The 81,272-nt window shown below is 55.8% G+C and carries 67 protein-coding genes and 2 tRNA genes; 31 read left to right on the plus strand and 38 right to left on the minus strand.

The window, feature by feature from the left end; genetic code table 11:
* From WFN87_RS20300 to WFN87_RS20310, 3 genes are all read left to right on the plus strand, one after another.
* Positions 1 to 1,179, plus strand: a 1,179-nt coding sequence (locus WFN87_RS20300; protein ID WP_336983630.1) for a hypothetical protein, incomplete at its 5' end; no start/stop codon positions are given.
* A 580-nt stretch (positions 1,180 to 1,759) separates the two neighbouring features.
* Entirely contained in the window at positions 1,760 to 3,049 is a 1,290-nt protein-coding gene (locus tag WFN87_RS20305; RefSeq protein ID WP_008458416.1) for an HAAAP family serine/threonine permease, read from the plus strand.
* Positions 3,050 to 3,114: 65 nt separating this feature from the next.
* Positions 3,115 to 4,482, plus strand: a complete 1,368-nt coding sequence (locus tag WFN87_RS20310) for an L-serine ammonia-lyase (protein ID WP_336983629.1) — start codon at positions 3,115 to 3,117, stop codon at positions 4,480 to 4,482.
* Between the two features lie 191 nt (positions 4,483 to 4,673).
* Here WFN87_RS20310 and WFN87_RS20315 read toward each other — a convergent pair whose 3' ends face one another.
* Complete coding sequence (locus WFN87_RS20315) at positions 4,674 to 5,858, minus strand: aminotransferase class I/II-fold pyridoxal phosphate-dependent enzyme (RefSeq protein WP_166995910.1); 1,185 nt, start codon at positions 5,856 to 5,858, stop codon at positions 4,674 to 4,676.
* A 182-nt stretch (positions 5,859 to 6,040) separates the two neighbouring features.
* On the opposite strand from WFN87_RS20315, the gene xni reads away from it, so the two are divergent.
* Positions 6,041 to 6,811, plus strand: coding sequence for a flap endonuclease Xni (gene xni / locus WFN87_RS20320; RefSeq protein WP_008458422.1), 771 nt, complete (start codon positions 6,041 to 6,043; stop codon positions 6,809 to 6,811).
* A 43-nt stretch (positions 6,812 to 6,854) separates the two neighbouring features.
* On the opposite strand, the gene rlmM is transcribed toward xni, so the two are convergent.
* The 4 genes from rlmM to WFN87_RS20340 form a co-directional block, all read right to left on the minus strand.
* The gene (rlmM, locus tag WFN87_RS20325) at positions 6,855 to 7,955 is read right to left on the minus strand and encodes a 23S rRNA (cytidine(2498)-2'-O)-methyltransferase RlmM (RefSeq protein WP_008458424.1); all 1,101 of its coding nucleotides are present in this window, start codon (positions 7,953 to 7,955) and stop codon (positions 6,855 to 6,857) included.
* Positions 7,948 to 8,343 carry a DUF423 domain-containing protein gene (locus tag WFN87_RS20330; RefSeq protein WP_008458426.1) on the minus strand — a complete coding sequence of 132 codons (396 nt, stop codon included), beginning with the start codon at positions 8,341 to 8,343 and terminating at the stop codon, positions 7,948 to 7,950. The genes rlmM and WFN87_RS20330 overlap by 8 nt, the downstream gene beginning before the upstream one ends.
* 45 nt (positions 8,344 to 8,388) lie before the next feature.
* Positions 8,389 to 9,306: a glycine cleavage system transcriptional regulator GcvA gene (gene gcvA, locus WFN87_RS20335; protein ID WP_008458428.1), complete on the minus strand. Its 918-nt coding sequence runs from the start codon at positions 9,304 to 9,306 to the stop codon at positions 8,389 to 8,391.
* Between the two features lie 345 nt (positions 9,307 to 9,651).
* Positions 9,652 to 9,879, minus strand: a complete 228-nt coding sequence (locus WFN87_RS20340) for a YgdI/YgdR family lipoprotein (protein ID WP_008458430.1) — start codon at positions 9,877 to 9,879, stop codon at positions 9,652 to 9,654.
* A 196-nt stretch (positions 9,880 to 10,075) separates the two neighbouring features.
* Between WFN87_RS20340 and csdA the strand changes: the two genes are divergently transcribed.
* A complete protein-coding gene (csdA, locus tag WFN87_RS20345; RefSeq protein ID WP_336983628.1) occupies positions 10,076 to 11,281 on the plus strand; it encodes a cysteine desulfurase CsdA in 1,206 nt (401 codons plus the stop codon).
* Positions 11,282 to 11,713 (plus strand): cysteine desulfurase sulfur acceptor subunit CsdE, encoded by a 432-nt coding sequence (gene csdE / locus WFN87_RS20350; RefSeq protein ID WP_166878328.1) that lies wholly within the window; start codon positions 11,282 to 11,284, stop codon positions 11,711 to 11,713.
* Here csdE and tcdA read toward each other — a convergent pair whose 3' ends face one another.
* On the minus strand, positions 11,714 to 12,523 hold the full coding sequence (gene tcdA / locus WFN87_RS20355) for a tRNA cyclic N6-threonylcarbamoyladenosine(37) synthase TcdA (protein ID WP_045783824.1): 810 nt from the start codon (positions 12,521 to 12,523) through the stop codon (positions 11,714 to 11,716).
* A gap of 71 nt (positions 12,524 to 12,594) precedes the next feature.
* Positions 12,595 to 13,692, minus strand: a complete 1,098-nt coding sequence (gene mltA, locus WFN87_RS20360; protein WP_008458439.1) for a murein transglycosylase A — start codon at positions 13,690 to 13,692, stop codon at positions 12,595 to 12,597.
* Positions 13,693 to 13,903: 211 nt separating this feature from the next.
* Here mltA and WFN87_RS20365 point away from each other — a divergent pair.
* A tRNA-Met gene (locus WFN87_RS20365) sits at positions 13,904 to 13,980 on the plus strand.
* Positions 13,981 to 14,043: 63 nt separating this feature from the next.
* Positions 14,044 to 14,120, plus strand: a tRNA-Met gene (locus WFN87_RS20370).
* Between the two features lie 88 nt (positions 14,121 to 14,208).
* Here WFN87_RS20370 and amiC read toward each other — a convergent pair.
* Positions 14,209 to 15,459: an N-acetylmuramoyl-L-alanine amidase AmiC gene (gene amiC, locus WFN87_RS20375; protein ID WP_336983627.1), complete on the minus strand. Its 1,251-nt coding sequence runs from the start codon at positions 15,457 to 15,459 to the stop codon at positions 14,209 to 14,211.
* A 228-nt stretch (positions 15,460 to 15,687) separates the two neighbouring features.
* Between amiC and argA the strand changes: the two genes are divergently transcribed.
* Positions 15,688 to 17,019, plus strand: a complete 1,332-nt coding sequence (gene argA / locus WFN87_RS20380) for an amino-acid N-acetyltransferase (RefSeq protein ID WP_008458442.1) — start codon at positions 15,688 to 15,690, stop codon at positions 17,017 to 17,019.
* Between the two features lie 37 nt (positions 17,020 to 17,056).
* On the opposite strand, the gene recD is transcribed toward argA, so the two are convergent.
* The 12 genes from recD to rppH all read right to left on the minus strand — a co-directional run bounded on the left by recD (position 17,057) and on the right by rppH (position 35,610).
* The gene (gene recD / locus WFN87_RS20385) at positions 17,057 to 18,898 is read right to left on the minus strand and encodes an exodeoxyribonuclease V subunit alpha (RefSeq protein ID WP_336983626.1); all 1,842 of its coding nucleotides are present in this window, start codon (positions 18,896 to 18,898) and stop codon (positions 17,057 to 17,059) included.
* Complete coding sequence (recB, locus tag WFN87_RS20390; RefSeq protein ID WP_336983625.1) at positions 18,895 to 22,440, minus strand: exodeoxyribonuclease V subunit beta; 3,546 nt, start codon at positions 22,438 to 22,440, stop codon at positions 18,895 to 18,897. The genes recD and recB overlap by 4 nt, the downstream gene beginning before the upstream one ends.
* Positions 22,440 to 25,325: a pitrilysin gene (gene ptrA, locus WFN87_RS20395; protein ID WP_336709286.1), complete on the minus strand. Its 2,886-nt coding sequence runs from the start codon at positions 25,323 to 25,325 to the stop codon at positions 22,440 to 22,442. The genes recB and ptrA overlap by 1 nt, the downstream gene beginning before the upstream one ends.
* A 149-nt stretch (positions 25,326 to 25,474) precedes the next feature.
* The gene (gene recC, locus WFN87_RS20400; protein ID WP_336983624.1) at positions 25,475 to 28,846 is read right to left on the minus strand and encodes an exodeoxyribonuclease V subunit gamma; all 3,372 of its coding nucleotides are present in this window, start codon (positions 28,844 to 28,846) and stop codon (positions 25,475 to 25,477) included.
* 7 nt (positions 28,847 to 28,853) lie between these two features.
* Complete coding sequence (locus WFN87_RS20405) at positions 28,854 to 29,195, minus strand: prepilin-type N-terminal cleavage/methylation domain-containing protein (protein WP_008458452.1); 342 nt, start codon at positions 29,193 to 29,195, stop codon at positions 28,854 to 28,856.
* Positions 29,177 to 29,611 carry a DUF2509 family protein gene (locus tag WFN87_RS20410; protein ID WP_008458454.1) on the minus strand — a complete coding sequence of 145 codons (435 nt, stop codon included), beginning with the start codon at positions 29,609 to 29,611 and terminating at the stop codon, positions 29,177 to 29,179. Before WFN87_RS20410 ends, WFN87_RS20405 begins: the two co-directional genes overlap by 19 nt.
* On the minus strand, positions 29,608 to 30,168 hold the full coding sequence (locus WFN87_RS20415) for a prepilin peptidase-dependent protein (protein ID WP_166995924.1): 561 nt from the start codon (positions 30,166 to 30,168) through the stop codon (positions 29,608 to 29,610). Before WFN87_RS20415 ends, WFN87_RS20410 begins: the two co-directional genes overlap by 4 nt.
* Positions 30,162 to 30,629, minus strand: coding sequence for a prepilin peptidase-dependent protein (locus tag WFN87_RS20420; RefSeq protein WP_166995926.1), 468 nt, complete (start codon positions 30,627 to 30,629; stop codon positions 30,162 to 30,164). Before WFN87_RS20420 ends, WFN87_RS20415 begins: the two co-directional genes overlap by 7 nt.
* A 185-nt stretch (positions 30,630 to 30,814) precedes the next feature.
* Entirely contained in the window at positions 30,815 to 31,609 is a 795-nt protein-coding gene (gene thyA, locus WFN87_RS20425) for a thymidylate synthase (RefSeq protein WP_008458459.1), read from the minus strand.
* Positions 31,610 to 31,615: 6 nt separating this feature from the next.
* The gene (lgt, locus tag WFN87_RS20430; RefSeq protein WP_008458462.1) at positions 31,616 to 32,488 is read right to left on the minus strand and encodes a prolipoprotein diacylglyceryl transferase; all 873 of its coding nucleotides are present in this window, start codon (positions 32,486 to 32,488) and stop codon (positions 31,616 to 31,618) included.
* A 332-nt stretch (positions 32,489 to 32,820) separates the two neighbouring features.
* Positions 32,821 to 35,067, minus strand: a complete 2,247-nt coding sequence (ptsP, locus tag WFN87_RS20435; protein ID WP_336983623.1) for a phosphoenolpyruvate--protein phosphotransferase — start codon at positions 35,065 to 35,067, stop codon at positions 32,821 to 32,823.
* A 12-nt stretch (positions 35,068 to 35,079) separates the two neighbouring features.
* Positions 35,080 to 35,610: an RNA pyrophosphohydrolase gene (gene rppH, locus WFN87_RS20440; RefSeq protein ID WP_008458467.1), complete on the minus strand. Its 531-nt coding sequence runs from the start codon at positions 35,608 to 35,610 to the stop codon at positions 35,080 to 35,082.
* A 687-nt stretch (positions 35,611 to 36,297) separates the two neighbouring features.
* On the opposite strand from rppH, the gene mutH reads away from it, so the two are divergent.
* From mutH to WFN87_RS20455, 3 genes are all read left to right on the plus strand, one after another.
* Entirely contained in the window at positions 36,298 to 36,984 is a 687-nt protein-coding gene (gene mutH, locus WFN87_RS20445; RefSeq protein WP_008458468.1) for a DNA mismatch repair endonuclease MutH, read from the plus strand.
* Between the two features lie 158 nt (positions 36,985 to 37,142).
* Positions 37,143 to 37,361 carry a YgdI/YgdR family lipoprotein gene (locus WFN87_RS20450; protein WP_008458470.1) on the plus strand — a complete coding sequence of 73 codons (219 nt, stop codon included), beginning with the start codon at positions 37,143 to 37,145 and terminating at the stop codon, positions 37,359 to 37,361.
* Positions 37,362 to 37,503: 142 nt separating this feature from the next.
* On the plus strand, positions 37,504 to 38,547 hold the full coding sequence (locus WFN87_RS20455) for an NADP(H)-dependent aldo-keto reductase (RefSeq protein WP_008458473.1): 1,044 nt from the start codon (positions 37,504 to 37,506) through the stop codon (positions 38,545 to 38,547).
* Positions 38,548 to 38,580: 33 nt separating this feature from the next.
* Here WFN87_RS20455 and lplT read toward each other — a convergent pair whose 3' ends face one another.
* Complete coding sequence (lplT, locus tag WFN87_RS20460; RefSeq protein ID WP_008458475.1) at positions 38,581 to 39,777, minus strand: lysophospholipid transporter LplT; 1,197 nt, start codon at positions 39,775 to 39,777, stop codon at positions 38,581 to 38,583.
* Positions 39,770 to 41,929: a bifunctional acyl-ACP--phospholipid O-acyltransferase/long-chain-fatty-acid--ACP ligase gene (gene aas, locus WFN87_RS20465; protein WP_166995930.1), complete on the minus strand. Its 2,160-nt coding sequence runs from the start codon at positions 41,927 to 41,929 to the stop codon at positions 39,770 to 39,772. Before aas ends, lplT begins: the two co-directional genes overlap by 8 nt.
* Before the next feature lie 661 nt (positions 41,930 to 42,590).
* Here aas and galR point away from each other — a divergent pair.
* A complete protein-coding gene (galR, locus tag WFN87_RS20470) occupies positions 42,591 to 43,601 on the plus strand; it encodes an HTH-type transcriptional regulator GalR (protein WP_336983622.1) in 1,011 nt (336 codons plus the stop codon).
* Here the strand turns inward: galR and WFN87_RS20475 are convergent.
* A complete protein-coding gene (locus tag WFN87_RS20475) occupies positions 43,598 to 44,047 on the minus strand; it encodes a GNAT family N-acetyltransferase (protein WP_336709273.1) in 450 nt (149 codons plus the stop codon). The two genes, galR and WFN87_RS20475, sit on opposite strands and share 4 nt — an antisense overlap.
* A 150-nt stretch (positions 44,048 to 44,197) precedes the next feature.
* On the opposite strand from WFN87_RS20475, the gene WFN87_RS20480 reads away from it, so the two are divergent.
* Positions 44,198 to 45,229 (plus strand): LacI family DNA-binding transcriptional regulator, encoded by a 1,032-nt coding sequence (locus WFN87_RS20480; RefSeq protein ID WP_336983621.1) that lies wholly within the window; start codon positions 44,198 to 44,200, stop codon positions 45,227 to 45,229.
* Here WFN87_RS20480 and lysA read toward each other — a convergent pair.
* On the minus strand, positions 45,221 to 46,483 hold the full coding sequence (gene lysA / locus WFN87_RS20485; RefSeq protein ID WP_336983620.1) for a diaminopimelate decarboxylase: 1,263 nt from the start codon (positions 46,481 to 46,483) through the stop codon (positions 45,221 to 45,223). The genes WFN87_RS20480 and lysA overlap by 9 nt on opposite strands.
* Before the next feature lie 230 nt (positions 46,484 to 46,713).
* On the opposite strand from lysA, the gene WFN87_RS20490 reads away from it, so the two are divergent.
* A complete protein-coding gene (locus WFN87_RS20490) occupies positions 46,714 to 47,637 on the plus strand; it encodes a LysR family transcriptional regulator (RefSeq protein WP_336983619.1) in 924 nt (307 codons plus the stop codon).
* 1 nt (position 47,638) lies between these two features.
* Here WFN87_RS20490 and WFN87_RS20495 read toward each other — a convergent pair whose 3' ends face one another.
* The 4 genes from WFN87_RS20495 to WFN87_RS20510 form a co-directional block, all read right to left on the minus strand.
* On the minus strand, positions 47,639 to 48,805 hold the full coding sequence (locus tag WFN87_RS20495) for an MFS transporter (protein WP_008458489.1): 1,167 nt from the start codon (positions 48,803 to 48,805) through the stop codon (positions 47,639 to 47,641).
* 205 nt (positions 48,806 to 49,010) lie between these two features.
* The gene (locus tag WFN87_RS20500; protein WP_336983618.1) at positions 49,011 to 49,709 is read right to left on the minus strand and encodes an aspartate/glutamate racemase; all 699 of its coding nucleotides are present in this window, start codon (positions 49,707 to 49,709) and stop codon (positions 49,011 to 49,013) included.
* 93 nt (positions 49,710 to 49,802) lie between these two features.
* Positions 49,803 to 50,924 (minus strand): LPS O-antigen length regulator Wzz(fepE), encoded by a 1,122-nt coding sequence (gene wzz(fepE), locus WFN87_RS20505; RefSeq protein ID WP_336983617.1) that lies wholly within the window; start codon positions 50,922 to 50,924, stop codon positions 49,803 to 49,805.
* Between the two features lie 351 nt (positions 50,925 to 51,275).
* On the minus strand, positions 51,276 to 52,226 hold the full coding sequence (locus WFN87_RS20510) for a LysR family transcriptional regulator (RefSeq protein WP_336983616.1): 951 nt from the start codon (positions 52,224 to 52,226) through the stop codon (positions 51,276 to 51,278).
* A gap of 242 nt (positions 52,227 to 52,468) precedes the next feature.
* Between WFN87_RS20510 and WFN87_RS20515 the strand changes: the two genes are divergently transcribed.
* The 4 genes from WFN87_RS20515 to WFN87_RS20530 are packed head-to-tail and all read left to right on the plus strand — an operon-like array spanning position 52,469 to position 56,855.
* Entirely contained in the window at positions 52,469 to 53,830 is a 1,362-nt protein-coding gene (locus WFN87_RS20515) for an MFS transporter (RefSeq protein WP_336983615.1), read from the plus strand.
* Positions 53,831 to 53,856: 26 nt separating this feature from the next.
* Positions 53,857 to 54,360 carry a formaldehyde-activating enzyme gene (gene fae, locus WFN87_RS20520; protein ID WP_008458495.1) on the plus strand — a complete coding sequence of 168 codons (504 nt, stop codon included), beginning with the start codon at positions 53,857 to 53,859 and terminating at the stop codon, positions 54,358 to 54,360.
* Between the two features lie 9 nt (positions 54,361 to 54,369).
* Positions 54,370 to 55,413: an aldo/keto reductase gene (locus WFN87_RS20525; RefSeq protein ID WP_039287402.1), complete on the plus strand. Its 1,044-nt coding sequence runs from the start codon at positions 54,370 to 54,372 to the stop codon at positions 55,411 to 55,413.
* Positions 55,410 to 56,855 (plus strand): NAD-dependent succinate-semialdehyde dehydrogenase, encoded by a 1,446-nt coding sequence (locus WFN87_RS20530; RefSeq protein ID WP_336983614.1) that lies wholly within the window; start codon positions 55,410 to 55,412, stop codon positions 56,853 to 56,855. The genes WFN87_RS20525 and WFN87_RS20530 overlap by 4 nt, the downstream gene beginning before the upstream one ends.
* A 49-nt stretch (positions 56,856 to 56,904) precedes the next feature.
* Here the strand turns inward: WFN87_RS20530 and WFN87_RS20535 are convergent, their stop codons facing one another.
* The gene (locus WFN87_RS20535; RefSeq protein ID WP_442892784.1) at positions 56,905 to 58,032 is read right to left on the minus strand and encodes a multidrug effflux MFS transporter; all 1,128 of its coding nucleotides are present in this window, start codon (positions 58,030 to 58,032) and stop codon (positions 56,905 to 56,907) included.
* Positions 58,033 to 58,125: 93 nt separating this feature from the next.
* Here WFN87_RS20535 and WFN87_RS20540 point away from each other — a divergent pair, with 93 nt between their 5' ends.
* Positions 58,126 to 58,899: an AraC family transcriptional regulator gene (locus WFN87_RS20540; RefSeq protein ID WP_336983613.1), complete on the plus strand. Its 774-nt coding sequence runs from the start codon at positions 58,126 to 58,128 to the stop codon at positions 58,897 to 58,899.
* Here the strand turns inward: WFN87_RS20540 and WFN87_RS20545 are convergent.
* Positions 58,896 to 59,516: a LysE family translocator gene (locus WFN87_RS20545; RefSeq protein ID WP_336983612.1), complete on the minus strand. Its 621-nt coding sequence runs from the start codon at positions 59,514 to 59,516 to the stop codon at positions 58,896 to 58,898. The genes WFN87_RS20540 and WFN87_RS20545 overlap by 4 nt on opposite strands.
* A 35-nt stretch (positions 59,517 to 59,551) precedes the next feature.
* Positions 59,552 to 60,220, minus strand: a complete 669-nt coding sequence (locus tag WFN87_RS20550; protein ID WP_336983611.1) for a TetR/AcrR family transcriptional regulator — start codon at positions 60,218 to 60,220, stop codon at positions 59,552 to 59,554.
* A 65-nt stretch (positions 60,221 to 60,285) separates the two neighbouring features.
* On the opposite strand from WFN87_RS20550, the gene WFN87_RS20555 reads away from it, so the two are divergent.
* Complete coding sequence (locus WFN87_RS20555; RefSeq protein WP_336983610.1) at positions 60,286 to 61,482, plus strand: TCR/Tet family MFS transporter; 1,197 nt, start codon at positions 60,286 to 60,288, stop codon at positions 61,480 to 61,482.
* Between the two features lie 47 nt (positions 61,483 to 61,529).
* Here the strand turns inward: WFN87_RS20555 and WFN87_RS20560 are convergent, their stop codons facing one another.
* Positions 61,530 to 61,994: an Lrp/AsnC family transcriptional regulator gene (locus WFN87_RS20560; RefSeq protein WP_008458505.1), complete on the minus strand. Its 465-nt coding sequence runs from the start codon at positions 61,992 to 61,994 to the stop codon at positions 61,530 to 61,532.
* 108 nt (positions 61,995 to 62,102) lie between these two features.
* Here WFN87_RS20560 and WFN87_RS20565 point away from each other — a divergent pair, with 108 nt between their 5' ends.
* On the plus strand, positions 62,103 to 62,714 hold the full coding sequence (locus tag WFN87_RS20565) for a LysE family translocator (protein ID WP_008458507.1): 612 nt from the start codon (positions 62,103 to 62,105) through the stop codon (positions 62,712 to 62,714).
* A 35-nt stretch (positions 62,715 to 62,749) separates the two neighbouring features.
* Here WFN87_RS20565 and WFN87_RS20570 read toward each other — a convergent pair whose 3' ends face one another.
* Both WFN87_RS20570 and WFN87_RS20575 read right to left on the minus strand, forming a co-directional pair.
* Positions 62,750 to 64,300, minus strand: coding sequence for a methyl-accepting chemotaxis protein (locus tag WFN87_RS20570; RefSeq protein WP_336983609.1), 1,551 nt, complete (start codon positions 64,298 to 64,300; stop codon positions 62,750 to 62,752).
* A 269-nt stretch (positions 64,301 to 64,569) separates the two neighbouring features.
* Positions 64,570 to 65,733 (minus strand): methyl-accepting chemotaxis protein, encoded by a 1,164-nt coding sequence (locus tag WFN87_RS20575; protein ID WP_336983608.1) that lies wholly within the window; start codon positions 65,731 to 65,733, stop codon positions 64,570 to 64,572.
* Between the two features lie 273 nt (positions 65,734 to 66,006).
* Here WFN87_RS20575 and WFN87_RS20580 point away from each other — a divergent pair, with 273 nt between their 5' ends.
* From WFN87_RS20580 to fabF, 4 genes are read left to right on the plus strand one after another with little or no spacing between them, the layout of a single operon-like run.
* Complete coding sequence (locus tag WFN87_RS20580) at positions 66,007 to 66,549, plus strand: winged helix-turn-helix transcriptional regulator (protein WP_336983607.1); 543 nt, start codon at positions 66,007 to 66,009, stop codon at positions 66,547 to 66,549.
* Positions 66,549 to 67,592, plus strand: coding sequence for an HlyD family secretion protein (locus WFN87_RS20585; protein ID WP_336983606.1), 1,044 nt, complete (start codon positions 66,549 to 66,551; stop codon positions 67,590 to 67,592). The genes WFN87_RS20580 and WFN87_RS20585 overlap by 1 nt, the downstream gene beginning before the upstream one ends.
* Positions 67,589 to 69,151, plus strand: a complete 1,563-nt coding sequence (locus WFN87_RS20590; protein ID WP_336983605.1) for a DHA2 family efflux MFS transporter permease subunit — start codon at positions 67,589 to 67,591, stop codon at positions 69,149 to 69,151. Before WFN87_RS20585 ends, WFN87_RS20590 begins: the two co-directional genes overlap by 4 nt.
* A gap of 18 nt (positions 69,152 to 69,169) precedes the next feature.
* A complete protein-coding gene (gene fabF, locus WFN87_RS20595; RefSeq protein WP_336983631.1) occupies positions 69,170 to 70,453 on the plus strand; it encodes a beta-ketoacyl-ACP synthase II in 1,284 nt (427 codons plus the stop codon).
* Between the two features lie 171 nt (positions 70,454 to 70,624).
* Here the strand turns inward: fabF and WFN87_RS20600 are convergent, their stop codons facing one another.
* Positions 70,625 to 71,521 carry a LysR substrate-binding domain-containing protein gene (locus WFN87_RS20600; protein ID WP_336983604.1) on the minus strand — a complete coding sequence of 299 codons (897 nt, stop codon included), beginning with the start codon at positions 71,519 to 71,521 and terminating at the stop codon, positions 70,625 to 70,627.
* A 130-nt stretch (positions 71,522 to 71,651) separates the two neighbouring features.
* On the opposite strand from WFN87_RS20600, the gene WFN87_RS20605 reads away from it, so the two are divergent.
* Positions 71,652 to 72,995 (plus strand): MFS transporter, encoded by a 1,344-nt coding sequence (locus tag WFN87_RS20605; protein ID WP_336983603.1) that lies wholly within the window; start codon positions 71,652 to 71,654, stop codon positions 72,993 to 72,995.
* A 120-nt stretch (positions 72,996 to 73,115) separates the two neighbouring features.
* Entirely contained in the window at positions 73,116 to 74,384 is a 1,269-nt protein-coding gene (locus WFN87_RS20610) for a chloride channel protein (RefSeq protein ID WP_336709250.1), read from the plus strand.
* A 5-nt stretch (positions 74,385 to 74,389) separates the two neighbouring features.
* Here WFN87_RS20610 and WFN87_RS20615 read toward each other — a convergent pair whose 3' ends face one another.
* Positions 74,390 to 75,331: an AraC family transcriptional regulator gene (locus WFN87_RS20615; protein WP_336983602.1), complete on the minus strand. Its 942-nt coding sequence runs from the start codon at positions 75,329 to 75,331 to the stop codon at positions 74,390 to 74,392.
* Between the two features lie 161 nt (positions 75,332 to 75,492).
* On the opposite strand from WFN87_RS20615, the gene WFN87_RS20620 reads away from it, so the two are divergent.
* On the plus strand, positions 75,493 to 76,329 hold the full coding sequence (locus WFN87_RS20620; protein ID WP_336983601.1) for an oxidoreductase: 837 nt from the start codon (positions 75,493 to 75,495) through the stop codon (positions 76,327 to 76,329).
* A 64-nt stretch (positions 76,330 to 76,393) separates the two neighbouring features.
* Here WFN87_RS20620 and WFN87_RS20625 read toward each other — a convergent pair whose 3' ends face one another.
* Complete coding sequence (locus WFN87_RS20625; RefSeq protein ID WP_213715329.1) at positions 76,394 to 77,920, minus strand: peptide MFS transporter; 1,527 nt, start codon at positions 77,918 to 77,920, stop codon at positions 76,394 to 76,396.
* Positions 77,921 to 78,442: 522 nt separating this feature from the next.
* On the opposite strand from WFN87_RS20625, the gene WFN87_RS20630 reads away from it, so the two are divergent.
* Together WFN87_RS20630 and WFN87_RS20635 are read left to right on the plus strand one after the other, a co-directional pair.
* A complete protein-coding gene (locus WFN87_RS20630) occupies positions 78,443 to 80,158 on the plus strand; it encodes a GNAT family N-acyltransferase (protein WP_166995960.1) in 1,716 nt (571 codons plus the stop codon).
* Between the two features lie 115 nt (positions 80,159 to 80,273).
* Positions 80,274 to 80,924, plus strand: a complete 651-nt coding sequence (locus WFN87_RS20635; protein WP_336983600.1) for an epoxyqueuosine reductase QueH — start codon at positions 80,274 to 80,276, stop codon at positions 80,922 to 80,924.
* Positions 80,925 to 81,178: 254 nt separating this feature from the next.
* Here the strand turns inward: WFN87_RS20635 and WFN87_RS20640 are convergent.
* Positions 81,179 to 81,272, minus strand: a 94-nt coding sequence (locus WFN87_RS20640; protein WP_000306640.1) for an IS1 family transposase, incomplete at its 5' end; no start/stop codon positions are given.

An 81,272-nucleotide genomic window follows, 5' to 3' on the forward strand; every position in this document is an offset into this window, starting at 1 on the left:
TTATTGGCGATGATATCCACAGTCAACGCTGCAACGGTGAACGTCACTACGGAGTTTATCGCCGACCTGCAGCAGCCGCAGAAGAATGCGTTTGTGAATACTACCCCGGTCACAGGATTTTGCTCTCAGCACCCTGCGTATTGTAATGCGGGGGAGTTCAGTATTTTGATCCCTGGGTTATCGGCGGAAAAATATTTTGACTCTACGAGCAATAACGCACGCAATTATACAGCAATATCCCTTGATGGCACGAAAAAGAATATTGTTTTAAGAGATGATAAAACAGGGAATCAAATTGCAGGGGTATTTCGTCTGGCTTTTTTTGGTATGCAACACACGTCGATAGATAGATATAACATATTTAATGCAATGCAAGGCACGGGTCTTTATCCTCAGGGCGGGTGCTCGGGGCGGGTTGGCGTTGGCCTTGGTTCTGCGTATAGTGAGTTCAGACATGGATGGGGAGTGCCAGAAAGAATTCTGACCTGCTACAGAAAGCTTAGTAATTCTTTTCAAGGTGATGTTCGTATTTCCAATTTTAGCTTTGGCTATACGTTAGAAACACCCAATCCATTAGGTGTTTACAGCGGTGAGTACGAAGGTGAAGTGGTTTATACCGTTGGTGAAGGCGAAGATATTAACTTTCATGCCGAAACGACCTCTGACACTGAAATTAGAATAAAAATAAAGGCGAACGTACGTCATGCCTTCCAGGTGAAGTTTCCCTCCGACGCGGAATTGATCAAGGTCAGCCTGGCCCCGAAAGGCGGCTGGAGCCAGTGGACAAACGGTGGGCGTGTCCCTGATTCCCTGAGTCAGGAGGTCCCCTTCACCCTGTCGTCCACGTCCGGCTTCACTGTCAATATGCGCTGTGAGTATGATTTGGAGGGGGCCTGTGCGTTACGCGAAACAACATCCCCCACCGGAGAAAAAATACCGCTGGAGGTTTCTCTCACCTTACCGGGTTATAAAACGGAAAACGGAAGAGAAGCCAGAAATCTGCTGTTGAATTCGTTACCGGCTGGCCATGTTATTTTACCTCCCGGCGAGTTTGTTGTTCATCGTCGCTCACAGGTTGATTTTAAAGTCCGGAAACCCGGCGTTGAAACGATGGTGAAATCCCCAGGTTCAACCTGGAAGGGAGTCGTGACGCTATTGTTTGATGCTCATGCGGACTAGGGAACGGAGAACCGAACGTTCTGTCGAAGATGGGTTATTCGGCGTATTGCGCGATAGCGCTGCTGAAGGATCCGTCTTCCTTTTCACCCCCACAAACTTGATAAACAGATCTTCTCTGCCAACCACCAGCGTTTGAAGCCATCCCTCGGTACCGATACTAAGCTGCCATTTAATCGATTGCGCTCACACTTAAAAGCACAAACATTGCGACCTGAAGCAAATACTCGTTGAAAAATGCTGTTTTAGGCACTTTCTTTGGCAAAAACCGAGTTATTTGGTCAGGTTTAATTTATTGCATCATCCACAAGTGCTAGGCTTCGCGACCATAAATGTCATGTTGATGTCTATGAACAGACTGTTATGCGGATTTGTTGCTTAACAAACGTAGATTATCGCATTTGGGATCGCGATCACTGATACAGTGATGACATAAATGTATCTTTCCGCCCGCCGATAGTTACGGGCCACAACTACTTTAAAAACGCGCCCGGCCAGAATTTAGTTTCAGCAGTTAAGCCACACACATCGCGTTAACTGCGAATTTTTAAACATTGCACGAAACTTTCCTTTGGAGATGTAGATGGAAACCACTCAAACCGGCAGTATTGTCTCTGCTGAGAAAAAAGGCGCATGGCGCAAGACCGACACCATGTGGATGCTGGGCCTGTACGGTACAGCTATCGGTGCAGGCGTCCTGTTCCTGCCAATCAACGCCGGCGTTGGTGGCCTGATCCCGCTGTTCATCATGGCGATTCTGGCTTTCCCAATGACGTTCTTCGCACACCGCGGTATGACCCGCTTCGTGCTGTCCGGTAAAAACCCGGGCGAAGATATCACCGAAGTTGTAGAAGAGCACTTTGGTGTTGGCGCAGGTAAGCTCATCACCCTGCTGTACTTCTTTGCTATCTACCCGATCCTGCTGGTTTACAGCGTGGCTATCACCAACACCGTGGACAGCTTCATCACCCACCAGTTGGGCATGACTGCACCGCCGCGCGCTATCCTTTCTTTGATTCTGATTGTCGGCATGATGACTATCGTGCGCTTCGGCGAGCAGATGATCGTCAAAGCGATGAGCATCCTGGTATTCCCATTTGTTGCGGCTCTGATGATTCTGGCGCTGTACCTGATTCCAAACTGGAGCGGTGCGGCGTTTGAAACCCTGTCCTTCAGCGCAACCCCGGCAACCGGCAGCGGCCTGTGGATGACCCTGTGGCTGGCAATTCCGGTCATGGTGTTCTCCTTCAACCACTCCCCTATCATCTCCTCCTTCGCCGTGGCTAAACGCGAAGAGTACGGCGATGGCGCTGAGAAAAAATGCTCCAGCATCCTGGCTCGTGCACACATCATGATGGTGCTGACCGTCATGTTCTTCGTGTTCAGCTGCGTGCTGAGCCTGAGCCCTGCTGACCTGGCCGCGGCAAAAGCGCAGAACATCTCTATCCTGTCTTACCTGGCTAACCACTTTAATGCACCGGTTATCGCCTGGATGGCGCCAATCATTGCGATGATTGCCATCACCAAATCCTTCCTCGGCCACTACCTGGGTGCACGCGAAGGCTTTAACGGCATGGTCATTAAGTCTCTGCGCGGCAAAGGTAAGAGTATTGAAATCGGTAAACTGAACAAAATTACCGCGCTGTTTATGCTGGTGACGACCTGGGCAGTGGCGACGCTGAACCCAAGCATCCTCGGGATGATTGAAACCCTGGGCGGCCCGGTTATCGCGATGATTCTGTTCCTGATGCCGATGTATGCTATTCAGAAAGTACCGGCGATGCGTAAGTACAGCGGCCATATCAGCAACGTCTTTGTTGTGATTATGGGCCTGATCGCTATCTCCGCTATCTTCTACTCGCTGTTCAGCTAAGCAAGCTAAAGAGTCGCCCGCCAGGGCGACTCTCCTCCCCCAAGTCACTTACGCAGGGAAATCTTATGATTAGCGTATTCGACATTTTCAAAATCGGTATTGGCCCCTCCAGCTCACATACCGTCGGCCCGATGAAGGCCGGTAAACAATTTTCCGATGAACTGATTGAGCAAGGGATCCTGCGCGATGTCACTCGTGTAGTTGTGGATGTCTATGGCTCTCTGTCCCTGACAGGTAAAGGCCACCATACCGATATAGCCATTATTATGGGCCTGGCGGGTAACCTGCCGGATACCGTCGATATCGACGCTATTCCGCACTTCATCCAGGATGTAAACACCCACGGGCGCCTGATGCTGGCCAACGGTCAGCATGAAGTTGAATTCCCGGTGGACTGCTGCATGAACTTCCATGCCGACAACCTGGCGCTCCACGAGAATGGCATGCGCATCACCGCTCTGGCTGGCGACAACGTGCTGTATTCTCAGACCTATTACTCTATCGGCGGTGGCTTCATCGTTGATGAAGCCCATTTTGGTGCGCAGAGTGAAAACCCGGTCAGCGTGCCGTATCCGTATCAGAATGCTGCAGACCTGCAAAAACACTGCCGTGAAACGGGCTTATCGCTTTCCGGCCTGATGATGCAGAACGAACGAGCCCTGCATAGCCAGGAAGAGATCGACGCCCACTTTGCGGCGGTCTGGGAAGTCATGAGCAGCGGAATTGAACGCGGTATCACTACAGAAGGCGTGCTGCCGGGTAAAATGCGCGTTCCGCGCCGTGCTGCAGCCCTGCGTCGTATGCTGGTGACCACCGATAAAAACAGCTCTGACCCGATGGCAGTTGTGGACTGGATCAATATGTTCGCGCTGGCGGTGAACGAAGAAAACGCAGCCGGTGGCCGTGTGGTCACCGCGCCAACAAACGGGGCCTGCGGTATTGTTCCGGCTGTGTTGGCGTATTACGACAAGTTCATTCGTCAGGTGAACGCTAACTCCTGCGCCCGCTATTTCCTGGCCGCCGGTGCTATCGGTTCTCTGTATAAAATGAACGCATCTATCTCCGGCGCGGAAGTAGGTTGTCAGGGAGAAGTCGGCGTAGCCTGTTCAATGGCTGCGGCAGGCCTTACTGAGCTGCTGGGCGGTAGCCCTACTCAGGTGTGTATCGCTGCGGAAATCGGCATGGAGCATAATCTGGGGCTGACGTGTGACCCGGTTGCAGGCCAGGTTCAGGTTCCGTGCATCGAGCGTAACGCCATTGCGGCAGTTAAAGCCGTGAACGCTGCACGTATGGCTATGCGCCGCACCAGCGAGCCTCGCGTCTGTCTGGATAAGGTTATCGAGACAATGTATGAAACGGGCAAGGACATGAACGCCAAGTATCGCGAAACCTCTCGCGGTGGCCTGGCGCTGAAAATTGTCGCCTGTGACTAAAAATTAAGGCTCCCGGCTGGGAGCCTTTCAGACGACTGACCAACTTCCGGTGAAAAAGAAAGATCCGCCGACTGGTTAAAGAATAGGAAAATCACTTCATTGATTTTCGGCTGATAACCACAAAGAGGGAAAAACCACGCTTTTTCCTCTTTGTCAGCAACCTTTAAGGCTCCCGCTTGGGAGCCTTTTTCTTAGAGCGCCGCTTTCAAACGCTTCACGGCTTCCACCAGTTGCTCATCCGTTGCCGTCGCGTAGGAGAAACGCAGCGTGCGTTTATCCGCATGATCGCTAAAGAAGAACTCTCCCGGCACGTACACCACGCCTTTCTCCAGCGTTTTTTGTAGCCAGGCCGTGGTATCAAAGTCGTAGCGGAAAGCGGCCCAAAGGAACATCCCACCCTGCGGCTGGTTAAAGGTAATGTGCTCGCCAAGCTCTTCTTCCAGCAGACGCGACAGCGTCAGGCACTTCTGCTTATAAGCCTCACGAATCAGCTCAATCTGCGGCTCAAGACGCCCCAGTTTCAGGTAAGCCGCCGCCAGCGCCTGTGTAAACGAGTTAGCGTGTAAATCAGTCGCCTGCTTAATGATGGCGACCTTTTGCTTCATCCACTCCGGGAGAATAATCCAGCCGACACGCAGCCCCGGAGCCAGAATTTTCGAGAACGTTGAGGTATAGACCACGTGATCTTCATGCCCTAACTCTGTGGCGACCTGAATCAGAGTCTTCTCGCGGCGATCGGTAAAGCTAATCGCCCCGTACGGATCGTCTTCAATAATCACAAAATCATGTTCGGCAGCCAGTTTCACCAGCTTTTCACGACGCTCAGCGCTCAGCGTTGTGCCGCTTGGGTTACCAAAGGTTGGCACCAGATAAACGCCTTTCACACGCGTAGTTTTCAGCAAAGCTTCCAGCTCATCGACAATCATGCCGTGCTCGTCCCCACCTACGGATTCAACCTTCGCGGCGGTCAAACTGAGGATTTGCAGCGTGGCCAGGTAGGTCGGGCGCTCAACGACGAAAACGTCACCTTCGTCTGCCAGCGCACGAATCAGCAAATCCAACGCCTGCTGGGAACCAGAGGTGATGAGCAACTGGTCGCTGCGCGTAGTAATCCCGCGAGCCTTGCACAGCTCAACTAGCTGGTCACGCAGCTCGGAATTGCCTTCGGTCAGGCCATACTGAAAAGCGTCGTTAAAGTTCTCTTCCAGCACCTTACGGGTCGCCAGCTCCAGCCCTTGTCTGTCAAACAGCTCACTGGAAGGAATGCCGCCAGCCAGTGAAATCACGCCGGGCATTTTGCTGTGCTTAAGAAGTTCGCGGATGGCCGAGGGTTGCAGGTTTTGAATGCGTTGCGCGAGGTGTTTAGTATTACTCATATTGATGTTCTCTATTTTTTTATGCGTTAGAAATATACATAGCCCGCTAACAACTACGCAATGGCTTTCCACCCGGCCCCGATAAGGTTTTGCGAGAGGCATTCCTGAATGCTGCGATGAGAATAGCTCATCATGGCGGGAAGTGTTAGGGTAGGCCCATCAGAGTGACGAGTTAATTTCTTATGGCTATTCATTTACTTATCGTCGATGCCCTGAACCTGATTCGCCGCATACATGCGGTGCAGGGTTCGCCCTGTGTCGATACATGTCTGCATGCGCTGGACCAGCTTATTGGCCACAGTCAGCCTACTCATGCGGTGGCAGTGTTTGATGACGAAGAACGTCGCGAAGGCTGGCGGCATCAGGTTCTGCCCGACTACAAAGCGGGCCGTTCGCCAATGCCAGACGACCTGCATGCCGAAATGCCGGCTCTGCGGGATGCTTTTACCCGTCGTGGCGTTCAGTGCTGGCATTCAAAAGGCAACGAGGCGGACGATCTTGCGGCTACGCTGGCGGTGAAAGTCGCCTCCGGCGGCCATCGGGCAACCATTGTGTCCACCGACAAAGGCTATTGCCAGCTGCTGGCCCCAACGCTGCAAATTCGCGATTACTTCCAAAAACGCTGGCTGGATGCGCCCTTTATTGCTCAGGAATATGGCGTTCAGCCGGAACAACTGGGGGACTTCTGGGGGCTGGCGGGCATCAGCAGCAGCAAAATTCCCGGCGTGCCCGGTATTGGCCCGAAAAGCGCCACACAGCTCATTAACCAGTTTTCTGACCTGGAAACGCTCTATCAGCGGCTCGATGAAGTCCCGGAAAAATGGCGTAAGAAGCTGGAGCTGCACAGAGAAAGTGCGTTTATCAGCCGCCAGGTGGCAAGGCTTGAGACGGATTTACAGCTCGACGGGAACTTACAGCAGCTAAGGTTGCCTGGTGCATTACCTTCTGCATAACGCAAAAGAACTCCCCTTGCCCGGATGAGCAAGGGGTTGGTCATTAACGCTCGTCGCGACGGCCACCCACGGCCGCCCACCAACGGCGGATGTGAACGGTCACTTCTTCACGATCGTGGTAAAGCTGGCGGGCTTTGATTTCCGCGTTAATGCCGTTGCTCTCGAGGATTTCGCGGATCTGCGCCAGGTTTTGCGACACCTCTTCGTAGCGCTTTTTCATCGGCAACTTGAGGTTAAAGATAGTCTCACGGCACCAGCCGTTTACCAGCCAGGTTGCCATTAAATGGGCTACTTTTGCCGGTTTTTCCACCATGTCGCAGACCATCCAGGAGATGTTGGTGCGGGTCGGGCGGTATTTGAAGCCATCTTCGCGCAGCCAGGTGACCTGTCCGGTGTCCATCAGGCTCTGCGCCATCGGGCCGTTATCGACGGACGAAACCCACATATTGCGCTTTACCAACTGATAGGTCCAGCCGCCCGGGCAGGCACCCAAATCCACGGCGTACATGCCGTTGGCCAGACGCTCGTCCCATTCATCGGCGGGAATAAAGACGTGAAACGCCTCTTCCAGCTTCAGCGTGGAGCGGCTTGGAGCATCCGCCGGGAACTTGAGGCGCGGGATGCCCATATAGAACGGCGAATTGTTGGTGGTGTAGGAGTAACCTGTGTAACAGCAGCCGGGGGCGATAAAGAACACATGCACAACCGGACGCTTCGGCGTTTCGTAGTTGGTCAGCACTCCGGCTTCGCGCAGGCTGGCACGCAGCGGCACGGTAAACTTACGACAGAACTTCATCAGCTCTTTGCTTTCGTTGGTGTCGGCCACTTCAACCCGCAGGTCGCCGCCCTTTTCCACCACGCCCTGCAGCATGCCGACAATAGGCGTGATGCGGTCTTCCGGCGGCAAATCCTTTAGCAGCTCGCCGGCAACAAACATCTGGCGGGCAAAAATCAGGTCGCTGAACGGCAGCTCGCGCGCCAGCTTTTCCGCCTCTTCCGGCTGATAGCATTCAAATATGACATAACCGCTGTGCTCTTTAACGCGGGCAAAGCCGTAGACACCGCGCTGACCCGCTTTGTCGGTTATCTCTGCCGCACACTCTTTCTCGAATCCCTGGCGGCAGTACAAAATCACTTTATTCATGGCTTACGCCCTTACGTTTCAGGCGCACAGCACCAATTAACATCAATATCCAACCGGCCAGGAAGCTGACGCCGCCCACCGGGGTAACAAACGCCCACAGCCGCAGGTGCGACAGGGCCAGGCAGTACAAACTGCCGCTAAACAATACGGTGCCTAACGCCATAAAGACGCTGCTCCAGTAGAACCAGATGCTGATGCGACGCTGCATTGCCACCGCAAGGCCAAAAATCGCGAGCGTGTGAAACGCCTGATACTCAAGCCCGGTCTGGATCCATCCCATCTCTGCAACACCCAGAGACTTGCTCAATACGTGCGCCCCAAAGGCGCCCAGGGCAACAAAAACAAAACCGCTGATGGCGGCAAAAATCAGCATGAATCGGCTGGTCATGGTGTAACCCTAAAGTAAGGCGTGGCCGCGCCACGCGAAGGTTGCTTATTGTTCGTAGCGAAAACGGAATTTTTCTTGCTCACTGGCCGCCTTTGCCAGGATCCACTGTCGAAACGCGGCTATTTTACCCAGTTCTGCCTGGCTGTCATGACAAACCAGATAAAAGGCGTTTTTACTTACCAGCACATCATTGAACGGGCATACCAGACGGCCCGCTTCGATTTCCGTTTGGGCCATGACGTTATTGGCCAGCGCAATCCCCTGCCCGTGAATCGCGGCCTGGAGTACCATTGCGCTGTGGCTGAAAATGGGCCCTTGCTGGACATTAATATGGCTCACGCCAAGCTGGCGGGTATAAGTCTGCCAGTCGCGGCGCGAAGCGTCATGCAATAAAGTGTGCCTGGCCAAATCTTCCGGCGTTTTAATCGGTTTGTCGCCGGTTAGTAGCATAGGTGAGCAAACCGGCAGCAAATACTCAGCATAAAGTTTTTCGACTCTTAGCCCCGGCCAGTTTCCCCGCCCATAGAATATCGCCACGTCCACGTCGTCAGACAGCTTGTCTTCCTGGCGGTCCACCGCCTGAATTCGCACGTCGATGCCCGGATAAGCTGAGTTAAAGCTTGTTAAGCGAGGCACCAGCCAGTGAATCGCAAAACTGGGCAATAAACTCACCGTCAGCGCGCCTTTTGCACTGCGCGCCTGCAGCTTGCGGGTGGCTTCCGTCAGCTGGGAAAAAATCTCTTTAATATCCTGATAATAACTCTGCCCCTCCTCCGTCAACAGCAACGATCGGTTACGGCGGCGGAACAGCTTCAGGCCAAGAAAATCCTCCAGGGACTTGATCTGGTGGCTTACCGCGGCCTGAGTAACGAACAGTTCCTCAGCCGCTTTAGTAAAACTCAAGTGACGAGCCGCAGCGTCAAAAACGCGCAGCGCATTCAGAGGGGGTAATCGCTTAGACATGGGGTTATTTGGCTTAAGTGTTAATAAGAGTTAACAAACAGATAGCGTTTGTTTACCTATTAGTTTTTTTTATCTGAGCCATTATAAATTGTCCGTTGAGGATGCACCAGCAAATACCTATAGTGGCGGCACTTCCTGAGTCGGAACGAAAAGTTGTCTGGAATGCGTGTTCTGGAGGGCTTTTGGCTTACGGTTGTGATGTTGTGTTGTTGTGTTTGCAATTGGTCTGACATTTCGGACCACGGTAGCTAAGCTACCCCTTTTCACTTCCTGTACATTTACCCTGTCTGTCCATAGTGATTAATGTAGCACCGCCGAATGCGGTGCTTTTTTTTGCCTGCAGTTTTACTTCTTCAGCTCAACCATCTCTTTCACGTCCGAACGGTTAATCTGCTGCATATTGCCGTTAGCATCTTTGTACTTGATCATTCCTGTTTCGTCATCGGTTTTTGGCTTACCTTCAGAGACAATCGCGCGTCCATCGTTGGTGTGCATGATGTAGTTCGGGCTGGAACAAGCTGCAAGTGCAAAGGTCATCATACAGGCAGAAACAATAGCGATAGATTTGTTCATTATTCTTCTCCTTGTGGATAGCGTTTAATGCTGTTTAAGTCTTTCCTACTAACATGCTTAAATATTAGTCCAACAATAATTAGCATAACCTGCTTCTCACATTCTGCCAGGAGAAACAGACAATTCCGAGAAAGACGGAAACCTTGTGCCAACGCCAGTTTTGCGCGACGATCTGTGCATTGAACTGAGGATCCCCATGACAGCATTTAACCCCGCTCATTTTCGTGCGCAATTTCCCGCGCTGGCAGATGCAGGCGTCTATCTCGACAGCGCGGCCACGGCGCTAAAACCCCAGGCCGTGATCGACGCTACCCAACAGTTTTACAGCCTGAGTGCCGGGAACGTTCACCGCAGCCAGTTTCCAGAAGCGCAGCGTCTGACGGCGCGCTACGAAGCGGCACGTGACCAGGTAGCATGTTTGATCAACGCCGCAAGCGGTAGATCCGTGGTCTGGACCCGGGGCACAACCGAAGCCATAAACCTGGTTGCGCAGTGCTATGCCCGCCCTCGCCTCAAAGACGGGGATGAAATCATTGTGAGTGAGGCAGAACATCACGCTAATTTTGTGCCGTGGCTGATGGTGGCTGAGCAAACCGGTGCGAAAGTGGTGAAACTGCCGCTGAATGACCAGGCTCTGCCCGATCTTAACCAGCTTCCTGCATTGCTGAATGACCGCACTCGTATCCTGGCGCTTGGGCAAATGTCTAACGTCACCGGGGGCTGCCCCGATCTGGCAAAAGCTATCAAGCTTGCCCACGAAGCAGGCGCCGTCGTGATGGTTGATGGCGCGCAGGGCATTGTTCACTGCCCGCCGGACGTGCAGGCGCTGGATATCGACTTTTACGCCTTTTCCGCCCATAAACTGTATGGCCCGACCGGCATCGGCGCGCTCTATGGCAAAGCAGATCTCCTTGAGCAGATGTCGCCGTGGCTCGGCGGCGGGAAAATGATTACCCATGTCTCATTCGACGGGTTTAAGACTCAGCCAGTGCCCTACCGCTTTGAAGCCGGGACGCCAAACGTCGCGGGCGTCATTGGCCTTAGCGCTGTGCTGGAATGGCTTGAAACTGTCGATTTACAGCAGGCGGAAAACTGGAGCCGTAGCCTGGCCACGCTCGCGGAGTCCGGGCTGGCAAAACGCCCCGGTTTCCGTAGCTTCCGCAGTCAGGACTCCAGCCTGCTGGCGTTTGACTTTGCGGGCGTTCACCATAGCGATATGGTCACGCTGCTGGCCGAATCAGGCATTGCGCTGCGGGCGGGCCAGCACTGCGCGCAGCCCTTGATGGCCGCATTAGGCGTTAGCGGAACGCTGCGCGCCTCTTTCGCCCCTTACAACACACAGCAGGATGTGCACGAACTGCTCGCCGCAGTCGATCGCGCCCTCGATATTCTGGTGGACTGAATGCAGGCTAATCATCCCTTTGGCACAGAAATTAACGCAGATATGCTGCGTACCACCTTCGAAGCGCAGCGGCAGTGGGAAGACAAATACCGCCAGCTGATTTTATTGGGTAAGAAGCTGCCGGCGCTGCCGGAGGCATTAAAAACCGAGAGTATTGAAATCAGCGGCTGCGAAAATCGCGTTTGGCTGGGCCACGAGCGCCTGCCGGACGGAACGCTGCACTTTTACGGTGACAGTGAAGGACGCATCGTTCGTGGCTTATTGGCGGTGCTGTTGACCGCGGTAGAGGGGAAAACCGCCAGGCAGCTATTGGAAAACGATCCGCTAAGTCTGTTTGACGATCTGGGGCTTCGCCATCAGCTAAGCGCTTCCCGCAGCAGCGGGCTTACGGCCCTTGCCGCGGCCGTTCAACAGGCCGCGCACGAGGGTTAATCAGGCGGCGGTTCTTGCCGCCTTCGCCATCATCTTCTTCAGCACATGAGACACCGCCACAAAACCAAAGCTGGCGGTTACCATGGTCGCCGCCCCAAAGCCCGAGGCACAGTCCATCCGTTTTGGGCCTTCGGCGGTGCTTTTCATCGCGCAAACTGAGCCGTCAGCCTGCGGATACACCAGCGCTTCAGTTGAAAATACGCAGTCTACGCCAAGCTTCCCTTTGCTGTTTTTCACCACGCCGAAATCACTTTTCAGGCGTTCACGCAGCTTCGCCGCCAGCGGATCCTGAATAGTTTTTGCCAGATCGCTAACCTGAATCTGCGTCGGATCGATTTGCCCACCGGCTCCCCCCGTGGTCACCAGCGGGATCTTATAGCGGCGGCAATACGCGATCAGCGCCGCTTTTGGCCGCACGCTGTCAATGGCGTCGATAACATAGCTGAATCCCTGGCTAAGCAGCTCAGCGGCGTTGTCAGCGGTAATAAAGTCATCCACCACCGTAACCCGACATTCAGGATTGATCTCCTTGATGCGTGCGGCCATGACTTCCGTTTTGGCCTGGCCTACGCTGTCTTTCAGGGCATGGATTTGGCGGTTGGTGTTGGTGACGCAAACGTCATCCATGTCGATAAGCGTAATGGCCCCAATCCCGGTTCGCGCCAGCGCCTCTGCCGCCCACGAGCCCACCCCGCCGATGCCAATCACGCAAACGTGCGCTTCTGCAAAAAGCTGAAGCGCCGCCTGGCCATACAGACGAGCGGTGCCGCCAAAGCGTTGCAGCCAGGCATCAGAGAGAACAACAGACATCGGGGAAATCCTCAGAAATAAAAAACGGGCTGATTATACAGCCCGTAGATAAAGGAGGAAACGCTGCAGCATTAACCGTTAAAAACGCTGCCCGTGCCAGGGGCCGCTTTCAGCACCCAGACGCGCCCGTAATGGTTGTACCAACCCGCGCGGTGCCCGGCATCCGGGCCAATGCCCTGATAGATATCGAAGTGCTGACCTTTGATCGCCCCCCCAACGTCGAGCGCCACCATCACGCGCAGCTCGTACTGGCCGGTGAACTTCCCGTTATTGTCCAGCAGTGGGACTTCGGTCAGCAGCGTGGTACCAGCAGGAATGATGGAGCGGTCAGACGCCACGGAGGCACGTCCAATCAACGGTACCGCGCTCGCGCCTTTCACCGGCGCATAGCTTGCGGGTTTAAAGAAGACAAAAGAAGGATTCTGCTCAAGCAGCTCCCGTACTGCCGCTTCGCTATGGGTTTCTCCCCAGTGGCGAATCGCCTGCATCGACATATCTTCTTTCTTCACTTCGCCGCGGTCGATCAACACCTTGCCTATGCTGCGATAAGCGTGGCCATTTTTACCGGCATAGCCGAAGAAGGTCAAAGGCTGACCATCGCCAAAATCAATGTAGCCGCTGCCCTGCACATCCATGATGAAGTTATCCATCAGAGAGTTGCTGTAGGCCAGCACATAGCTGTCGCTCAACCCACCGGCGTAGATTTCCGCGCGGGACGGTAGACGCCCACGTTTTGGCGGCATGCGGTAAATAGGGTACTGGAATTCGCCCTGGCGAGTATGACGAGCCTGAATCACTGGGGTGTAGTAGCCGGTAAACTGCACGTTACCGTAGTTGTCAGCCCCTTCCATCTGCCAGGCATCAAGGCCGAACTGCTTCAGCTGGCGGGTATCGCCCCCGGCACGCAGCCACTGCTGCACGGCATTATAGATATCGCTGCCGTTATTATAGAGGCGGGGAGAAGCAGAACGAATCTGGTTAACCTGCTCGGCATAGTCGCCGCCGTTGATAGGCGCGCCAACCGCATCAGGCTGATTCACCAGTGAGAAAGGCTGGGAGAATTTCCCGTCTTTATATTGCTGACCGCGATCGGTCGGTTTTGATGAACAGGCGGCCAGCATCGCTAACATGGCCCCCGCCGCTGTGTACTTAATCCAACGTCCTTTCATTTACCTTTCGCCCTGCTCGTTGCCTCTGTATGCCTCGCCGAAGATAGCAAACGCGCCGCCAGAATTAAACGAGTTGCACACCCCTCACAGCAAAAACGTCTGTTTTATGGCCACTGTGCGGGTTAATTCAACAACTAAGGGGAAATTCAGGTATTTACTCGAAAAAAGGGTTGCATCAAAAAGCGAGCGGAGTATAGTGCGCATCCACGGACGCGGGGTGGAGCAGCCTGGTAGCTCGTCGGGCTCATAACCCGAAGGTCGTCGGTTCAAATCCGGCCCCCGCAACCAATTAAAAGTCGCTGATTTAACAGCGCAATGATGAAAAATCATTAAAAAGAGTAGTATGACGGACGCGGGGTGGAGCAGCCTGGTAGCTCGTCGGGCTCATAACCCGAAGGTCGTCGGTTCAAATCCGGCCCCCGCAACCAACATTGAGAACACCCTTACGGGTGTTTTTTTGTTTCTGCCGTTTGTAAAAAAATAAGGCAGGTTTATCTCCCGCCTTTATCAGCCATTTTAGCCTCGTCTTGCCAGCCTTGAACTATCCGAGAAGTACGCCTTAATCCCCGCCAGAATTGACTCCGCAACTTCCTGCTGGAATTTGGCCGTACGCAGCTTGCGCTCTTCTTCAGGGTTACTCAGGAACGCTGTCTCCACCAGAATAGATGGAATATCCGGCGCTTTTAGCACCGCAAACCCGGCCTGATCGACGCTGTTTTTATGCAGCTTGTTCACTTTCCCCAGCCGGTTAAGCACCTCTTTCCCGAACTTCAGGCTGTCGTTAATGGTCAGCGACTGCACCATGTCGAACATCGTGTGGTCGAGATAGCGATCTCCACTTTTGCCCACGCCGCCAATTAAATCCGAGGCGTTCTGCGTTTGCGCCAGGTATTTCGCCGCCGTACTGGTCGCCCCTTTGGTGGACAACGCAAAGACCGACGATCCGCGCGCGGCAGCGGTCGTAAATGCATCCGCATGAATAGAAACAAACAGGTCGGCTCGCTGTTTTTGCGCCTTGGCAACGCGCACTTTCAGCGGGATGAACACATCTTCATTACGCGTCATGTAGGCCTTCATATTGCCCTCTTTATCGAGCAGGGCCTTCAGCCTGCGCGCAATACTGAGCACAATATCTTTTTCGCGGGTCTTGTTCGGGCCAATCGCACCGGGATCTTCGCCGCCGTGCCCCGGATCAAGCATGATGACAATCGGCCTGTCTCGCCCGGCTTTACCCGGCTGCGGCCCTTTTTCCGCCGGCATTTTCTTGTCTAACTGGCCGTTGTTGTAATCTTCCAGTAATGCCAGCAGCGGATCTTGTTCGCTATTCATGTTGGCGGGATAAAGATCCATCACCAGGCGCTCTTTAAATTCGGCGACCGGGGCCAGCGCAAACAAATGCGGGGTCACGTTTTGCTTCAATTCAAAAACCATGCGCACGGTCTTGGGATCGAACTGCCCCACGCGCGCGGATTTAATGAAGGGATCGTCGCCGCGAACCTGGCTGCCAATGCCTTTTAAAACTGAATTTAAATGCGCCCCTTCAATATCCACAACAACCCGCTCCGGGTTGCTGAGCGCAAACTGGCGGTACTTCAGCTGATGGTTAGATTCCAGCGTCACGCGGGTATAAGACGAGGCCGGCCAGACGCGCACGGCGATCACCTGGCTTGAGGCAGCAAAACCGACCTTGCTGACGCTCAACAACCACATGGCTCCGGCACCCTGAAGTAAACGGCGGCGACTCATTAACGAACTGGAATCTGGCATGGCTCCCCTGAGCGATAAAATCACTGAATAGACGAATTTATTTTTTGAGCCAAAAACTTTAGCGAAACACGCGGTTACTGTCATCTATAAAAGGGTAAACGTTCAGAAAAGGGGATAAAAAGTCAGGGAGGAGGAATTTTATCCTGGATGAAAATTGGCGCTTGCACCGAATGCCATAAAAGAATAAAAATACACAAATTACGAATAATCATGCAATGAGGGTGTGCCGTGGTAAAGGAACGCAGAACTGAACTGGTCCAGGGATTCCGCCATTCTGTTCCCTATATTAATGCCCACCGGGGAAAAACGTTTGTCATCATGCTCGGCGGCGAAGCCATTGAACATGAAAACTTTTCCAGCATCGTCAACGATATTGGCCTGCTTCACAGCCTGGGCATTCGCCTGGTCGTAGTGTACGGCGCACGTCCGCAGATTGACGAAAACCTGGCCGAACACCACCACGAGCCGGTTTACCATAAACACACCCGAGTCACCGACGCAAAAACCCTCGAACTGGTGAAACAGGCTGCAGGGCTGCTTCAGCTCGACATCACCGCGCGACTCTCCATGAGCCTGGGTAATACGCCGCTTCAGGGTGCCCATATCAACGTGGTCAGCGGTAACTTTATCATCGCACAGCCTCTGGGCGTGGATGACGGCGTGGACTACTGCCACAGCGGGCGCGTCCGCCGTATTGATGAAGAAGCCATTCACCGCCAGCTGGACAGCGGCGCGATTGTACTGATGGGGCCAGTCGCGGTTTCCGTGACGGGGGAAAGCTTTAACCTCACCTCCGAAGAAGTGGCCACCCAGCTTGCGGTTAAGCTGAAGGCAGAGAAAATGATTGGGTTCTGCTCCGCTCAGGGCGTGACCGACGACCTGGGGAACGTGATTTCTGAGCTGTTCCCGAACGAGGCTCAGCAGCGTATTGAAGCCCTGGAAAGCACCGGCGACTATCATTCCGGCACAGTGCGCTTCCTGCGCGGAGCGGTGAAGGCCTGCCGCAGCGGCGTGCGCCGCAGCCACCTGCTCAGCTATCAGGAAGATGGTGCCCTGCTGCAGGAACTGTTCTCTCGCGATGGGATCGGCACGCAGATTGTGATGGAAAGCGCAGAGCAGATCCGCCGCGCTACCATCAACGATATCGGCGGTATTCTTGAGCTGATCCGCCCGCTGGAACAGCAAGGGATCCTGGTGCGCCGCTCCCGTGAGCAGCTGGAAATGGAGATCGACAAGTTCACGATTATTCAACGGGATAACCTGACCATCGCCTGCGCTGCGCTTTATCCGTTCCCGGAAGAAAGCATCGGCGAAATGGCCTGCGTCGCGGTGCACCCTGACTACCGTAGTTCGTCCCGGGGCGAAGAGTTGCTGAACCGCATAGCCAACCAGGCGCGGCAGATGGGGCTGAGTAAATTGTTCGTGCTGACCACCCGCAGCATCCACTGGTTCCAGGAGCGGGGCTTCCTGCCGGTGGACGTGGAGCTGCTGCCGGCGAGCAAAAAAGAGATGTACAACTATCAGCGCAAATCAAAAGTGCTGATGGCCGACCTGACCTGAAAAAAGGGAAGGCATAAAGTGTGCCTTCCCTTGTCTTTTATTCTCCAGAGAAAATCGCCATAAGCCCGCTGCGGCGCTCCGTACGCGTGGCTATCGCTTTATTCAACACGCGTTCATCGGCATACAGCGACAGCTGCTTACGGGCTCGCGTGATCGCGGTGTACACCAGCTCACGCGTCACCACCGGCACAAACTGATTCGGCAATACCAACGCGGCGTGGTCAAATTCAGAACCCTGAGATTTATGCACGGTCATGGCGAAGGCCGTGTCGTGTGCAGGCAGGCGGCTGGGCTGAACGGATTTTACTGAACCATCCGGCATTGAAAACCACACGCGAAGCCCTTCCTCACGCTGCAAAGCAATACCGATATCGCCGTTAAACAAGCCAAGCGAGCTATCATTGCGGGCAATCATCATCGGACGCCCGTCGTACCAGCGGGACAGCGCCTGCGAAGGCCGCTGAATCAAACGCGCCTGTACCAGCGCCTGCTCAATACGCTCATTCAGGCCGCTGACGCCGAAAGGTCCTTCACGTAAGGCACACAGCAGCTGATAACGGCCAAAGGCATCAATGATCTCCGCAGGCGCGGCTTTCTGACGCACCAGCTGCAAATACTCGCCGTAGCCGCTGACCACGTCGGCAATCATCGCCGTATAATCTTCCGGCTCCAGCAGCGGCTGCAGTGAGATGTCCGTAAACCCTTGTCCAAACGCAGCTTTCACCTGCCTGCTATCGCTGGCATTAACGGCAAAGGCCAGTTGACCGATGCCGGACTGACTGTCGAACCGATAGCTCTTACGCAGCAGGCAAAGCCCGTCACGCAGCGCGCTCGCCCGGGTACTCTCCCCCACGGGTACCTCACAGCCCGTGAGCCGTTTTAATTGCTCCGCACGCTCAGCCGAATACCCGTCGTTCACGTAATGGCAGATATCGCCCAGCACCGCCCCCGCCTCTACGGAAGCCAGTTGATCTCTGTCTCCGAGGAAGATGACGCGGGCCTGCTCCGGTAAAGCATCAATCAGCCGGGACATCATCGGCAGATCCACCATTGACGCCTCATCCACCACCAGCACATCCAGGTGCAGAGGATTCCCGGCATGGTGGCGCAACCGCTGGCTGTTTGGCTGCGCGCCTAAAAGCCGGTGCAGCGTCGAAGCCTCTTCAGGCAGGCGCTTTTTCTGCTCATCGCTGAGCGGCAGCTGGCGCAGCGCACTTCCCAACGATTCCGTCAGGCGTGCGGCCGCCTTGCCCGTAGGCGCCGCAAGCTGAATGCGCACGGGCTGGCCATCGGAAAGCTGAACCAGCGCGCCCAACAGCTTTGCCACCGTTGTGGTTTTACCTGTTCCCGGCCCGCCGGAAATAACTGAAATACGTCGGGTCAACGCCACCGCCGCGGCCACTTTCTGCCAGTCCGTCTGTGGGCTGTTACCAAACAGCGCGTCGAGGATTTCGCGAAGCCGCGTCTCATCCACCGCAACAGGCTGGTTATGTTCACCGAAGAAGGCCGCCACCCGATGCTCGTTGCTCCACATACGGTTGAGGTAAAGGCGGTTATCAATGAGTTTCAGCGGCGTGGGTTCGTCGCCCGAACTGACCGAATGGGAAGCCAGTAATGCGCTGTGCCAGCCCGAAGTAGGCTCCGCCTCGGCAAAAAGCTGAGCCACAAGTTCAGGATGTTTGCCAGCAAAGGCATATTCGGGCCTGATGCGCTCCAGCGGCAGGCAGACATGCCCCTCGCCTGATTCTCGGCTCAACAGCGCTGCGGCCAGCATAACGGCGGGCTGCTTATCGTTAGCCACCATCATGGCAAACTGTGAATCCAGCGGCCTGAGAGCTTTCAGCACCACCGCCTGGTTGAGTAGCTGAGACATACTCACTGTGGGATCTCCTCTGCTGCCCCGGCGAACAGCGCATCCATTGCTTCAACCAGTCTGACGTCCGGTCGCGTAGAAAAAATACCCTGCTCCGGCTTACCCTGCTCCACGCCTCGCAGGAACAAATAGATAACCCCACCAAAGTGCTGCTGGTAGTTATACCCGGCCATACGGTGGCGCAGGTAGCGATGCAGCGCCAGCGTGTAGAGCTGGTACTGCAAGTCGTAGCGGTGAGACTGCATCGCCTTCGCCATCGCCTCCTGGGTGTAGGCGCCGCTGTCTTCCCCCAGCCAGTTAGATTTATAGTCCAGCAGGTAGTAACGCCCCTGCCAGCGGAACACCAGGTCGATAAACCCTTTCAGCATTCCCTTCACCTGACGGAAGTCCAAAGGCGGGCAGCCAGCAGACAGCGGGTCGTAATGACGAACCAGACCGTCTAACGCCGGCGCCTGTAGCTCATTGTCGATAGGTAAATAAAATTCCAGCTCCACCTGTCTCTCCTTCGCAGAAAGCAGGTTCAGGGCAACGCCGGTGTCATTGAGCGGCGCAGCAAGCACCTCTTCCAGCCAGCGGCTCACCACCGGCTCCCACTCGCCGCTAAACCCATTGGCAAGCAGGTGTTTTTCTGTCTCTTCAGGCTGTACTGGCTGTGTAAAATCAACCTCTTCGAAAAGGCTGTGTAAGAAAGTACCCGGTGAAGCCCCGCGCGGGAAAGTATGCGGCGTAAGTAACGGCTCACTTTGCTCCGGGGCTTCCCCAACGGCGTCAACGTCCAGGCGTGGCACGAAATCCAGAACCCGACTGCTGCCGTGCTGCTGCAGACCAGAATAACTGGTCACGCGCCAGTTATCGGTGATTCGACGCTTGAGCTGGCGGGCGGCAAGCTCGGGCAAAGCATCGGGCCGCGGCTGCCACGGAGTATCGTCCCCGGAAGAGAGTGTTTCAACGTCGATGGCTTCGCTTTTCAGACCATCAAGCGCCTGGCGCAGTCCCTCTGCATCGAGCGCTTCCCCTTTTTGCAGCAAATAGCCCAGCGCACTGAGGTGCAGGTCGCTGTTGCCTTTTTTGGCTCTCGAACCGCGGAACAACGGCGCAACGCCCAAGCTGCAGTGCCAGACGGAGCGGGTCAATGCCACATAGAGCAGACGCAAGTCTTCCGCCAGACGTTCTTCTTCGGCCAGCCCCAGGCTTTCCGCATCGTTGCTCAAATCCAGAAGTGAGGTAAAGGTGGTTCGGTCGTGATAAAGGCCGCTGCTCTGTGGGCGATAGTTGGCCACGAACGGCAGCCAGACCAACGGATACTCCAGCCCTTTGGATTTGTGGATGGTCACCACCTGCACCAAATGTTTATCACTTTCGAGCCTCAACTGCTGACTGGAAGCGTTGCTGTCCGGCTCGGCAATCCTCTGCGCCAGCCAGCGCACCAGCGCATGCTCGCTCTCCATTTCTGCTGAGGCTTCCTGTAACAGTTCGCTGATGTGCAAAATATCGGTCAGCCTGCGCTCTCCGCCAGGCGTGGCCAGCAGGTTTTCAGCTATATTTCTCGCCCCGATTAAGGCTCTTAACATGGGCATCACGCCCCGCTTAAGCCACTGCTCGCGGTAGCCAAAGAATTCGTCAACCAGATGATCCCAGGCCAGTTCGTCGTTGTTCAGAGACTCGATAGCATGGGCATCCAGCCCTAACATGGCTGTCGCAATGGCGCTGCGCATGGCCGTCTCAATTTCAGGCGTCAGTACGGCCTGTAGCACCCACAGCAGCTCACGTGCCTCAACGGTAGCAAACACCGAATCGCGGTTAGAGAGATACACCGAAGGAATATTCAGCGCGCCCAGCGCATCACGTACGATGGCCGCTTCTCCGCGGCTACGAACCAGAATCGTCATATCCGATGCCCTGAGCGGCCGGGCGTCATCCCCCTGCCAAAGCAGCGCATCCCCCCGTTGCCCGGCGGTGAGCCAGTCTCGAACTTGCCGTGCACACTGCGATGCCATCGCTTGTTGGTAATCACTTACACCGACGCCATCCCCCGGCTGGAGCCACATTTTCACCGCCGACTGGCTTTCACCCTGGACCGTAAACCGTAGCCCACCGTTGCGGGGCGCTGATTTAACCGGCAGGAACGGGATCTGGCGGAATAAGAACGGATTCTCAACCTGCTGGAACAGCGTGTTTACGCCGTGGATCATCGAGGGTGACGAGCGCCAGTTAGTGTCCAGTGTGTAGTGGGCACTAACTTCCTGACGCGCCCTCATATAGGTAAAAATATCGGCGCCGCGGAAAGCGTAAATAGCCTGCTTAGGGTCACCAATCAGCAACAGCGCGGTGCCCTGCTGCTTGATATACAGGCGGCGGAAGATACGGTACTGCTGCGGGTCGGTATCCTGGAACTCATCGATCATCGCCACCGGGAAACGGCTGCGGATCGCCGTCGCTAAGGCGTCGCCGCCGGGCTGATGCAGAGATTCATCGAGCCGACTCAGCATATCGTCAAAGCCCAGTTCGCCGCGGCGGCGCTTCTCTTGTTGAACAATATAGCGAATTTCCGCCATGGCTCTGGCAATCACCAGGTCACGCAGCGTTAGCGGCTCTGCAAGCAATGCGTCGATGGCGGTGAACAGGCTGTGCCGGGGCACTTCGCCTTTTTTGGTTTTCTCTTCAAGCGTGCTTTGCGCAAACTTCGCCAACGCCTCAGGGAGCTGATAACTGGTGGTTTCCAGCTGCGCCCACTGGCCAACAATTTCCAGCCAGTTTGGCAAATGTTTACTGCTGTAGCTGCGTTTATCCACGCCAGAATCGCTAATCAGGCTTGCCAGCTCACCCGCGGCTGCTCTCCATTGAGCTTTGACCCCGTCGATAGCGGCGATTATTTTTTCATGGCGAGCCAGCAGCGTTTCATCATCCGCCGGGGGCTGTTTCAACTGGGGCTGTTCACCCTGAAGCCAGCTATTGATATCCCTTAAAAGCGCTTCCGGCCCCGACCACTCCTCACTCATCGCCTGCGCCACAGGTTTTGGCAGCGGGTAGCAGTGACGCCGCCAGAAATCAGCACAGGCGTGACGGCGCAGCAAGGATTCATCCTCAAGTAGCTGCTGCTCGAACAGCATCCCGGACTCAAAAGCGTTGAGGCTGAGCATCCGCTGGCAAAAGCCGTGGATCGTGAAGATAGCGGCCTCATCCATCTGCTGTTCGGCTAACAGCAGGGTACGGGCAGCGAGCTGCTTGTTGGTAATCTGGGCAAGTAAGTTTTGTATCAGTGGATTTTTGGTGCGGTTACGAATACAGGCGATGCGCAATTCGTGGATATTCGCCCGAATACGGCCACGCAGTTCTTCGGTGGCCGCTTCGGTGAAAGTCACCACCAGCAGTTCTTCAACCCCCAGCGGACGGGGGAAAGCATTCTCTCCCCCTAAGCCCAGCAGCAGCCGCAAATAAAGTGCGGCAATGGTAAAGGTCTTACCGGTCCCCGCGGAAGCTTCTATCAACCGTTCGCCGAACAGCGGCAAACTTAAAGGATCAAGGGGCTGCGCAGTTACATCGGTCATTATTTCTCGCTTACTAGTGGTAACGCCTGCTGCAGACTGCGTGCCCCCTCCCAGGTTTTCCACCCTTTTGGAGCTGCATACTCTGCTTTGCCGTTATGGCTGCCGGAAATCTGTGACAACACCGCCATCCCCTGGGGAGCTATCACCGCCTGATGGAAGAAATCAGCCAGCTTCTGCGGCGTTAATTTCTTAATTTCGGCTATCACTTTATCACGGGAATCAAACGCCATGTTTCGGCGGTCGAAATCTTTGCTAAGCTGCGCCGCTTCTTCCGCAAGCGTTTGAGGCGCCTGCTGCATCTGGGCAATCATCCCCTGCTGGATTTGGGCAAACTCGGCGTCGCTCATGCCGCGCAGCTTTTTCTCGATAACCGGATAAAACGCTTTAAACCGCTCATACAGGTAAGCTGGCTGCTTATCGCTGCTCTGAAGCAGGAACCCCACTCCCCACTGTCGACCAATGGACATAGGGAAAGCAAACACCGCATAACCAAGCTGCTCTTGTGTACGCAATTGATTATAGAACCAGGGCTGAATGATTTGCCCCAGCATTGAGCCATAGGCCGTGCTGGTGGCTTCGTTATAGCCTTTGGGTACATAAACCGCCGCCAGCGCCGAGTCGGTGCTGCTTCCGGCTTTTTCAAACATCGCCAGATGTTGCTTATTAATCAGCACATCGTCATTCCGGCACCATTCTCCCCCCTTTGGAGCCAGCTGGGCTTTGACGTTTTCCGCCAGCTGTTTGGCCTGCTCTGGAGACATGTTGCCAATGACCATAAACTCAGGCCGGGAATTGGTTTTCAACCGCTCACGATAATCCAGCACGTCCTTAAGCGTCAGCTCCGGCAGCAACGCCCGACGGGTACTACGCTCAAAATAAGGCACCTGCGAAACCATCTGCACCGGCGCAATCGCCTGCTCAAACGCTTTGCCTTTGTCCGCCGAATCCATCATCTGGGCATACCAGGACTTGGCCTGATCCAGCTGTTCCTGCGTTGGGGTATAGCTGAAATAGCCCTTCAGCAGCGCTTCAAACAGCTGCGGCAGGCGCTGCGTATAGCCGTTGGCGTTAATCATCAGCCCGCTATTGGCGTTAGATGAGAAACTGATGCCGCCAACCGATGCCTGATTGCTGAGTTCATCCAGCGCAATGCCCGCAAGGTAATCATTGATGGCAAACAGCACCTGATTCTTCGCGCTGTTCATCACCTGTGGATTACGCAGCACAAGCGTCACGTCCGCTTTTGGTTCGTTACCAAAATAGCGGCTCGGCATATACACCACCCGCAGATCCGGCTCGTGGATCAGCAGTTCAGGATGGTCGTACTGCTTCTGTGGCTTATAAAGCGTGAAGTCATCGGGAATGTAAGGATTCAGCTGAGGCAGCTCAAGCTTGATAGCATCTGCCTTCTGCTGCCAGTCGGCATAGGTCTGCGCAGGAATTTTGTCAACTTCGTAAGGCGCATCAACGAAATAAGCCGTTTTATTGTGTGGCTCCTGCGGGCTGATATACCACACGCGGGCATTTTGCGGCGTCATCATATCCAGCCGCGCTTTAATCGCGTCAGGATCGTACTGGTCAGCGATATTTGCTGAATCTAACGTATGGGTGACCGGGACGCGCAGCATGGTATCCGCCAGCCATTCGATGTAGTCCATATCACGGGTGATGGACGGGTAACGGAAGTCGAGATCCAGCACGTGTGCAAGCTCGTCAAAGTAACGTTTATCGATACCTTTGGCGCGCAACTGATCGAGATAGCTGAATATCGCCGCAACCACCTGATCACGATTGGCCAGGCCTTTATCCGTCAGGGAGACGGAGATGGCGAAAACACCGCTGTTACCGGCCACCATCGGGTCAGAATCCGCGCGAATGCTCTCCGCAAGCCCCTGCTTTTGCAGCCAATCCGACAGCGTATCGTGGCTACGGTTGCCGATCAGGTACCCAATCAGCTCATCGGTTTTGCTGCGGAATTTATCGCTATTGTTATCAATGCGAAACTCAACGCGAACCACCTTGCGCGGCATGACCGGCACATAGTGGATGAAGATCCCTTTTTGCGCGTCAGTCACCACCGGTACATCGATAACCGGCTTTTCGATATTTTTGTCAGGAACGCGGCCGTAAGTTTCAGCGGCAATCTTCGCCAGTTCAGGCAAAGGCTTGTTGCTGTAGATAACGGCTTTCATCAGGTTTGCCGAGTAGTACTTATTTCTGAATGCCACCAGCGCGTCGAGCAACTTGCTGCCGGGTTTGTCACGCAGGGTTTCAAGGTTGCCGCCGGAGAAACGCGCCGCCGGGTGTAAAGGGTTGATGGTTTCGGCGCTAACCTGTGCCATGCGCATCCCGTCACGCGCACGGGCCATCGTCAACTCGGCGTTTACCGCGTTACGTTCACGCTCGGCATATTGTGCCGCGAGGTTAGGTTCAGCAATGGCGTCGGCCAGGCGGTCTACGGCACCGTCGAGCGCATCGTTTTCTACTTCAAGATAAAATGCGGTTCGATAGGTGGCGGTACTGGCATTGTGGCTGCCGCCATGTTTTTTGAGGAATTCAGACAGGCTATCCGGGTCCGGATATTTTTTGGACCCCATCAGCGTCATATGTTCCAGAAAATGGGCAAGCCCGAGGTGAGCATCTGGATCTTCCAGTGAGCCAACCGGCACCACCAGCGCTGACAGCGACTTCACCGCCTGCGGATCGGAAACCAGCAGCACGGTCATACCGTTATCTAAACGAATAGCCTGATACTGACGAGGATCTTTTTCACTTTTACGGATGGTGTCCTGAATCGGTTGCCATCCGTTATCTGCCTGACTGCAGGGTGCCCAAAGAGCAACGAACAAGAAAAGCGCGGTAAACCAGGTGCTGCATTTAGGCATTCACAAACCTCGTCTTCACTAACTTACTCATCATTAACAACTTTTCGAAGCTATCCGTCGAACGCCGTTGTTATACTTCGCCAGCCCTGAGCAAGAAATCGCATCATAATTGAACTCACCGGGCTGTGCAATTTTTATACAATCCTTGTTCAGGATTGGTTGAATCTGAACAGAGGCAGCAGGTAGCGCTCGGCCTCTGCGATAATCGCTTCGTAATACTCGGCATCAAGGGTACGGTACAAACGTTGCAGCCAAATATCAGCCCCTTCCCCTTCCACCATATGGTTTCCTTCCCAGGCAGCAAGCAGCTTAGTCCGGGCTTTCTGCTGCGTCTCCTCATCCCATAAAATGGCATCATTTTGTGGGTCATAACAGGTTTTTATCCACGCACCACCGCTGTTATGCAGCAGCAGCAATGGCTGACGGAGGCCTTCTTTATAACCCTCAATCAGTTGCAACAACCAGGCTTTAGCTTCGTCCTGTGCCATATGAGGGAAACGCCACTGTGAATCTTTGCGCCCGAACATTCGGCTTTCGCCCGAATAGCCGCTGGCACAGTAAACCAAATGTTCAATCCACAGCTGCATGCCATGAGCCACATTCAGCACCGAAGGGCGCCAGCGCAGCAAACCATCAGCCTGTACGTCCGACAGCCAGCCCGTCACTCTGGTTCCGTCTATGTGAAGATCCACTTCACAGCTTTCCCCTTTTTGCCGTTCGGCCAGCACTTTTTCAGCCAGCATTTGCATTTCATTCCGCTGGTTTTCCCACAAGATTTCACCGAAGGCCCCGTAAGGTAAAACGCCAGCTGCCCGGTAACGCACAAACAGCTGGTGCGGATCATCTTGCTGGACCAGAGCATTAAGCAGGTGCTGGTTTAACTGAAAACGATCGAGTACATCGAGGGTAAAAGGCTCTTCATCCGGCAATTCGGTATCTTCCAGGCGGAAGTTAATGCCGAGACGCATTTGGAAAAATGCCCGCACCGGGTGCCGCCAAAAGCGCTGGAGCTGCTCAAGGGAGATGTCGTCCCAGGGATCCGCAATCAAAGGCTGAATAAAGTGGGCATGCGCTACGCCGCTGCCACTTGCCGCTGGCAGCCACTCCTGAGCAAAGCTTTGCCCATCGCCTCCGGCAAGGTAGTTGGTGCTGTCAAAAGGTGTTCGGGCATGAAGCGTGACCAGATGCTTTCTCACATGCTCACTGCTGTCATCTGCATTACATTCAGCATCTCCGGGGAGGTAGTGACTGCGAGCGATATAATCCAGCAGTTCTTCCACCAGCACCGACGGGTAACGCCTGCTGTTGTCCTGAATCGAACGGCCGATATAGCTGATGTACAGCCGCTGCTGGGCCGAAATAAGCGCTTCCAGGAACAGATAGCGGTCATCGTCTCGGCGGCTGCGGTCCCCGCGCTGCGGGTGCTGGCTCATCAGGTCAAAGCCCAATGGCGCAAGCGTTCGCGGATAGACACCGTCATTCATGCCCAGCAAACAAACGACCTTAAAGGGAATGGCGCGCATTGGCATCAGGGTACAGAAGTTTACCGGCCCGGCGAGGAAGCGCTGGCTGATGCGCTCCTGGTCAAGACGCTGGGCCAGTTCATCACGCAGCAAGGTTAATGACACGGGCTGCTGGTAGGCTGCATCAGTGCCTTTTTCAATCATCTCCTGCCACTGCTGCTCAATCAGCGCCAGTGCGGCTTCTGTTTCACCATCAGGCAGGAAGAAGCTGTTCAGCATGTCCCTGCATAGCGGCAACCATTCGTCTAAAGGGCGCTCCTGAGTTAACAGCTGACGCCAGCGGTTCAGCTGCATCAGCAACTCCGCAAGCTGCCCCACCAGTTCGGCAATCAGGCCGCTGGACTCATCATAGGGCAGCACAGAATCCCAGACCCCAGCCTGGCTTTCCATCGCATAGCCAAGCAGCATCCGGGTCAGGCCAAACCGCCACGTATGCTGCCCGGTCGCAGGCAGATCCAGTTCTCGAACGTTGTCATCATCAATGCCCCAACGTACACCTGATTCATTCACCCATTTACGCAGATAGCGCAGCCCTTCTTCATCAATAGAGAAACGCGCCGCCAGGGCAGGCACTTCCAACAATGAAAGCACATCTTCTGCTGCGAAACGGCTTTCCGGCAAGCCAAGCAGTAAAATGAACGCCTGCAGGGCCGGGTGAGCCTGGCGCGCCCGACGGTCAGAAATGGCAAACGGCAGCCAACGCTCGTCCTTCGCGCTACCAAACACCGCCTGGATAAACGGACTGTAGCTATCAATATCCGCAACCATCACGATGATATCGCGCGGGGTAAGTTCTGGATCGGCCTCCAGCATCGCCAGCAGTTGATCGTGCAGCACTTCAACTTCTCGCTGCGGGCTATGGCACTCATGGAATGTCAAAGAACGATCGTTAAGATCCAGCAGCCGTTTACCGTCACTGTGTTCATACTCCTCAGCCGTCAGCCCCAGCACCTGCGAATCTTTCAGCTCCAACAGGTCACTTTGCAGGCCGCGGAGAAGGTTATCGGGTTCTAAATCGACAAAAACATCGATCTCTTCAAAACGCTCCAGCTCGGAAAGCAAAAACGCGTAGTCGCGCCCTAATTTCCCCCAAGAGGCCAGCAAGGAATTCCCCACATCCTGCTCACCAAGCTCATTGAACAACGAAGAGGCATTGTCGTTGTCCTTAAACAAGGTCTGCTCTTGTTCTGTCTGATGCCGACGACGACGGCGGCTGAGAAGACGAGCAAGGAACGCGGGATCTTTAATATCCCCCCAGTAGTAGCGGCAGGGGTTGGTAAATAGCACATGGACGTCGATATGCTTACCCAGCGCCTGCAGAGCCTGGAGGTACACAGGTGGCAGAGCGGAAATCCCACAAATAAAGACGCGAGATGGGAGTCCCGTCGGGCAAACCTCGCTTTTCTCAAGAGCGCTAATAAAGCGCTGGTAGAGATTGGCTCGATGCCATTCAGGCTGCTCCAGCTCAGCGGTGTAGCGCACCAGTTCCGCCCAGAGAGGAGCCTGCCAGAGCTGAGACTCTCCCACGCCTTCGACAAGCTCGCCCTTCTCCCAACGACTTAGCCAGCCGGGACGATAGACAAGATACTGGTCATAAAGGTCGGCAATCCGGGAAGAAAGCTGAAACAGCTTACGGCTGCTGTCGTCTACCTGCAGATAGTGGCCAAGCATCTTGAACTCTGGCTTGTGGAGCATATTGGGGATAAGCGTCATCAGCTTCCAGCTCATGCTCTGCTTGTTGAAAGCGCTCACCTCCGGGATATCGGGCAATACCTTCACGAACATATCCCAGATAAAGCTGGCGGGCAGCGGAAACTCGATGTTCGCCGCAATACCAAACTTCTGTGCCAGCGTCATTTGCAGCCACTGCGCCATCCCGGTGCTTTGCACCAGCACCACTTCCGGCTCAAAAGGATCCGGCAATGGCTGGTGCTCCACAATGAACTCCATAATGGCTTCCAGCACATCAAGGCGGTTGGAATGGTAGACACGCAACATGAAATCGCTACTCCTGACGTTGTTCTGACCGTGGGCAATCGAGCCTCAAAAGCTGCGCTATCCGGCCCTCTGGACTTGTTACAGTAACGTCGATGCTGACACATCCCAAAGACGATGTCTGCTGTTGATGCACATTCCATGCATCTGAAAGTGGAGGAACTTCTGGCTCGGTCTGCTCACGCGCGACTCGCCACAGCTGCCTTAGCTGCCATTGGCTGGTGAAACCCTGCTGCAATACACCGTGGTACCCCAGCAATGCGGTCATCACTATCGCAAACAGCGCCAGGGCACATAGCACCTCCGGGAGGCTGAAGCCACGCTGCCGGGAAACTATCGAGGCAGTTTGCATAAGTCATCGTCCAGTAAAGGGCAAAAATCCAGCCAGCCCTGCGCGGAGGCCACTAATTTATTCCCCTGAAGTCCCCCCCAGCGCCACAATGTGAACGGTAGCGTGGGCCCTGCAACAGAACCGGAAGCAGCCAGTAAGGCCTCACCTTTATCGGTTAGATGCAGGCAGGCGTGCCACTGATTACGCGACTCAAACTGACATTGCCAGGTTCTCTGGGGTTGCCAGCTTTGTTTTTCCCCCCATGCCAGCGCAGATCTTGCAGCCGTCTGATTTTTAATAAACTGAATTTCGGCGGCAACCTCAAAGCGCTGGGCGCTAAGTTGCCGGGAAAGCCCACTCAGCATCAGAGAACCAACTGCAAGCAGCATCAATACCATCAGCAAAGAGGTGCTCCCTTTCTCTTGCTTGCCGCTCATGAATTTTCTCCACTCACCGTGTAGCTAAGCTCCACAGGACGCCCACCTTGCTTCAGATATGCAGCAAGACTCACGAGGAATAAAGGCCTGCCGGTTTTGCGATTCAGGCGAACCACGGAAAAATGCTGCACCACCAATTGCGTCGGGTCAGACATTCTTTCCCAGCCGGTACCTTCACAATGCTCTACGCCCTTTTGAGTCTCCAGGCTGCCGTTACGCAAGCGATAGCCCGTCTGTTCATTTTGACTACCAGGGGTCGTGTCCCACCGGCCATTACCGTTGGCATCCCACTGCAATACCACGCAGTTTCCGTTGTTCATAAGCTTTACAGCCTCCCCCTGACACTTCCCTCGGCAATAACCCGCACGCTGTAAATTTTTTCCAACGGTGAACGCCATTTGCCAAAGCGCTTCCTGCTGAGCAACGTAGCTGTACTGGCGTAAAACCTCGCCCTGCAAAGCGGGGAAAAGCCTTGAAGTGCCTAGCAGCAGCACGCTGCTCAAGGCCATCGCAATAAGCGTTTCGAGTAACGTAAACCCTCTCTGAGCGCTCAACATGACTTGTCTCCGGACATTTCGCACAGCCGGATGCGCCCCCAAACCGAGAGCGTCACTTTCCAGCGCCCGACCTGACTTTTCACAATAAGGTGGCCTGGCCAGGCTGTGTTGCGAATACCGTAGAAACCTAACCCGGCAGTCATATCCTCCACGACGATATCGTCAAACTCGGGGGTAAACGTCAGATTTGAGTTTCCCGAACAGTTTTCTTCAGCGGCACGGCTTGTCAGGCACCAGCTTTTCCCCAATTGATGCAGCGCCAAAAGATGGGTTTGGTTATGCCAGTTGGCATCATTTCTTAGCCGCGAGAGAAAGTGACTCAGTTGCTGAGCCGTTTGCCGCAACTGCACTCTCTGCTGCCACTCGTGCCAGCCGTGAAGCCCACCAGCGCTGAGTACGGCAACAATGGCTATCACCACCATCACCTCAATAACGCTAAAACCACGTTGGTTGATTTTCATGGGAGGAGTGTGGGCCACAGAAGTTGAATCAGCCAGTTCGCAAATCAGATGATGCGACACATATCGGAAGATAATTAAGGCGTTACGGAGAGTTGCATACGCTCTGGAATCAATGCCGAAGAAGCAAAACCAGGGCAAAAAAAACCGGCGCACTCAGGCACCGGTTCTGTCACTCTGTCAGCAGGTTAAATGGCGACAGGCGCTTTGATCGCCGGATGCGGATCGTAGCCTTCAATCTCGAAGTCTTCGAAACGGTAGTCAAACAATGACTCCGGCTTACGTTTGATAACCAGCTTAGGCAGCGCGCGCGGTTCACGGGTTAGCTGCAGACGTGTCTGTTCCAGGTGATTGCTGTACAGGTGCGTATCGCCCCCGGTCCAGACAAAGTCGCCCACTTCCAGGTCGCACTGCTGCGCCATCATATGCACCAGCAGCGCATAGCTGGCGATGTTGAACGGCAAACCAAGGAAGATGTCGCAAGAGCGCTGGTAGAGTTGGCAAGAGAGTTTGCCGTCTGCCACATAGAACTGGAAAAACGCGTGGCAAGGGGCCAGCGCCATTTTATCCAGCTCGCCCACGTTCCACGCAGAGACAATAATGCGCCGAGAATCGGGATCGTTTTTCAACTGGTTGAGCACGGTGGTTAGCTGATCAATATAACGCCCGTCAGGGGTTGCCCAGGAACGCCATTGCTTGCCGTAAACCGGGCCGAGATCGCCGTTTTCATCAGCCCATTCGTCCCAAATCGTCACCTTGTTTTCCTTCAGGTACGCGATATTGGTATCGCCATTCAGGAACCACAGCAGCTCATGAATGATCGAACGCAGGTGACATTTTTTGGTGGTAACCAGCGGGAAGCCTTCCTGCAGGTTAAAGCGCATTTGATGCCCAAAAATCGACAACGTGCCGGTACCGGTACGGTCCGCTTTTGGCGTGCCCTCTTCGAGCACTTTTTTCATCAAATCAAGATACTGTTTCATGTCACCTCACGAAAGTTGCTGCTGCGGACGGCGGTAAGCCCAGACCATCATAATGATACCGGCAACAATCATCGGAATCGACAGGATCTGCCCCATGCTGATGTACTGTACCCAGGTGCCGGTGAACTGCGCATCCGGCTGGCGGAAGAATTCGACGATGATACGGAACGCACCGTAGCCAATCAGGAACAGGCCAGAGACGGACCCCATTGGGCGAGGCTTACGAATAAACAGGTTCAGGATGATGAACAGGACAACCCCTTCCAGCGCCAGCTCATAAAGCTGAGACGGGTGGCGAGGCAGTACGCCGTAGGTATTGAACAGCGATTGCCATTCCGGGTGCGTTGCCAGCAGGCCAACGTCTTCACTGCGTGAACCAGGGAACAGCATGGCGAAGCGGAAGTTCGGGTCAACGCGGCCCCACAGTTCGCCATTGATAAAGTTGCCGAGGCGCCCAGCCCCTAAACCAAACGGGATCAGCGGAGCAATAAAATCAGAGACCTGGAAGAAAGTACGCTTGGTGCGGCGCGCAAACCAAATCATCACGCAGATAACACCGATCAGGCCGCCGTGGAAGGACATACCGCCGTCCCAGACTTTGAACAGGTAGAGAGGATCGGCAAGGAAGACCGGCAGATTGTAGAAGAAGACATAGCCCAGGCGTCCCCCCAGGAACACGCCAAGGAAACCTGCATACAGCAGATTCTCTACTTCATTTTTCGTCCAGCCGCTGCCCGGACGGCTGGCGCGGCGCCCGGCAAGCCACATGGCAAACACGAACCCGACCAGGTACATGAGCCCGTACCAGTGCAGGGAAACCGGCCCGATGGAGAAAAGCACCGGATCAAATTCAGGGAAACGCAGATAGCCACTATTCATCTGTCACCACAAGCTATTGTTACCTCACCCAAAATAGAAGGTGAGTGGCAAGTACGCACCACTCTCGATGCGCTCCGAAAGCAGCGGATCATAGCACAAACAGCCAGAGTGATTGATTACGGAAGTTGTAAAAGATGTGTAATGTCCCGGTGGTACCGGGGCATCCAGGGCGTATCCGGGAGTGTGAACCAACACCAGGCATAGAAGAAAACGAACAGGGAAACCCCTTCGGGGTTTTCGGAAGATGAGCCACAACAAGGGAAAAACCACGCTTTTTCCCTTGTTGTCAGACGGGGAAAATGTCCCGGTGAGATCGGGACATTGAGAACGGATCAGCGCCCTCCGCGAATCAGGCCCCCCATGCCGCGGCGCTCCATAAACGCAGCGACCTGGTGGCGTACTTCCGTCGCCATTTGAGCCTCAAGGGTACGCTGAGCAAGCACTTCGGCTTCTTCAAGCTGAATATGGCGTAACAGGTATTTAATACGCGCAACGGAACGGCCGTTCATTGAAAGATGACGGTACCCCATGCCCACTAGAATCGCGACGCACATCGGGTCACCGGCCATTTCACCGCACAGGCACAGATCGAGGTCATAGCGCTCGGCCTCACGGGCAATCAGGTTCAGCGTACGCAGCATCGCCGGATGCAGGCTATCGTAAAGGTTAGCCACCCTCGTGTTGTTACGGTCAACCGCCAGCAGATACTGAGTCAGGTCGTTTGTACCAACGGAAATAAAATCAATACGCCCGGCCAGATGCCCCAGCATGAACACCATGGAAGGCACTTCAACCATCACCCCAAGCCTGAACTTCGGCAACTGGTAGCCTAATTCCTCTTCGACTTCCCGGCCCGCACGATCGATAAGTCTGCGCGCATCATCGATTTCATCAATGCTGGTGATCATCGGCAGCAGGATACTCAAATTCCCCGTAGCCGCATTCGCACGCAGCATGGCGCGGACCTGGATCAGAAAGATCTCTGGCTGATCCAACGTAATACGAATGCCTCGCCAGCCAAGACAGGGATTCTCCTCGCTGATGGGCATATACGGAAGCTGTTTATCCGCCCCGACGTCCAGCGTTCGCAGCGTCACAGGTTTGTCGTTAAACATCTGCAACATGCCCTGATACTGTGCAACCTGCTCTTCTTCAGACGGGAAACCGCTTTGCAGCATAAAAGGAATTTCGGTGCGGTACAGCCCGATGCCGTCGATACGGCTACCAAGCTGTTCTTCATGCTCAGGACTAAGCCCGGCATTCAGCATAACCTGCACCCGCTCGCCGCTTTTTAACGCCGCGGGCTGCTCCACATCATCTTCCGCCAGGCGACTAAGTTCGTTCTCCTCGGTCACCAGGCGCTGGTATTCCTGCAGCAAAACCGGCTCAGGATCCACCAGCAATTCACCGCGATAGCCGTCTACGATCAGCATTCGGCGATGCAGAGCCGATGGCTGAATATCAGCGCCCATGACGGTTGGGATACCGAGCGCACGGACCATAATGGCGGCATGAGAGTTTGCCGCACCATCGCGCACGACAACGCCCGCGAGACGGTTTTGCGGCAGTTCGGCAAGCGTGGTGGCTGAAAGTTCATCGGCAACCAGCACAAAGCGCTCAGGCCAGGTATTCGGGCTTTGAATCGTGTCATCGAGGTGGAACAACAGGCGCTGCCCCAGCGCTCTGAGGTCGCCCGCGCGCTCTTTCAGGTAGCTATCTGAAAGGCTGGCAAACTGTTCAGCAAACTTCTCCACCACCGTTTTCACGGCCCATTCAGCGACCAGGCCTTTATCTACCTCAGCAAAAAGCTCACGCCGCAGGCGGGCGTCGGTCAGCAGGTGAGAGTAAAGGTCGGAAATCGCCGCAGTCTCTTTCTGAGCCCCGGCGGCAAAACGCTTGCTGTAGCGGCGGAATTCCCCGGAAGCCTCTTCCAGCGCGGCGGTCAGACGCTCACGCTCAAGCGCCGTGTCCAGGGTCGACGCTTCAAAAACTTGCTCCATCAGCGGGACGGTTGTGTCCATCCAGCCTTCGGCAATCGCCACGCCAGGCGACGCAGGCAGCGCGCGAATACGGGTCTGGCGATACTGTCCAAACAGGGCCGCTAACTGAGACTGCGATAATATCCCGGCCATTTGCGTTGCCAGCGTAACGAGGAAAGACTCTTCGCTCTCATCGTACTGCCGGTGTTCACGCTGCTGAACAACCAGCACTCCCAGAAGCTGACGGCGCTGGATAATAGGCACGCCGAGGAACGCACGAAAACGCTCCTCTTTTACGGCGGGCACATATTTAAAGCTGGGGTGTTTTTGCGCATCTGCAAGGTTAATCGGCTCCGCGAGCCGCCCAACCAGGCCAACAATACCTTCATCAAAGGCAAGCGTGACGGTGCGGCCGCGCGGTTTCTTTAACCCGCGCGTCGCCATAAGGTAAAAACAGCGGCGCTCGTGGTCGGCGAGATAAACCGAGCAAACCTCGGTATCCATCGCAAGGCAGATGTCAGTCACCAAAATGTCCAGCGCCTCATTGAGGCGCGGGGCACTGGCGACCTTTTCGACTATTTCTCGCAGACGGGTGAGCATTTTTCGCGTGACTTAACCTCTTTTACGTCGCCATGCCGGCGAGTTATTGCGTGGTGGCGTAACTTCCTGCAGTGGCATCACCACGCTGGCAAACTCTTTCATTACCCGGCGATAGACATCGCGCTTGAATGAAACAACCTGACGGACCGGATACCAATAACTGACCCAGCGCCAGCCATCGAATTCCGGCGTACTGCTGGTTTGCATGTTGATCTCACCGTCGCTGCTCAGCAACTGCAAAAGAAACCATTTTTGTTTTTGGCCGATACAAACCGGCTTTGTGTCCCAACGCACCAAACGTTTAGGTAATTTGTAACGCAACCAGTTTCGGGTCGAGGCAAGAATGCGAACATCTTTTCTTTGTAGACCGACTTCTTCGAAAAGCTCCCGGTACATTGCCTGTTCAGCGGACTCGCCAGGATTAATACCCCCCTGGGGAAATTGCCAGGAATGTTGGCCAAAGCGTCGCGCCCACATCACCTGTCCCTGCCGATTACATATTACGATCCCAACGTTGGGGCGGTAGCCATCATCATCGATCACCGGACTACCTCAAAACAAACTTAGATTGCATCGATTGTTTCATACAAGTGTCAGGCGGTAAACCACTCTCTCGGCGGCGCTCGCATGGAATAACATTTGAATAACTCACAAAAGAGAGCCGGGTTATAAACAGGGGACGGTCAAAACCGGCGGTTTTATTCACTTTTTCTGTGGATATAACTGTGAAGAACTACCGAATTACATCGGGACAACTCAGGACAACTAAAATAAGGAGCAATCCTGCCACACATTAAAGCCTTTAAATTTCATAATCATAATACTATAAAAATGACACACCAGTTTCATAATGTGATGATCGTCACATATGAAGATCGCCTACTGATGAAAGATCGCACAATGTTGTTTTTATCCACAGATTGTGCCAACAAGTTAGTCACAAATCGGTGATAAATTGTATTTTAGCGCCTCGTCAAGGCTGTAAATGGAACCAGTAGTCATGCTTTTTCCCAGTTATCCCACTTTTCTGTGGATAACATGGTGTAAGATCCTGTTCATTGTCAGTGACCAGATTTGGAAAAGCCTTTTTAATGTTGCTGCAACGAAACGGCTGCCTTTAAAAACTCATTATAAATCAGAATATTGTTAATCTTATCCTCAGACGACTAAACTAAGCTTTCGCTGTGCACAAAGTGCGTTCATTTTTTAACCAAAAAACATCAACGAGTTATGCAACCAATACGTCCGCTCATCACGCCCCCACGCAGTGAAGCCGAGCTGCTCCAACAGGCGCAAAGCGTCGCCGGTTATACTCTGGGCGAGCTGGCTGCCTGCGCTGGCTTACAGACGCCGAAAGACCTGAAGCGCGATAAAGGCTGGATTGGCGTGCTGCTGGAGCTGTGGCTGGGTGCCAGCGCGGGCAGCAAGCCCGAACAAGACTTTGCCGCGCTCGGGATCGAACTGAAAACGATCCCGGTGGATAGCCTTGGCCGTCCGCTGGAAACCACGTTCGTCTGCGTCGCGCCGTTAACCGGTAATAGCGGCGTCATTTGGGAAACCAGCCATGTGCGGCATAAGCTCAAGCGCGTACTGTGGATCCCGGTTGAGGGAGAAAGGCAGATCCCGCTTGCCGAGCGGCACGTGGGTTCTCCGCTATTATGGAGCCCTTCAGAAGAGGAAGAACAGCAGCTGCGCCTGGACTGGGAAGAACTGATGGATTTGATCGTGCTGGGCCAGGTCGAGCGCATTACCGCCCGTCACGGCGAAGTGCTGCAGCTGCGGCCAAAAGCCGCCAACAGCCGGGCGTTAACAGAGGCTATTGGCGCGGACGGCTCACCTATTCTCACGTTACCTCGCGGCTTCTACTTAAAGAAGAATTTCACCGCAGCTCTTCTCGCACGGCACTTCACGCTCTAATAGCCGCCGCAGAGAACGGAATCCAGGGTTCTGTCAGTAAGTCCCGGGGAATGTTACATTTCCCTCGTCCTATTAAGAATTTACCGCTTTCTTTCCCCTGTTCATCAGGTTATTACTAAACTTATTAACAAGATCCCTTCCTGACGAGGAACATACCGATGACTAAATGGGCAGTAGCAATCTCCGCCATTGGTCTTGCCTTTGCCGTTTCAGGCTGCAGCAGTGACTACGTAATGGCCACCAAAGATGGACGAATGATTTTGACCGAGGGCAAGCCGAAGGTCGATGAAGATACCGGTCTGGTAAGCTATCGTGACCAGCAAGGTAATGAAATGCAGATCAACCGCAACGACGTTTCCCAGATTATTGAGCGCTAATCTCGCAGGGTCAGCCCCTCGGCTGGCCTGATGATTTTTCTTCTTTTCCCCTCTTTCGCTTTGCTCCGGCCTCTGCCATGTTTATAGACCTTTTGTCGGGTAACGATGCCTGACGAGTCAAAAGAACAACAGGAAGCCGGCTATGCACTATCACCGTATCCCCCACAGTTCACTTGAAGTCAGCACGCTGGGGCTGGGAACCATGACCTTTGGTGAACAAAACAGCGAGGCCGATGCCCACCAGCAGCTCGACTACGCCGTCAGTCAGGGCGTGAATCTGATTGATGTCGCGGAAATGTACCCGGTGCCGCCGCGCCCGGAAACCCAGGGCTTAACCGAGAGCTATGTCGGCAGCTGGCTTAAAGCTCGCGGCAACCGCGAAAAACTGGTTGTTGCTTCCAAAGTCACTGGCCCCACCCGCAACAACGACGCAGGCATCCGCCCAAACCAGATCCTCGACCGGAAAAACATCCGCGAGGCGCTGGATGCCAGCCTCAAACGCCTGCAAACCGATTACCTCGACCTCTACCAGGTTCACTGGCCGCAGCGTCAGACCAACATGTTTGGCAAACTGGGCTACACCTGGAGCGACACGACTTCGCTGCCGGTAACGCTGCTGGAAACCCTTGAAGCGCTGACCGAGTGCCAGCGTGCCGGGAAAATTCGCTATATCGGCGTCTCGAACGAAACCCCGTGGGGCGTGATGCGCTACCTGCAGCTTGCGGAAAAACACGATCTGCCGCGCATCGTGACCATTCAAAACCCTTACAGCCTGTTAAACCGCAGCTTTGAAGTTGGCCTGTCTGAAATCAGCCAGCACGAAGGCGTTGAGCTGCTCGCTTATTCCTGCCTCGCCTTCGGCGTGCTGTCGGGCAAATACCTTAACGGAGCCAAACCGGCCGGCGCTCGCAACACGCTGTTTAGCCGCTTCACCCGCTACAGCGGCGAGCAGTCGCAAAAAGCCGTTGCGGCCTACGTAGAAATAGCTAAACGCCATAATCTCGACCCGGCGCAAATGGCGCTGGCCTTCGTTCGCCGTCAGCCGTTTGTGGCCAGCACGTTGCTCGGCGCCACGACGCTGGAACAGCTGAAAACCAACCTTGAAAGCCTGCATTTGACGCTAAGCGAAGAGGTGATTGAGGAGATTGAAGCGGTGCATCGCCTCTATACTTACCCGGCACCGTAAAAAACTAAGGCCCTCCCAAAGAGGGCCTTTTTGCTATTTATGTTTGATTTGCCACAGCCACAGGGCACTAATCGCCAGCGCAAACACCGCCCCAAATCCAATGCCAATTCCAACGATGGACGCCCCGGTTTTCACCGCCAGTGAGAACAGACCCAGCATCAAAAGCATGGCCGTGTTTTCACCAAGGTTTTGCACGGCAATGGCGTTACCTGCCCCGACCGTGTGCTTGCCGCGCTCCTGGAGCAGCGCGTTAAGCGGCACCACAAAGAAACCGCCCAACAGGCCAATCAACACCAGCAAAGCGTAAGACGGCAACAGAGAATGCTGTAGAGCAAAAATCAGTACGCCAACGCCGATTAAAATCCCGGCGGGCATGCAGCGGGCAACGGTTTCCAAAGTCACCAGCTTCGCGGCTGCTCCGGCCCCCACCACAATCCCAACCGCAACCATCGCATTAAGGTAAGTCGGCGTCGCGTTATCCGTGATCCCTAACGCCACCGGTACCCACAGCACTAGCAGGAATCGAAGCGTCACGCCCGCCCCCCAGAATAGGCTGGTGCCTACCAGCGAGAAGCGCGTTTCTCCGCTGCGCCAAAGGCTGCGGCAGGCGGAAAAGAAACTGTGCGTCATCGGCTTGAAACGCCACGACTGGCCGGGGCGCGCGGCGGCAAGTTTAGGGATAAAGACGTTGGCAACCACCGCCCCGCCGTAAACCAGCGCGCAGACAACCAGCGCCGCCGTCAGGTTCCAGTCTGCCAGCACGCCGCCGGCAACGGATCCCAGCAGGATCGCCGCAATGGTAGAAGACTCCATCAGGCCGTTGGCCTTCACCAGCCGATCGCCAGTGGTCAGCTCGCCGAGAATGCCGTATTTAGCCGGTGAATAGGCCGCCGCGCCGATGCCCACCAGCGTGTAACCGACAAAAGGATTCAGCCCCAGCGCAATCACCGCCGCACCCACAAGCTTCATGCTGTTCGCCAGCATCATCACTCGCCCTTTGGCGAAACTGTCGGCCACCTGTCCCACAAACGGCGCAAAGAGGATGTACGCGCCAACAAACACCATTTGCAGCACGGGCTGGCTCCAGTCCGGGTAGAACTGCTGCTTGAGCACCGCGAGCGTGGCGAACAACAGCGCGTTATCGCCAAAAGCCGATAAAAACTGCGCCGCGGTGACCGCCATCATGCCCCGGGACCACAACGAACCGCTATTGCCAGCCTGTTCAGCCATGGGCTTTCTCCGCTTCATCAACCTGTGCTTTCAGGGTGACAAAATCTGGTTTTCCGCTGCCTAGCACAGGCAGCTGTTTGAGGAAGCGAATATCGCGTGGCACCGCCAGCTCAGGCACGCCGTGCTCACGCGCATAATGCAGAAGTTTTTCGCGGTTAAGCTCGCTGTCGGTGGTAAACATCACCAGCGCCTCGCCTTTGGCGGCGTCGAGCTTAACGACCGTAGCATGCAATTTGTCCGGCGAAATGCCGATCGCCATCTGTTCGACCATCTCAAGCGACACCATCTCCCCGGCGATTTTGGCAAAGCGCTTCGCACGCCCCTGAATCACGCAATAGCCCTGCTCGTCAAAGGTCACGATATCGCCGGTGTCGTACCAGCCGGGTTCCATCTCACCCAGGCCATTTTCAGCCTCAGGCTTCTCCAGCACGCCCGGATTTTCCACGCGCAGATAGCCGTTCATGATGTTTGGCCCTTTTAGCTGCAGCCTTCCGCCCTGTTCAATACCGGGCACCGCCAGCAGGCGAGCATCCATTGCCGGAAGAATGCGGCCCACGGTGCCCGGTTTCGCCGCCATCGGCACGTTGATAGACACCACCGGCGCGCACTCGGTCACGCCGTAGCCTTCCAGAATGCGCAGGCCAAACTTGTCCTGCCACAGCTGCTTCGTGCTTTCCTGCAGCTTTTCTGCCCCGGCAACTACATAGCGCAGGCGGAAGAAATCATACGGGTTAGCAAAACGGGCATAGTTGCCGAGGAACGTCGAGGTGCCAAAGACCACCGTGCAATTGCGGTCGTAAATAAGCTCCGGCACCACGCGGTAATGCAGCGGGCTGGGGTAAAGGAACACTTCCGCCCCGGTCAGCAGCGGCGTGAACAGCCCGACCGTAAGGCCAAAAGAGTGGAAGAGCGGCAGCGCGGACATAAACCTGTCATCGGCGGTGAAGTCCGCGATGGTGCGAATCTGCTCTACGTTGGCCAACAGGCTTTTATGGCTGTGCACCACGCCTTTTGGATTGCCCTCCGAGCCGGAGGTAAACAGCACCATCGCCGCATCTTCCGGCTGCTGTTTCACCTGGGCCAGGCGAGGCGCAAGCAGATGAGCAAAGATCCACACTTTATCCTGCAGGGTGATGGTGGACCTTAAATCTTCCAGATACACCCAGCGCACCTGCGTCAGTTGTTCCGGCAGGTGCCACAGTTTGCCCTTATCCAGGAACTGCCGGGAGGTAAAGACCGTCTTGATTTGCGCCGCCGTAATCGCGCTGGTCAGCCCTTTTACGCCAGCCGTGTAGTTCATCATTGCCGGAATACGGCCCCGGGATGAAGCGCCAAAAATCACCGCCGCGCTGATCGCCGCATTCGGCAGCATCAAACCAATGGTTTCACCCTGTTCGCTGTATTTATCGAGGATTCGGCCCACAAACAGCGTTTTTTTCAGCAACGAACTGTAAGTATCTGGCTTGAAATTTATGTCTTCAATACAGTTTTTACTCGAACCATACCGATCCTTCGCCGCCAGCAGCGCCTCAAAAAGCGTCTCACGCGGGCGCACGGCCATGCGCGCTTCCATCATGATTTGGTGCAGCATCTCGCCGGCCATTTTACGGCGATCCCTGGCCCGTGGGGCTTCTGGCATTGCAATCGACGTTGGCGGAAGAAGATGCAGGGTAATACGCGGGAAAGCCCGGCGTTTTACTAGCCCTTTCAGGCGGCTAAAGAAAGTCAGCTCCGCGCCGTCGATGCGCAAAGGCACCACCGTGGCCTGTGCTTTGGCCGCCACAAATCCAGCTCCATCGTAGATTTTCATCAACGATCCGGTCACGCTGATGCGTCCTTCCGGGAAAATCACTACCGGGCGCCCCTGTTCCACCAGGCGCACCAGGTGCTTGATAGACATCGGTTTGGTCGGGTCCAGCGGAACAAAATCAATGAGCGGCTTAAGCCAGCGCATAAACCACTGCTGGCTTATTGAGGAGTAGACCGCAAATACGGGGCGCACCGGCAGAAAAAGTGCAACCAGGATCCCGTCCAGAAATGAGACGTGGTTTGGCACAATCAGCACCCGCTGGCGTTGAAGCACCTGCGGATCGCCGGAAAGAGTTACCCGGAACAGAATGCGAAATAGCGCACGGAAAAAAGCAAGAAGCATAGCGACTCTCTTTGTCGTCTGTCGGTCAGCATTAAGTGTAGAGTCGCAGAGTACACCAGTTGCGTTAAGTGCGGGAGGGGGCTCAAAAAATGGCAAAAAAAAACCTGCGCATCTGCGCAGGTTGGTGCAAAAGAATTGTACTCAGCAGAGTACCAGGAATTCTCACCAATCAATACCTCTGGGATCCGAATTGTCTCGTGCCGCCAGCGGCGAAACCAGCGGCAAAAAGCAAGGGAATGAGCCCAAGTGCAACCAGGTGTTTAAATTTTCGATTCTTGTTACAGGCGGCTGGATTCAGGCAAAAAAAAACCTGCGCATCCGCGCAGGTTGGTGTAATTCATAGGATCAGCAAATAATCGCTGACTTCACCTATCAATACCTCTGGGACCACAAATGTAGCAGCGGCGTCTTCCATTAAGCTATGCTGAAATCGCAACAGCCGACTGCAAAATGTAAGCAAAGATTTGGGCGGAAACGTTTAAAAATCCGCGACATGCACTAAAAAGAGGCAACCTCTTGAAGCAAGTGTAACCGTTACACGCTTTCACCTTGATTTTGCTCTACTTTGCAATATTCCCATCAGTTGTTGCCTTGCAGTCATCAGGGAATTCCGTAAAACTAAACGCAGTGTAAACGATTACCCCTAACAGGAAGGCTTTTCATGGCGACAATTAAGGATGTGGCTCGGCTGGCTGGTGTGTCTGTCGCCACGGTTTCACGCGTCATCAACCACTCCCCAAAAGCCAGCGATGCCTCAAAGCAGGCGGTGAATAGCGCCATGGAAGCGCTGAATTATCATCCCAACGCTAACGCGAGAGCCCTTGCCCAACAGGCCACGGAAACCATTGGCCTGATCGTGGGCGACGTTTCCGACCCCTTCTTTGGCGCGATGGTTAAAGCCGTGGAGCAGGTTGCCTACCGCACCGGCAACTTCCTGCTTATTGGCAATGGCTACCACAGCGAACAAAAAGAGCGCCAGGCCATTGAACAGCTTATTCGCCACCGCAGCGCGGCGCTGGTCGTTCACGCCAAAAAACTCCCTGATGAGGAGCTAATTTCGCTGATGAAGCAAATCCCCGGTATGGTGCTCATTAACCGCATTGTGCCAGGGTTTGAGCAACGCTGCGTTGCGCTGGATGACCGCTACGGCGCCTGGCTTGCGACGCGCCATTTGATTCAGCAGGGGCACACCCGCATCGGCTACATCTGTTCCAACCACCAGATATCGGACGCAGAAGACCGCCTTCAGGGCTACTACGACGCGCTCCGCGAGCACAATATCCCCGTCAACGAGCGTCTGGTGACCTTTGGTGAACCCGATGAAAGCGGCGGCGAGCAGGCCCTGACGGAGCTGCTGGGACGCGGCAAAAACTTCACCGCCGTGGCCTGCTACAACGACTCAATGGCCGCCGGGGCGATGGGCGTGCTGAACGACAACGGCATTGATGTTCCCGGTGAGATTTCGCTGATTGGCTTTGATGACGTGTTAATTTCACGCTACGTGCGGCCCAGGCTGACCACGGTTCGCTACCCGATAGTGACCATGGCGACTCAGGCAGCAGAGCTCGCGCTGGCGCTGGCCGAAAACCTGCCGCTGCCGGAAATCACCCATATGTTTAGCCCGACGCTGGTGCGCCGACACTCGGTGGCCTCTACGGGCGACAACGCTTAAAGCGTAAGTTGATAAAGATGTACGGGCTGGTCGGGGTAATCCAGCCCGTCGCCAATGTAGCGCCAGCCAAACCGTTCATAATAGGTCTTACAGGCCGAATACAGATACAAAGACTCAAAACCCAGCTGGCGGGCATATTCCACGACGTGTCGCTGTAAAATCTCGCCCAGTCCCTTTCCTCGCTGGCTTTCATCAATATACAGCGCCGCCAGCCAGGGCCAGAGATCCTGCCGGCTGATCAAATCACAGCGCCACAGCCCCACGGTCCCCACCATCTTTTCGCCCTCCAGCGCAATAAACGTCAGGGGCATTTCGCCTTCCCGCTGGCTGGCGGCAACAATAGACGCAAAAAAGCCTCGGCTTTCCTGACTGCCAAACGCCAGCCAAAGCCACTCCGTGACTTGCTCTGCGTGCTGAGGGGCCTGGTACAACGGGACAATTTTCACAACGATATACTCCTAAAAAACCACACCAAATTCTGAAAGCGTGATCCGGGACGACAATTTGCACGGCGAAACGGCAAGGCCGCTTGCGGGCGAAACTCCTGTGATAAACTGCTGGAAAATCGCGACAGCGTCCAGATCGGGAAGGAAACAATGGTAACAATGTTAGATGTCTCGTTACGCGCAGGGGTTTCCAAAGCGACGGTATCTCGCGTGTTAAACGGCACCGGACAGGTTAAAGCAAGCACCCGCGAACAGGTATTTAAGGCCATGGAAGAGCTGGGCTATAAGCCTAATTTTCTGGCACGATCGCTGGCAAACCGCAGCAGCAACAGTATCGGGCTGGTTGTCTCCACCTTCGATGGCTTCTACTTCGGGCGCCTGCTGCAGCAGGCTTCACGCCGCACGGAATTCTACGGTAAACAGCTGATTGTCACCGACGGGCATGACACGCCTGAAAAAGAGCTGGATGCCGTACAAATGCTGGCGGACAGGCACTGCGACGCCATCGTTCTCTACACGCGTTTTATGAGCGAACGGGCGTTGATGTCGCTGATGAATGCGATTCAGGTGCCGCTGGTCGTCATTAACCGGGACGTCACCCAGGCCCGTGAACGCTGCGTCTTCTTCGAGCAGCAGGATGCCGCCTTTCAGGCCACCGAATACCTGATCCAGCAAGGTCACCGGGAAATTGCCTGCATTACCGTGCCTATTTCCACGCCAACCGGCAAGGCGCGCCTGATGGGGTACCGGAAAGCACTGCAAAAACATGGCATTGCGTGGGATGAGAGCCGGGTGAAATACGGGGATTCCAGCATGACCGAAGGGCACCACCTGTGCCAGGAGCTGCTGACCAGCGGCGTGACCTTCAGCGCGCTGTTTTCCTGTAACGACGATATGGCGCTGGGTGCCTCTAAAGCGCTGCACCAGGCCGGGATCCGTATTCCACAGGATATTTCGCTGTTCGGCTTTGATGACGCGCCTAGCGCCCAGTGGCTGGAACCAGCGCTGTCATCCGTCTATCTGCCCATCGACAGCATGATCATTACCGCCATCGATCAGGCCATCAAGCTAGCGAGCGGCGAACCGTTAGCCCCCATCCCGCCATTTGTGGGGACGCTGGTACTGCGGGACTCCGTTGCGCCCGGTCCCTTTTTCGAGGCCGGACGGAAAGTCTCAAAGTAGCTCGAGCGCCAGCAGCTCCTGAATCGTCTGGCGGCGGCGAATCAGGCGCGCGCTGCCGTTATCAAACAGCACTTCCGGCAGCAGCGGACGACTATTGTAGTTAGAGGACATAGAAGCCCCGTATGCGCCGGTATCGTGCAGCACCAGGTAATCACCCGGTTTTACCGGCGGCAGCAGGCGGGTTTCTACCTTGCCGCCTTCCTGCTGGGTAAACACATCCCCGGACTCGCACAGCGGCCCCGCCACCACGGTTTCTTTCGGCTCCAGTGCGGACAGATCCCTCCCGTCACCCGCCAGCGCAGAAATATGGTGGTAGCTGCCGTACATAGACGGACGCATCAGATCGTTAAAACCAGCGTCGATCAGCACAAAGTGGCGGGATCCCATATCTTTCACCGCGCGCACCTGCGAAACCAGCACCCCGGCTTCCGCCACCAGGAAACGCCCCGGCTCGATCTCCAGCTTCACCGGGTGCCCCAGATGAGCGGCTATTTTTTCACGCGCGGTATTCCACAGGCCGAAATAGTGATCGGTATTGATCGTTTCCTCACCTTCACGGTAAGGAATGGACAGCCCACCGCCCGCAGAAATCGCCTCAAGATCCTGGCCGAAGTCGATGACCTGCTGCACCATCGCGCCGCAAACCTGTTCGAGATGGCCATAATCCACGCCGGAACCAATGTGCATATGGATACCCACCAGATGAATGCCATAGCGCTGCATAGCTTCCAGCGCTTTCGGCATATCGCTCAGCCAGATACCGTGCTTACTGTTCTCGCCGCCGGTGTTGGTTTTCTGGCTGTGCCCGTGTCCAAAGCCCGGGTTAATACGCAGCCAGACACGGTGCCCTGGCGAGACTTCGCCGAGCTGATGCAGCATATCCACAGATCCGATATTGACCGGGATTTTCTGCTCGGCCACCAGCGCCAGCGTGGCGTTGTCGATCACGTCGGCGGTAAAGACGATATCATCCGGGTTTTCCAGCGGCTTGTAGCCTGCCGCCAGCGCGCGCTCGATTTCCCCCTGCGACACCGAATCCACCTTCACGCCCTGCTCACGCATCAGTTTCAGGATGTGGATATTCGAGCAAGCCTTTTGGGCAAAGCGAATCACATCAAACTGGCGCAGTTTGGCAATTTGCTGGCGAATGATCTCCGCGTCATATACCCAAACAGGGCAGCCAAATTCAGCGGGCAGGGTCAGCAAGTTTTGCGCGTTCAGCGCGGTGGCGGTGTCGTGCAGCGAGCGTGGCATGGTGAACTCCGGTAAACGTCATTTTCCCTATTACGCCACAGAAAGTGAGGGATAAAAAATATCGTTTTCTAGCGAGTCTATTCAAATATGATATGGTTTAGAAAATGCCCCTCACCCTAACGCTCTCCCCAGAGGGGAGAGGGGACAGTTTAATGCCCAATGCAATTTCTGTTTCCCCCTTCCAGGGAGAGGGCCGGGGTGAGGGTAATCAACATCAGCGGAACAACACCATGCCAGCCATCAACCTGCGCCACATCGAAATCTTCCACGCCGTGATGACGGCCGGCAACCTCACCGAAGCCGCAGGCCTGCTGCACACCTCCCAGCCCACGGTCAGCCGGGAGCTGGCGCGCTTTGAAAAGCTTATCGGCCTGCAGCTGTTCGAGCGCAGTCGGGGCCGCCTCTACCCCACCGTTCAGGGACTGCGGCTGTTTGAAGAAGTTCAGCGCTCCTGGTACGGACTGGATCGTATTATTAATGCCGCCGAAAGCCTGCGTGAGTTCCGCCAGGGCGAACTGTCTATTGCCTGCCTGCCGGTATTTTCTCAGTCATTTCTGCCGCGCCTGATACACCCTTTCCTGGCCCGCTACCCGGAGCTCAGCCTGAACATCGTGCCGCAGGAATCCCCGCTGCTGGAAGAGTGGCTTTCCGCCCAACGCCACGACCTGGGGCTGACGGAAAACATCACCACGCCTGCCGGGACGGAACGCCAAACCCTACTCACTCTGAATGAAGTTTGCGTGCTGCCCGCCGGGCACAAACTGGCCGCGAAAACAGAACTCACACCGCAGGATTTTGCCGGGGAGAATTACATCAGCCTGTCGCGGACCGACAGCTACCGCCAACTGCTGGACTCGCTGTTTCAGGAACATGACGTAAAGCGAAGAATGGTGGTGGAAACGCACAGCGCCGCGTCCGTCTGTGCGATGGTTCAGGCGGGGGCTGGCGTGTCTATCGTCAACCCGTTAACCGCGCTGGATTACCACGAACGCGGCGTGGTAGTACGCCCGTTCAGCGTGGCGGTGCCTTTTACCGTCAGCCTGATTCGGCCCCTGCACCGCCCGGCATCAGCCCTGGTCAGCGCGTTCAGCGACCACTTACAGCACCACATGCATCTGTATAGCGACCCGCTCAACGCGCTGCTCAACCGCTAGCTTATTGCCCGGTCACCGGCTGCTGATGCCCCGTGCCGTTGCTAAAGTTAATCAGGCAAAGTATCAGGCCAACCACTGCCAGCGCAGCAGCGGCCACCGGCACCGCCGTCAGGCCGAAGCCACGGTCAATGACCGTGCCGCCAACCCAGGCACCGAGCGCATTGCCGACGTTAAAGGCCGCAATATTCAGCGTGGACACCAGATTAGGTGCTTCTTTGCCGTGCAGCACCACGTTGATTTGCAGCGCCGGTACCGTGGCAAACGCCGCCATCGCCCACAGGAACAGCGTGATTTCCGCCAGCCATGCGGCATGACTTGTCCAGCTGAACAGTAACGAAAAGACCGCAATCAGGCTAAAGCTGAGGATCAGGCTGAATGACACCCGCCAGTCCGCCAACCGCCCACCCAGAATGTTCCCCACCGTCAGCCCCGCACCAATCAGGAACAGCGTCCAGCTCACGCCCTCTGGCGTAATGCCTGTCACCTGTAGCAGCATCGGTGCAACATAGCTGAACAGCGCGAACATCGCCGCAGAGAAGAACACCGTCATACTAAGCGATAGCCAAAGCTTGCCGTGCGCCAGCGCTTTGATTTCGCTTTTTAAGTCAGTGGCTTCTTCATCTTTCTGCGACGGCAGGCTCACTCCCAGCGCCAGAAACGCAATCACCCCAATCACGGCCACGCCCCAGAAAGTAGCTCGCCAGCCGTAAAGCTGTCCGAACCAGGTGCCAATCGGCACGCCCAGCACGTTAGCCAGCGTCAAGCCGGTGAACATCAGCGCCACCGCCGAAGCCTTGCGCCCGGCAGGTACGAGGCTTGCCGCGACGACTGCGCCAATCCCGAAGAACGCGCCGTGGCACAGCGCCGTAATAACGCGCGCCAACATCAGGAAGTTGTAGCTCAGCGCGAGGGCGCACAGCAGGTTGCCAACAATGAAAATCACCATCAGCAAAATTAACGACAGTTTGCGCGGCAGTCGGGCGGTCAGCAGCGCCATGATAGGCGCGCCAATGGCGACCCCCAGCGCATAGCCGCTGATTAGCCAGCCGGCGACGGGAATGGAGACATGGAGATCCCCTGCCACTTCGGGCAGCAGTCCCATAATCACGAACTCCGTCGTGCCGATGGCGAACGCACTCATCGCCAGCGCCAGTAAGGAAACAGGCATTGTATAACTCCGGTTGCAGACATGATGAAAAGCCATTGCTGTGCGCAATCGCCTGTAGTGTGTGAGGATTTCAGAGGAGCAGCTTTTTGGAATAATGTGCGCTACATAACAAATTTATAACACATTAGCGGCCGGGCATGACCCGGCTCGTCGTGGGGAAAAAACACTACTTACGCTTATTCAATTGATATATAAGGATAAACTATTACTCTTCACCGCACATAAAGCGAACTGCATCGGCGGCGTGGATGGCGGCGGTATCAAACACCGGCAGCGGGCAGTCCTGCTGGCTGAGCAGCAGGCCAATTTCGGTACAGCCGAAAATAACCCCTTCCGCTCCCTGCGCCTGCAGCACCTGAATCACCTGCTGATAATAGCGCTTCGACTCAGGGTTGATCACCCCGAGACACAGCTCATCGAAGATGATCTGGTTGATACGCTGACGCTGGGAGGCGTCAGGAATAATCGAGCGGATCCCGAACTGCGCCTGCAGGCGGCCACGATAAAAATCCTGTTCCATGGTGTAGCGCGTGCCAAGCAAGGCCACCTGGCTTACGCCCTGAGCCGCAATCACCCGCCCGGTGGCGTCGGCAATGTGCAGAAACGGCAGCGAGCAACGGGATTCAATATGCTCCGCGACTTTGTGCATAGTGTTTGTACACAGCACAATGCCTTCAGCCCCGGCCTTTTGCAGCCCCAGCGCCGCCTCGGCCAGCATCTCACCGGCCTTGTCCCACTCACCGGCAGACTGGCAGGCCTCAATCTCGTGAAAATCGACGCTGTGCAGCACAATTTTGGCCGAATGCAGCCCGCCCAGACGCTGTTTGATCCCTTCGTTAATTAATCGGTAGTAAGGAATGGTGGATTCCCAGCTCATGCCGCCCAGCAGCCCAATCGTTTTCATTGTCATCCCCTTTTGCCATTTCCCTTCGGTTATAACCCTTATTCCGGTAAGAAAAAAGCCTCCGAAGGGAGGCTTTAAAAGGAATGCAGCGCGCTAAACAATTTCCAGCTTTTTCTGCCTATCGGCCATGACATTGCGCATTAGCACGTAGCCACAGGCGCCAATCAGGCCAAGCAAAGCCGCCAGCACGACGATGAGGGATTTCCCCGGGCCTTCTTTTTTCAACGGCAAAGAAGGATTCATATGATAGCGGAAGGGCTGGAAGTCAACGTCGTTAACCTTGACCTGCGCCAGTTTAGTTAAATAGTACTCCCGATTTTGAACGCTGGCGTTTAATTCCGCCACATCTTTAAGCGCGGATTCAATTTTCAGTTTTTCGGCCAGCCCATCAGCCCCCAGCGCAACCGAGTAATCAGGATCGTCTTTTACCGCTTGCCCATTGCTGTATACCGGCTTTTTAATTCCCGCCGCGTTAGCAACTTCAAGCGAGTAGCCCAGACGCTGAATATTCACTTTATGCTGGTTTTCGAGGTTTCTCTTATCCAGCTCGAGTTTATCTTTCTCTACCGCGCTTTTTAATTCAACGCTATAGCGTAAATTTTGCACAATATCCTGATTAACTCGCTGCGCAATAAAGTGAATATAACCGCTCAGCACATCCCTGGCCTCTTCTGGATTCGGTCCAGTGAAGCTTAAAGCCCATGAGGTATAGGGGATGGCATCCGGCAGTTTAGAATCTGCGGTATTTACCGATTTGAATTTTGCAGCCGTTTCCTGAATAGCCCGGTGTAGTTTTACGCTATCGTCCGAGTTAACGGCATTAACAAGCTTTTTAACATACTCAGAATTGGCCAAATACTCTTCACGCAACGCCTGCGAGTCAAAGTCTTTCAGGAAGGCTTGATAAACATGCCCGGCGTCGACATTAGGCGCTGCATCCAGAACCGTCAGCTCAACCATCGTGCGGTGCAACTCGATTAGCTGAGAGGATTCTGGCGGCGTAATAACGGCCTTGCTTGACCATTTCTGCGGCATCAAAAAGCTAACGCCCAACCCGGCTAATGCAGCAGCAAATGTGATGGCAATTATCGTTTTTTTTGCCGCGAAAAGGGTACTTAACAGGTGAATCAAATCAATTTCCTGACTCGATTCAGTTATCACCGAAAACGCACGGATATCTTCCACAGGAGCATTTTTTAATTCAATTGCGGACATGTTAACCAACTCATAATAGATGCCAGACGAAACTATACCGACAGGAAACTAATGGATTGAGCACAGAGCTAAATAACAAAAAAAATAATCAATGATATTTAACACCACGTATTCATAGAACCGAGCATGGTTGAAGAGAAGCAAAGTGTTGCGCCATTATTCCCAAGAATAATCCTAAAAACAACCATCAAATATTGAGATTTGTTTTTTTTCAGAAATAGAAAAGCGATCCAACTCACTTTTCATGGTGTGTCAGATCAGAGACTGCGTTAAGTTTGGCAAAGCATACTCTCAGCACGTTGTGGAAATTAATCGAATGAAAAATATATGTTAACTCTCATTGAGATCACATTAGAGAGAAAGGGCTATCGGTTCTTCACGGGAAAGAAGCAGCTTTGCCCGGGAAGATTCCCCCTCTTCTTCGTGCCAAAAACGGGCGATCTCGGTCTGAACCCAGTCGCTAAAATAGCCCACTCGCGGCAGCTCCCGCTTGCCCTGGGGGATCTCCAGCCAGTAACCATTTCCGCTTTCAAGCTCCAGCTCCGCCAGCGGCACCAATAACCCGCCACGCAGCTCGTTGCGGATCATCATCCTGTCGAGCACCGCATAGCCTGCCCCGGTCACACAGGCGTTGATCACCTGATCCTCGGTGCTGAACTCCAGCCCGCCGGAAAGCAGACTGTCATTTTCTCCCGTCGCAGCAAGCCAGCGCGACCAGTTATCCAGTCGGATGTCGCCGTTAAGAATATGCAGCTGTGACTGCGAGGCCAGCGGGGGAAAGACGCCGTCAATCATCAGCAGCGGGCTGGCCACCAACAGCAGTTTTTCATGGCACAGCAACTGCCCCCGTCCTTCACTTTCCTGGCGGGTGCCAAAGCGGATGGCGCAGTCAAAATCGCTGTATTTCTGCCGGGTTTCACTGATAAGGGCAATTTGTAGCTGGCCGTTGCGCTGGCGAAGCGCCACCAGCCGCGGTGCCAGCCAGCGGGTGGCAAAGGTCGGAGCAACCTGCAGGCGAAGATGCTGGAGAGGATTGCGCAGTTGAACGTGGCACACGCCCTCTTCAAGAATATCCAGCGACTGGCGTACCACCGGCAACAGCAGCATAGCGTCCTGGGTCAACTCCAGCCCGCTGTGGGTACGCACGAACAGCAGCTTGCCGAGAAACGCCTCGAGCTGTTTGATTTGCCGACTGGCCGCGCTCTGGGTAATGCACAAGGCCTGCGCCGCTTTGCTAAAGCTAAGCGTCCGGCAAGTCTCTTCAAAGACCCTTAACATACTGAGTGACGGGAGTTTTCTCATTGTTGTCATTATCCGCGGGCGAGCGCCAGTCATGTTAATAATATGTTTCTAACCTGCCCTGAAACACCATCCCCCGCCGCAGCTATTTCTGCAAAACAGGAGGAGGATCACATGCGTTTTTTGCCTGGGGGTATGACTAAAACGCACTCGCCTGCTGAGGCGCTTTACTGCCACATTGTTAACGTACTTGAAACATAAAAAATACAAACACCCTACAAAACCACCTCGGGGGAGGAGGCATCATGTCCCACCTGACACAACAGTACACCCGTATGGATGACGTGCCGTTAAACCGTTTCCATATCAAAATCGCCGGCCTGACCTTCGGCGCACACTTTACCGACGGCTACGTGCTCGGCGTCATCGGCTTCGCGCTGGCCCAAATCAAACCTCAAATGGGGTTAACGCCCTTCTGGGAAGGGATGCTCGGCAGTTCGGCGCTGATCGGCCTGTTTCTCGGCAGCCTGGTGTTGGGCTGGATCTCCGATTACGTTGGCCGCCAGAAGATCTTCTGCTTCAGCTTCGTGGTGATAACCCTCGCTTCGGCGCTGCAGTTTTTCGCCACCACGCCAGAACAGTTGTTCTTCTTGCGGGTAATGGTCGGCATCGGCCTCGGCGGCGACTTCTCCGTCGGCCACACTATGCTGGCCGAGTTTTCCCCCCGAAAACATCGCGGCGTCCTGCTCGGCTCATTCAGCGTGATCTGGACCTTTGGCTACGTGGCCGCAGGCTTTGCCGGGCACTTCCTGACGGCGCTAGGGCCGGACGCCTGGCGCTGGCTGCTCTCTTCTTCCGCCCTGCCCGCGCTGATTATTCTGCTGATGCGCATCGGCACGCCGGAATCCCCGCGCTGGCTGATGGGCAAAGGGCGACGAGAAGAAGCGATGGCGATTGTCCATAAACACTTCGGCCCTAACGTGCTGCTGGTGGATGAAGCCCCCGTCGCCTCAAAACAGCGCTTTATGTCGCTGTTCGGGCCGAAATACCGCCGCCGCACCGCCTTCAACAGTCTGTTTTTTGTCTGCCTGGTGATCCCGTATTTCGCCATCTACACCTTCCTGCCGTCGATTCTGCAGGTGATGGGGCTGAACAATAGCTTCACCACCGACCTGCTGCTGAACGCCCTGTTGATCGTCGGCGCGCTGCTCGGGATCCTGCTGACGGTGGTCTGCTCGCGCCGTGGCTTCCTGATCGGCTCGTTCGTCTTCCTCGCCGCCTGCTTGGTGATGCTCAGCATCATTCCGGTCAGCCAGTCCGGCTGGTTAATTCTGTTCTTTGCCGCCTTCACGCTGGTGATGTCGGCGGTCAGCAATCTGGTGGGCGTCTTCCCGGCTGAAAGTTTCCCGACGGAAGTACGCTCGATGGGCGTCGGCTTTGCCACCTCCATGAGCCGCCTCGGCTCCGCCATCGGCACCGGCTTACTGCCGCTGGCCATTCTGAATTACGGCATGCAGGCCACCACCGGCATGCTGGCGCTGATCCTCGTCATCGGTGCCGTTGTCTCTCTCGCCTGGGCGCCCGAAACCAAAGGGTTAACCCTGGTCGATGCCGCTCACGATCCGGCCCAGCGTCACGGCAATGCCGCCGCTGAACCGGCTAAATAACGCTCACGCTTAACAGGAGAAGTCTCGTGGAAATGTATATCGGAGAAGGGTTTGAAGGTAACGGCGTTAACGCCTCGCACATCAACATCATGATTGGCCCACGCAGCGGCGTGGTTGGCCAGGCGTTTTCCAGCAGCCTCGCTTCGCCAAGCCAGGGTCATTGCCCGTTTATGGTGGTGATCAAACCTAACGTTCCGGCCAAACCGATGACGCTGTACGTCAACAAAGCGGAAATCAGCGGCGAGCTGCACGGCAATGCCACCTGGGGAGCCTCTCAGGCCGCCATCGCCAAAGCGGTCACCGAAGCACTTCTGGACGGCACGCTGCCGCCGGAAGCGGAAGACAACTGGTGCATCGTCACCGCCAACTGGGTCAATCCCGGCTGCAACGATATCGACGAGGTGTACCACAACAACTACCGCGCCTGCCGCCAGGCCATCCGCGCGGCCATGGGCAAACTGCCGCAGCGCAGCCAGATTGCCGACGCCCTGCCGCAGCTCGGTAACCCTTTCTACACCCCAAAAGCCTGAGGAGGCGAAATGGAATACGTCAATCTGGGCCACAGCGGCCTGAAAGTCTCTCGCCTGTGCCTCGGCACCATGAACATGGGCAGCAAACAGTGGAAACCTTGGATTTTTGACGAGTCGCAAAGCGAGCCGCTGATCCGTCACGCGCTGGAATCCGGCATTAACTTTATCGACCTCGCGGACTTCTACTCCAGCGGCGCGGGGGAGGAAGTGGTCGGCAACGTGTTAAAACGCATTGCCCGCCGCGATGACCTGGTCCTCACCACCAAAGTCGGCTACCCCATCGGCACCGGCTTTAACAACCAGGGCCATTCACGCAAACACATCATGGAAAGCATCGACGGCAGCCTGAAGCGCCTCGGCACCGACTACGTCGATATCTACATGCTGCACTACTTCGACGTGAATACGCCTGTCGAAGAGACCTGGGCGGCGATGAACGACATCGTGCGCAGTGGCAAAGCGCGCTACGTCGGCGTTTCCACCATGTACACCTGGCAACTGGCGAAAATCCTTTGGTGCTGCGAGCGCTATGGCTACGCGAAACCCATCAATATGCAGCTGCAGCTGAACTGCGCCTACCGCGAAGAAGAGCGGGAAATGATCCCTTTCTGCCGCGACCAGGGGCTTGGCGTGTCAGTCTTTAGCCCGCTCGCCCGCGGCCTGCTGAGCTGTGACTTTACCTCCGTGCGCAACCAGACCGACTTCTTCACCCAGGAGATGTACGCGGACATCACTTCCCGAAACGTTGCGCAGTCCGTCAGCCATGTAGCTCAGCTGCGCGGCCTGCCTCCGGCACAAATTGCTCAGGCGTGGGTCCTGAACCATCCGGGAGTGGACTGCATGCTGGTTGGCGCAGATTCTGTACAGCAAATTGACAGCGCAGTTGCCGCACTCGGCACACCGCTGGATGAAGATGAGCGTTACGAACTGGAGCGTAACTACACGCCGTGCGACGTCATCAACGACTACACCGCAGGCAAACGTATTGCGCGTGAGAGCCGCGCCGCTCGCGGCCTGTTTATAGACAACGTAACCACAAGGAACATCGCATGAGCAGCTTTGACGCACTGGTTCGTACCGGCTGGTACTGCAACGGTGAATGGCGGGACGCCAACGAGCTCTATGCCGTATTAAACCCGGCAACCGATGAAATAGTGGCTCAGGTAGCCAACGCCGGAGCAAAAGAAACCGAGGCAGCCATCGCTGCCGCACACGCCGCCCTGCCCGCCTGGCGAGCATTAACCGCCAAAGCCCGCTCGCAGATCCTCCAGCGCTGGTTCGCGCTGATCATGGAGCATCAGGCCGAACTGGCGGAACTGATGGTCACCGAACAGGGCAAAGTACTGGCAGAAGCCAAAGGCGAAGTGGCCTACGCCGCCAGCTTTATAGAATGGTTTGCCGAGGAAGCCAAACGTGCCAACGGCAAAACCATTCCTTCTACAAAAGCGGGTAACCAAATCCTCACCTTCAAGGAGCCCGTTGGCGTGGTCGCGGCTATTACCCCATGGAACTTCCCGCTGGCGATGCTAACCCGCAAACTCGGCCCTGCACTGGCTGCGGGCTGCACCGCCGTGATTAAACCGGCAAACGAAACACCGCTTTCGGCCTTCGCGCTTATCGTGCTCGCCGAACAGGCAGGCGTCCCGGCTGGCGTAATTAACGCCGTCACCGGTGATACCGTGGCAATCGGCAGCACGCTGATGGCAAGCCCGACGGTGCGTAAAATCTCCTTCACCGGCTCGACGCCAACCGGCAAGCTGCTGATGCGCCAGGCGGCGGATACCGTGAAAAAACTGTCGCTGGAGCTGGGCGGTAACGCACCGTTTATCGTCTTTGACGATGCGGACATTGACGCCGCCGTAGAGGGTGCGATGGCGGCCAAATTCCGCAACAGCGGGCAAACCTGCGTGTGCGTTAACCGTTTCTACATCCAGGCCGGCGTGTATGAGCAGTTTGTTGAGAAACTCGCTGCCGCCGCGCGGGCGCTGAAAGTTGCCCCTGGCCTGACACCGGGTGCACAGCAGGGGCCGCTGATTCACCAGAAAGCGGTTGAGAAAGTGGAAGCCCACGTGAAGGACGCCCTTGAGCACGGCGCGCGCCTGCTGTGCGGCGGCGAGCGTCACGCCCTCGGCGCATCGTTCTACCAGCCTACCGTGCTGGCCGACGCTACCGAAGCCATGCTGCTGGCCCGCGAGGAAACCTTTGGCCCGCTGGCGGCCTGCTTCCGCTTCAGAGATGAACTGGAGGCGATTGAACGCGCTAATGGCACGCCGTTTGGCCTTGCCGCCTATCTTTATACCCGCGATCTCGCCCGCGCCTTCCGGGTGACACAGCAACTGGAAAGCGGCATGGTCGGCGTTAATGAAGGGATTATCTCCACGGAAGTCGCGCCTTTCGGCGGCGTGAAGGAGTCCGGCCTCGGCCGCGAAGGCTCCGACTGTGGACTAGAAGAGTACCTGGAAACCAAGTATGTGAATCTGGGTGGACTGCTGTAACTGTTGCCTTAGCGATGCGGCCCTCTCCACGAGGAGAGGGCGCAGAGTATTATCTCCGTAAATGTTTCCAACCGATAAGCGTAATGCCCACGGCACATACGATCAGCGTCATATCCAGCCGTTGTCCCCAGCCGGCAACGAAAAGCCCGGCGCCAATCAGCACGTAATAGACCAGGCCGAAAAGTGCGCCTGCCGTCCCCCGGCAATCTGAGTAGGCGCTGAGCGCAGTGCCAAGCACCACCGGAATTGCCATCGAAAAGGCCAGCATCACCATAAACATCGGTGCCAGGAACCACGGGCTGGCCGACAGCAGGCCAACGCCCAGGCCCCCGATCAGGCCGCAGATACAGGCGAGGCGTAAGAGCGTGGCTGAACTCGCGCCGCGCTGGATGAGTTGATGGTTAAGCTGCGCGCCAGCCAAAGAGCCAAGCGCCAGCAGGACACCGCTCAATCCAAATGTACCGGGCTCCATGCCAAACCGCTCAAACATAAACGGCGCCAGGCCGTAATAGCCGAACAGGCTCACGTTAAACAGCGCGACCAGCGCTGTAGCACGCCAGATCTGCATATCTTTCAGCATTCGCACCGCGACGCTGGCGATGGACTGACTCTGATGCTGCGCAGAGCGAGTTTCTTCCAGCCGCCAGGCGCTACAGATAAAGAGCAGCAGGGCAAGCGCCACAAGAGCATCAAACACTCCCCGGAAACCGCCCCAGGAAACAAGCATCCCGCCCGCCCACAGGCCTATCGCCGGGCTTACCGCCAGAGCAATGCCCATAAAAGCGAAGATCTTTGCCAGCGTCTGCCCGCTAAAGCGGTCCCGGAGTATCGTCTGGGTGACAACCGACCCGGACGCCGCACCAAAGGCCGCGATAACGCGTGCCGCGAGCAGCAGTCTGAAATCGTGCGCCAGCAGCGCAAGGATCGACCCTACTGCGTAGCATGCCAGGCCCAGCAACAGGGCTGGCTTACGGCCGGCCAGATCGCATACCCGTCCCCAGACCAGAACGCCGAGGGCAAAGCCCGGGAAATAAATGGACAGCGTCCAGGCTGCATCCTGCGCGCTGACCGCGAAATACCCGGCAATATCGGTCAGTGCCGGGCTATAAAAGGTTTCCACAATCTGCGGAAACATCAGTAGCGCCGTTAAGAGCGCCATACCGCGATGTGTTTTCACAATACGTCCTCCTCAAAAAGAGGCGCTATTGTAGGAGAACGTCAGATGAATCATTATAAACATTATGACATTTAATATCGGAAATCAGACATTATGAGCTGGCTAAGTGCGGATGCAGAATTTAACCCTGACGCGCTGCATAACGGCGTGATTGGCGTGCAGGCTGAACTTGGGGATCATGATTCCGGGCTACATCGACACCGGATGGGGCAGTTGCTGTTTACCCGGGAAGGCTGCGTGAAGCTCACGCTGGATGAAGGCCAGGTACTCTCTTTGCTGCCGCCGGGTAAAGTCGCCTGGCTCCCCGGCGGCGTCAGCCATCGGGCAGAAATGAAAAGTAGCGTGGCCTACCGCTCAATCTGGTTTGATATGAAACGTTACCCCACGCTGCCCGCCACCGCGCTGGTGCTCAACGTGACGCCGTTGCTCAACGAACTGCTGGAGAGGATTTCGGCCAGCGCCTGGGAAACGGACTGGGAACAAGGCGCCCCGATGCACATGGCCGCCCTGTGCGTAGCGGAACTGAATGCCGCACAAGAAGTCCCGATGACGCTGCGCTTCCCTCAGGATAAGCGGCTGCGCCACCTGACGGGCGACACGCTGCCGCCGCCGCTCAACGAACTGGCCAGCGTAGCCGGCGCAAGCGAGCGCACCATTGGCCGTATTTTCCTCCGGGAAACCGGCCTCTCCTACCAGCCATGGCGGCAGCAGTGGCGTTTAATGAAGGCGGTGGAAATGCTGGCCAGCCACGCGCGGGTTACCGTTGTTGCCTCGGAGCTGGGTTTTTCCAGCGACAGCGCCTTTATCTACTTTTACCGCAGCATGACCGGCCAGACGCCGGGCATGCTGACGGCGAAACAGACTTAACGTCGGCTGATGGCCAGCTTCGCGGCAAAGAGCAGGAACACACAGCCGGTGACGCGATCCATCCACTTCACAACGCCAGGCTTTCTTAGCACGCCGGAAGCGTAGCGCGTGGCAAGAATCAGCGTCAGGGACCACAGCGTACCAAGCACCGCATGAATAGAAACCAGCAGGAAAGTCCAGAGGATCGGCGAATGGCCGGAGGGGATAAACTGCGGCAGGAAAGAGACGTAGAACACGCCCATTTTCGGGTTAAGCACGTTGCCGAGCATACCGCGCAAAAACCAGTTGCTGGCTCGGGTTGAGTCAGCGGAGGCAAGGCTAAAACTCTGGCGAGGACGCAAAAGCAGCTGAATACCCAGCCAGCATAAATACGCGGCACCGCACCACTTGAGCAAGGTATAGGCAAATTCAGAAACTGCCAACAGAGCGCCAAGTCCAAAGGCAACCAGCGCCCCCCATACAAAACAGCCTACGTCGATGCCAAGCGCGGCATGAAAAGCTTTTTTGCCCCCTTCGGCGGCGGCAGTTCTCAGGATAAGGGCGGTATCGAGACCAGGGGTAAGCGTGAGCAGCGTGGCAGCTAGCGTGAAAGCAAGAAGCGCATCGGCGACGGACATTTTTCTAACTCCGAAAACGATAAATCTACTGAAATTCAGCTCAGCCGACAATGCCCTGATACCGTTATTTTTTCGCCGTAAACTGTCCCGTTCATTGCCGCGATAACGCCCACGGTTCCCCTGTCGATCAGGTCAAGAAACACGGCGGCGGCGGCGGCATTGCTCAGCGTCTGGCTAAAAGTTCGATGAGCCTGAATCAGCGCCGCGCTCCACGTGGCCAGCACCAGGCCCGCCGCCAGTTGAGTGTGCGGGTCGCTTTTTTCAAGGCCGGCCCCGGCGGCCAGCTCATGCGCCAGCGCCTGGGCAAATTCATCCCGAATCTCTCTGGCTCTCGCTTTCAGTGCCGGGCTGTGCTCAATCGTCGAGACAAACCCCTGCCCCGCCACGGAGAAAGCCACCACCGGGCTATTCTGCTCCACCAGATGGTGAGCAAAGCGACGCAGCGCTTCCAGCGGCCCCGTGTTTTTATCCCGCTGACTCAGCGCACGGCGCAGCATCTGCAACCCCTCTTCTTCGCGGTCGAAGAACATCTCCTCTTTGCGCGGGAAGTGGTTGAACACCGTCATTCTCCCCACCTCTGCCGCCGTGGCGATTTCGTCAATCGTCACCTGTTCAAAGCCCTTTTCCAGAAACAGCCGGGTGGCAACATTAGAAATTTTCTGGCGGGTGGCGAGTCGGTTCAGGGTTCGGCGATCGACGGACATTGACAGGATCCTGCGGAATGGATAATTATGTACTGAGTATATATTAGTACTTAGTACAGGTAAACATGAACAAAGCCCTGGTTGTCATTTTCTCCACTATTTGCCTGGATGCCGTCGGCATCGGCCTGATCTTTCCGATTCTGCCGCGCCTGCTGGAAGAGGTGACACACACCCCGGATATCGCCCACTGGATCGGCATCATGACCGCGCTGTATGCCCTGATGCAGTTTGTTTTCGCCCCGCTGCTGGGGGCACTGAGCGACAACTATGGTCGCCGCCCCGTGCTGCTCGTATCCCTTATCGGGGCCGCCGTGAATTATTTGATCATGGCCTTCGCTCCGCACCTGTGGATGCTGCTGCTGGGCCGCGCTATCGCCGGGTTGACCAGCGCGAACGTCTCGGTGGCGATGGCTTACATCACCGACGTCACTCCGGCGGATAAACGCGCCCGTCGCTTCGGGCTGTTTAACGCCATGTTTGGGGCCGGGTTTATCATCGGCCCGGTGCTTGGCGGCCTGTTGGGCGATGCCTGGGTGCGGCTGCCGTTTATTGCGGCTGCCGTGCTAAACACCGTTAACCTGCTGATGGCGCTGTTTATGCTGCCGGAATCCCGCGAACCCGCCCGCCAACGGTTCAGCTTTGCCGTACTCAATCCCCTGCAGCCTCTGCGCCGCATTTTCACCCTGAAAGGGCTAATCCCGATTGCGATGGTCTTTTTCATTCTGAGCGCAACCGGCGAAGTGTACGGCACCTGCTGGGCGCTTTGGGGGACCGATACTTTCGGCTGGAACGGGCTGTGGATTGGGCTTTCTCTCGGCGCTTATGGCATCTGCCAGACGCTGACGCAGGCGCTGCTTCCCGGCCCGATAACCCGCTGGCTGGGGGAGCGCGGCGCGGTGCTGTTTGGCATTTGTAGCTCGTGTATTGCGCTGACGATGCTGGCCTTTGTGCAAGCAGGCTGGCAGGTGTTTGTGATTATGCCGCTGTTCGGGCTTGGCGGCGTTGGCGCCCCGGCCCTGCAGGCGCTAGCCACCCGGAGGGTAGATGAAGCCAGCCAGGGCCAGTTGCAGGGCATTCTGGCCTCGGCGGTCAGCCTCGCGTCTATCATTGCCCCGCTGGGCTTCTCAAGCTTCTACTTTGTGGTGCAGGATTCGTGGCCAGGCGCTATCTGGCTGTCGGTGATTGTGGTGTACGCCGTTGCCGTGCCGCTGGTGTTGTTCAGCACCCGCGGCAAAAGTGAAATACGGCCAATAAGCCCATAAAGCAGCCAGAGAGCGATGGCGGAAAAATCACATCGTAACATGCAGGCCTATTTTAACTTCTCCAGCGGAAAGGGCCTGTCCTGTACCACGGTTTTCATCACCAGCGTCGAGCGGAGATGCTGCACACCGGGCATGGCCGATAGTTTTCTGTCATACAGCGCCTGGAACGAAGGCAGGTCCCGGGTTACGACCTGCATCAGATAGTCCGGGTCGCCAAACAGTCTCTGCGCCAGCACAATTTGCGGGATATCTTCCACAGCTTCTTCAAACGCGCTGACGGCCTTTCTGTCCCCTTCTTTGAGCGTCGCAAAGACCAGAGCCACAAAATTAAAGCCCATCTTGCCCGGGTCAAGGTTAGCCCGATAGCCCGTAATGACCCCCTCTTGCTCCAGCGCTCTGAGCCGACGATGGCACGGCGAGAGGCTGAGGTTAACCCGCTCGGCCAGGTCGGTAATGGACAGACGCCCATCGGCCTGGAGTTCAGCAAGAATTTTTCTGTCTACGCTATCCATTTGGAATATTCTCTCTTTTAACAAGAGTTTTGAGCATAACATTGAAAGCCCATTGCCGGGGATTAACCGTATTCTTTCTTTCCCGTTATCCAAGAGAGAAATACCATCATGGCGATGAGCCTTGCCGCAGGATTCTGGCTGGTTTCGTTCCTGCTAATCATCACCCCAGGAGCTGACTGGGCTTACACCATCAGCGCCGGAATCAATGGCCGCAGAATTATTCCCGCCGTGGCCGGACTGATGTCGGGCCATGCTATCGCGACAATCATTGTTGTTGCCGGCGTGGGGGTTCTGCTCGCCGGACATCCACTCGCTTTATCCGTCCTCACGCTGCTGGGTGCGCTCTATTTGCTCTGGCTTGGCCTCACTATTTTGCGCAGCCCTCCCGGGCTGAACGCCGCCGCTCAGAACAACGGCAACTGGCAACAGTGGGCCATCAAAGGGATGTGTATCAGCGGCCTGAATCCGAAAGTGTTTCTGCTTTTTCTGGCCCTTTTACCGCAGTTTACCGATCCCCAGGGGAAGTGGTCAGTGGCGCAGCAGATGTCCGCTCTGGGTGCGATGCACCTGGTGACCTGTACCCTGATTTATCTCTTGATTGGTTACGGTTCAAGAGCCCTCTTAAGCACCCGCCCTCAGGCCGCTCGCAGGGTGAGTATGCTTTCGGGTGTCCTCATGGTAATCATTGCGCTGCTGCTGATTTACGAGCAGTTGAAATAGCGAAAAAAGGAGGCAGGATACCTGCCTCTGAAGAACTACGCCTGATGTAGGGTGAAGACACGAATACTGTTGAGCAACAAGCCGGATTGTTCCTTCAGGGAACCGCTGGCCGCGGAGGACTGCTCAACCAGGGAGGCGTTTTGCTGAGTGGTGGTATCGATCTGCCCCATCGCAGCATTAATTTGCGCGATGCCGTCGCTTTGCTCATGACTCGCGCGGGCAATTTCATCCACCAGCTGCCGCACGCGGGCAACGTTTTCAACGATTTCCTGCATGCCCTCATCCGCTTCCGTGACCAGCTTACGGCCATCGGTGATTTTGTTCACGGACGCGCTAATGATGTCACGAATCTCTTTCGCGGAGGCCGAACTTCTCTGCGCCAGCGTTCTCACTTCCCCGGCTACCACGGCAAAACCGCGCCCCTGTTCACCGGCTCTGGCAGCCTCAACGGCGGCATTTAATGCCAGGATATTTGTCTGGAAAGCAATTCCTTCAATGGCCGCAATGATATCGGTCATCCGGCCTGCATCAGCATGGATTTCGCCCATGGCATCGGCCACCACGTGCATACGTTCGCTGTTGGCCTTGACCATTTCTCCGGACTCATTAAACAGCGTATTCACCCGATGGGTATGACTGGCGGTGCTCTTGATCGTCGACGTTAGCTGCTCTAAGGTCGCGGCAGTTTGTTCGACGCTCGCCGCCTGTTCCTCTGTTCGTGAGGCGAGATCCTGGTTCCCGGCATCAATTTCATCCGCTGCCAGGGCAATACTTTCCGCCCCGCTGCTGACGTTCCTAACCGTACTCCCAAGCGAAGTAATCATTTCCTGCAATGAATGCATGAGCTGCCCCAGCTCGTCCTTCGCATGCACATGCACTTTGGCGGTGAGATCGCCCTGCGCCACTCTGCCGGCAACGTTAACGGCCTGCAGCAGCGGATGCGTAATACTGCGGGTTATGTACCAGGCCGTTGCCGCTCCCAGCGCCACACCCAGCGCCACTAGCAGCAACATGAGCAGCTCATTATTACGGGAGTTTTTCTGAATGCTGGCATGCGTGTTATCGATAAGCTGTTTTTGGAAATCCAGCAGAGCCCGCAGCCCCTGCCGATATTCTTCGCTTATCGGAATAAAACGTTCCGAGATATAGCTATCCATGCCCTCATGTTCGCTCCGCTCAGCCCGGGCCAACCCTTCGGAACGAACCTGCAAATACTTTTCACGCACGGGGACAAGATTCGCCAGCAGGTGTTTGCCGGTTTCCAACGCAATCAAAGATGTGAGCTGGGACTGGACTCGGGTGGTGACCGCCGAATTCTGCGCAATGCTGGCGAGCAGTTTCTTACGCAGCATCGCATTTTCAGTTCCCATTGCCGCGATAGCGTTCCCGCTGCTCTTGTCGACCTGCGCCAGCCATTCCTCGACCAGCCTTTCCTTCAGCAAATGCTGGTTAATCATCTCATCGACGGCGTGAACATTGTTCCGGCTGAACAGGCTGGCGCCGATCCCCATCAGAATCATTAAAAACAACAGCAGAAAAAAACCGCCGCTTAGCCTGACGCCTACACGCAAATTACTTAGTTTCATTCTCGTTCCTTAGAAAACCACATCCCGGAGTGCCCCCGGCGCCTGGCGCGAGGGAATGGCGTGTTTTGTAACCACGTTGTTAACCGATATCGGAGGTCACGGTTATTTCTGCAGGCAAAAACCAGGGGGGAACGGTCGATAAAGCAGCATTTTGGCCCGAAACAATGCTTTAATGTGATCTGCATCACAATGAAAAAGTCATTGAAAAATAAAAGGCCCCGGCATATTCATGCGTCGGAGCCTTTTATTATTTGCTCTAAAGTTAAAGATTAAAACGCCTGCCAGTGTTCCTCTTCTCTTTTTAACGCCCGGCGCGGTGCCAGCTGGGGCGATAATATTACGCTTGCCTCATCTCTTGCCCCCAAATGCAGGCTGCTGGTTCTTTTTTCCAGCTCGAACACTTGTTTATTCAGCACTTCTGAAGATCCGGCCAGCTCTTCCACCACCGCTACGTTCCCCTGGGTGACTTTCTCCAGTTCGGAGAGCGCCGTGGTAATTTGCTGAATACCTTTTTCCTGTTCGTTGGTGGAGATAAAAATATGCCCCATCAGCGCGTCGATATTTTCTGAACCCGAAACAATATCCTTCATGTTTTTTTCCGCTTCGGAGACCAGGCTTGCGCCCTGCAGAACGTTTTGGTTGGTGATATCAATTAACGACTTAATGTTCTTGGCCGATTCCGAGCTTTTATGCGCCAGATTTCTGACTTCACCGGCCACCACCGCAAAGCCTTTGCCGTGTTCCCCGGCGCGGGCGGCTTCCACCGCAGCGTTCAGCGCTAGGATATTGGTCTGGAAGGCAATGCTGTCGATGATGGTAATAATTTCCGTCATCTTGTTGGCGCAGTCGGTGATTGAGGTCATGTTGCTGGTCAGCTTCTGCATCAGGTCACTGCCGTGGTTGGCCGAACGGTGCGCGCCGCTGGTGATATCGCTCAGCTCACGGGTGCTGTCGGCATTGTTTTTTGTCCCGGCGGAAATCTGTTCCATGCTCGATGCCGTCTGAATCAGCATCGCCGACTGCTGCTCGGTTTTCACCGACAGCGTGGCGCTCTGGTGCGCCAGGCTTTCAGAAAGCGCTTTGGCCGACTGGGACGACTTGCGAATATCCATTACCAGGGTAGTAATTTCGGCGGAAAGCGTATTTATGCCCGGAATCAATCGTCCGGCACAATTATTACCAAACTCAGGGATATGCACCGATAAATTCCCCGAATTAATTTCGTCAATGCTCCGCTTAACGTTATTAATGGGCCGTACAAGATATATCGTCATATACGTCCACAGGGAGAAGAGTAAGACAACCCAGGCAATATTAAGCATGGCTAAAACAAGCACGCTAGCTGATAAAGCAAATGCTAAGAAATCTATAACTAAAAAGGATATTGCCAAAAAATAGACAATAACGCTTCGAACGCTGGCATTCTTAAGCATAGGTAATCCTGTGCGAGACTTGGGCGGGTATATTATTTATTACCTGGATTTATGGAAAAGCCATCCCATAAAATAAATCAGAATTTAACGCCGACATAAGTCAACTGAAAAGATTTTAAATCCGCACTTTTCGTTTAAGAACGACGCCTTTCTGAATATATCCGTGACGTTACGATCAAGTCACTTTCATCAGCGCTGTATTTAGTAACTTGCATTTTGAAAGTCACTATGCCAATTTGTCACCAGACGATAACCCCGCCCCCGGATCGAACCATGAAAAACGAACCTCTGTGCAGCGCTCCCTGCCCCATTGCCCGCAGTCTTGGCCGTATCGGCGACAGCTGGAGCATCATGATCCTGCGGGATGCCCTGGCCGGTTTTACCCGCTTCGATGAATTTCAGAAGAGCAGCAACGTGGCGCCCAATATTCTTTCGCGCCGCCTGAAAGAGCTGGTTGATGATGGCTTACTGGAGAAGGTTTGCTACAGCAGCTCGCCGCCGCGCTACGAATATCACCTCACCCAAAGCGGGCGTGATTTCCGCATGGTGATTCTGGCACTGGCGGAATGGGGCAACCGCCACTTCGCGCCCGAAGGGCGTCAGATGCAGCTGGTTGAGCGCGAAACCCAGCGCCCGGTAGAGCCCGTTCTTACCGATAAAGAAACCGGCGAGCTGATTGAGCCGGGAAAATACGCCATGGTGCCGGGTCCAGCGGCCTCACCGATGATGAAATACCGCCACGACTACCTGCAGCGTAAACACGCCGGCGACGCCGGGCTTAAATTCCAGCCAGAACCGTACAGAGAACCCCAGTAATGAACGCCGCCCATAAGAAAAAATTGATCACGCTGACCGTACTTGGTGCCGCGGTGTTGGCGGCCGCAGGCTATGGTACATGGTGGTGGCACAGCGGGCGTTTGATTCAGTCGACTGACGACGCCTACATCGGCGGGGATATCAGCGCCATTTCAACCAAAGTCTCCGGCTACATTCAGCAAATTGCGGTGCAGGACAACACGGCGGTGAAAAAAGGCGACCTGCTGATCCGCATTGACGATCGTGATTACCAGGCCGCGCTGGCGAAAGCCCTTGGGGAAGTTGCCGCCCAGCAGGCTGCGCTGGCGGATATCGCCGCCACGCGCCAGCTACAGCAGGCGACGATTGAAGGTTCCACCGCTTCTTTAGCGGCAGCGGCGGCGGCAACGGACAAAACGGCCAACGACAACCGCCGCTATAACGCCCTGGAAGCCTCGAGCGCCATTTCAGCCCAAATACGCGACAACGCCTCGGCGGATTATCGCCGGGCGCGAGCGGAACAAAGCAAAGCCCTGGCCGACAAAGCCGTCGCCCAGCGCCAGCTCGCGGTGCTTGATGCCCGTGAAAAACAAACCCAGGCCGCGCTGGAACAGGCGCAGGCTAACCTGGCGATGGCGAAGCTGAATCTCAGCTATACCGAAATTCGCGCCCCGTTCGACGGCGTGATCGGTAACCGCCGCGCGTGGACCGGCTCCTTCGTGACCAGCGGCACGCAGCTACTCTCGCTGGTGCCTTCCCAGGGGCTTTGGGTCGATGCCAACTTCAAGGAAAACCAGCTGGCGCACATGCGAGCCGGTTTACCGGTGACCGTGGTGGCCGACGTGCTGCCGAACCACACCTTTAAGGGCCACGTTGCCAGCGTCTCTCCGGCGACCGGCTCCCGGTTCAGCATTCTTCCGGCGGAAAACGCCACGGGGAACTTCACCAAAATCGTTCAGCGGGTTCCGGTGCGGATAGCGCTGGAAGGTGACGGCGCAAAACTGGATGTGCTTCGTCCGGGGCTGTCGGTCATCGTTACCGTCGATCAAAAGAGCACGCGATGAGCACCGCCCAGGCCGCACCGATGCCGCAGGGCATCTCTATGCCAATGGCAAAAAAGATCTTCGCTTTTGCCAGCATGTGCGTCGGGATGTTTATTGCGCTGATTGATATCCAAATCGTCTCCGCGTCGCTGCGGGATATCGGCGGCGGCCTTTCGGCTGGGGATGATGAAACTGTCTGGGTGCAAACCAGCTACCTGATCGCCGAGATCATTATTATTCCGCTGTCCGGGTGGCTGGCGCGGGTGATGTCCACCCGCTGGCTGTTTGCCGCCTCGGCGGCAGGCTTCACCCTGATGAGCCTGCTCTGCGGCTGGGCGTGGAATATTCAAAGCATGATTGCCTTCCGTGCCCTGCAAGGGCTGGCGGGCGGCTCGATGATCCCGCTGGTGTTTACCACCGCCTTCGCTTTCTTTCAGGGCAAACAGCGTGTTATTGCCGCCGCGACCATCGGCGGCCTGGCTTCGCTGGCTCCGACGCTTGGCCCCACCGTCGGCGGCTGGATCACCGAGAACTTTAACTGGCACTGGCTGTTCTTTATTAACGTCATCCCGGGGATTTATATCGCCGTCGCCGTGCCGCTGCTGGTGAAGGTGGATCGTCCTGATTTCTCGCTGCTGCGCGGCGCGGACTATTTCAGTATTTTGCTGCTGGCGGCCTCGCTAGGCTGCCTGGAATATACGCTGGAAGAAGGCCCGCGCTGGGGTTGGTTTGATGACAACACCATCGCCACAACCGGCTGGATAGCGCTGCTGTGCGGCATCGCCTTTATTATTCGAACGCTGCGCCACGCCCAGCCGGTGATGGACCTGCGGGCGCTCAAGGACAGAACCTTTAGCCTCGGCTGCTATTTCTCGTTTATGGCCGGGGTGGGCATTTTCGCCACGATCTATTTAACGCCGCTGTATCTCGGCAGCGTACGCGGCTTTAGCGCGCTGGAAATCGGCCTGGCGGTGTTTTCCACTGGCCTGTTCCAGGTGATGTCGATTCCCTTTTATGCCTGGCTGGCAAACCGCGTGGATCTCCGCTGGCTGCTGATGGCCGGGCTGATCGGCTTTGCCATTTCGATGTACAGCTTCGTGCCGATCACCCACGACTGGGGCGCGGACCAACTGCTGCTGCCGCAGGCGTTTCGCGGCCTTGCGCAGCAGTTCGCCGTCGCGCCTACGGTAACGTTAACGCTGGGCAGCCTGCCGCCCGCGCGGCTTAAGCTTGCCTCCGGGCTGTTCAACTTGATGCGTAACCTCGGCGGCGCTATCGGCATTGCGCTGTGCGGCACGGTGTTGAATGACAGAACCAACCTGCACTACAGCCGCCTGGCCGACCATCTCAATACCGCTAACCTCGCGATGACGGATTTTGTCCAGCGCAGCGCCGCCGGCCTGGCCGCGCAGGGTCTGTCCCCGGATGCCGCCACCAGCGGGGCGCTAAAAAACTTGTCCTCTCTGGCACTGCGCGAGGCACGAACTCAGGCATTTTCGGATGCTTTTTACCTGATCATGATAGGTTTTTTGATTGCTGCGATGCTGGTTCCGTTAATGAAAAAGCCGCAGCCAAACTGATATTTCAGGAGAATAATGATGGGCGTTTCAGCGAAAAGGATTGTGGTCACGGGCATGGGTATCGTCAGCCCGCTGGGCTGTGGCGTGCAGCATGTCTGGCGGTCGCTGCTGGCGGGAAAATCCGGCATCTCGGCGCTGGATGAAAACATCGTGGCAGATATCCCCTGCAAAGTGGCCGGTCAGGTGCCGTCCGTAGAACAGGATCCTGAGCACGGCTATGATCCGCTGGCGACGATCCCCGCCAAAGAACGTAAAAAGATGGATCGGTTCATCGAGTTTGCACTGGTTGCCGCCCATGAAGCGCTCGCCCAGGCGGGCTGGTCTCCAGCTTCGCAGGAAGAGAAAGATCGTACCGCAACGGTGATTGCCACCGGGATCGGCGGCTTCAGCGAAATAGCCAACGCCGTGCGCACCACGGACGAGCGCGGACCACGTCGCCTGTCGCCGTTTACCATCCCCTCTTTCCTCGCCAACCTTGCCGCCGGGCATGTGTCCATTGCGCACGGCTTTCGTGGGCCGATTGGTGCCCCGGTGACCGCCTGTGCCGCCGGAGCCCAGGCCATTGGCGATGCCGCCCGCTTGATCCGCAGCGGCGAGGCTGATATTGCGCTTTGCGGCGGCGCTGAAGCGGCCATTCACCGCGTCAGCCTGGCCGGATTTGCTGCCGCACGAGCGCTGTCTACCGCCTCCAACGACAATCCCGAAGCCGCCTCACACCCGTTCGACCGTGACCGGGACGGTTTTGTGATGGGCGAAGGCGCCGGGCTTATCGTGATTGAATCCCTGGAACACACCATGGCTCGTGGCGCAACGCCGCTGGCTGAGCTGGTCGGGTACGGCACCAGCGCGGATGCCTGGCATTTGACCGCCGGGCCGGAAGACGGCAACGGCGCAAGGCGAGCAATGGAGGCGGCCCTTCGCCAGGCCGGCATTGCAGCCGCGGATGTTGACCATATCAACGCGCACGCAACCTCGACGCAGGTCGGCGACAAAGGCGAGCTGGCGGCGATTAAAGCGCTTTTCGGCACGCATCCGGTGGCTGTGACGTCAACGAAATCCGCCACCGGCCACCTGCTGGGCGCGGCGGGCGGCATCGAGGCTATATTTACTATTCAGGCATTGCGTGACCAGGTTGTGCCGCCGACGCTGAATCTGCATCACCCCGATGAAGAGGCGGCCGGGCTGGATCTGGTGGCGCTTACCGCCCGGCCGAAGACGCTGCGCTATGCGCTGTCGAACGGGTTTGGTTTTGGCGGCGTGAATGCAAGCCTGCTGTTGAAACGGTGGGAATCCGGGGAATAACAAGAACCTCACCCCGGCCCTCTCCCTGGAAGGAAGAGGGGGAAAACCGACGGAAAATCTCTGCTCGATCCAGTCCCCCTCATCCCTCCTGTACGCTCCGGGGAAAGGGGAGAAACCAAACTCGATCCAATCCCCTCTCCCCTTTGGGGAGAGGGTCAGGGTGAGGGGCAATCATAAGCCACCTGCCTCAAACACCTGCTGCAACCACGCCCTAACCTGCCGCACATCTTCTCTCCGGGCCTTTTCGTGGCTGGTCACAAAATAATAGTTCGCCCCAGGCAGCGCGCCCGGCAGCGCAATATGCAGCAAGCCCTGCTGCAACGCCCGGCGAATCAATAGCTCGCTTGCCAGCAAGATCCCCTGCCCGGCTATCGCCGCCTGAATCGCATGGGTTTCGTCGTCAAAATGAATGCCGCTCTGCACATCCAAATCTTCAGGCCCAAAGACGGATTTCCAGTGCTGCCAGCTGGGTTCAGGGCTGGGCACATGCCGGTTATCAATATGAAACAGCGTCATCCCCGCGAGATCCTTCACGCTCCTGAGCTTTAGCTGCGGGCTTGCCACCAGCACAAAGCTGTCGCTATGCAGCAGCGTGCTGTCGAGAGATTCGTCGGCCTGCATGCTGTAACGCACCGCACAGTCCGCCATTTTTCCGTGGAGATCGGCCAGCGCTACGCCGCTGTGAAAGCGCAGCTCCAGCGAGGGATGCTGCTGATGTAAAGACGGTAAACGCGGCACCAGCCAGTTAGTCAGGAAGTTCGAAGTAGTGCTGAGCGTGAGCGTGCCGGGCTGAGATATTGTAGCTATGGACTCAACGGCCTCGCGCAGCATGGTGAACATGTTTCCGGAGGCGCGAAACAGAATCTCCCCCGCCGCAGTCAGCGCCACGCCCCGAGCAGAGCGAGTGAATAATCGCTGCTCCAGCGAATCTTCCAGCAGGCGAATTTGGTGGCTGATGGCGGTGGGCGTCACGCCAATTTCTTCCGCTGCCGCTTTAAAGCTGGCGTGGCGTGCCACGGCATCAAAGGCCCGAATGGCCGTGAGTGGCGGGAGTCGACGACTTTTCATGAGTGAATTTAACTCATCCTTGGCTGAATTATATGATTTTGATTGCACCATAAACAAAGGCGTAGCCTGTTATTCACGCTCATCAAATGATGAAAATGATTCATCAAAGAGAAAATAGCAGGAAACGTCGATGACACAAACTTATGCGATACCCGCCGCCGGGTCCTGGCGCGCTTTATCCGCGCCCGGCATTGCACAGGCGCTGATTGCGCTGGACTATGCAATTGTCTACGTCGCGCTCCCCACGCTGGCGCAGAGCCTGAATCTTTCTCTCAGCGAGATGCAGTGGGTGGTTTCCCTGTATGGCCTGACGTTTGCCGCCCTCTTGCTGGCGAGCGGCAGCCTCTGCGACCGGCTGGGGGCACGCCGGATGTTCAGCTTCGGCATGGCGCTGTTTTTACTCTCGTCAGCGGTTGGTGGGCTGGCACAGGGCGGCACGCTGCTGCTCATTGCCCGCTGCGGACAAGGGATGGCGGCAGCGTTGTTGCAGCCTGCGGTACTGGCGCTGATGGCGCAGCGGTTTCACGGCGAGGCGCACCGACGGGCGCTGGCGATATGGAGCGCCATCGGCGCGCTGGGCCTGGTTGCGGGCGTGATACTGGGCGGGATCCTGGCCGCGCTGGACTGGCGAACCATTTTCTTTATTAACATTCCGCCGGGGCTGCTTGCGCTGTGGCTGGTTCGCCGGGATTATCTCCCGCTCAGCACGCAGGGCGAAAAACAGCAGACGGGCATCGGGTCGCTGGTCGGGTGCTTCGCCGCCGGGGCACTGGTCTGGGCGCTGATGCGCTATGGCGAAACCGGGCAGCTTGACTATGTTGCCAACCGCTTCGCCGTTGCCATGGGGATCCTGTTTATTCTGCACGAGCGCTACGCCCCTCAGCCTTTACTGGCCCGCTCGCTTCGCGCTCTGCCGGGCCTGCAAACGGGCTGGCTCAGCAGCGCCTGTTATATGGCAAGCGTGGGAAGCCAGTTTTATGCCATGACGCTATTCTGGCAGCAGACGCTGCAGCAGGATGCCGTTACCACCGGGCTGATGTTCACGCCGCTCGCGCTATTAATCGTCGCGGGCAATACGCTTTTTACCCGCCTGACGGCCCGTTACGCCAGCGCCACGGTTTTGGCCGTCGGGTTTGCCTGTTCGGCACTGGGGCTGGGGCTGCTGTCCGTCGGGGTGGCGTCCCCGCTGTCTGCAGTATTTATCAGTGGTATCGCGTTAAGCGGGCTTGGCCACGGGCTCATCTTCCCGGCGATGTTCGCCGTGGGGCTGTCATCCACCCCGCTTGATCAACAGGGACGCGCCAGCGCCCTGATGGCCACCAGCCAGTATATGGCCGGGGCAATGATGCTGGCGGTGCTTTCCGTCGTGCTCGGGCAGGCTCCCGATATAACACAGTGGGCAACGGCTTTCCGGCTGCTGGGCGCTGCCGCTGTGGCAGGCATGCTGCTTGCGGCATGCCAGAAAGCGAGTTAAACAAGGGCAATCTGCGTGGGGAAAGGTGAGAGAGATTCGGGCCGGATGAATGCTACATTTATACTAACTGTTTAATTCTTCTCCCTTATCATCGAATTTTCCCGCGTTAAGGATCCCAATATGACCCAGCAAGCTGACCAGGCTGACGCTAAACACTACCTTGTGCGCCTGATTGCGGTCGTACTTACCGGCATTCTTGCCGGCATCGCGGGGATGCTTCTCGCGCTGATTTTACACGCCATTCAGCACCTGGCTTTTGGCTACAGCATTGACCAACTGGTTGGGAGCGAGACGTTCCTTGAGGGCGTGACGGACGCCACGCATTTACGCCGGGTCGCGGCGATTCTTGGCGGCGGGGCCGTCGCCGGGTTTGGCTGGTGGCTGCTCGCGCGTTACGGCAAGAAAAGAGTGTCTATCGCTGCCGCCGTGTCAAATCCTGCCGTGCCTATGCCTACGGGCACCACCACTGTTCATGCTTTGCTGCAAATCATTACCGTTGCGCTGGGTTCCCCTCTCGGGCGTGAAGTGGCCCCTCGGGAAATGGGCGCGCTGGCGGCCGGGCTCCTTGCCCGGAAGTTCAGCCTGCAGCCGGATGAAACCCGGACGCTGATTGCCTGCGGCGCAGGCGCGGGCCTGGCTGCGGTGTATAACGTGCCCCTTGCCGGAGCGCTGTTCACGCTGGAAGTGCTGCTGATCTCGTTCAGCTGGGAGAAAGCGCTGGCGGCGGTTATCACTTCGGCAGTAGCGGCCTGGGTCGCCACGCTGGGGCTGGGGGATGAGTCGCAGTATCACTTCGCTTCTTTTGCGCTTCCCCACGCGTTTATCGCCTGGGCCATTGTTGCCAGCCCGCTGCTGGGTTATGCAGCCTGGCTGTTCCGCAAGGCGACAACAAGCGTGAGAACGCTGGTAAAAACTAACTGGCAGATGCCGGTATTTTGCCTGCTGGCCTTTGCGCTGCTGGCCGTGCTTAGCCTGTGGTTCCCGCAGTTGCCAGGCAACGGCAAAGGCCCGATGCAGCTTGCCATCAGCAACGGCCTGAGCTTTAACTTCGCGGCGATTTTGCTGGCGCTGAAAATGCTGGTGATCCTCGCCGTCCTGCGAGGCGGCGCTGAGGGTGGGCTGCTGACGCCGGGCTTAACGGTGGGCGCTTTGCTAAGCCTGCTGCTGGCGGTGGTCTGGCAGTTTGTCTTCCCTGGCGGGGACGTGGGCAGCTTTGCGCTGGTCGGTGGCGCGGCGTTTTTAGCCGCTTCGATGCAGATGCCAATCACCGCCGTGGCGCTGGTGATGGAGTTTACCCATATGGATCACGGCTATTTTGCCCCCGCGCTGCTCTGCGCCGCCGGGGCTTATACAACCTGCCGAATTCTGGATAAGAAATACCGGTACTAACCTCTTCAGTGGGAAGAGATAAATGCCGACTCTGCAAGCGGGGCCGGCATGGAAAAATGCTGCCGCATGCGCGCCACCTCGTTAAGCGGCGTGAGCCCAAAAAGACGCTTAAATTCGCGGCTGAACTGCGACACACTTTCGTAGCCCACGCGGGCGCTGGCCGCCGAAGCGGTCAGATCGTTTCGCAGCATCAACAATCTCGCCTGGTGCAGCCTTGTGGATTTGAGATATTGCATGGGGGAAGTATTGGTCACCGCTTTGAAATGGCTGTGGAAAGTGGGCACGCTCATGCCCGCTTCTTTTGCCAGAGCATCAACGTCCAGATGCGCATCAAATTCAGCATGAAGCTTGCGCAGCGCCTTCGCCACTTTGCCAAACTGCCCCTGCATCGTCAGCGCGCTGCGTAACGTCTGCCCCTGCGCGCCCGTCAGTACCCGGTAATAAATCTCCCGCATCATAGCCGGCCCCAAGAGATCGGCATCCAGCGGCGTCGACATCACCTGGAGGAAACGCAGTACGGAGGCGCTCATCGCTTCGTCCATCGGGCTGGACATCATGCTGCGTGGCTCGCAGGCCAGCTCAGTGCCTCGGCCATCGAGCGCGAGCATCACCTCCGCAGCCAGCGTAAAGTCTAACCTCATGTAGATAGCCAGCATGGGTTCTTCGGCGCTGGCCTCCGTTTCCATGGTGAACGGCACGGGCACGGAAACCATCAGGTAGTGCTGGGCATCATATAAATAGACATCCTCACCTAAAAAGCCCCGTTTACGCCCCTGCACCACAATCACAATGCCGGGCTCATAAAGAACCGGGGTTCGCATCAGCGGGCGATTAGAGCGTAAGAAACGGACTTCGTTCAGCGCGGTGAGATTGTAGCCTTCATGCGGGGTTAACCGATCCAGAAGCTCAACCATTTGTTTACTGGCCAGAAGGCTGGCGTTTGTCATAGCGGTTCATCTGGTTAAGGGAAATGTTGGCAGAGTCTGGCAGTGAAACCTCACCTCGTCCAGGCACCTCATAGGAATAGGCAAACATCAGAGAGGATCCAGGCTACTCACTCAGTCCTTCCGGCCCTACGATTTACTTCCCATGAGCAGAGGACATAATAATGAGCCAGTCGAAGTTATTTTTAATTACCGGCGTCAGCAGCGGCTTTGGCCGTTCGCTGGCAGAAGAAGCCCTGAAAGCCGGACACCGCGTGGTTGGAACCGTGCGTAATCACCAGGCGAAGGAGGCCTTTGAGGCGCTGGCACCCGGCAAGTGTTTTGCCCGAATTCTGGACGTCACCGACTTTGATGCCGCAGCCCCGCTGGCGGCTTCGGTGGAACAGGAGATTGGCGCTATTGATGTACTCGTCAACAACGCAGGCTACGGGCACGAGGGGGTGATGGAAGAATCCCCGATGAGCGAACTGATTCACCAGTTCAACGTCAACGTATTTGGCGCCGTCGCGATGATAAAAGCCTTTTTGCCTGGGTTCCGCACTCGTCGTACGGGCCATATTATCAATATCACTTCGATGGGCGGCTTTATCACCCTGCCCGGTATCAGCTACTACTGCGGCAGCAAATTCGCCCTGCAGGGCATCTCCGAAACGCTGAGCAAAGAGCTCCTGCCTTTTAATATAGCGGTGACCGCCGTGCAGCCCGGTTCCTTCAGAACCGACTGGGCCGGGCGATCTATGGTGCGAAGCCCTCGCAGCATCAGCGATTATGACCAGAGCTTCGGCCCGATTCGCGACGCGCGCCAGAAACGCAGCGGGCAGCAGCCGGGCGATCCGATCAAAGCCGCCAAAGCAATTTTGGCGCTTATCGACAGCCCTCATCCACCGGCAACCCTGCTCCTGGGCAGCGACGCCGTTACCTTCGTCAAAGAGAAGCTTGAGCGAATGGAAGCAGATATTGAGGCGTGGGAAACGGTAAGTCGTTCGACTGATGTGCGGTAGCGGCCCACAAAATAAAAAGGCCCGCTACCCCATAAAGGCTACCGGGCCAGGTGCTTAAAAACCGTTATTTGGCTTCGTTGGCGTCCGCGTTTCTCAGCATGTTTCTGACCGGAATAATCAGCGCGGCCAGCACAACGGCGCAGATAACCAGGGCGATAGAGACGTGGGAGAACAGCTCCGGCATCGAGCTAAGCTGATCTTTTTTGATGTGCCCGCCCATAATACCCGCCGCCAGGTTACCCAGCGCGCTGGCGCAGAACCACAGCCCCATCACCTGGCCGCGCATTTTCTGCGGTGCCAGCAGCGTCATGGTCGCGAGGCCGATTGGGCTCAGACACAGCTCACCGAGGGTCAGCAGCAGGATGCTCCCTACCAGCCAGAACGGGGACACGCCGCTCTGCGTCGCCAGCACCTGGTTTGCCGCCGCCATCATCACCGCAAAACCTGCCGCCGCAAACAGAATGCCGATAACGAATTTCGTCATGCTGCTCGGGTTCAAATTACGCTTAGCCAGCGACGGCCAGAACCAGCTGAAGACCGGGGCTAACAGGATAATAAACAGCGCGTTGATCGACTGGAACCAGATCGTCGGGATTTCAAAGCTGCCCATCTGGCGGTCGGTGTAATCACGCGCAAAGATGTTGAAGGAGGTCGGCTTCTGCTCAAAGGCAGACCAGAAGAACGCCGCCGCAATCAGCAGGATCAGGCAGGCCAGCAGGCGCGAACGCTCGCTGCTGGTTAAGCCCGCGAAGAAGAACATAAACAGGAAGTAGAGGCCCACGCAGGTAGAAATGATGTAGGCGGAGCTTTTCGCAATTACCGTCGGATTGAACGGAATCGTTCCGTTGGCGATCAACACTACCAGCCCGGCAAGCAGCGCCATGGCAAGCGTCACCCATTTACCGACGTTTTTACGCTCGGTCGTCGGGCGGTTCCAGGTGGAGTCCAGGCCGACTTCTTTGTCGTAGCGGCGCATTTGCGGAATGGCGTAGAAGCGGAAGATGAACAGCGCAACCAGCATCCCTAAGCCACCCAGGCCAAAGCCCATATGCCAGCCGTATTTTTCATGCAGCGGGCCGATGATCAGCGGGGCAATAAACGAGCCCATATTGATGCCCATGTAAAACAGCGAGAAGCCCCCGTCGCGGCGGGTATCTTCTTTTTTGTACAGCGTCCCGACCATGACGGTAATACAGGTTTTGAACAGCCCGGTTCCCAGGACGATCAGCAGCAGGCCGACAAAGAAGAAGGTGTTGCCCACGAATGCCGACAGCGCAATCGAGAGGTGGCCGAGGGCAATAATCAGCGAGCCATACCAGACGGCGCGGCGCTGCCCGAGCCAGTTATCGGCCAGCCAGCCACCCGGTAAAGACGTAATATACACACCGCCGGCGAAGATCCCGACAATGGCGGATGCCTGCTCAATCGGCAGCCCCATCCCGCCCTGAAGCAGCGCGGCGCTCATAAACAGAATGAGCAGCGGGCGAACCCCGTAGAAAGAAAAACGTTCCCACATTTCGGTGAGGAAGAGCGAACTTAACGGATACGGATGCCCGAAAAATGTTTTTGTTTTCGTCGCAGAGTGACTCATCTGTGAACTCCCATAGGTTATCTTTTTTTGATGCGGTGTTGATAAAACCCCGTTCCCGGCGTTCGGTTGCAGATTTTTAATCATAGGCTGGTCGTTAGCCAGCGGCGGCTACTTTAGCGTAGATCGTTGAAATATCATCAGGACGAAGAGTAACTTTAGTGTCTAATAGAGGTTTTTTAGATTAAAAATCGACTTAACTCTCATTTTTCATGATAAAAATCTCATTAAATGCGCTTTTATCTTGACAAGAAAATCTCAAAGAAACAAAAACAAAACCCATTAAAAACATAAGATTAAATACTAATCGCGCTTTTTCACGAAACACTCGCCATTAACCTACAACTCATCAGGGTTTACCCCATTACCTAAGCCAAAAATCGCGTTAACCCCCCCATCGATGTATCACTGCGGAATAAAAAACCGGCACCGCTTCTGCGCGTATCCCTGAAACATCACCTCACTGACACGAAAACTTCATCTTTTGCTTATACTTTCACCAACAGGAAGTTAGGAGGAGCTGACATGTTTAGTATCGATAACGTACTTGACGATCTTTGGCCTCAGGCTAAGCCTGCACCCTGGCAAAAAAATCTGTTAAGACGCCTGCTGCATGAGGAAGAGTTTCAGGCCTTTGCCGGACAATACCCTCATCTTCGTGGCCTCGACATGGTCGAACAGGTACTGGACCACCTGCAAATCCGCTGTAATATTTCTCCCCGTGAATTAGAAAATATCCCTGAAAGTGGCCCAGTGGTGATGATGTCCAACCATCCCACAGGCACGCTTGATGGACTGGCGCTGCTGTATGCCGTTTCCCGCGTTCGCCGCGATGTAAAAGTGGTGACTAACCGCCTGCTGAATCACCTCGAGCCGCTGAGTTCGCTGTTTATCCCGGTCGACAATATCAATGGCCGCACGCCTAAATCGTCCCTTGTGCAGATGGAACAGCAGCTGCAAAACGGCGGCGTACTGATCTTTTTCCCGGCGGGAGAAGTGTCTCGTTTATCCCGGGAAGGCATTGCCGAAGGGCACTGGCACACCGGCTTCATTAAACTTGCCGCGAAGTACCGCGTGCCGCTTCTGCCGGCCTTTATCCACGCGCGTAACAGCGCCCTGTTTTATGCTGGCGCGATGGTTTCCCCTGCGCTGCCGTTGCTGCTGCTGATGCAGCAAATGTTCCGCCGCCGCAACTCCACTTTGCCAATCACGCTTGGCCAGCGCATTCCCTGGGAAAGCTGGCATAGTCCACAGCAAATCCCTCGCGAACTGGCTAAAAAGTGCCGCCAGCACGTTCAGCTGCTGGGTAAAGGGCTGTCCGGCAAATTCACAACGGAAAGCGCGATTGCCCGGGCGGAAGACCGGGCCACGCTGCGCCGGGAGCTGGCTAAAGCCGAGTGTCTGGGCCGAACCGCCGACGATAAAGTGATTTATCTTTGGCAGCGAAACGACACCAAAGAAGAGGCTCCGCTGCTGCGCGAGCTTGGTCGCCTGCGTGAGATAGCATTTCGCGCCGTAGGTGAAGGCTGCGGCAAACGCCGGGATCTCGACAGGTATGATGACGATTACCTGCATTTAATCCTTTGGGATGAGCAGGACCTGGAGATCGTCGGCGCCTACCGCTTTATGCCTACCGCTCAGCAGATCAAAAAACGCGGTTTAGACGGGCTTTACAGCTATAGCCTGTTCCACTACGACGAAAAAATGGACGATGTGCTGCAGCACGGCATCGAGCTGGGGCGCAGCTTTATTCAACCTCGCTACTGGGGCCGCCGTGGCCTGGACTATTTATGGTCGGGGATTGGCGCTTACCTGGCCCGTTACCCGCAATATCGCTACCTGTTCGGCCCGGTATCTATTTCCGGTGGCCTGCCGCCGGACGCACGCGATCTGCTTGTCGCCTTTTACCGGCTGTGGTTCCCGGCGAGCCATCCGCTGGCCTCGTCCCGCAGCCCTTACCCGGCAAGCCTCCCCGACGTGCTGGCGCAGTTCAAGGGAGAGGATTACGGCGAAGATCTGACTCGTTTAAAATCCCTGCTCAGCAATATGGGCTGCGGCATCCCGACGCTGTATAAGCAATATTCGGAACTCTGCGAGCCGGGCGGTGTGCAGTTTATTGATTTTGGCAGCGACCCGGCCTTCAACAACTGCGTCGATGGGCTGGTGCTGGTGGATTTAACGTTCCTGAAAAAAAGCCGCTATGAGCGGTACGTCGGGATGCATTTATCAGGGCAGGAATAACTGTTAGCTGAGGTGGGAGAAGCAGTCTCCCGCCTCACCTTAAGCTGGCAAAGCCCATTGACCACAATTTTAGTGGTACAATCCACGCCGTTTTCCTTCTTTCCGCCAACATATCATGACAACCACCGAATTTAAGCGCCCGAAGCTTGTGCTACCGGACGGTGCAAACAAGCTGTTATTGCATACCTGCTGTGCGCCCTGCTCTTCCGAAGTCATCGAGGCTTTGCTTGCCTCGGATATCGACTTTACGATTTTTTTCTACAATCCCAATATCCATCCGCAAAAGGAGTATCTCATCCGTAAGGAGGAGAATAAGCGGTTTGCCGGGCAACACGGTGTGCCCTTCATCGACGCGGATTATGATGCCGATAACTGGTTTGCGCGCATGAAAGGTATGGAGTGGGAACCCGAGCGCGGCGCGCGCTGTACGGCCTGTTTTGATATGCGCCTGGAGCGCACCGCGCTGTACGCGGCTGAACACGGCTTCGAGTCGATTTGCAGTTCGCTGGGAATTTCACGCTGGAAGAATTTTCAGCAGGTTTGCGAATGCGGCCAGCGAGCAGCGGCGCGTCATCCGGGAATGTTTTACTGGACCCACAACTGGCGTAAGCAAGGTGGCTCCGCGCGCACGGTAGAGATCTGCAAACGCGAGCAGTTTTATCAGCAGGAGTATTGCGGCTGCGCTTATTCTTTGCGGGATGCCAACGCTTATCGAACATCGCAGGGGAAAGCGTTAATCAAGCCGGGTAACTATAAACATGTTTAAGAAAAGGGAATCAAGGGAACAATGCTCAAGTATTTAAACATAAAATTAGTGAACATATGAAATAACGGGAACCATTCCGAAAACTATCGCGTAGAGTCTGGTAAATAACCAGATGTAACAATTCTTCTCACTTGGAGCGGGTTAATCTATATGCGTTAGCGCTTTATCTATTGAGTAATAAATGAGCACCCAAAAATAAATTTAACGATGAAGTTGCGCCTTAATATATAGAGGCTAAGGGTAATGACTCCAACTTATTGATAGTGTTTTATGTTCAGATAATGCCCGATGACTTTATCATGCAGCTCCACCGATTTTGAGAACGACAGCGACTTCCGTCCCAGCCGT

The organism is Cedecea sp. AS113, assembly GCF_037152415.1.
Taxonomy (GTDB): domain Bacteria; phylum Pseudomonadota; class Gammaproteobacteria; order Enterobacterales; family Enterobacteriaceae; genus Cedecea.

What these genes read in the sequence shown, in the direction of transcription:
- WFN87_RS20530 (WP_336983614.1), top strand. Translation starts at nt 55,410, where the DNA reads ATGAGCAGCTTTGACGCACTGGTTCGTACCGGCTGGTACTGCAACGGT.
- WFN87_RS20585 (WP_336983606.1), top strand. Translation starts at nt 66,549, where the DNA reads ATGAACGCCGCCCATAAGAAAAAATTGATCACGCTGACCGTACTTGGT.
- WFN87_RS20410 (WP_008458454.1), bottom strand. Translation starts at nt 29,611, where the DNA reads ATGAGCGGCAAGCAAGAGAAAGGGAGCACCTCTTTGCTGATGGTATTG.
- gcvA (WP_008458428.1), bottom strand. Translation starts at nt 9,306, where the DNA reads ATGTCTAAGCGATTACCCCCTCTGAATGCGCTGCGCGTTTTTGACGCT.
- WFN87_RS20405 (WP_008458452.1), bottom strand. Translation starts at nt 29,195, where the DNA reads ATGCAAACTGCCTCGATAGTTTCCCGGCAGCGTGGCTTCAGCCTCCCG.
- WFN87_RS20540 (WP_336983613.1), top strand. Translation starts at nt 58,126, where the DNA reads ATGAGCTGGCTAAGTGCGGATGCAGAATTTAACCCTGACGCGCTGCAT.
- WFN87_RS20455 (WP_008458473.1), top strand. Translation starts at nt 37,504, where the DNA reads ATGCACTATCACCGTATCCCCCACAGTTCACTTGAAGTCAGCACGCTG.
- WFN87_RS20315 (WP_166995910.1), bottom strand. Translation starts at nt 5,858, where the DNA reads ATGAGTAATACTAAACACCTCGCGCAACGCATTCAAAACCTGCAACCC.
- aas (WP_166995930.1), bottom strand. Translation starts at nt 41,929, where the DNA reads ATGCTTCTTGCTTTTTTCCGTGCGCTATTTCGCATTCTGTTCCGGGTA.
- fabF (WP_336983631.1), top strand. Translation starts at nt 69,170, where the DNA reads ATGGGCGTTTCAGCGAAAAGGATTGTGGTCACGGGCATGGGTATCGTC.
- WFN87_RS20630 (WP_166995960.1), top strand. Translation starts at nt 78,443, where the DNA reads ATGTTTAGTATCGATAACGTACTTGACGATCTTTGGCCTCAGGCTAAG.
- WFN87_RS20420 (WP_166995926.1), bottom strand. Translation starts at nt 30,629, where the DNA reads ATGAAAATCAACCAACGTGGTTTTAGCGTTATTGAGGTGATGGTGGTG.
- WFN87_RS20635 (WP_336983600.1), top strand. Translation starts at nt 80,274, where the DNA reads ATGACAACCACCGAATTTAAGCGCCCGAAGCTTGTGCTACCGGACGGT.
- mltA (WP_008458439.1), bottom strand. Translation starts at nt 13,692, where the DNA reads ATGAAAGGACGTTGGATTAAGTACACAGCGGCGGGGGCCATGTTAGCG.
- WFN87_RS20495 (WP_008458489.1), bottom strand. Translation starts at nt 48,805, where the DNA reads ATGCCTGTTTCCTTACTGGCGCTGGCGATGAGTGCGTTCGCCATCGGC.
- WFN87_RS20575 (WP_336983608.1), bottom strand. Translation starts at nt 65,733, where the DNA reads ATGCTTAAGAATGCCAGCGTTCGAAGCGTTATTGTCTATTTTTTGGCA.
- WFN87_RS20580 (WP_336983607.1), top strand. Translation starts at nt 66,007, where the DNA reads ATGAAAAACGAACCTCTGTGCAGCGCTCCCTGCCCCATTGCCCGCAGT.
- WFN87_RS20490 (WP_336983619.1), top strand. Translation starts at nt 46,714, where the DNA reads ATGCCAGCCATCAACCTGCGCCACATCGAAATCTTCCACGCCGTGATG.
- rlmM (WP_008458424.1), bottom strand. Translation starts at nt 7,955, where the DNA reads ATGAATAAAGTGATTTTGTACTGCCGCCAGGGATTCGAGAAAGAGTGT.
- WFN87_RS20615 (WP_336983602.1), bottom strand. Translation starts at nt 75,331, where the DNA reads ATGACAAACGCCAGCCTTCTGGCCAGTAAACAAATGGTTGAGCTTCTG.
- WFN87_RS20550 (WP_336983611.1), bottom strand. Translation starts at nt 60,220, where the DNA reads ATGTCCGTCGATCGCCGAACCCTGAACCGACTCGCCACCCGCCAGAAA.
- lplT (WP_008458475.1), bottom strand. Translation starts at nt 39,777, where the DNA reads ATGGCTGAACAGGCTGGCAATAGCGGTTCGTTGTGGTCCCGGGGCATG.
- csdA (WP_336983628.1), top strand. Translation starts at nt 10,076, where the DNA reads ATGACAGCATTTAACCCCGCTCATTTTCGTGCGCAATTTCCCGCGCTG.
- xni (WP_008458422.1), top strand. Translation starts at nt 6,041, where the DNA reads ATGGCTATTCATTTACTTATCGTCGATGCCCTGAACCTGATTCGCCGC.
- WFN87_RS20565 (WP_008458507.1), top strand. Translation starts at nt 62,103, where the DNA reads ATGGCGATGAGCCTTGCCGCAGGATTCTGGCTGGTTTCGTTCCTGCTA.
- ptrA (WP_336709286.1), bottom strand. Translation starts at nt 25,325, where the DNA reads ATGCCTAAATGCAGCACCTGGTTTACCGCGCTTTTCTTGTTCGTTGCT.
- WFN87_RS20330 (WP_008458426.1), bottom strand. Translation starts at nt 8,343, where the DNA reads ATGACCAGCCGATTCATGCTGATTTTTGCCGCCATCAGCGGTTTTGTT.
- lgt (WP_008458462.1), bottom strand. Translation starts at nt 32,488, where the DNA reads ATGAATAGTGGCTATCTGCGTTTCCCTGAATTTGATCCGGTGCTTTTC.
- WFN87_RS20590 (WP_336983605.1), top strand. Translation starts at nt 67,589, where the DNA reads ATGAGCACCGCCCAGGCCGCACCGATGCCGCAGGGCATCTCTATGCCA.
- WFN87_RS20525 (WP_039287402.1), top strand. Translation starts at nt 54,370, where the DNA reads ATGGAATACGTCAATCTGGGCCACAGCGGCCTGAAAGTCTCTCGCCTG.
- WFN87_RS20620 (WP_336983601.1), top strand. Translation starts at nt 75,493, where the DNA reads ATGAGCCAGTCGAAGTTATTTTTAATTACCGGCGTCAGCAGCGGCTTT.
- WFN87_RS20510 (WP_336983616.1), bottom strand. Translation starts at nt 52,226, where the DNA reads ATGAGAAAACTCCCGTCACTCAGTATGTTAAGGGTCTTTGAAGAGACT.
- WFN87_RS20570 (WP_336983609.1), bottom strand. Translation starts at nt 64,300, where the DNA reads ATGAAACTAAGTAATTTGCGTGTAGGCGTCAGGCTAAGCGGCGGTTTT.
- WFN87_RS20555 (WP_336983610.1), top strand. Translation starts at nt 60,286, where the DNA reads ATGAACAAAGCCCTGGTTGTCATTTTCTCCACTATTTGCCTGGATGCC.
- recC (WP_336983624.1), bottom strand. Translation starts at nt 28,846, where the DNA reads ATGTTGCGTGTCTACCATTCCAACCGCCTTGATGTGCTGGAAGCCATT.
- csdE (WP_166878328.1), top strand. Translation starts at nt 11,282, where the DNA reads ATGCAGGCTAATCATCCCTTTGGCACAGAAATTAACGCAGATATGCTG.
- thyA (WP_008458459.1), bottom strand. Translation starts at nt 31,609, where the DNA reads ATGAAACAGTATCTTGATTTGATGAAAAAAGTGCTCGAAGAGGGCACG.
- WFN87_RS20305 (WP_008458416.1), top strand. Translation starts at nt 1,760, where the DNA reads ATGGAAACCACTCAAACCGGCAGTATTGTCTCTGCTGAGAAAAAAGGC.
- ptsP (WP_336983623.1), bottom strand. Translation starts at nt 35,067, where the DNA reads ATGCTCACCCGTCTGCGAGAAATAGTCGAAAAGGTCGCCAGTGCCCCG.
- WFN87_RS20560 (WP_008458505.1), bottom strand. Translation starts at nt 61,994, where the DNA reads ATGGATAGCGTAGACAGAAAAATTCTTGCTGAACTCCAGGCCGATGGG.
- WFN87_RS20480 (WP_336983621.1), top strand. Translation starts at nt 44,198, where the DNA reads ATGGTAACAATGTTAGATGTCTCGTTACGCGCAGGGGTTTCCAAAGCG.
- lysA (WP_336983620.1), bottom strand. Translation starts at nt 46,483, where the DNA reads ATGCCACGCTCGCTGCACGACACCGCCACCGCGCTGAACGCGCAAAAC.
- recB (WP_336983625.1), bottom strand. Translation starts at nt 22,440, where the DNA reads ATGACCGATGTAACTGCGCAGCCCCTTGATCCTTTAAGTTTGCCGCTG.
- WFN87_RS20610 (WP_336709250.1), top strand. Translation starts at nt 73,116, where the DNA reads ATGACCCAGCAAGCTGACCAGGCTGACGCTAAACACTACCTTGTGCGC.
- WFN87_RS20310 (WP_336983629.1), top strand. Translation starts at nt 3,115, where the DNA reads ATGATTAGCGTATTCGACATTTTCAAAATCGGTATTGGCCCCTCCAGC.
- WFN87_RS20415 (WP_166995924.1), bottom strand. Translation starts at nt 30,168, where the DNA reads ATGTTGAGCGCTCAGAGAGGGTTTACGTTACTCGAAACGCTTATTGCG.
- galR (WP_336983622.1), top strand. Translation starts at nt 42,591, where the DNA reads ATGGCGACAATTAAGGATGTGGCTCGGCTGGCTGGTGTGTCTGTCGCC.
- WFN87_RS20600 (WP_336983604.1), bottom strand. Translation starts at nt 71,521, where the DNA reads ATGAAAAGTCGTCGACTCCCGCCACTCACGGCCATTCGGGCCTTTGAT.
- amiC (WP_336983627.1), bottom strand. Translation starts at nt 15,459, where the DNA reads ATGCCAGATTCCAGTTCGTTAATGAGTCGCCGCCGTTTACTTCAGGGT.
- tcdA (WP_045783824.1), bottom strand. Translation starts at nt 12,523, where the DNA reads ATGTCTGTTGTTCTCTCTGATGCCTGGCTGCAACGCTTTGGCGGCACC.
- WFN87_RS20625 (WP_213715329.1), bottom strand. Translation starts at nt 77,920, where the DNA reads ATGAGTCACTCTGCGACGAAAACAAAAACATTTTTCGGGCATCCGTAT.
- WFN87_RS20515 (WP_336983615.1), top strand. Translation starts at nt 52,469, where the DNA reads ATGTCCCACCTGACACAACAGTACACCCGTATGGATGACGTGCCGTTA.
- WFN87_RS20500 (WP_336983618.1), bottom strand. Translation starts at nt 49,709, where the DNA reads ATGAAAACGATTGGGCTGCTGGGCGGCATGAGCTGGGAATCCACCATT.
- WFN87_RS20340 (WP_008458430.1), bottom strand. Translation starts at nt 9,879, where the DNA reads ATGAACAAATCTATCGCTATTGTTTCTGCCTGTATGATGACCTTTGCA.
- WFN87_RS20605 (WP_336983603.1), top strand. Translation starts at nt 71,652, where the DNA reads ATGACACAAACTTATGCGATACCCGCCGCCGGGTCCTGGCGCGCTTTA.
- WFN87_RS20545 (WP_336983612.1), bottom strand. Translation starts at nt 59,516, where the DNA reads ATGTCCGTCGCCGATGCGCTTCTTGCTTTCACGCTAGCTGCCACGCTG.
- mutH (WP_008458468.1), top strand. Translation starts at nt 36,298, where the DNA reads ATGCAACCAATACGTCCGCTCATCACGCCCCCACGCAGTGAAGCCGAG.
- WFN87_RS20450 (WP_008458470.1), top strand. Translation starts at nt 37,143, where the DNA reads ATGACTAAATGGGCAGTAGCAATCTCCGCCATTGGTCTTGCCTTTGCC.